Source organism: Actinomadura sp. 3N407 (genome assembly GCF_052245875.1).
Lineage (GTDB): Bacteria > Actinomycetota > Actinomycetes > Streptosporangiales > Streptosporangiaceae > Spirillospora.
On record NZ_JBQQBP010000007.1, the window covers coordinates 284337 to 396154 of the forward strand.

Annotated in this window: 104 protein-coding genes, 2 pseudogenes and 3 riboswitches (2 of these 109 cut by a window edge); of the genes and pseudogenes, 58 read left to right on the plus strand and 48 right to left on the minus strand. The window is 74.5% G+C overall.

Annotation, left to right across the window (positions count from 1 at the left end; genetic code table 11):
• Together ACTWPP_RS20075 and ACTWPP_RS20080 are read left to right on the plus strand one after the other, a co-directional pair.
• A protein-coding gene (locus ACTWPP_RS20075) for a polysaccharide pyruvyl transferase family protein (protein ID WP_443105822.1) crosses the window boundary here: on the plus strand, window positions 1-473 show its 3' portion. Its footprint begins 445 nt before the window's first position; 473 of the gene's 918 nt are visible here — the last part of the coding sequence; its start codon lies off the left edge, out of view; it ends in the stop codon at window positions 471-473.
• 55 nt (window positions 474-528) lie between these two features.
• Window positions 529-930 carry a DUF2267 domain-containing protein gene (locus ACTWPP_RS20080; RefSeq protein ID WP_443105823.1) on the plus strand — a complete coding sequence of 134 codons (402 nt, stop codon included), beginning with the start codon at window positions 529-531 and terminating at the stop codon, window positions 928-930.
• A 110-nt stretch (window positions 931-1040) separates the two neighbouring features.
• On the opposite strand, the gene ACTWPP_RS20085 is transcribed toward ACTWPP_RS20080, so the two are convergent.
• Genes ACTWPP_RS20085 through ACTWPP_RS20130 form a run of 10 tightly spaced genes read right to left on the minus strand, consistent with a single transcriptional unit; the run spans window position 1041 to window position 12002 of the window.
• Window positions 1041-1997, minus strand: coding sequence for an NAD-dependent epimerase/dehydratase family protein (locus tag ACTWPP_RS20085; RefSeq protein WP_443105984.1), 957 nt, complete (start codon window positions 1995-1997; stop codon window positions 1041-1043).
• Window positions 1998-2008: 11 nt separating this feature from the next.
• The gene (locus ACTWPP_RS20090) at window positions 2009-2959 is read right to left on the minus strand and encodes a glycosyltransferase family 9 protein (RefSeq protein ID WP_443105824.1); all 951 of its coding nucleotides are present in this window, start codon (window positions 2957-2959) and stop codon (window positions 2009-2011) included.
• Window positions 2950-3627 carry an SDR family oxidoreductase gene (locus tag ACTWPP_RS20095; protein ID WP_443105825.1) on the minus strand — a complete coding sequence of 226 codons (678 nt, stop codon included), beginning with the start codon at window positions 3625-3627 and terminating at the stop codon, window positions 2950-2952. The genes ACTWPP_RS20090 and ACTWPP_RS20095 overlap by 10 nt, the downstream gene beginning before the upstream one ends.
• Window positions 3624-5021: a PfkB family carbohydrate kinase gene (locus ACTWPP_RS20100; protein ID WP_443105826.1), complete on the minus strand. Its 1398-nt coding sequence runs from the start codon at window positions 5019-5021 to the stop codon at window positions 3624-3626. Before ACTWPP_RS20100 ends, ACTWPP_RS20095 begins: the two co-directional genes overlap by 4 nt.
• Window positions 5018-5620: a D-sedoheptulose-7-phosphate isomerase gene (locus ACTWPP_RS20105; RefSeq protein ID WP_443105827.1), complete on the minus strand. Its 603-nt coding sequence runs from the start codon at window positions 5618-5620 to the stop codon at window positions 5018-5020. Before ACTWPP_RS20105 ends, ACTWPP_RS20100 begins: the two co-directional genes overlap by 4 nt.
• Window positions 5617-6843: a glycosyltransferase gene (locus tag ACTWPP_RS20110; protein ID WP_443105828.1), complete on the minus strand. Its 1227-nt coding sequence runs from the start codon at window positions 6841-6843 to the stop codon at window positions 5617-5619. Before ACTWPP_RS20110 ends, ACTWPP_RS20105 begins: the two co-directional genes overlap by 4 nt.
• A complete protein-coding gene (locus ACTWPP_RS20115; protein WP_443105829.1) occupies window positions 6840-7835 on the minus strand; it encodes a glycosyltransferase family 4 protein in 996 nt (331 codons plus the stop codon). Before ACTWPP_RS20115 ends, ACTWPP_RS20110 begins: the two co-directional genes overlap by 4 nt.
• On the minus strand, window positions 7832-8842 hold the full coding sequence (locus ACTWPP_RS20120; RefSeq protein WP_443105830.1) for a glycosyltransferase family 9 protein: 1011 nt from the start codon (window positions 8840-8842) through the stop codon (window positions 7832-7834). Before ACTWPP_RS20120 ends, ACTWPP_RS20115 begins: the two co-directional genes overlap by 4 nt.
• Window positions 8839-10365 carry an HAD-IIIA family hydrolase gene (locus ACTWPP_RS20125; protein WP_443105831.1) on the minus strand — a complete coding sequence of 509 codons (1527 nt, stop codon included), beginning with the start codon at window positions 10363-10365 and terminating at the stop codon, window positions 8839-8841. Before ACTWPP_RS20125 ends, ACTWPP_RS20120 begins: the two co-directional genes overlap by 4 nt.
• Window positions 10362-12002, minus strand: coding sequence for a carbamoyltransferase family protein (locus ACTWPP_RS20130; protein ID WP_443105832.1), 1641 nt, complete (start codon window positions 12000-12002; stop codon window positions 10362-10364). The genes ACTWPP_RS20125 and ACTWPP_RS20130 overlap by 4 nt, the downstream gene beginning before the upstream one ends.
• Window positions 12003-12226: 224 nt before the next feature.
• Here ACTWPP_RS20130 and ACTWPP_RS20135 point away from each other — a divergent pair, with 224 nt between their 5' ends.
• The 3 genes and pseudogenes from ACTWPP_RS20135 to ACTWPP_RS20145 all read left to right on the plus strand — a co-directional run.
• A complete protein-coding gene (locus tag ACTWPP_RS20135) occupies window positions 12227-13114 on the plus strand; it encodes a glycosyltransferase family 2 protein (protein ID WP_443105833.1) in 888 nt (295 codons plus the stop codon).
• A gap of 12 nt (window positions 13115-13126) precedes the next feature.
• On the plus strand, window positions 13127-13954 hold the full coding sequence (locus ACTWPP_RS20140; protein ID WP_443105834.1) for a glycosyltransferase family 2 protein: 828 nt from the start codon (window positions 13127-13129) through the stop codon (window positions 13952-13954).
• Between the two features lie 66 nt (window positions 13955-14020).
• A pseudogene (locus ACTWPP_RS20145) lies at window positions 14021-14359 on the plus strand (flavodoxin family protein); the annotation flags it as partial.
• A gap of 154 nt (window positions 14360-14513) precedes the next feature.
• On the opposite strand, the gene ACTWPP_RS20150 reads toward ACTWPP_RS20145, so the two are convergent.
• From ACTWPP_RS20150 to mgrA, 3 genes are read right to left on the minus strand one after another with little or no spacing between them, the layout of a single operon-like run.
• Window positions 14514-14882 (minus strand): DUF6343 family protein, encoded by a 369-nt coding sequence (locus tag ACTWPP_RS20150; RefSeq protein ID WP_443105835.1) that lies wholly within the window; start codon window positions 14880-14882, stop codon window positions 14514-14516.
• Between the two features lie 3 nt (window positions 14883-14885).
• On the minus strand, window positions 14886-15338 hold the full coding sequence (locus tag ACTWPP_RS20155) for a YbhB/YbcL family Raf kinase inhibitor-like protein (protein WP_443105836.1): 453 nt from the start codon (window positions 15336-15338) through the stop codon (window positions 14886-14888).
• Between the two features lie 47 nt (window positions 15339-15385).
• Window positions 15386-16411, minus strand: coding sequence for an L-glyceraldehyde 3-phosphate reductase (mgrA, locus tag ACTWPP_RS20160; protein ID WP_443105837.1), 1026 nt, complete (start codon window positions 16409-16411; stop codon window positions 15386-15388).
• A 100-nt stretch (window positions 16412-16511) separates the two neighbouring features.
• Here mgrA and ACTWPP_RS20165 point away from each other — a divergent pair, with 100 nt between their 5' ends.
• Complete coding sequence (locus ACTWPP_RS20165; protein WP_443105838.1) at window positions 16512-19832, plus strand: HEAT repeat domain-containing protein; 3321 nt, start codon at window positions 16512-16514, stop codon at window positions 19830-19832.
• Between the two features lie 157 nt (window positions 19833-19989).
• Here the strand turns inward: ACTWPP_RS20165 and ACTWPP_RS20170 are convergent, their stop codons facing one another.
• Together ACTWPP_RS20170 and ACTWPP_RS20175 are read right to left on the minus strand one after the other, a co-directional pair.
• Window positions 19990-21567 carry an AMP-binding protein gene (locus tag ACTWPP_RS20170; protein WP_443105839.1) on the minus strand — a complete coding sequence of 526 codons (1578 nt, stop codon included), beginning with the start codon at window positions 21565-21567 and terminating at the stop codon, window positions 19990-19992.
• Between the two features lie 55 nt (window positions 21568-21622).
• The gene (locus ACTWPP_RS20175; protein WP_443105840.1) at window positions 21623-22447 is read right to left on the minus strand and encodes an NmrA family NAD(P)-binding protein; all 825 of its coding nucleotides are present in this window, start codon (window positions 22445-22447) and stop codon (window positions 21623-21625) included.
• 150 nt (window positions 22448-22597) lie between these two features.
• Between ACTWPP_RS20175 and paaZ the strand changes: the two genes are divergently transcribed.
• Window positions 22598-24655 (plus strand): phenylacetic acid degradation bifunctional protein PaaZ, encoded by a 2058-nt coding sequence (gene paaZ, locus ACTWPP_RS20180; protein WP_443105841.1) that lies wholly within the window; start codon window positions 22598-22600, stop codon window positions 24653-24655.
• Between the two features lie 74 nt (window positions 24656-24729).
• Entirely contained in the window at window positions 24730-25707 is a 978-nt protein-coding gene (locus ACTWPP_RS20185) for an ornithine cyclodeaminase family protein (protein ID WP_443105842.1), read from the plus strand.
• A gap of 21 nt (window positions 25708-25728) precedes the next feature.
• On the opposite strand, the gene ACTWPP_RS20190 is transcribed toward ACTWPP_RS20185, so the two are convergent.
• Complete coding sequence (locus ACTWPP_RS20190) at window positions 25729-27108, minus strand: NADP-dependent succinic semialdehyde dehydrogenase (protein ID WP_443105843.1); 1380 nt, start codon at window positions 27106-27108, stop codon at window positions 25729-25731.
• A gap of 88 nt (window positions 27109-27196) precedes the next feature.
• A complete protein-coding gene (locus ACTWPP_RS20195; protein WP_443105844.1) occupies window positions 27197-28234 on the minus strand; it encodes a lactonase family protein in 1038 nt (345 codons plus the stop codon).
• A gap of 202 nt (window positions 28235-28436) precedes the next feature.
• Between ACTWPP_RS20195 and ACTWPP_RS20200 the strand changes: the two genes are divergently transcribed.
• Window positions 28437-29714 (plus strand): MFS transporter, encoded by a 1278-nt coding sequence (locus ACTWPP_RS20200; RefSeq protein ID WP_443105845.1) that lies wholly within the window; start codon window positions 28437-28439, stop codon window positions 29712-29714.
• Between the two features lie 6 nt (window positions 29715-29720).
• Here ACTWPP_RS20200 and ACTWPP_RS20205 read toward each other — a convergent pair whose 3' ends face one another.
• On the minus strand, window positions 29721-30524 hold the full coding sequence (locus tag ACTWPP_RS20205; RefSeq protein ID WP_443105846.1) for an acyl-CoA thioesterase: 804 nt from the start codon (window positions 30522-30524) through the stop codon (window positions 29721-29723).
• A 232-nt stretch (window positions 30525-30756) separates the two neighbouring features.
• Here ACTWPP_RS20205 and pgi point away from each other — a divergent pair, with 232 nt between their 5' ends.
• Window positions 30757-32406, plus strand: coding sequence for a glucose-6-phosphate isomerase (gene pgi / locus ACTWPP_RS20210; RefSeq protein ID WP_443105847.1), 1650 nt, complete (start codon window positions 30757-30759; stop codon window positions 32404-32406).
• 67 nt (window positions 32407-32473) lie between these two features.
• Here pgi and ACTWPP_RS20215 read toward each other — a convergent pair whose 3' ends face one another.
• The 6 genes from ACTWPP_RS20215 to ACTWPP_RS20240 all read right to left on the minus strand — a co-directional run bounded on the left by ACTWPP_RS20215 (window position 32474) and on the right by ACTWPP_RS20240 (window position 36674).
• On the minus strand, window positions 32474-32731 hold the full coding sequence (locus ACTWPP_RS20215; protein ID WP_443105848.1) for an EF-hand domain-containing protein: 258 nt from the start codon (window positions 32729-32731) through the stop codon (window positions 32474-32476).
• 92 nt (window positions 32732-32823) lie between these two features.
• Window positions 32824-33561: a sugar isomerase domain-containing protein gene (locus tag ACTWPP_RS20220; protein ID WP_443105849.1), complete on the minus strand. Its 738-nt coding sequence runs from the start codon at window positions 33559-33561 to the stop codon at window positions 32824-32826.
• Complete coding sequence (locus tag ACTWPP_RS20225; RefSeq protein WP_443105850.1) at window positions 33554-34036, minus strand: PTS sugar transporter subunit IIA; 483 nt, start codon at window positions 34034-34036, stop codon at window positions 33554-33556. Before ACTWPP_RS20225 ends, ACTWPP_RS20220 begins: the two co-directional genes overlap by 8 nt.
• On the minus strand, window positions 34033-34335 hold the full coding sequence (locus ACTWPP_RS20230; RefSeq protein ID WP_443105851.1) for a PTS sugar transporter subunit IIB: 303 nt from the start codon (window positions 34333-34335) through the stop codon (window positions 34033-34035). The genes ACTWPP_RS20225 and ACTWPP_RS20230 overlap by 4 nt, the downstream gene beginning before the upstream one ends.
• A 60-nt stretch (window positions 34336-34395) precedes the next feature.
• A complete protein-coding gene (locus ACTWPP_RS20235; RefSeq protein ID WP_443105852.1) occupies window positions 34396-35832 on the minus strand; it encodes a PTS ascorbate transporter subunit IIC in 1437 nt (478 codons plus the stop codon).
• A gap of 101 nt (window positions 35833-35933) precedes the next feature.
• A complete protein-coding gene (locus ACTWPP_RS20240) occupies window positions 35934-36674 on the minus strand; it encodes a GntR family transcriptional regulator (RefSeq protein ID WP_443105853.1) in 741 nt (246 codons plus the stop codon).
• 131 nt (window positions 36675-36805) lie between these two features.
• On the opposite strand from ACTWPP_RS20240, the gene ACTWPP_RS20245 reads away from it, so the two are divergent.
• The gene (locus ACTWPP_RS20245) at window positions 36806-38179 is read left to right on the plus strand and encodes a hypothetical protein (protein WP_443105854.1); all 1374 of its coding nucleotides are present in this window, start codon (window positions 36806-36808) and stop codon (window positions 38177-38179) included.
• A 67-nt stretch (window positions 38180-38246) separates the two neighbouring features.
• Window positions 38247-39368, plus strand: coding sequence for a carbohydrate kinase family protein (locus ACTWPP_RS20250; RefSeq protein ID WP_443105855.1), 1122 nt, complete (start codon window positions 38247-38249; stop codon window positions 39366-39368).
• Window positions 39369-39370: 2 nt separating this feature from the next.
• Here the strand turns inward: ACTWPP_RS20250 and ACTWPP_RS20255 are convergent, their stop codons facing one another.
• Window positions 39371-40327: a cupin domain-containing protein gene (locus ACTWPP_RS20255; protein WP_443105856.1), complete on the minus strand. Its 957-nt coding sequence runs from the start codon at window positions 40325-40327 to the stop codon at window positions 39371-39373.
• Window positions 40328-40408: 81 nt separating this feature from the next.
• Between ACTWPP_RS20255 and ACTWPP_RS20260 the strand changes: the two genes are divergently transcribed.
• Window positions 40409-41257: an NAD(P)H-binding protein gene (locus ACTWPP_RS20260; protein WP_443105857.1), complete on the plus strand. Its 849-nt coding sequence runs from the start codon at window positions 40409-40411 to the stop codon at window positions 41255-41257.
• A gap of 30 nt (window positions 41258-41287) precedes the next feature.
• A complete protein-coding gene (locus ACTWPP_RS20265) occupies window positions 41288-41791 on the plus strand; it encodes an anthrone oxygenase family protein (RefSeq protein ID WP_443105858.1) in 504 nt (167 codons plus the stop codon).
• 59 nt (window positions 41792-41850) lie between these two features.
• Here ACTWPP_RS20265 and ACTWPP_RS20270 read toward each other — a convergent pair whose 3' ends face one another.
• Window positions 41851-43281 (minus strand): alpha/beta hydrolase family protein, encoded by a 1431-nt coding sequence (locus tag ACTWPP_RS20270; RefSeq protein WP_443105859.1) that lies wholly within the window; start codon window positions 43279-43281, stop codon window positions 41851-41853.
• A gap of 79 nt (window positions 43282-43360) precedes the next feature.
• On the opposite strand from ACTWPP_RS20270, the gene ACTWPP_RS20275 reads away from it, so the two are divergent.
• From ACTWPP_RS20275 to ACTWPP_RS20285, 3 genes are read left to right on the plus strand one after another with little or no spacing between them, the layout of a single operon-like run.
• Entirely contained in the window at window positions 43361-43936 is a 576-nt protein-coding gene (locus ACTWPP_RS20275; protein WP_443105860.1) for a helix-turn-helix domain-containing protein, read from the plus strand.
• A gap of 46 nt (window positions 43937-43982) precedes the next feature.
• Window positions 43983-44819, plus strand: coding sequence for a metallophosphoesterase family protein (locus tag ACTWPP_RS20280; RefSeq protein WP_443105861.1), 837 nt, complete (start codon window positions 43983-43985; stop codon window positions 44817-44819).
• Window positions 44816-45460, plus strand: a complete 645-nt coding sequence (locus ACTWPP_RS20285) for a 4'-phosphopantetheinyl transferase family protein (RefSeq protein ID WP_443105862.1) — start codon at window positions 44816-44818, stop codon at window positions 45458-45460. The genes ACTWPP_RS20280 and ACTWPP_RS20285 overlap by 4 nt, the downstream gene beginning before the upstream one ends.
• Here ACTWPP_RS20285 and ACTWPP_RS20290 read toward each other — a convergent pair.
• Together ACTWPP_RS20290 and thiC are read right to left on the minus strand one after the other, a co-directional pair.
• Window positions 45457-46041 carry a TetR/AcrR family transcriptional regulator gene (locus ACTWPP_RS20290; protein WP_443105863.1) on the minus strand — a complete coding sequence of 195 codons (585 nt, stop codon included), beginning with the start codon at window positions 46039-46041 and terminating at the stop codon, window positions 45457-45459. The genes ACTWPP_RS20285 and ACTWPP_RS20290 overlap by 4 nt on opposite strands.
• 194 nt (window positions 46042-46235) lie before the next feature.
• Window positions 46236-47957, minus strand: a complete 1722-nt coding sequence (gene thiC, locus ACTWPP_RS20295) for a phosphomethylpyrimidine synthase ThiC (protein ID WP_443105864.1) — start codon at window positions 47955-47957, stop codon at window positions 46236-46238.
• Window positions 47953-48066, minus strand: a riboswitch (TPP riboswitch). Its footprint overlaps the gene before it by 5 nt.
• 80 nt (window positions 48067-48146) lie before the next feature.
• On the opposite strand from thiC, the gene tsaA reads away from it, so the two are divergent.
• Window positions 48147-48560, plus strand: coding sequence for a tRNA (N6-threonylcarbamoyladenosine(37)-N6)-methyltransferase TrmO (gene tsaA / locus ACTWPP_RS20300; protein ID WP_443105865.1), 414 nt, complete (start codon window positions 48147-48149; stop codon window positions 48558-48560).
• A 25-nt stretch (window positions 48561-48585) separates the two neighbouring features.
• Here tsaA and ACTWPP_RS20305 read toward each other — a convergent pair whose 3' ends face one another.
• A complete protein-coding gene (locus tag ACTWPP_RS20305; RefSeq protein WP_443105866.1) occupies window positions 48586-49653 on the minus strand; it encodes a hypothetical protein in 1068 nt (355 codons plus the stop codon).
• A 146-nt stretch (window positions 49654-49799) separates the two neighbouring features.
• Between ACTWPP_RS20305 and ACTWPP_RS20310 the strand changes: the two genes are divergently transcribed.
• From ACTWPP_RS20310 to ACTWPP_RS20320, 3 genes are all read left to right on the plus strand, one after another.
• Window positions 49800-50978, plus strand: a complete 1179-nt coding sequence (locus ACTWPP_RS20310) for a sensor histidine kinase (protein WP_443105867.1) — start codon at window positions 49800-49802, stop codon at window positions 50976-50978.
• Window positions 50979-51113: 135 nt separating this feature from the next.
• Window positions 51114-51803 (plus strand): CDP-alcohol phosphatidyltransferase family protein, encoded by a 690-nt coding sequence (locus tag ACTWPP_RS20315; RefSeq protein ID WP_443105868.1) that lies wholly within the window; start codon window positions 51114-51116, stop codon window positions 51801-51803.
• Window positions 51800-54298 carry a sugar phosphate nucleotidyltransferase gene (locus ACTWPP_RS20320; protein WP_443105869.1) on the plus strand — a complete coding sequence of 833 codons (2499 nt, stop codon included), beginning with the start codon at window positions 51800-51802 and terminating at the stop codon, window positions 54296-54298. The genes ACTWPP_RS20315 and ACTWPP_RS20320 overlap by 4 nt, the downstream gene beginning before the upstream one ends.
• A 12-nt stretch (window positions 54299-54310) precedes the next feature.
• Here the strand turns inward: ACTWPP_RS20320 and ACTWPP_RS20325 are convergent, their stop codons facing one another.
• Window positions 54311-55663, minus strand: coding sequence for an aminotransferase-like domain-containing protein (locus ACTWPP_RS20325; protein WP_443105870.1), 1353 nt, complete (start codon window positions 55661-55663; stop codon window positions 54311-54313).
• Between the two features lie 95 nt (window positions 55664-55758).
• On the opposite strand from ACTWPP_RS20325, the gene ACTWPP_RS20330 reads away from it, so the two are divergent.
• The 9 genes from ACTWPP_RS20330 (at window position 55759) to ACTWPP_RS20370 (ending at window position 62421) form a co-directional block, all read left to right on the plus strand.
• On the plus strand, window positions 55759-56397 hold the full coding sequence (locus tag ACTWPP_RS20330) for a LysE family translocator (protein WP_443105871.1): 639 nt from the start codon (window positions 55759-55761) through the stop codon (window positions 56395-56397).
• 56 nt (window positions 56398-56453) lie between these two features.
• Complete coding sequence (locus ACTWPP_RS20335; protein ID WP_443105872.1) at window positions 56454-57146, plus strand: response regulator transcription factor; 693 nt, start codon at window positions 56454-56456, stop codon at window positions 57144-57146.
• Between the two features lie 37 nt (window positions 57147-57183).
• A complete protein-coding gene (locus ACTWPP_RS20340; RefSeq protein ID WP_443105873.1) occupies window positions 57184-58089 on the plus strand; it encodes a DUF881 domain-containing protein in 906 nt (301 codons plus the stop codon).
• A 64-nt stretch (window positions 58090-58153) separates the two neighbouring features.
• Entirely contained in the window at window positions 58154-58486 is a 333-nt protein-coding gene (locus tag ACTWPP_RS20345; protein ID WP_443105874.1) for a small basic family protein, read from the plus strand.
• Entirely contained in the window at window positions 58483-59238 is a 756-nt protein-coding gene (locus ACTWPP_RS20350) for a DUF881 domain-containing protein (RefSeq protein WP_443105875.1), read from the plus strand. The genes ACTWPP_RS20345 and ACTWPP_RS20350 overlap by 4 nt, the downstream gene beginning before the upstream one ends.
• A 312-nt stretch (window positions 59239-59550) precedes the next feature.
• A complete protein-coding gene (locus ACTWPP_RS20355; RefSeq protein WP_443105876.1) occupies window positions 59551-60087 on the plus strand; it encodes an FHA domain-containing protein in 537 nt (178 codons plus the stop codon).
• Between the two features lie 43 nt (window positions 60088-60130).
• Window positions 60131-60862, plus strand: coding sequence for a transcriptional regulator FtsR (gene ftsR / locus ACTWPP_RS20360; protein WP_443105877.1), 732 nt, complete (start codon window positions 60131-60133; stop codon window positions 60860-60862).
• Between the two features lie 142 nt (window positions 60863-61004).
• Complete coding sequence (locus ACTWPP_RS20365; RefSeq protein ID WP_067468341.1) at window positions 61005-61475, plus strand: bifunctional nuclease family protein; 471 nt, start codon at window positions 61005-61007, stop codon at window positions 61473-61475.
• 340 nt (window positions 61476-61815) lie between these two features.
• Window positions 61816-62421: a MerR family transcriptional regulator gene (locus ACTWPP_RS20370; RefSeq protein WP_443105878.1), complete on the plus strand. Its 606-nt coding sequence runs from the start codon at window positions 61816-61818 to the stop codon at window positions 62419-62421.
• A gap of 3 nt (window positions 62422-62424) precedes the next feature.
• Here the strand turns inward: ACTWPP_RS20370 and ACTWPP_RS20375 are convergent, their stop codons facing one another.
• Window positions 62425-64920, minus strand: a complete 2496-nt coding sequence (locus tag ACTWPP_RS20375; RefSeq protein ID WP_443105879.1) for a lysylphosphatidylglycerol synthase transmembrane domain-containing protein — start codon at window positions 64918-64920, stop codon at window positions 62425-62427.
• Between the two features lie 269 nt (window positions 64921-65189).
• Window positions 65190-65284: riboswitch (glycine riboswitch) on the plus strand.
• Window positions 65285-65396: riboswitch (glycine riboswitch) on the plus strand.
• A gap of 58 nt (window positions 65397-65454) precedes the next feature.
• Between ACTWPP_RS20375 and gcvP the strand changes: the two genes are divergently transcribed.
• Window positions 65455-68331, plus strand: coding sequence for an aminomethyl-transferring glycine dehydrogenase (gene gcvP, locus ACTWPP_RS20380; protein WP_443105880.1), 2877 nt, complete (start codon window positions 65455-65457; stop codon window positions 68329-68331).
• A gap of 225 nt (window positions 68332-68556) precedes the next feature.
• Window positions 68557-69687, plus strand: a complete 1131-nt coding sequence (locus tag ACTWPP_RS20385) for a tetratricopeptide repeat protein (RefSeq protein ID WP_443105881.1) — start codon at window positions 68557-68559, stop codon at window positions 69685-69687.
• Between the two features lie 5 nt (window positions 69688-69692).
• Here the strand turns inward: ACTWPP_RS20385 and ACTWPP_RS20390 are convergent, their stop codons facing one another.
• Complete coding sequence (locus ACTWPP_RS20390; RefSeq protein ID WP_443105882.1) at window positions 69693-70118, minus strand: PPOX class F420-dependent oxidoreductase; 426 nt, start codon at window positions 70116-70118, stop codon at window positions 69693-69695.
• Window positions 70119-70169: 51 nt separating this feature from the next.
• On the opposite strand from ACTWPP_RS20390, the gene ACTWPP_RS20395 reads away from it, so the two are divergent.
• Entirely contained in the window at window positions 70170-70790 is a 621-nt protein-coding gene (locus ACTWPP_RS20395) for an alpha/beta hydrolase family protein (RefSeq protein ID WP_443105883.1), read from the plus strand.
• A 103-nt stretch (window positions 70791-70893) separates the two neighbouring features.
• Here ACTWPP_RS20395 and ACTWPP_RS20400 read toward each other — a convergent pair whose 3' ends face one another.
• Window positions 70894-71097: a DUF5999 family protein gene (locus ACTWPP_RS20400; RefSeq protein WP_443105884.1), complete on the minus strand. Its 204-nt coding sequence runs from the start codon at window positions 71095-71097 to the stop codon at window positions 70894-70896.
• Between the two features lie 278 nt (window positions 71098-71375).
• Between ACTWPP_RS20400 and ACTWPP_RS20405 the strand changes: the two genes are divergently transcribed.
• From ACTWPP_RS20405 to ACTWPP_RS20415, 3 genes and pseudogenes are all read left to right on the plus strand, one after another.
• Window positions 71376-72104 (plus strand): (Fe-S)-binding protein, encoded by a 729-nt coding sequence (locus tag ACTWPP_RS20405; protein ID WP_443105885.1) that lies wholly within the window; start codon window positions 71376-71378, stop codon window positions 72102-72104.
• Between the two features lie 188 nt (window positions 72105-72292).
• Window positions 72293-72986 (plus strand): annotated as a pseudogene (locus ACTWPP_RS20410) (4Fe-4S dicluster domain-containing protein); the annotation flags it as partial.
• Window positions 72987-73008: 22 nt separating this feature from the next.
• Window positions 73009-73668 carry a LutC/YkgG family protein gene (locus tag ACTWPP_RS20415; protein ID WP_443105886.1) on the plus strand — a complete coding sequence of 220 codons (660 nt, stop codon included), beginning with the start codon at window positions 73009-73011 and terminating at the stop codon, window positions 73666-73668.
• 15 nt (window positions 73669-73683) lie between these two features.
• Here ACTWPP_RS20415 and ACTWPP_RS20420 read toward each other — a convergent pair whose 3' ends face one another.
• Entirely contained in the window at window positions 73684-74256 is a 573-nt protein-coding gene (locus ACTWPP_RS20420; RefSeq protein WP_443105887.1) for a TetR/AcrR family transcriptional regulator, read from the minus strand.
• A gap of 114 nt (window positions 74257-74370) precedes the next feature.
• Between ACTWPP_RS20420 and ACTWPP_RS20425 the strand changes: the two genes are divergently transcribed.
• From ACTWPP_RS20425 to ACTWPP_RS20440, 4 genes are all read left to right on the plus strand, one after another.
• A complete protein-coding gene (locus ACTWPP_RS20425) occupies window positions 74371-74787 on the plus strand; it encodes a plectin (protein WP_443105888.1) in 417 nt (138 codons plus the stop codon).
• 182 nt (window positions 74788-74969) lie between these two features.
• Window positions 74970-75635, plus strand: a complete 666-nt coding sequence (locus ACTWPP_RS20430) for a maleylpyruvate isomerase N-terminal domain-containing protein (protein WP_443105889.1) — start codon at window positions 74970-74972, stop codon at window positions 75633-75635.
• Window positions 75636-75772: 137 nt separating this feature from the next.
• On the plus strand, window positions 75773-77161 hold the full coding sequence (locus tag ACTWPP_RS20435) for an MFS transporter (protein WP_443105890.1): 1389 nt from the start codon (window positions 75773-75775) through the stop codon (window positions 77159-77161).
• Between the two features lie 118 nt (window positions 77162-77279).
• Window positions 77280-77528 carry a hypothetical protein gene (locus ACTWPP_RS20440; RefSeq protein ID WP_443105891.1) on the plus strand — a complete coding sequence of 83 codons (249 nt, stop codon included), beginning with the start codon at window positions 77280-77282 and terminating at the stop codon, window positions 77526-77528.
• A gap of 43 nt (window positions 77529-77571) precedes the next feature.
• Here the strand turns inward: ACTWPP_RS20440 and ACTWPP_RS20445 are convergent, their stop codons facing one another.
• Window positions 77572-78078 (minus strand): NUDIX domain-containing protein, encoded by a 507-nt coding sequence (locus ACTWPP_RS20445; protein WP_443105892.1) that lies wholly within the window; start codon window positions 78076-78078, stop codon window positions 77572-77574.
• A 300-nt stretch (window positions 78079-78378) separates the two neighbouring features.
• On the opposite strand from ACTWPP_RS20445, the gene ACTWPP_RS20450 reads away from it, so the two are divergent.
• The 4 genes from ACTWPP_RS20450 to ACTWPP_RS20465 all read left to right on the plus strand — a co-directional run bounded on the left by ACTWPP_RS20450 (window position 78379) and on the right by ACTWPP_RS20465 (window position 82980).
• A complete protein-coding gene (locus ACTWPP_RS20450) occupies window positions 78379-80490 on the plus strand; it encodes a molybdopterin oxidoreductase family protein (RefSeq protein ID WP_443105893.1) in 2112 nt (703 codons plus the stop codon).
• Between the two features lie 142 nt (window positions 80491-80632).
• Window positions 80633-81040, plus strand: coding sequence for a nitrite reductase small subunit NirD (gene nirD / locus ACTWPP_RS20455; protein WP_443105894.1), 408 nt, complete (start codon window positions 80633-80635; stop codon window positions 81038-81040).
• The gene (locus tag ACTWPP_RS20460) at window positions 81024-82241 is read left to right on the plus strand and encodes a uroporphyrinogen-III synthase (RefSeq protein WP_443105895.1); all 1218 of its coding nucleotides are present in this window, start codon (window positions 81024-81026) and stop codon (window positions 82239-82241) included. Before nirD ends, ACTWPP_RS20460 begins: the two co-directional genes overlap by 17 nt.
• Window positions 82234-82980 (plus strand): sirohydrochlorin chelatase, encoded by a 747-nt coding sequence (locus tag ACTWPP_RS20465; RefSeq protein WP_443105896.1) that lies wholly within the window; start codon window positions 82234-82236, stop codon window positions 82978-82980. The genes ACTWPP_RS20460 and ACTWPP_RS20465 overlap by 8 nt, the downstream gene beginning before the upstream one ends.
• Here ACTWPP_RS20465 and ACTWPP_RS20470 read toward each other — a convergent pair.
• On the minus strand, window positions 82932-83450 hold the full coding sequence (locus ACTWPP_RS20470) for a MarR family winged helix-turn-helix transcriptional regulator (RefSeq protein ID WP_443105897.1): 519 nt from the start codon (window positions 83448-83450) through the stop codon (window positions 82932-82934). The genes ACTWPP_RS20465 and ACTWPP_RS20470 overlap by 49 nt on opposite strands.
• A gap of 116 nt (window positions 83451-83566) precedes the next feature.
• Here ACTWPP_RS20470 and ACTWPP_RS20475 point away from each other — a divergent pair, with 116 nt between their 5' ends.
• Both ACTWPP_RS20475 and ACTWPP_RS20480 read left to right on the plus strand, forming a co-directional pair.
• Complete coding sequence (locus ACTWPP_RS20475; RefSeq protein ID WP_443105898.1) at window positions 83567-84550, plus strand: ATP-binding cassette domain-containing protein; 984 nt, start codon at window positions 83567-83569, stop codon at window positions 84548-84550.
• Between the two features lie 2 nt (window positions 84551-84552).
• Complete coding sequence (locus ACTWPP_RS20480) at window positions 84553-85440, plus strand: ABC transporter permease (protein WP_443105899.1); 888 nt, start codon at window positions 84553-84555, stop codon at window positions 85438-85440.
• Between the two features lie 50 nt (window positions 85441-85490).
• Here the strand turns inward: ACTWPP_RS20480 and ACTWPP_RS20485 are convergent, their stop codons facing one another.
• Entirely contained in the window at window positions 85491-86807 is a 1317-nt protein-coding gene (locus tag ACTWPP_RS20485) for a sigma-70 family RNA polymerase sigma factor (protein ID WP_443105900.1), read from the minus strand.
• 260 nt (window positions 86808-87067) lie between these two features.
• The gene (locus ACTWPP_RS20490) at window positions 87068-88237 is read right to left on the minus strand and encodes an AMP-binding protein (protein ID WP_443105901.1); all 1170 of its coding nucleotides are present in this window, start codon (window positions 88235-88237) and stop codon (window positions 87068-87070) included.
• Between the two features lie 111 nt (window positions 88238-88348).
• Here ACTWPP_RS20490 and ACTWPP_RS20495 point away from each other — a divergent pair, with 111 nt between their 5' ends.
• From ACTWPP_RS20495 to menD, 3 genes are all read left to right on the plus strand, one after another.
• Window positions 88349-89248, plus strand: a complete 900-nt coding sequence (locus ACTWPP_RS20495; RefSeq protein WP_443105902.1) for a 1,4-dihydroxy-2-naphthoyl-CoA synthase — start codon at window positions 88349-88351, stop codon at window positions 89246-89248.
• Between the two features lie 65 nt (window positions 89249-89313).
• Entirely contained in the window at window positions 89314-90264 is a 951-nt protein-coding gene (locus tag ACTWPP_RS20500) for an o-succinylbenzoate synthase (RefSeq protein ID WP_443105903.1), read from the plus strand.
• Window positions 90261-91928 carry a 2-succinyl-5-enolpyruvyl-6-hydroxy-3-cyclohexene-1-carboxylic-acid synthase gene (menD, locus tag ACTWPP_RS20505; protein ID WP_443105904.1) on the plus strand — a complete coding sequence of 556 codons (1668 nt, stop codon included), beginning with the start codon at window positions 90261-90263 and terminating at the stop codon, window positions 91926-91928. Before ACTWPP_RS20500 ends, menD begins: the two co-directional genes overlap by 4 nt.
• A gap of 153 nt (window positions 91929-92081) precedes the next feature.
• Here the strand turns inward: menD and ACTWPP_RS20510 are convergent, their stop codons facing one another.
• Window positions 92082-92900 carry a tyrosine-protein phosphatase gene (locus ACTWPP_RS20510; protein ID WP_443105905.1) on the minus strand — a complete coding sequence of 273 codons (819 nt, stop codon included), beginning with the start codon at window positions 92898-92900 and terminating at the stop codon, window positions 92082-92084.
• Window positions 92901-93168: 268 nt separating this feature from the next.
• Here ACTWPP_RS20510 and ACTWPP_RS20515 point away from each other — a divergent pair, with 268 nt between their 5' ends.
• Together ACTWPP_RS20515 and ACTWPP_RS20520 are read left to right on the plus strand one after the other, a co-directional pair.
• Complete coding sequence (locus ACTWPP_RS20515; protein ID WP_443105906.1) at window positions 93169-94209, plus strand: fatty acid desaturase family protein; 1041 nt, start codon at window positions 93169-93171, stop codon at window positions 94207-94209.
• Window positions 94210-94228: 19 nt separating this feature from the next.
• The gene (locus tag ACTWPP_RS20520; protein WP_443105907.1) at window positions 94229-95050 is read left to right on the plus strand and encodes an Fpg/Nei family DNA glycosylase; all 822 of its coding nucleotides are present in this window, start codon (window positions 94229-94231) and stop codon (window positions 95048-95050) included.
• 26 nt (window positions 95051-95076) lie between these two features.
• Here ACTWPP_RS20520 and ACTWPP_RS20525 read toward each other — a convergent pair whose 3' ends face one another.
• From ACTWPP_RS20525 to ACTWPP_RS20545, 5 genes are all read right to left on the minus strand, one after another.
• Entirely contained in the window at window positions 95077-96324 is a 1248-nt protein-coding gene (locus tag ACTWPP_RS20525) for a cation:proton antiporter (protein ID WP_443105908.1), read from the minus strand.
• Between the two features lie 7 nt (window positions 96325-96331).
• Entirely contained in the window at window positions 96332-96814 is a 483-nt protein-coding gene (locus ACTWPP_RS20530; protein ID WP_443105909.1) for a cation:proton antiporter regulatory subunit, read from the minus strand.
• A 105-nt stretch (window positions 96815-96919) separates the two neighbouring features.
• Window positions 96920-98155, minus strand: coding sequence for an isochorismate synthase (locus ACTWPP_RS20535; RefSeq protein WP_443105910.1), 1236 nt, complete (start codon window positions 98153-98155; stop codon window positions 96920-96922).
• 190 nt (window positions 98156-98345) lie between these two features.
• Complete coding sequence (locus ACTWPP_RS20540; RefSeq protein ID WP_443105911.1) at window positions 98346-98936, minus strand: biotin transporter BioY; 591 nt, start codon at window positions 98934-98936, stop codon at window positions 98346-98348.
• Window positions 98937-99081: 145 nt separating this feature from the next.
• Entirely contained in the window at window positions 99082-99771 is a 690-nt protein-coding gene (locus tag ACTWPP_RS20545; protein WP_443105912.1) for a spermidine synthase, read from the minus strand.
• Between the two features lie 93 nt (window positions 99772-99864).
• On the opposite strand from ACTWPP_RS20545, the gene ACTWPP_RS20550 reads away from it, so the two are divergent.
• From ACTWPP_RS20550 to ACTWPP_RS20560, 3 genes are all read left to right on the plus strand, one after another.
• Window positions 99865-100665, plus strand: coding sequence for an SDR family NAD(P)-dependent oxidoreductase (locus ACTWPP_RS20550; protein ID WP_443105913.1), 801 nt, complete (start codon window positions 99865-99867; stop codon window positions 100663-100665).
• 53 nt (window positions 100666-100718) lie between these two features.
• Window positions 100719-101270, plus strand: a complete 552-nt coding sequence (locus ACTWPP_RS20555) for a GNAT family N-acetyltransferase (RefSeq protein WP_443105914.1) — start codon at window positions 100719-100721, stop codon at window positions 101268-101270.
• A 70-nt stretch (window positions 101271-101340) separates the two neighbouring features.
• Complete coding sequence (locus ACTWPP_RS20560; RefSeq protein WP_443105915.1) at window positions 101341-102306, plus strand: S1C family serine protease; 966 nt, start codon at window positions 101341-101343, stop codon at window positions 102304-102306.
• A gap of 33 nt (window positions 102307-102339) precedes the next feature.
• Here ACTWPP_RS20560 and ACTWPP_RS20565 read toward each other — a convergent pair whose 3' ends face one another.
• The gene (locus tag ACTWPP_RS20565) at window positions 102340-103311 is read right to left on the minus strand and encodes a GlxA family transcriptional regulator (RefSeq protein WP_443105916.1); all 972 of its coding nucleotides are present in this window, start codon (window positions 103309-103311) and stop codon (window positions 102340-102342) included.
• A 106-nt stretch (window positions 103312-103417) separates the two neighbouring features.
• Here ACTWPP_RS20565 and ACTWPP_RS20570 point away from each other — a divergent pair, with 106 nt between their 5' ends.
• Window positions 103418-104239 (plus strand): NAD(P)H-dependent oxidoreductase, encoded by an 822-nt coding sequence (locus ACTWPP_RS20570; RefSeq protein ID WP_443105917.1) that lies wholly within the window; start codon window positions 103418-103420, stop codon window positions 104237-104239.
• Window positions 104240-104341: 102 nt separating this feature from the next.
• Here the strand turns inward: ACTWPP_RS20570 and ACTWPP_RS20575 are convergent, their stop codons facing one another.
• Window positions 104342-105367, minus strand: a complete 1026-nt coding sequence (locus ACTWPP_RS20575) for an Rv2578c family radical SAM protein (RefSeq protein WP_443105918.1) — start codon at window positions 105365-105367, stop codon at window positions 104342-104344.
• A 163-nt stretch (window positions 105368-105530) separates the two neighbouring features.
• Between ACTWPP_RS20575 and ACTWPP_RS20580 the strand changes: the two genes are divergently transcribed.
• The 3 genes from ACTWPP_RS20580 to ACTWPP_RS20590 all read left to right on the plus strand — a co-directional run bounded on the left by ACTWPP_RS20580 (window position 105531) and on the right by ACTWPP_RS20590 (window position 108660).
• On the plus strand, window positions 105531-107135 hold the full coding sequence (locus ACTWPP_RS20580) for a glycoside hydrolase family 10 protein (RefSeq protein WP_443105919.1): 1605 nt from the start codon (window positions 105531-105533) through the stop codon (window positions 107133-107135).
• 53 nt (window positions 107136-107188) lie between these two features.
• On the plus strand, window positions 107189-107386 hold the full coding sequence (locus tag ACTWPP_RS20585) for a DUF3040 domain-containing protein (protein ID WP_443105920.1): 198 nt from the start codon (window positions 107189-107191) through the stop codon (window positions 107384-107386).
• Window positions 107387-108159: 773 nt separating this feature from the next.
• Entirely contained in the window at window positions 108160-108660 is a 501-nt protein-coding gene (locus ACTWPP_RS20590; protein ID WP_443105921.1) for an ATP-binding protein, read from the plus strand.
• 15 nt (window positions 108661-108675) lie between these two features.
• Here ACTWPP_RS20590 and ACTWPP_RS20595 read toward each other — a convergent pair whose 3' ends face one another.
• Window positions 108676-109791 carry a helix-turn-helix transcriptional regulator gene (locus tag ACTWPP_RS20595; protein WP_443105922.1) on the minus strand — a complete coding sequence of 372 codons (1116 nt, stop codon included), beginning with the start codon at window positions 109789-109791 and terminating at the stop codon, window positions 108676-108678.
• Between the two features lie 173 nt (window positions 109792-109964).
• Window positions 109965-111818 carry the 3' portion of a hypothetical protein gene (locus ACTWPP_RS20600; RefSeq protein ID WP_443105923.1) on the minus strand. Its footprint extends 1056 nt past the window's final position, so the window shows 1854 of its 2910 coding nt (coding positions 1057-2910); its start codon lies off the right edge, out of view — the gene reads right to left on this strand; it ends in the stop codon at window positions 109965-109967.

Sequence of the window (111818 nt, forward strand, 5' to 3'; positions counted from 1 at the left end):
GGCGGCGGCACGACCGGATCGAGCGGGAGCTGACGGAGTGGCTCGGCGCCCGCGAGTGCGCCCGGCTGCCCCTCGACACGCGGCTCGATCCGCGCGACTGGCGCCTCTTCACGACGGCGGCGGAGCTGGAGTCGGCACTGCGCAGGCTCGACGTGGTCGTCACGACGCGGCTGCACGGCCTCGTCCTGGCGCTGAAGAACGGGGTTCCCGCGCTGGCCGTGGACCCGGTGGGCGGCGGCGCGAAGGTGACCGCGCAGGCACGGGCGTGGTCGTGGCCGGCCGTCGTCACCGTCCCGGAGCGCGGAGGGCCGGAGCGGGGGGAGACGGAGCGGGAGGGGCCGCTGCTGGACCCGCGGGAACTGGACCGGTGGTGGGAGTGGTGCCTGTCGCCCGAGGGGGCCGGGCGCGCCCCCGCCCTGCCGCCCGACGGATCCATGATCGGTGAGCTGATGGACGTGCTCGGCGCACGTTAAGGACCGTCCATAACGGGCAGTTTCTGCATTTCAGACATAGGAAGGAGCGTCCGTCATGCGGCACGAGGAATTCATCGGACAGGTCCAGGCCCGTGCACGGCTCTCCGGCCACGGTGAGGCGGAGCGGGCGACCCGCGCCGTCCTGGAGACGCTCGGCGAACGGATCCCGGAGGGGCTCGCCGACAACCTCGCGGCGCAGCTGCCGCACGAGATCGGCGAGCATCTGCGCCGGACGGAGGTCTACGGCGGCGCGGGCACCGGCGAGCGGTTCGACAGGCACGACTTCATCGAGCGGGTCGCCGCCAGATCCGGCGCCGACGAGCCCCGGTCCGCGTACCTGGCGCGGGTCGTGCTGGAGGTGACCGACGAGGCCACCCAGGGCGCGATCGCGCAGAAGGTGCGCCACAGCCTCCCCGCCGACCTCAGGGACCTGGTGGCGGCCGGCCACAACGACTGAACGGCGCCCGTCCCCGGGCGTGCGGGCAGGGCCCTGGGACGGGAACGACCGCGATGAGGCGGCCTCATCGCGGCCGTCCGGCTGCGGGCGTCCGCCCAGGCCGGGCCCGGTCAGGCGGGGCGGGCGACCAGGAGTTCCCGGGCGAACCACTCGATCGTGCTGCGCAGGCCGTCCTCGACGGAGACCCGGGGACGCCAGCCGAGCACCTCCTCGGCCAGCGCGGTGTCGGGCCGCCGGACGTGCGGGTCGTCCACCGGGCGGTCGACGAAGCGGACCCGGGACGGGGAGCCGGTCAGGCCGATGATCAGTTCCGCGAGCTCGGCCATGGAGACCTCGTACGGGCTGCCGATGTTGACCGGGCCCGGATGGTCGGACAGGGCGAGGGCGATGACGCCCCGGACGGTGTCGTCCACGTGGCAGATCGAGCGGGTCTGGGTGCCGTCCCCGGTCACCGTGAGGTCCTCGCCGGTCAGCGCCTGCCGCAGGAACGTCGGGATGGCCCGGCCGTCGTCGGGGCGCATCCGCGGCCCGTAGGTGTTGAAGATCCGCACGATCGCGGTGCCGAGGCCGCGGGAGTGCCGGAACGCCGACGTCAGCGCCTCGCCGAACCGCTTGGCCTCGTCGTAGACGCTGCGCGGCCCGACCGGGTTCACGTTGCCCCAGTACGACTCGGGCTGCGGATGCACCAGCGGGTCCCCGTACACCTCGGACGTGGAGGCGAGCACGAAGCGGGCGTCCTTGGCCTCGGCGAGTTCGAGGGCGTTGCGGGTGCCCTGGCTGCCGACCTCCAGGGTCTGGATCGGCAGCCGCAGGTAGTCGGCCGGGGACGCCGCCGAGGCCAGGTGGAAGACGTAGCCGACCTCGCCGGGGACGCTGACCGGCTCGGTGAGGTCGCGTCTCAGGAACCGGAAGTCGCGCCGTCCGGTCAGGTGCGCGATGTTGCGGGACGTGCCGGTCAGCAGGTTGTCCAGGCACACCACCGAGATCCCCTGGGCCAGCAGCGCCTCGCACAGGTGCGAGCCGAGGAATCCGGATCCTCCGGTGACGACGGCGCGTGGATGTCTCATCATGTCCCCCTTCAGCGGTTGCGGGTGAGCGCCCGGCCGGCGGCTTCGACCGCCTGGCCGGCGGAGATCTCGAGCAGGCCCGGATGCGGCTCGCGGCCGTGCGGGTCGCCCCGCCGTCCGGCCCACAGGACCAGGTGCTCGGCGCGGTCGGGCGGCCCCCACCGGTCGGGCGGCGTCGGGCCGAACAGCAGCACCGACGGGGTCCGGAACGCGGTCGCGAGGTGCGCGACGCCGGTGTCGCCGCACACCACCAGCCGGGCGCCCGCGATGAGCGCGGCCAGTTCCGGGAGGCGGGTGCGGCCCGACAGGTCGGCCCGCCCGTCCAGCCCGGCGAGTTCCACCACGCGGCGCGCGATCGCCGTCTCCGCGGGGCCGCCGGTGACGACGACGCGTTCGCCGCCGTCCCGCAGCGCCGCCGCGACGGCCGCGAACCGGTCGGCGGGCCAGCGGCGCGCCGGGAACGCCGCGCCCGGATGGACGACGACGGCGCCCGGCGCGGGCGACGGGAGCGCGGGCGCGGGCAGGTCCAGGTCGGCGGGGTCGGCGTCGAACCCGTACGCCGACACGAGCCGGCACCAGCGCGCCACCTCGTGCTCGCCCGGATCCCAGCCGGGCCCGCCGGCGTGGCCCGCTCCGGCGCAGGCGAACGCCAGCAGCCGGCCGGGCCGCAGCGCCGTGAGGAGCCGGTGGCTCCGCGGGCCGCGGCCGTGCAGGTTGACGGCCACGTCCACCGGACCGGCGGCCGGCAGCGGCTCCAGGCCCTCCGCGGGAAGGACGTCGTCGACCGCGCCGGTGGCGCGGGCGAGGAAGCCGAGCCCCGCCGGGACGGCGAGCGTGATCCGGGCGCCGGGCATCCCGCGCCGCACCGCCCGCAGCGCCGGGACGCCGGTCAGCAGGTCCCCGAGGCCGAGGGCGCGCAGCACCAGGACCCGGCCGTCCGCCGCCGGCGCGGTCACGGCCACGACGGTTCCCGCGAGGGGCAGACGACCAGTTCCCGCACCTCGCACCCGGCGGGCTGGGACAGCGCGAACGCGACGGCCGCCGCCACGTTCTCGGGCCGGTTCAGCTTGGCGTCCGGGCCCGGCCTGTACCGCTCGGCGCGGTCGTCGAAGAACGCGGTGTCCATGCCGCCGGGCACGACCATGGTGACGCCGACCCGCCCGGCCATCTCGGCGGCGAGGGCCCGGGTGAACCCGACGACGCCGAACTTGGACGCGCAGTACGCGGTGGCGTCGCTCATGGCCCGGAACCCCAGCGTGGACGCGACGGTCACGATGCGTCCGGCCGGCTCGTTCTCCAGGTAGGGGAGCGCGGCGCGGACGACGGCGGCGGTGCCCAGCAGGTTCACCTGGACGACCCGCTCCCAGTCCTCGGCGGGCACGTCGCACAGCGTCCCGCAGGCGTCGATGCCGGCGGCGGTGACGACGGCGTTCAGGCCCCCGGCGGCGCGGGCCAGGCCGTGCACGGCGCGTTCGGCGCACCTGCGGTCGGCCAGGTCGGCCTGCATGTGCTCGAAGTCGTCCTTCGGCGGATGCCGGTCGAGGACGAGGGGGCGCCCCCCGTCGTCGGCGACCTTCCGCGCGACGGCCGCGCCGAGTCCCGAGGCGCCGCCGGTGATGAGGACGTTCATGACGCGGTTCCCTTCGTGGTCGACAGCAGGCGCGTGGTCGAGCGCCCCTCCAGCAGGGGCAGCAGGACCACCTCGCCGTTGTGGGCCCGGACCGTCTCGGCCTCGGGCAGCGTGGTCCCGGCGTAGTCGGCGCCCTTCACCCAGACGTCCGGGCGGAGCCGTTCCAGCAGCGGGGCCGGGGTGTCGTCGTCGAACACCACCGCGGCGTCGACGTCGCTGAGCGCCTCCAGCACCCGGACGCGGTCGGCGGCGGGCGTGACGGGGCGCGTCGGCCCCTTGCGGCGCCGCACGGAGGCGTCGGAGTTGACGCAGACGATCAGGCAGTCGCCGAGCCGCCGCGCCTGCTGGAGCATGCTGACGTGGCCCGCGTGGAGCAGGTCGAAGCAGCCGCCGGTCGCCACGACCGTCCCGCCCGCCCGCCGCGTCCGCTCGACGACGTCCCAGGCGTCCTCGCCGCGCTCGGGGACGAGCCGTGCCGTGCCGGTCTCGGCGAGCTGCGCCGCGAGGGCCGCGGCGGCGCCGGCGCGGACGAACTCCGACGCGTGGTGGACGCCCTCGGTGACGGCGTCGGTGAGCGTCCCGCCGTCGGCGAGCACGCCCGCGGCGCCGGCGGCGAAGCTGTCGCCCGCGCCGCACGAGTCGCCCCGGGCGGGCCGCGCGGGCGCCAGGAACGGCGCCTCCGACCCGTCGCAGAGCAGCGCCCCCTCCGCGCCGAGGGTGACCGCGACGCCCTCGATGCCCCAGGCGCGGCCGAGGTGCCGGCCGCACCGTCCGGCGGCCGACAGCCCGGACCCGCTGATGTCGGCGCCGTCGGCGGCGGCGAGCCGGGCGGCCTCCCGCGCGTTCGGGGTGAGGAGCCGGACGCCGGGGACGGGCGGCTCGCCGCGCGGATGCGGGTCCCACACGACGGGGACGCTCGCGGGCAGTTCGCCGAGCAGGGACCGGACGGCGCGGTGCCGGGTGACGCCGCGGCCGTAGTCGGCGACCAGCACGGTGCCCGCCCCGGAGATCGCGTCGGCGACGCGCGGGCCGACGGGCCCGTCGAGGGCCTGCCCCTCCCCGGCGTCGAGCCGCGCCACCGACTGTCCCCCGGACCGGATGCGCAGCTTGCACGGGGTGCCGCCGTGCAGGTGGAACGCGGCGACCTCCACGTGCTTCTCCAGCATCGCGCGCAGCCGCCGGCCGGGTTCGTCGTCGGCGAGCGCGGTGACCAGCACCGCCTCGCGCCCGGCGGCGGCCGCCAGCAGCGCCGCCAGGCCCGCACCGCCGGGCCGGGGCCGCTCCTCGGCCTGCTCGACGACGGGCACGGGCGCGTCCGGGCAGAGCCGGCTGCTGGTGCCGACGATGTCGATGTCGAGCAGGACGTCGCCGACGACCACGAGCGGGGCGGTCATGGTCTCACCCCCAGAACATCATCGATCACCCCGCACAGCAGGTGGATCGCGGCGAGGTGGATCTCCTGGACGGTCGAGGTGGCGGCGGCCTCGACGGTGATCGCGTCGTCGCACGCCTCGGCGAGGTCGTTCGGACCCGGCCCGGTGATCGCCCACGCGGTGATGCCGAGATGCCGGGCCCGGTGCGCCGCCGCGACCACGTTGGGGCTGCGGCCGCTGGTCGACAGGCACACCAGCACGTCGCCGGGCCGGCCGTGCGCCTGCACCTGCCGCGCGAACATGTTGACCGGCCCGTAGTCGTTGCCGATCGCGGTCACCGACGAGGTGTCGGCGTGCAGCGGGATCGCCGACAGCGGCCGGCGCTCGTCCTCGAACCGGCCGACGAGCTCGGCGGTCAGGTGCTGCGCCTCGGCGGCGCTGCCCCCGTTGCCGCACGCCAGCAGCCGCCCGCCGCCGCGGAGCACGCCGGCCAGGCGGTGGCCCCACGCCCCGATCGTGGGGACGTGCTCGCGGAACCGCAGCGCGGCCTGGGCGAGCGCCTCCAGCCGCCGGTCCTGTGCCGTCGCGGTCCTGGTCTGGGAGGGGGTGCCGGTCGTCATGCCGCCACCCCGCTCAGGGCGGCCGCGTGCTGGTAGACGCCGGCGGTGTCGGCGGCGACGCGGGCCCACGAGTAGCGCTCGCGCGCCCGGTCGCTCGCCGCGAACCCCATCGCGGCCCGCTTCGCCGGATCGTCCAGCAGCGCACGGACCGCCGCGGCGGCGGCGTCCGGGTCGCGCGGCCGGACGAGCGTTCCGGTGACGCCGTCCACGACCGTGTCGAGGTGCCCGCCGACGGCGCTCGCCACCACGGGCACGCCGCACGCCATCGCCTCGAGCGGCACCATGCCGAACGGCTCGTACCAGGGCAGGGTGAGCACGAGGCTCGCCGAACGCAGCAGCGGCGGCACCTCGTCGCGGCCGAGCCGGCCGAGGAACTCGACGCGGCCGGCGACGCCCGCGTCCCGCGCCGCCCTCCGCAGCCTGCGCACCTCGGCGTCGCCGTCGAGGTCGCCGCGCGGCGGCCCGCCGGCGATGGCCAGTTCGGCGCCGGGCAGGCGCGCGAGCGCCCTGATGGCGGTGTCGACGCCCTTGCGTTCGACGAGCCGCGACAGGACCACGAGCCGGTGCCGCCCGGCGGCCGGGTCGCCGCCGGGGGCGAACAGGCGCAGGTCGACCCCGCACGGCACGACCCGGACGCGGTCGCGCGGGACGCCCATCGCGGTCAGCTCCGCGGTCTCGTCGGAACAGGTGGCGATCACGGTGTCGGCGGCGCGCCCGATCGCGCGTTCCAGCCGCACCCGGGAGGCCGGGCTGGTGTCCTTGTCGCCCTGGTGGCGGCGCTTGACGGTGCCGAGCGCGTGGTAGGTCTGCACGACGGGCACGTGCCGCGCCCCGGGCGGCTGCGCGGCCTGGATCGCCGCGAGGCCGCTCATCCAGAAGTGGGCGTGCGCGACGTCGGGCGGATCGGCGGCCCAGCGTTGTTCGAGGTAGCGCCCGAAGTCGTGCATCCAGGGCAGGAGGTCGTCCTTGGCGATCCGCTCGGGCGGGCCCGCCGGGACGTGCTCGACGGCCACGCCGGGCGCCAACCGCACCCGGCCCGGCAGGGCTGGCGCGTCGCGCCGCGTGTAGACGGTGACGTAGTGCCCCTGCCTGCCGAGTTCGGCGGCCAGTTCCGCGACGAACACGTTCTGCCCGCCGCCGTCCGCCCCGCCCAGCCCCTTCTCCGCGGGGCCGCACCTGGCGGCCAGGGGGCTGGCGTGCTCGGAGATCATGGCTATCTTCATCGCGTTACCTCCTGGAGAGTTCGCCGCCAGTCGCGCAGGAACCGCGGCAGGCCGTAGCGTTCGACGGCGTAGGCCCGCGCCTCCTTGCCCATCTGGCGGGCACGCGGCGGGTCCGCGGCCAGGGTCCGCGCGGCGCCGGCCAGCGTGGCCACGCGCGTGGACAGCACCCCGGCCTCCGGCGGCACCGCCTCGACCGCCTCGGTGGTGGCGAGCGCCACCACCGGCAGGCCGAGCATCATGGCCTCGATCAGCGCGAGGCCCAGCGAGGTCCACCGGTAGGGGTGGACGTAGACGCGTCGGCGGGCGAGTTCCCCGTGCATCCTCGCCTGCGGCAGGTCCTCGAAGGTCCAGAGGGATTCGGGGGCGATGCCGAGCCGGCCGGGGACGCCGGTGACGTTCATGCCGAACAGGTCGAGGGGGACGGCCGCCGCCAGTTCGGGGAGCAGGTCGGTGCCGGCGACGCGCCCGCGGCGCAGCGGGTCGTTGATGACCACGCCGGCGCGCGGCATGTCGGCGGCGTAGCGGTAGCCGGGGTCGACGACGCCGTGCTCGATGACCGTGGCGGGGGCGCGGCCGCAGTTCCAGAACAGCCGGTTGAAGTGGGTGACGTGCACGACCGGGATGTCGGAGCGGTCGTGCAGGAAGTGGCGGCTGTCGGGGACGACCTCCTCGGGGAGGCCGATGTCGGACGGTGTCCGGCGGGGCGTGTCGTGCTCGACGTAGACGGCGGGGACGTCGCGTCCGGGGCGGCGCCCGAGCCATTCCTCGGCCAGCCGCAGCTCGTGGGGGCGCTGCAGGACGACGACGTCCACGTCCTCGTGGCGCAGCCGCTCCGGCGGGACCTCGATCGCGCGGCCGGGCCAGTGGAACGTGTCGGGCCGTCCCTTCCCGTCCGGTCCCCGGTCAGGGGTGACCGGAACGAGCGTGGTCTGCGGCCCGTGGACGAACGACGTCGCCCACGATCCGTGCACGTGCCACATCAGGACTCTCACCGGGCGGGCACCTCCTCCTCCGACCTGACGATCTCCACGGCCGCGGCGACCTCGTCGGCGCTGACGGACGACAGGCAGGGGTGCCCGTCGACCGGGCATTCGCGGGCGCGGGTGTCCTTGCACGGCGCCCGCTGGTCGCCCAGCAGCGCCATCGGGACGCCGAACGGCGCCCACCGTGCCGCCGGCACGGTGGGTGCGAACAGCGACACGACCGGTGTGCCGACGGCCGCCGCCAGGTGCGCGGGGCCCGTGTTGCCGGCGACGACGGCGCATGCCCCTTCCAGCACGGACGCCAGTTCCGGCAGCGTCGTCCGGCCGCCGAGGTCGAGGCCGTCCTCCCCGGCGACGGACGCGGTGAGCTCCTTCTCGTCCCCGTGCCCGGTGACGACGACGCGGTGGCCCGCGGCGTCCAGCAGCCGGACGGCCTCGGCGCAGCGCTCCGGCGGCCAGGCGCGCGCCGGCACGGACGTCCCGGGATGCACCACGACGTATCCGGGGCCGCCGGTGAGGTGGTCGGTGGCGGGGAGCGGCCCGCGGACCCGCAGCCGGGTGTCGGCCGGGGACGGGAATCCCGCGTCCTCCGCGAGCGCGAGCATCCGCAGCGGCTCGGGCACGTCCTCGCCGGGCCGGTGCCGCAGGTCGAGCAGCGAACCGGGGTAGTCCTCGCTGATGCCGCCGATCCAGGGCGTCCCGGCGAGGCGCAGCAGCAGCGCGAGCGGCAGCGGCGACTGGTGGAACGACGTGAGGATCAGGGCCCGGTCGAACCCCCGGAGCCCGCGTGTGAGCGCGTCGATCTCGGACGGCTCGACGGGCACGTGGTCCGGGTCGATCCAGGGGGCGCGCCATTCGATGACGCGGTCGACGCCGGGCAGCAGGTCGGCGGCGGCGCGCCCGCGCGGGCCGCACAGCAGCACGACCTCGTCGGCGTGCTCGGCGACGGCCCGCACGGCGGGCCCGGCGAGCAGCACGTCGCCGATGTTGTCCTGGCGGGAGACGAGGACCCTCATCGGCGCCGCCTTCCGCCGAGGACCAGATCGACGGCCGCCCGCAGCGTGGGCGCGGTCTCCGCGGCCCGCGTGATCTCGGCCGCCCGGGTGCGCCCGGTCGGGACGAGGATGCCGCGCGCGCCGGCCGCCGCGGCGGCCTCGACGTCGCCGCCGACGTCGCCGATGACGGCGCAGTCGGACGGCAGCGCCCCGAGCCGCCGCGCGGCGCGCTCGATCATTCCGGGACGCGGTTTGCGGCACTCGCAGCCGTCGCCGCCGTCGTGCGGGCAGAACTCCCACACGTCGACGCGCCCGAGGAGCTCCTCGACGCGCGCGTTGACGCGCCGCACGTCGCCGGCGGTGATGTGACCCTTCGCCACGCCCGACTGGTTGGACACGACCCCGATCCGGACGCCGTGCCGCCGCAGCCGGTCCAGGGCGCGCCGCGCCCCCGGCATCGGCCGCACCCGCGCCGGGTTCCCGTTGTAGGGGACGTCGCGGATGAGGGTGTCGTCGCGGTCGAAAAGCACGACCCAGGGGCCGCCCCACGGCCGCGCGCCCCGGTGGGCGGCCAGTCCCCGCAGCCGGTGCCATACCGCCGCGGGCGGGATGACGGCGCTGGTGACCACCATCTTCGTGACCTCGCCCGGCGCCGGTGGCCCCGGACGGATCCGCTCGTAGGCGAACCGGGCGGTCAGCGCGCCCCACACGCCTCCGGCGACCAGGGCGGTGGCCGCGCAACGCCGGCCGTGGAGCGCCGCGGGCAGGACCGCCGCCAGAAGGCCGGCCGCGGTGGTGAGCACATGGCGGCGGAGGAGGCCGCGGGCCTCGCCGGCACGGGTCCGCCACGAGCCGCCGTGCACCCGCCACATGAGGACGTCGTCGGCGTTGCCCGCCTGCGCCCGCACCGAAGCCCAGAAGCCGGCCGGGCGGACGGGGTGCGTCAGCCGCCGCTCGCCGAGGACCAGGCCGTGCCCGGCGTCCATGGCGCGCAGCGCCAGGTCGGCGTCCTCCCGGTAGGCGCGGCGGAACCGTTCGTCGAAGCCGCCGAGCTCGGCGAGGACGCCGCGGCGGTAGGCCATGTCGGCGGTGATCCAGTCGGCGTCGGCGAGCGCCGCCGTGTTGCGCTCCCAGTCCGTCGGGCGCCGGTCGCCCGGCAGCGGGACCGTGACCCGGCCCTGGGAGCCGCCGACCTCGGGCGGCAGCTCCGCGAGGTCGGCGGCCAGCCCGGCGGCCCATCCGTGCCCGGGCACGACGTCGTCGTCCAGGAAGGCGACCCATTCGGTCGTGGCGGCGCGCCAGCCCGCGTTCCGGGCGGCGGCGGGGCCGCGGCCCCCGGAGCGGATCACCCTGATCTCCGGTCCGGGGGACTGCGGCGCGCCCGACGGCAGGGGGAGCGGCGCGCCCGGCGCGGGACGGTCGTCCACGACGATGATCTCGTGCGGTGCGCGTCCGTTCCCGCCGCCCAGGCCCGCGAGCAGCGCGTCCAGGGTGACGCGCAGGCTCTCCCGGCCGATCGTCGGGATGACGACGGTGTGGCTCATCGGGCGTGCACCTCCCGGCGGCGGACCACGTACGGGCCGATGGCCAGCAGGTCCACCGGGGCGGACCCGAAGCACTCCAGCGCGTCGCGCGGGTCGTCGACCATGGGACGGCCGGCGGTGTTCAGGCTGGTGTTGATCACGACGGGCAGGCCGGTCCGGCGGCGGAACTCCTCCAGGAGGCGGGCCACGAGCGGCTCGTCCCCGGCGGCGACCGTCTGGATCCGGGCGGTGCCGTCCACGTGGACGACCGCGGGGATCCGCTCCCGCCAGCCGGGGCGCACCCGGTGGACGAACAGCATGTACGGGCTCGGCAGCGGCCCGTCGAAGATCTCCGGCGCGTGGTCGAGCGCGACCATCGGCGCGATCGGGCGGAACTGCTCGCGGCCCTTGACGTCGTTGAGCCGCTCCACATTGCCCTCATGACCCGGATGGGCGAGCAGGGAGCGGTGCCCGAGCGCGCGCGGGCCGAACTCGGAGCGGCCCTGGAACCACGCCACGATCTCGTTGCGGGCGAGGGCGTCGGCCACCGTGGCGGCCAGGTCGTCCGGCCGCTCGTACGGGATCTTGGCGACGTCGAGACGTTCGGCGATCTCCCGGTCGTCCCACCGCCTGCCGAGGTCCGCGCCCGGCATGGCCGTCAGCGGCTCGCCGCCGGCCTGCGCCAGGTGCAGCGCGGCGCCGAGCGCCGTCCCGGCGTCGCCCGCGGCGGGCTGGACCCAGATGTCGCCGTACGGCCCGGCCTCGGCGAGCCGGGAGTTCGCGACGCAGTTGAGGGCGACGCCGCCGGCGAGCATCAAACGCCGGGAGCCGGTGCGGCCGTGCAGCCAGGCCGCCAGATCCAGCAGCACCTCCTCAAGCCGGGCCTGGACGCTCGCGGCGAGGTCGGCGTGGTCGCGTGTCCACTCGCCGCCGGGCTTGCGGGCCTTGGCCAGCGCACCCCAGTCGACGCCCGCGACGGCGAAGCCGCCGTCCCCGGTGGCGTGGACGTGCTCGCGCAGTTCGTCCAGGAAGCGCGGCTCGCCGTAGGACGCCAGCGCCATGACCTTGTACTCGTCGCTGGAGCGCAGGAAGCCGAGGTGCTCGGTGAGGTCCTCGTACATGAGCCCGAGCGAGTGCGGGAGGCGCTGGGCGTGCAGCGGGGTCAGGACGCCGCCCTCGTACGTCCCGGCCAGGTGCGAGTGCGACTCGCCGCGGCCGTCCAGGACCAGGACGTCGCCGTCGCCGGGTCCGGGCGCGGCGAGCGCGGCGGACGCGGCGTGCGCCACATGGTGCGGGACGTACCGGACGATCCCGGGATCGAGGCCCGGGAGCGCGGTCGACAGGAAGTTCGGGGCGCGCCGCGCGTACAGCGTGCGCAGCCGCTCCCACTGGGCGTCGTGCCCGTCGAGGCCCGGCTCGACGAGGCCGGGATCGTAGGAGTAGGCGACGGCGTCGAGGTCGCCGGGTTCGAGCCCGGCCTCCTCAAGGCACCACCGGGCCGCCTTCTCGGGCATTTCCCAGCCGGAGAAGGGCACCGGCCGCTTGCCGTGCTTGCGGCGGCTGAAGCGTTCCTCTTCCGCCGCGGCGACGATGGTGCCGTCCGACACCAGCGCGGCGGCCGGGTCATGAAAGATCGCATTGATTCCGAGCACGCGCATGTAAAAGCCCCGTTTCGGCGCAGCGTTCGGTGGTGTGCCGATGACGTCGTCGTAGCCATCGGCGCTTGGCGTTCTCGCCGGGAGCAAATCCCCTATAGGTGATTCGACATTGCCGATAACAGTGGCTCTAAACGCCGAAGTCGGAAAAGTCGCTGGTCGTCGAAGTGCCAGATAGATCACATGGCGTGCACATAGAGGCGAAGACTGTGGGTACTGGCGGTTTCATGCGCTACACCGTTGTCGTCATCACCAAAGACCGGCGGCACTCGCTGCTCGCGACACTCGCGCGCCTGCGTGATATCACCGATCGGCCCCCGGTCATCGTGGTGGACAACGCCTCACGTGACGGCACCGCCGACGCCGTCGCGGGACAATTCCCGGAATTCGAGCTGATCCGTTCCCCGCGCAACCTCGGCGCCGTGGCCCGCAACGTCGCGGCCGACCACGTCCGCACCCCGTACATCGCGTTCTGCGACGACGACACCTGGTGGGAACCGGACGCGCCGTCCCGCGCCGCCGGCCTGCTCGACGCCCACCCGCGGCTCGCGGTCGTCACCGGGCGGATCCTGGTGGAGCCCGGCGGCCGGGAGGACCCGATCGTGCCCGAGCTGCGGCATTCACCCGTGCCCGGTCCGCCGTGGCTGCCGGGCCCCGCGCTCGGATCGTTCCTGGCCGGGGCGTCCATGGTCAGGACGGACGCGTTCCGCGAGGCCGGCGGGTTCTCCCCGCGGCTGTGGCTGGGCGGCGAGGAGGAACTGCTCGGCGCCGACCTGATGGCGCTCGGCTGGCAGCTGTGCTTCGCCGACGACGTCGTCGTGCACCACGAACCGTCCCGGCTGCGCGAGCCGCACCTGCGGCGCCGCCACGGCATCCGCAACACGCTGTGGTTCACCTGGCTGCGCCGCCCGCTGCCCGCCGCCGTGCGGCGCACGGCCGGGCTGCTGCGCACGCTGCCGCGCGACCGCGTCACGGCGGGCGCGCTCGCCGAGGCCGCCGCCGGGCTGGCCTGGGTGGCCCGCGAACGCCGGACGCTGCCACCGGACGTCGAGGAGCGGCTCCGGCGCCTGGAGACGTCCCAGCGGGAGTCCACCGCCCGCCGATACGTGAGCTAGGGAGAGCGGCCGATGCCCGATGTGACCATTCTCGTCGCGACCCGCGACCGCGCCCCGGAGCTGCGCCGCAGCCTCGCGCGCCACGACGCCCCGGTGATCGTGGCCGACAACGCCTCCGCCGACGCCACCGCGGCCGTCGCCGAGGCCGCCGGCGCCACGGTGCTGCGGCTCCCGCGCAACCTGGGCGCCGCCGCCCGCACCGTCGCGGCCGAGCACGCCTCGACCCGCTACGTCGCGTTCGCCGACGACGACTCGTGGTGGGCGCCGGGCGCGCTGGACCGCGCCGTGGAGATCCTCGACGCGCACCCGCGGACGGCGCTGCTCGCCGCCCGCGTGCTCATCGGCGAGGAGGAGCGGCTGGAGCCGGTGTCCGGGCAGATGGCCCGCTCACCTCTCGGCCGGCCGGACGGGCTGCCCGGACCGGCCGTCCTGGGCTTCCTCGCCTGCTCCGTGATCGTGCGGCGTGAGGCGTTCCTCGGCGTGGGCGGCTTCTCCGACGTCCTGCACTTCGGCGGGGAGGAGGAGCTGCTGGCCCTCGACCTGGCCGCCGCCGGGTGGGGGCTGGCGTACGTGCCCGAACTCACCGTCCACCACCACCCGTCCAAGGCGGGTCGCGATCCCGCCGCGCGCCGGCGCCGCGAGGTGCGCAACCGGCTGCTGACCGCGTGGCTGCGCCGCCCGCTCCCGGCGGTCGCCCGCGCCGCCGCGTCCGCGCTGGGCAGCCGCGACGGCCGGGCGGGCCTCGCGGACGCGGCCCGCGCCCTGCCGGCGCTCGCCCGCGCCCGCCGCCCCGTCCCGCCAGCCGTGGAGGCCGCCCGCGCCCGGCTGGCCCGCTACTGAACGTTTCGGCGGCCGGCGCGGGTAGATCCGCGTTGACCGCTCGGCCGACACGCGAGGGAAGCGCCGATGCGCGCCGTAGTGATCAACCGCACGCTGAAGCGCTCGCCGGAGACCTCCAACACCGAGGCGCTCGCGGCGGTGGTGGAGGAGGCCCTGCGCGCCAGGGACGTCAAGGTGGAGAGCATCCGGGCGGTGGACCTCGACATCCCGCCGGGCGTGGCGACCGACCTCGGCCCCGGCGACCCGTGGCCCGGCGTCCACCGGACGCTGCTGGAGTCGGAGATCCTGATCATCGCGTCGCCGACGTGGGCGGGCCAGCCCTCCTCGATCGCCCAGCGGGTCATCGAGCGGTTGGACGCGATGCTGTCCGAGACCGACGACGCCGGGCGGCCGGTCGCCTTCAACCGCGTCGCCGGGGTGATCGTCACCGGCAACGAGGACGGCGCCCACCACGTGATCAACAATCTCAGCGGCGCCCCTGGTGGCCGCCGCCACGGCGCTGGCCGAGCACCCGATCCCCGCGCCGCCCTCCCGACCCGGACCGGGCCGCCGGCGGAGGTCACGTCCGGGTGCGCCGGGCGATCACGACCAGGTCGATCGCGGCGACGACGGCGACGGCCGCGCACACGCCCGCCGCGGCCCAGGCGCCGTCACCCCCGTCGCCCTGCGCGCTCACGGCGAACACGACCGCGGCCGCCGCCGTCGCGACCAGTGCGACCCCGGACAGGATCGCCCGCAGCCGCAGCGGGCTGCGGGCGGTCAGCGGCTCGGCGCCGCGCGGCTGCTGATGCGGGTAGGGCCCTCGTGAGCCGGGGCCGCGCCACGCGGGATCCTCCCACTCGGACTCGTAGGGGCCGGGATAGTCGCCGCCGGCACGGTCGCGGCCGGGATGGTCGCGGCCGGGGTCGTTCTGGTCGGGAGCGCCCACGGGTCACCTCACGAACGTCCCGACGAGCGTGCCGGACGCCACGATCTTCTCCTGGACGGCGACGCGCAGGTCCTCGGCCGTGAACCCGGGACGGAGCCCGGACGGATCCGACAGCCCGTAGAGCCGGAAGAAGTACCGGTGCGGGTCGTCGCCCGCCGGGGGCTTCGGCCCGCCGTACCCGTCCGCGCCGAAGTCGTTGCGCCCGACGACCGCCCCGGTCGGCTGCTCACCGGCGTCCAGCCCCGTCGTCACGGGGTCGATGCCGGCGAGCAGCCAGTGCGCGAACGTGCCGGTCGGCGCGTCCGGGTCCTCGCAGGCCAGCGCGAGCTCCACCACCTCCTCGGGGGCCTGCGACCACTCCAGCGGGGGCGAGACGTCCCCGCTGTCGTGCGAGTACTCCGACGGCATGAGCGTGTGATCGTTGAACGCGGCGCTGCGCAGCATCATCTCTTCCATGTGCTGCTCGTGCCCCGTCCCGCCAGGTCAATGCACACGCACGGCGGTCAGCCCGCGCTGGAGGCCGCCCAGATGTTGATCCCCGCCTCGACGGCGTCCCGGTCGATCGCGGCGAGCTCGGCCGCGGTGAGGTCCAGCCGGTCCAGGGCCGCGAGGTTCTCCTCCAGCTGCGCGACGCTGCTCGCGCCGATCAGCGCGGAGGTGACCCGGCCGTCCCGCAGCGACCAGGCGAGGGCGAGCTGCGCGAGCGACTGCCCGCGCCCCTCGGCGATCTCGTTCAGCGTCCGGACGTGCCGCAGGTTCTCCTCGGTGAGCAGGCTCGTCGAGAACGACGTGCCCTTGCTGGCCCGCGACCCTTCGGGGACGCCGCCGAGGTACTTGTCGGTCAGCATCCCCTGCGCCAACGGCGAGAACGCGATGCAGCCCACCCCCTCCCGGCCGAGCGTGTCGAGGAGCCCGCCCTCGATCCAGCGGTTGAGCATCGAGTAGGACGGCTGGTGGATCAGCAGCGGCGTCCCCATCTCCCGCAGGATCGCCGCCGCCTCCGCGGTGCGCTCGGGGGAGTAGGACGAGATCCCCGCGTACAGGGCCTTCCCGGACCGGACGGCGCGGTCCAGCGCGCCCATCGTCTCCTCCAGCGGCGTCTCCGGGTCGAAACGGTGGCTGTAGAAGATGTCGACGTAGTCCAGCCCCATCCGGCTCAGCGACTGGTCGAGGCTGGCGAGCAGGTACTTGCGCGACCCCCACTCACCGTACGGGCCCGGCCACATGTCGTAACCGGCCTTCGTGGAGATGATCATCTCGTCCCGGTACGGACGGAGGTCCTCCCGCATGATCCGGCCGAAGTTGACCTCCGCGGAGCCGTAGGGCGGCCCGTAGTTGTTCGCCAGGTCGAAATGCGTGACGCCGAGGTCGAACGCGCGGCGCAGGATGGCCCGCTGCACGTCCAGGGGGCGGTCGTCGCCGAAGTTGTGCCACAGGCCCAGCGAGATCGCCGGGAGCCGCAGCCCGCTGCGCCCGCACCGCCGGTAGGGGATCCGCTCGTATCGATCGCTGTCCGCCGCATATGTCATGGTCACGAGTATTCCAGTGCCGCCCCGCTTGCCCGACGCGGCGGTGATCCGCCATCATCGACACCATGATCTTCAGGAAGGGCGGTCTCCGCCCGGGCCGTTGAGCCCCACCGAGCCGGTCCTGGAACCGGCCCTCGAATCCCTGCCGTACCCGCGGCGCATGCGGGAACTGGCCCTGCGCGCCCGCGACCTCGCAGGCACCGACGAACTCCGCGACCTCCTCGCCGGCCTGTCCGCACGCGGACGGTACGAGCGCCGCATCGCCCTGCACATGGCCATGGCGGCCCGCGACCTCCCGCACATCGAGCGGGCGCTCGCCGGACCCGACATGGGCCTGCGGCGCGCCGCGCTCCGCGCCGTCCGGACCCTTCCCGTCTCCGACGACGCCGCGGCGGCCGTCCTGGACGACGCGCCCGCCGATCTGCGCCGCGCGTTCTACCGGATGCTCCGCCACGCCCGCCGCACCGCCCTCGCCGACCGGCTCCTCCCCGGCGTGCGGGCCCGCTGGGGGGACCGGGAGGCCGCCGCGCTGCTGCCCGCCTGCTCGGGCGGCACCGTCACGCGGCTCCTCCCGGACCTGGCGCACGGCGTCACCGCCTGGCGTGCCCTGGCCGGACGCCACCCCGGCCCGTTCCTCGCCCACGCCCATGAGCACGTGTCCGAATGGGCGTGGTGGCGGCACTGCAAGGCCGGGCTCCCGGCCCTGGCGCGGCGGGACCCGGCGGGCCTGCTGGGGCTGCTGGAACGGGATGCGCTCCGCAGATCCGCCGCCTACCTCCCGGGCAAGCTCGCTCCGGCGCTGTTCAGGGTGGACGCGGTCCGTGCCGCGAGGGTCGCGAGGCGGATGGGGCGCCGGAGGGGCCGCATGCCGTGGTCGTACTTCGGATACCTGAGCGGCCTCCCGGCGCGGGACCTTCGCGAGTTCCTGCCGGACGACCCGTACTGGCTGCGGGAGGTCCTCGTCCACGTCCCGCCGGGCCGCCGCGGGGAGGTCTTCGACCTCGCGCGGGAACGGGACGGGCAGCCGCCCGCGGGGATGCGGAACTTCCCGCTGCTCGGTCTCCTGCCGCCCGACCGGGCGGCGGCCGAGGCCCGGCGGATGCTGGAGTGGCACGGCTCGGTGTGGCATTCCGCGCGGTCCCGGCTGGACGACCCGGAGATCCCGCTGAAGTTGACGGCTCACCTGCCCTACGGGGAGGCGTCCGGGCCCGTCCGGGCGGCGGCGTTCGGCGGCGACCCGCGGCGGCGGGGACTCGCCCGCACGCTGCTCGTCGAGCTCACCGCCCGCACCGGGGACTCCGCGCTCCTGCTGAGCCTGGTCGCCGAGCTCGCGGACCGCACGCGGAACGAGCAGGACCCGCTCAGGGGGACGTTCATCGCCGCCCTGGCGTCCGTGCCGATCCGCCTGCTGGACGACTCGTTCGCCCCGCCCTTCGCCGCCATCGCCGAGCCGGCCGTGACGGCGCGCGACTCCTCCCCGGCCACCCGCCGGAGGCTGCGCGATCTGGCGGACCTGATGCTCGGCGCGGCCGGCCCGCCGCACGCGGCGCCGCCCGCCCTCACCGGCTGGGCGCTCGGCGTCTACGCCGCGCTCGTGGCGAGGCACGGGCCGGAGGCGCTCGACGGCCACCGGCTCGACCGGGTGCTGCCGCACGGCGGGGAACGCCGCCTCCTGGACGTCCTGCGCCCGCACCTGCGCGACCACGAGACCGTCATCGCCCTGGCCCGTTCCCTCGGGCGGAGGGCGTTCGGGCAGGCGGACCTCCAGGACGACCTGCGCGCGGCGATCCTGGACGCGCCCGAGCCCCTCGCCCGCGAGGCGGCGGCGCTGTGGCTCGCCGACCCCGCGCGGCGTGCGGGGCGCGCCGTGGAACTGCTCGCCGCCGACGCCTCCGCGATCGTCCTGCCCGAGGTGTGGCGCGTCGTCGCCGGCCGCCGCACCGACCTCCTCCCGCCCGTTCTGGACGGCGGCCGGGAGGGCCGGTTCGAGGCCGCGGAATGGGTTCCGGAGGTCCGGCCGCAGGATCCGGGCCGCTGGACGCCGCCCCAGGCCGAGCGCGTGCGGGCGGTGCTGGCCGCGGCCGTCCGGGACGGGCGGAGACCGGCGGACGCCAGGATCACCGCCGTCGCCGGCCTCGGCCTGCTCCCGGGCGGGCTCGGGGATCTCGTGCCCTGGGCGGAGCGGGAGGACGAGATCGTCCTCGCCGAGGCGGCGCTGGAGGCGATGGCGGCCACCGACCGTCCGGCCGAAGCTCTCGCGATGCTCCTCCTCCACGCGCGGGGCCCGAGATCGGCGGTGGCGGTCGCGGCCGTGGGACGGTGCAGCGCGTCGGTGCCGCCGTCCCGGCTCGGGCCCGTCCTGGAGGAGGCGCTGTCCGGCCCGGACGGGAAGGTGACCGCCCGCAAGCAGGCCGCCCGGCTGCTCGAACGGCTGCGGCTCCCGGACGCGGTGGACGTGCTGCTCCGCGCCTGGAACGACCCCGGCCTGCACCGGGACGTCCGGGTCGCCGTCGCGGCGGCCCTGCGCCGCGTCCCCGAGGATCACCGCGCGATCGCCGCGCTCGGCGACGCCGCGGGCCCGTACGCGTCGGAGCTGATGCTGCGCACGCTCTTCCAGGCGAAGCCCTCGGAGTACGCGCCCGCGCACCGCCCCGCCTACGCCGCGCTCGTCCGCCGGCTCGTCTCCGCCGCGGACGGACCGGGCGTCCGGTTCCGGGCGTCCAAGGCGTTCGGCGCGTGGGCGCCCTGGTACGAGGAAGGGTTCGGAGCCGTCCTCGCCGCCGTCGCCGATCCCCGCGACCCCGCCGGGGACGACGAACTCCAGGTTCTGCACGCCCTCGTCAGGACGGGGTCGGTGGGGGAGGAGGCGCTCGACGTGCTCTCCGCCCTGGTCGGCGCCGACCTCGACGACCGGGCGCGGGCGCGGGCCACGGCCATCGCGCAGACGGTCGGCGGCCTGCCCTCCGGCCACCCCAACGCGTCGCTGGCCCGCCGCGCGATCCGGATTCTCGCCGGTCATCCGCTCTACGCCGCCCAGGCGGCGGACGTCGCGCTCAGCTCCGCGCACCTCACCGAGGACGGCGTCACCGCCGAGCGGGTGGCGGGCGAGCTGGCCGCCCTGGCGGACCTGCTGCGCGGCCGCCCCGCCCTGACCGCCGCCCTGTGCGACAGACGGCTGTTCCACGCGGTCGGCGGCCACGGCGTCCGCCGGGAGGGCGGGCCCGCGCGGCTGCTGCCCGCCGCGCGGCTGCTCGCCGGCCGGGGTGACGTCGCGTCGCACCTTCTGGCCGCCGCGCTGGTCCGGCAGATGGGTCCGGTCGCCGGGTGGCCCGGCGACTGGCGCGACCTCCTCGGCGAGCTGCGCCGGTCCGAGCACGTGGAGGTCCGCCAGAACGCCTGGGACGTCAGGCCCTGGCCCTGACCAGCTCAGCGGGCCGAGCGGAGCTCGTCGTTTGTCCGGCGGAGCGCGGTGTACTGCACCGCCGCGAAACCCGCGACGACGATCGCCTGGAGCTCATCGGGATTCCCCTCTCAACGTCGATGACCGCGACGCTCCGGACCGGTCGTCGTGCGGGCGGTTACCTCGGAGGTAGGCGGGCGGCGTCCGCGAGGGCGTGCTTGAGGACCTTGCCGGCCGGGTTGCGGGGGAGCGCGTCCAGGAAGATCACCTCGCGGGGCACCTTGTGCCGGGCGAGGTTCGCGGCGACGTGGCCCTTGACGTCGTCCTCGGTGAGGCCGGCGGCGACCACGTAGGCGCGCAGCCGGTGCCCGAACTCCTCGTCCGGGACGCCGGCGACGGCGGCCTCCGCGATGCCGGGATGGGCGGCGAGGAGGTCCTCGACCTCGCCGGGGTGGACGTTCTCGCCGCCGGACACGATCATGTCGTCGGCGCGGCCGTCGACGTGCAGCCGGCCGTCGCCGTCCAGGTGGCCGAGGTCGCCGACCGCCATCAGGCCGCCGACCTCGTCCTTGCCGCCCCCGCCGGTGTAGCCGCCGAACCGGGCCGGGGTGTCGACGAAGATCCGCCCGGTCGTGCCCGGCGGCACGGGCCGGTCGTCGGCGCCGAGGATCGCGACGGTGGTGCCGGCGGGCGGGCGGCCGACGCAGCCGGGCGCGGCGGCCAGGTCGTCCGGGGTGGCGATCGTGATGCAGGAGGCCTCGGTCGAGCCGTAGAAGTTGTAGAGGGACGGCCCGAACGCCGCCAGCGCGCGGCCTCCGAGCCCGGCGTCCAGCCGCGCCCCGCCCGTCATGACCACCTTGAGGCGGGACAGGTCGCGCGTCTCCACGCCGGGGACGGCGAGGATGCGGCTGAGCATCACCGGGACGGCGATGAGCGAGGTGCAGCGATGCGTCTCCAGATCGTCGAGGACCCGCTCCGCGTCGAAGCGGCGGCGCAGGACGAGCGTCGTCCCGAGCCCCAGCGCGAGGACGGCGGAGGTGAGGCCGAGGCCGTGGAACAGCGGCGGGCCGACGAACATGGCCTCCCCGCCGCGCAACGGCACCTTCGACAGGATCCCGCCGGGCAGCGCCATCGACCGGGACTGCGACCGCGGCGCGCCCTTCGGCCTCCCGGACGTGCCGCTGGTGAGGATCACCATCGAGCCGTGCCGGGACGGGGCGGGCGGCGGCGTGCCGTCCGCGCCGCCGATGAGGTCGTCCACGTCGGACTCGGTGAAGCGGGGCGGGTCGAGGCCGTCCGCGACGGCGGCGAACTCCTCGTCGTGCACCAGGACGGTGACGCCCTCGCGTTCCACGGCGTCGCGGAGCTGGGGCGCGGCGAAGTCGGTGTTGAGGAACAGGACGGACGCGCCCGTCTTGGCCGCCCCCGACATCGCCTCCAGCAGGCCGCGGTGGTTGCGGCACAGGATTCCCACGGTGTCGCCGACGCCGATGCCGCGTGCCAGCAGGGCGTTGGCGAGGGCGTTGCAGCGCCGGTCCAGCTCGCCGAACGTGAGGGTTCCGCGTTCGTCGACGAGGCCGGTGTGGTCGGGGAACCGGTGCGCGGGCAGTGCCGTCGCCGCGCCGAGCGGCCCGTAGCCCCGCAGGGCCCGCGCCGTGGCGGCGAGGGCCCTCGGGGGCATCGGGCCGATCATCCCGGCGCGGACGGCGGCCCGCAGCCCGTTGAGCTCGGCGGAGATCCGGTTGCGCGTGACCATGTCCGGCAGGGTATTCATCCGGGGAACAAATCCACAAGATCTGTCTCTCTGCCCCTCAGGGCCGGAACGCGTCCGCGTTCTCCTCGGCCCACTGCGAGAACGGCCGCGCGGGGCGTCCGGTGACCTCCTCCACGACGCGGGAGACGGTGCGGCCCTCGACCGGGGTGTTGCCGAGCGCGTCGAGCAGGAACCCGATGAGGTCGTCCGTCATGCCCTCGCCGCGCCACTTGGCGCGGGCCTCGTCCTCGGACAGCTCGGCGAACCGGATCTCCCGGCCGGTCGCCGCCGCGAGCATGTCCACCTTCTCCGCGGTGGTGATCGCCTCCGGGCCGGTGATGACCAGAGTCCGCCCGGCGTGGCCGCCGCGGATCAGCACGGCCGCCGCGACCGCGCCGATGTCGGCCTCGTGGACGAGGCTGCTCCGGCGCCCGCCGAACGGCTCGCGGACCACGCCCTCGGCCCGGACGGACGCGGCCCACCATTGCAGGGTGTTGGACATGAACTCGACCGGGTTGAGGAACGTCCACTCCAGGTCGCTGCCGGCCAGTGCCCGCTCCAGGCCGCCCTCCGCGCGGCCGCCGAGGAGCGTGACGCGCCGGACGCCGCTCTTGACCGCCAGGTCGACGATCTGGGGGCCGGTCTCCACCGGGGCGTAGCCGTCGCCGGCGAAGTTGATCAGGTGCACGGCGGTGACGCCGTCGAACGCGGAAACGAGGCCGCCCGGATCGGCCAGATCACCCTGGACGATCTCGACGCCCTCGGGTAGGCCGGCCTTGGCCGGGTCGCGGGTGAGCGCCCGGACGGACTCGCCCGCCCGCAGCAGCTCGGCGACGATGTGGCGGCCGACGGTTCCGGTGGCGCCGGTCACGAGGATGGTCATGTGCGGCTCCCTTGTAGAACGGAACGTTTGATTCCACTATAGCAGAACGGAACGCTTCATTCCAATACGAGTACACAAACGGCCCGGGTCCCGGCTGTCACGTCTGCGAGGCGTGAACCGGGCTCGCGGGTGGCAGGAAGACTCAGAGATATGGACGAGGAGGTCCAAGTGATCGTGCTGCGCAGTTATGTGTCGGGTTCATGGCGTGCTCCGGAGGACGAGGGGGCGCCGCTGCGCGACGCCGTCACGGGGGAGGAGGTCGCCCGCATCTCCTCGGCGGGGATCGACATGGGCGCCGCCCTACGGTACGGGCGGACGGCCGGCGGCCCGGTGCTGAGGGAGCTGACGTTCCACCAGCGCGCGGCCCTGCTGAAGGCGCTGGCCTCCCACCTGCGGGAGCATCGCGAGGAGCTGTACGCGCTGTCGGCGCGCACCGGCGCGACGCTGGGCGATTCGAAGTTCGACATCGACGGCGGCATCGGAGTCCTGTTCGGCTATGCGAGCAAGGGCAAGCGCGAACTGCCGAACGACACGGTGCTGATCGAAGGGGACGTCGAGCCGCTCGGGAAGGGCGGGACGTTCGTCGGGCAGCACCTGTGCACCCCGTCGCACGGCGTCGCGGTGCAGATCAACGCGTTCAACTTCCCGGTGTGGGGACCGCTGGAGAAGCTCGCGCCCGCGTTCCTCGCCGGGGTGCCGAGCCTGATCAAGCCCGCGAGCCAGACCGCCTACCTGACGGCCCGGCTCGTCGAGCTGATCGTCGAGTCCGGGATCCTGCCGGAGGGCACCGTGCAGATGGTCTGCGGAAGCCCCGGCGACCTGCTCGACCACCTCACCGAGCAGGACATCGTCGGGTTCACCGGATCGGCGTCCACGGCCCGGCTGCTGCGCACCCACCCCGCGATCGTGGGGAACGCGGTGCGGTTCAACGCCGAGGCCGACTCGCTGAACTGCTCGATCCTCGGGCCGGACGCCGGCCCCGGGACGCCGGAGTTCGACCTGTACGTCAAGCAGCTCGTCACGGAGATGACCGTCAAGGCGGGACAGAAGTGCACCGCGATCCGCCGCGCGCTGGTCCCCTCCGCGCTCATCGGCGACGTCGCCGAGGCCGTCCGCGACCGGCTGTCGGGGGTCACGGTCGGGAACCCGTCCGACCCGGACGTGCGGATGGGCGCGCTGGCCGGGCTCGACCAGCGCGAGGAGGTGCGGCGCTCGCTGAAGGCCCTGTTGGACGCCGGACGCGTCGTCTTCGGCGACCCCGAACGCGTGGACGTGCGCGGCGCCGACGCCGAGCGCGGCGCGTTCATGTCGCCGATCCTGCTGCGCGCCGACGACGCCGCCCGCGCCGAACCGCACGAGGTGGAGGCGTTCGGCCCGGTCAGCACGCTGCTGCCCTACGACGGCGCCGGCCGGGCGGTCGAGCTGGCGGTGCGCGGCCGCGGCAGCCTCGCCGGGTCGATCGTCACCGGCGACGCCGATTTCGCCCGGGACGTCGTGCTCGGCACCGCGCCCTGGCACGGGCGGCTGCTGGTGCTGAACTCCGAGGACGCCAAGGAGTCGACCGGGCACGGCTCGCCGCTGCCCGCGCTCGTCCACGGCGGCCCCGGACGCGCCGGCGGCGGAGAGGAGATGGGCGGGATCCGCGGGGTCGTGCACCACATGCGGCGCACCGCCGTCCAGGCCGGGCCCGCGATGCTCACCTCGATCACCGGGCGGTGGGTCCCCGGCACCGACCGGACCGTCACCGACGAGCACCCGTTCCGCAAGCACCTGGAGGACCTGCGCGCCGGCGACACCGCCGTCGGCGGCCCCCGCGTCGTCACCCTCGCCGACGTGGAGCACTTCGCGGAGTTCACCGGCGACACCTTCTACGCCCACATGGACGAGGAGGCCGCGACGGCCAACCCGTTCTTCGGCGGCAGGGTCGCGCACGGCTACCTCGTCGTGTCGTTCGCGGCGGGTCTTTTCGTCGACCCCGCCCCCGGGCCCGTCCTGGCGAACTACGGGCTGGAGAACCTGCGGTTCCTCGCCCCGGTCAAGCCCGGCGACGAGCTGACCGTCACGCTCACCGCCAAGCAGATCTCGCCGCGTGAGGGCGCCGGCTACGGCGAGGTCCGCTGGGACACCGACGTCACCAACCAGGAAGGGGCCTCGGTCGCCAGGTACGACGTGCTCACGCTGGTGGCGAAGAGGCCCAAACAGGACTGACGCCGGAGCACTCGATACGAACCGTTTGCCCTTTCCTCCTCGACAGGGCCGGAAGGGGTCGCGAGGATCTCCCCATGGCCGATGTCCTGCTGCTGTCCGCCGCCGACGTGCGCGCGGTGTTCGACCTTCGGGCGGCGATCGCCTCCCAGCGCGCCGCGTTCGGGGCGCTCGGCCGCAAGGAGGCGCGGCTCGCCCCGAGGGTGCTGCTGGACGGCCCCGGCGGCGATGTCGCGTTCTGCTACGTCTCCCGCCTGCCCGGAACCGGCGCCGTCTCCAAGTTCGGGAGCGTCAACCCCGGGAACGCGGCGCGCGGCCTGCCGACGGTGGCGGCGCTCGTGACCGTGCAGGACCCGGTGGACGGGCGGCCCATCGCGATCATCGAGGGCGATGCCGTGACGACGCTGCGCACGTCGGCGGCGAGCGCGGTGGCGGCCGACCATCTCGCGGTGCCGGACGCCTCCCGGCTGGCCGTGATCGGCTGCGGCGTCCAGGGCCGCGCGCACGTCCGGGCGATGGCGGAGGTCCGCCCCATCGGCCGGGTGACGCTGGCCTGCCGCAACCCGGAGTCGTGCGGTGTCGCCGCCGAACTCGCGGCCGAGCTGGACCTGCCGGTCGGGACGGCGGCCTCCGCGCGCGAGGCCGTCGAGGACGCGCAGATCGTCGTCACCGCCACGACCAGCCGGGAACCGGTCGTCCTCGGCGCGTGGCTCCGGCCCGGCTGCACGGTCCTGAGCGTCGGCTCCTTCGCCCCGGACCGGGCGGAGGTGGACGACGCCGTCATCACCGGCGCGGCCGCCGTCGTGGTGGACCACGTGCCGACAGCGCTGGAGCACGCGGGCCCCGTGGTGGCCGCCGTCCGGGCGGGGCACCTCAGCCCGGAGCAGGTGCGTCCCCTCGGCCCCGTCGTCGCGGGCCTCGCCGCCGGGCGGGAGTCCGGCGGCGACGTCGTCTTCTACAACAGCGTCGGCGTGGGAGTGCAGGACACCGCCGCGGCCTCCGTCATCGTCGAGCGGGCCCGCGAAACCGGCGTCGGCCGCGTCGTCGAGCTCTGACCGCCGAACCGGCCGGCCGGATCAGCCGACCCAGACCGTCTTGGCGTTGCAGAACGCGTGCATGCCCTCCTCCGACAGCTCGCGCCCGTAGCCGGAGCGTTTCGTGCCGCCGAACGGCAGCTCGGGGTAGGACGTCGTCTTCCCGTTGACGAAGACCTGCCCGGCGTCCAGCTCGCGGACGAACCGCTCCCGCTCGGCGTCGTCGCGCGTCCAGGCGTTCGAGCCGAGCCCGAAGCCCGTCGCGTTCGCGACCTCGACCGCCTCCGACACCCCGCGGACCCGGAACAGCGAGGCGACCGGCCCGAAGACCTCCTCGTGGTACATGCGCATCCCGGGCGTCACACCGGAGATCACGGTCGGCGGGTAGTAGAAGCCGGGCCCCTCCGGCCGCTCCCCGCCGCACAGCACCGTCGCGCCCTTGGCGACCGCGTCGGCCACCAGCTCCTCGACGCCGGTGCGTCCCTCCTCGCTGACGAGGGGACCGACGTCGGTGGAGTCGTCCATCGGGTCGCCGACCTTCTGCGCGCGCATGTTGTCGACGAACAGCCGCTCGAACTCGTCGGCGCAGCCGGTGTCGACGATGAAGCGCTTGGCCGAGATGCAGCTCTGCCCGTTGTTGAGGCACCGGGACTCCGCCGCCGTCCGCGCCGCGGCCTCCAGGTCGGCGGACGGCATCACCACGAACGGGTCGCTGCCGCCGAGTTCCAGGACGGTCGGCTTCACCTCGTCACCGGCGATCGAGGCGACGGAGCGCCCGGCCGGTTCGCTGCCGGTGAGCGTCGCGGCCTTCACCCGCGGGTCGCGCAGCACCCGCTCCACCTTGGACGACCCGATGAGCAGCGTCTGGAACGCGCCCTCCGGGAACCCGGCGCGGCGGAACAGGTCCTCCAGGAACAGGGCCGTCTGCGGGACGTTCGAGGAGTGCTTCAGCAGCCCCACGTTGCCCGCCATCAGGCCGGGCGCCGCGAACCTGATCACCTGCCAGAGCGGGAAGTTCCACGGCATGACCGCCAGCACCGGCCCGAGCGGCTGGTAGCGCACGTAGGCGTCCTGCGCCCCCACGTCCCCGGCGTCGGCGGGACGGCGGTCGGCGAGGAACTCCTCCGCGTGGTCGGCGTAGAACCGGCACGCCTTCGCGCACTTCTGCGCCTCCGCCCCGGCGGCCTTCAGCGTCTTGCCCATCTCCGTCGTCAGCATCGCGGCGATCCCGCCGGCCTCCCGGTCGAGGATGCCGGCCGCCGCGCGCATCCACTCCGCTCGCCGGGCGACGCTCGTCGTCCGGTACGAGGCGAACGTCTCCGCCGCCCGCGCGATGCGCCGGTCGACCTCCTCGTCGGCCAGCGCGTCGAAGGTCTTCTCGACCTCTCCCGTCGCGGGATTGGTCGTGGCGATCGTCGTCATGGCGAGATGCTCCCCGGTGCGTGTCCGATGTTCGGGTGTCCGCTGTTCACCCGGGGAGGTGCCCGTGGGGCCCTGCGGGAAACGCCCGTCAGGCGGGGATCACGCACACCGGTGACGGCACGCGCAGCGGTGTTCCCGCCGGCACCGGGACGCCGTCCGCGCCGATCCGGAACGTCGCGATCGTGTCGCTGCGCTCGTTGGCCACGTGCATCCACTCGCCGTCCACGTGCAGGTCACGGGGCCAGTTCCCGCCGGAGGGGACGTCGGCGACCGGCTCGAGCGCCGCGCCGCCGTCCAGCACCCGGTGGGCCGTCACCACGTCCGCGCCGCGCGTGGAGGTGTAGACGTACCGGCCGCCGGCGCCGAGCCTGATCGCCGCGCACTGGGCCGGGCCGCCCGCCGGGTCCGCCGTCGCGGGAGACTCCGCCACGACCTCCAGGCCGGCGTAGCCGCCCAGCGGCCGCAGGACGAGCACGGTCGCGGCCAGCTCGGTCACCACGTGCACGTGACCGCCCGGGTGGACGATCAGGTGCCGCGGCCCGGACCCGGCCGGGAGGGGCGTCTCCCCGGCGAGCCGCAGCGCACCGCGGTCGATACGGAACGAGCGGATGAGGTCGGCCCCCAGGTCGGCCGTCAGGATGGTCCCGTCCGGGGCGTGGGCGCTCGCGTGGGCGTGCGGCCCGTCCTGGCGGCCGGCCCTCGGCCCCCTCCCGTGCCCCGCGGCCACGTCCGGGTCTCCGGCGAAGGCGCCGTCCGGGGCCAGCGGGACGGCCCTGACCGTCCCGGACCCGTAGTCGGCGACGACGAGGTGCCCGCCGCCGGGCGTCACGGACAGGTGGCACGGCAGCACCCCCGCCGCGCGCCTTCCGATCTCCCGCAGCCGCCCGCCGGTCACCTCGTAGGCGAGGACGGCGCCCTCGTCCTCCTCCCGCACCGCGTAGAGGGCGCGCGCGCCGGGGTGCACGGCCAGATAGGACGGGGACACGGCCTCGGCCGCGAGCCGCGGCGCCTCCAGGGCGCCGTCGGCGCGCCGCAGCATCCGGTACACGCCCGCGCCGCCGCCGGCCCGGCCGGTGTAGGTGCCCACCCAGAACGCCTGCTCGCCCACCCGGACTCCCGTCCCCATGCGAAGAGTGCCTCGCCCGCCCGGAGCGGGCGGTCCGAAGGCGAGCTTAGGCCCGCCCGCGCAAGGGGATCCGCCGCCCCGCAGGTCGTCCCGCTTTGTGCAGGTCAAACGTGATATGTCTCATACCTCCCGCTGGTTTGGAACGCACCAAGGGCACCTGGCGTTTAATCCGCTTTGACGTGACCTTGAGAGGGAGAAGACCTTGGCGTTCCCGGTGATGCTGCGCTCGCTGCGCCATCACAACTACCGCCTGTGGGCCACCGCGGACTTCGTCTCGATCACGGGGACGTGGATGCAGGTCCTTGCGCTGAACTGGCTCATCCTGTCCATCACCGGCTCGGCGACGAGCGTCGGGCTCGGCCTGGTGCTGCAGGCCCTGCCGACCATGCTGATCGGGCCGTGGGGCGGTGTGATCGCCGACCGGCTGCCCGCCCGGTACGTCGTGGCGGCGGGCCAGGCCGCGCAGGCGCTGCTGTCGGCGCTGCTCGCCCTCATCGCGGCGGGAGACCCGTCGACCATCGGGCGGCTGTACGTGATCTCGCTGGTCTCGGGCGTCGTCACGGCCCTGACGTCGCCCGCCCTCGGCCGGTTCGGCGCCGAGGTCGTCGGGCCGGAGGACCTGTCCAACGGGCTGGCGCTCGGCTCGCTGCTCAGCTCCGGGGGCCGCATCCTCGGGATGAGCCTCGCCGGAGTCGTGATCCCCCTGGCCGGCGTGCCCGGCGCGTTCGTGACGAACTCCGTGAGCTTCCTGGGCGTCCTCGTCGCGATCGCGATGATGCGCGGGAACGAGTTCCACAGGCTTCCGCCGTCCAAGCCGGGGGAACGCGGGATCGTGGCCGGCTTCCGGTACGTGCTCGGCTCGCCCCGGCTCCTGATCATGTTCGGACTCGCGTTCATGCTCGGCAGCCTCGGCCGCAACTACCAGGTCACCATGGCGGCGATGAGCCAGGGCCCCCTGGACGCCGGCGCCGCGGGCTACGGAGCGCTGTCGGTGGCGTTCGCCGTCGGGACCGTCCTCGGCGGCGTCTTCGCGGCGTCCCGCGCCCGCCTCCCGCTCCGGCTGCTGCTGATCACCGCGGCGCTCTGCGCGACCGGGCAGATGATCAGCGGCGCCGCGCCGAACCTGGTGCTGTTCGGCGCCGCGATGCTGCCGATCGCCGCCTGCGCCGTCGTCCTCGACACCACCGTGAGCACCCGGGCGCAGCTGGACAGCCCCGGCCATCTGCGCGGCCGCGTCATCTCCGCGCAGGGCATGGTGGGCGCCGCGTCCGGCGCGTTCGGCGGCCCCGCGCTGGGCGCGATGTGCGACACGCTGGGGCCCCGCGCGGCGCTGATGCTCGCCGGAGCCGTCTGCCTCACCGCCGCCGTCGCCGCCACGTACGGGCTGGCCCGGGTCCGCAGGGCGCGCGCCGCCGCGACGGTCCCGCCCCCGGTCACCGCCCCGCGGCCCGTCCCGGCCCTGGCCGCCGCCGACGCATGAGCGCGGTCAGGACGCGGGACGCAGCAGCGCCTCCTGCGCGACCGAGACCAGCAGCGTCCCGTCCGCCGCGTGGAGCGTGCCGCGCGCGAGGCCGCGGGCACCGTGGTTCGTCACCGGGTCCACCGAGTAGAGCAGCCACTGGTCGACGCGCGGCGGCCGGTGGAACCACATCGCGTGGTCCAGCGTGACCGCCGTGGCCAGCCGCTTCGGCGAGCCGGGCGCGCGGGCGCTGCTGACCACCCCCATGTCCGACAGGTAGGCGGCCAGGCACGCGTGCAGCGCGGGATCGTCGCCGACCGGCGCGGACGCCCGGATCCAGAACGGGTGCGCGATCGGCCACTCGCCCTTGCCGGGCGGGTTCACCACGCGGATGTCGAACCCCACGGGGTGCCGGAAGAACGACGGGAGCGCGAGTCCCTGCAGCCCGTCGGGTCCCGGAGTGCCGGACGGCGGGGCGGCCTGCCAGTCGAACCCGTCCTCGGGGTCGTGGAACGAGGCGATCAGCTCCAGAATCGGCTTGCCGCCCTGGCTGGCGGTGACGTGCCGGGTGGAGAACGACCGCCCGTCCCGGGTGCGGGACACGTCGAAGTTCAGCGGCTCGTCCGGTGTCCCCGGGCGGATGAAGTAGGCGTGCAGCGAGTGCGGCGGGCGCCCGCCGGCCGTCAGGCACGCGGCGCGCAGGCTCTGCCCGGCGACCTGCCCGCCGAACAGCCGCGGCCGCCCCACCGACGGGGAGGTGGCGAGGAAGGAGTCCTCGCCGAGCGGCGTCAGGTCGAACATCCGCGTGAGTTCCAAGGGGGCCTCGCTCATCCGGGAACCTCGCTCATCCGGGAACCTCCTGCACCTGGCGCCGTGGCCGTGACCCTACCGGCGGGCGCGTTTCCCGGTGGCGGGCGGCCCCGCGCCCCGGACGGGCGGTCCGGCCGCGCGGCCGGGGAGAGCCTGATACGGTCACGCGCGGTCGACCTATGATCGCCGGTGGGACGGCGCGGCGCCCGGGGGACATCGGTGCCCGCCCTCCCGCGAGGAGATGAGAGAGGCAATGGCTGATATCACCGAGTCGCCCGAGTGGTCCGCGCTGGCCGGGCATCAGGCGGAGATCGCCGGGCGGCATCTGCGCGAGCTCTTCGCGGACGATCCGGGGCGCGTCGACCGCATGACCGTCACCGCGGGGGATCTCCGCCTGGACTATTCCAAGCACCGCGTCACCGGCGAGACGATGCGGCTGCTGGCGGCGCTCGCCGAGCGGGCCGGGCTGCGGGGCCGCATCGAGGCGATGTTCACCGGGGAGCGCATCAACGTCAGCGAGGACCGCGCCGTCCTGCACACCGCGCTGCGGCTCCCGCCCGGCGAGGCCCTGACCGTGGACGGGCAGGACGTCGCCGGCGACGTCCACGCCGTACTGGACAAGATGGCCGACTTCGCCGGGCGCGTCCGCGCGGGGGAGTGGACGGGCTTCACCGGCAAGCGCATCACGACCGTCGTCAACATCGGCATCGGCGGCTCCGACCTCGGCCCCGCCATGGCCTACGAGGCCCTCCGCGACTACGCCGACGCCGGCGTCTCCTGCCGGTTCGTGTCGAACATCGACCCGGCCGACATCGTCGGGAAGCTCGCCGGCCTCGACCCCGAGCGGACGCTGTTCGTCATCAGCTCCAAGACGTTCGGGACGCTGGAGACCCTCACCAACGCCAAGGTCGCGCGGCAGTGGCTCACCGAGCGGCTCGGCGACGACAAGGCCGTCTCGCGGCACTTCGTCGCGGTGTCGACCAACGCCGGGCGCGTCGCCGAGTTCGGCATCGACACCGCGAACATGTTCGGGTTCTGGGACTGGGTCGGCGGCCGCTACTCCCTCGACGGCGCCATCGGCCTCTCCCTGATGATCGCGATCGGCGGCGAGGCGTTCCGCGAGATGCTCGCCGGGTTCCGGGAGATCGACGAGCATTTCCGCGCCGCGCCGTTCGAGGCGAACATGCCCGTCGTGATGGGGCTGCTCGGCGTCTGGTACACCGACTTCTTCGGCGCGCAGACGCGGGCGGTCCTGCCCTACAGCCAGCGGCTGTCGCGCTTCCCCGCCTACCTCCAGCAGCTCACGATGGAGTCCAACGGCAAGTCGGTGCGGGCCGACGGCGCGCCCGTCGTCGCGCAGACCGGCGCGATCTTCTGGGGGGAGCCCGGGACGAACGGCCAGCACGCCTTCTACCAGCTCCTGCACCAGGGCACCCGGCTCGTCCCGGCCGACTTCATCGGCTTCGCCGAGCCGTTCGAGGACCCGGTGGGGGAGGGAACGGCGGCGGGCATGCACGACCTGCTGACCGCGAACCTGTTCGCGCAGACCTCGGCGCTCGCGTTCGGCAAGACCGCCGAGGAGATCGCCGCCGAGGGGACGCCCGCCGCGATCGTCCCGCACAAGGTCATGCCGGGCAACCGCCCGACCAGCACGATCCTCGTGCCGAAGCTGACGCCGAAGACGCTCGGCTCGCTGGTCGCGCTCTACGAGCACATCGTGTTCGTGGAGGGGACGATCTGGGGCATCGACTCCTTCGACCAGTGGGGCGTCGAACTCGGCAAGGTCATGGCCATGGACCTCGCGCCCGCGCTCACCTCCGACCGGCCGCCCGCGGAGGCGCCCGACGCGTCCACCGCCGCGCTCGTCCGCAGGTACCGCGAACTGCGCGGCCGCAGGGTCTGATCCCGGCCTCCGCACACGGAACGGGCCCGCCGGCGCGGTGCCGGCGGGCCCGTCGTTCCCGCCGTCGTCAGGCGCGCGTACCGGGCAGCGGGCCCCCGGCCCAGCCCTGGGACTCCAGGATCGCGCGGTACTCCCCGTAGGAGATGAACCCGTCGAGGTTGCTGTCGGCCCTCTCGAACCTGTCCTGCGTCTCGGCGCGCGTCCAGGACAGGCCGAGCTCCTCCAGGACGAGCGTGAACTCCATCAGGTCGAGCTTGTCGTCGCCGCCGAGGTCCGCGCGCCTGAACACGGCAAGAAGGTCGTCTCCGGCCGGTCTCGTCGTCATCTCGCTCCTCGCTCCGGTCCGATGTGGCCCGCATCATTTCATAGGGGGCAAGCCGGTCCATATGAGAAACGCCGCAGGAAGAGGCCCGGTTCCTACTCGCCCGTGAGCTCGGGGACGCGGTGCCGGTAGCGCTCCAGCAGCGCGACGTTCACCTCGTCGCCGCCGGGGACGTTCGCGCTCGTCCAGCGGGGCGGGTCCACCCCGCGCGCCGCCGCGAGGTCGTCGAGCGCGGCCAGCACCCGCGACCACGCGTACGCGGCGAGGATCGTGGAGACCGCCGCCGTGCGCGGCTCCTCCGCCGGATGCAGCGCGTCGCCGGGCGGGACGCGGGTGTCCAGCACGATCGCGGCGTGGTCGGCCAGCGTCGTGGCGGCCCGCGCCGCGGCGCCCTCCGACGCCCGCGCCGATGTCACCGCGACGACCGGCACGCCGCGCGCCGCGCACTCCTCGGCGACCTCGACCGGGTACGGGTTGCGGCCGCTGGTGGAGAACACCACCGCCACGTCCGGCGGGGCGGGTGCGGCCCGGGCGACCACGTCGCGCCCCACCCCGCCCCGCCGCTCGACGCGGGTGCTGCGCACGGCGTCGTCGAGCGGGAACACGCCCGGGTCCCAGATCGGGCGGACCGCGGCGAGGCCCCCGGCCCGGTAGAACGTCTCGCACACCATCGCCAGGGAATGCCCCGCCCCGGCGACGTGCACGATCCCATCGGCCTCGATCGAATCCAGCAGCAAGGCGGCGGTGGCGCCGATCGATTCGCCGGAGGCGTCGTCGAGGTCGTCCAGTAGTGTCCGCACCCGGTCGGGGAACTGCCGGGCGGCGTCAGGCATCGGGCAGGGCCTCCTTCAGGACGCGGGCCAGGCCGTCCTCTCCGGACGCGGCGCGGAGCCGGTCGGCCAGGCCGCCGGACAGCGCGCGTGCCAGACCGGACAGCGTGCCGACGTGCGCGTCGGGGTCGGGTGTGCAGAACGCGAGGAGCAGGTCCACCGGATCATTATCCGGGTGGCCGAACCCGACGGGCGCGGCCAGCCGGGTCACGCCGACGCCGACGGCCAGCCCGCCGTCCTCCGGGCGGGCGTGGACGAGCGCCAGCCCCTTCGTCAGCACGATGTAGGGGCCGTTCTCCTCGACCACCCGGACGCACGCGTCGGGGTAGCCCTCTCCGGCGGCGCCGGCGTCGACCAGCGCGGAGGCCGCCGCGCGGACGGCCTCCCGCCAGTCGCCGGCCGGCGCCGCGTCGGTCGCCGTCACCACGTGCGGTCGCCGGGACGTCCGGGGGCCGGCCCCCTCGGAACGCGAGGTCACGAGAGCCAGCCCTGCTCGGTCAGGCGCTCCCTCAGCTGGGATTCCAGGCCCTCCTTGTCCATGAAGTCGCTGACGGTGATCACGACGGGTGCGAGGTCGGCGATCTCGCTGGTGTGCATGCCCTGGCCGATCACCACGTCGGGCGACATCCCGCGCGCGGAGGACACGTCGGTGTTCTCCACCCGGGCCTCCACGCCGAGCGAGCGCAGCGCGTCCTCGGCGGTCATCTTGAGCATCAGGCTGGTGCCCATGCCGACGCCGCAGACCGCGAGGATCTCCAGTTGCCGGTCCAGTGCCATCTCGGTCCTTCTCTCTTGTCGCCCTTGGTCGCCCTTGTCGCCGCGGTCGGGCGATCGCGGTCAGGCCTTCGCGGGGGCCTTGCCGCCCTCCTCGGGCGCCGCGTCCCCGCCGTCCTCCCGGCGCTTGTCGGCGCGGCCGAGGAGCAGCAGCGTCACGACGGTGGCGGCGATCGCGACGGCGGGCACGAGCCAGATCGACCTGTCGCCGATGACCGGGTCGGCCGCCTCCAGCAGCCAGGCGATCGCGTACCAGTCGGGGTCGGCGAGGGTGGCCAGCTCGGGGGCGGTCTTCTCGTACAGGCCCCAGGTGACGGCCTGACCGACCGCGAGGATCAGGCCGGTGATCACGCCGCCGAGGGCGGCGCCGCGCCAGCCCGACACCACGTTGCCGAACAGCCCGGCCGCGCCGCCGACGAAGAACAGCATGATCATGGGCGGGGCGAGGGTGAACCAGCCCGCGCCTGCGAACACGCCGAGGCAGACCAGGAACACCGCGGTGGAGGCCACGAACCCGACCATGACGGCGGTCGGCGCGACGGGGAAGACGGTCGGCGCGTCCAGCGCCGGGCGGGTTCCGGGGATGACCCGGTCGCTGAACCCCTTGAACGCGGGGACGATCTCGGCGAGGAACATCCGCACCCCGAACAGCAGGATCGCGATGCCTCCCGCGAACCGGAGGGCGACCAGCAGCGCCCACACCCACGGGGACAGCTTGGCGTCCATCTCCGCCGCGGCCTCGCTCACCACGCCGCCGTCGGCGAACGCGACCGCCACCAGCATGATCACGCTGATGATCAGCGCGGTGCTGACGTTGACGTCCTTGAAGAACGACAGCTGCCGCGGCAGCTTCAGCTTCTCGGTGTCGTACTTCTCACGGCTGCCCAGCGGGCGGGCGGCGTAGCCGGTGATCAGGCAGGCGAGCGAGCTGGTGTGCGCGTACCCGAACCGGTCGTCCGGCACGACGCGGCGCATCAGCGGCCGCATCCACAGCGGCTGGAGCGTCCAGTACGCGGCGACGAACCCGGCCCCGCACAGCACCAGCGTGAGCTGGTCGGCGCCCGGCGCGATCGTCACCAGCGACGCGACCGTCACCGTGCTGATCCAGAACATCAGGTGCCCGGTGAGGTACAGGTACCTGGCCGCCGGGAACAGCCGCACGACCAGCACGTGGACGAGGAACGCCACCGTGATGACCAGCGCGATCGTCCCGCCCTGGTCGGTGAGGAAGTCGGCGAGGGTGTTGTCGGCCTTCGGCGGCGTGGTCCCCATCGCGCTGGCGAGGACGGTCTGGAAGCTGGTCAGCCCGCCGGTGAACACCTCCACGCCGATGAACAGGATGACCACGCCGATCGTGGCGCGCAGCGCGCCGGCGAAGACGTCCTCGAACCGCTTGCGCTGCAGGATCAGCCCGATGAGGGTGATGAGCCCGATGAGGATGGGCACCTGGCCGAACACGTTGTCGGCCAGGAAGGTGAGGATGTCCTTGATGACGTCCATGGTGAAGTCGCCTCACTTCTCCGGGGGGTGGGTCGTGCGCTGTCGCCCCCGTCAGCGCGAACGGACGGTCGTGCTCCCCGGGCGGCGCGCCCGGGGGCGGGTCAGTGGGTCGGTGGTCGCAGGTCGAGCTCCAGGCGGTACCGGTCGCCGCGGTAGACCGACCTGACGTATTCCAGGGGCCGTCCGTCCTCGTCTCTGGTGATCCGCTCGAACAGGAACGCCGGCGTGTGCACCGGCACGTCCAGTTCGGCCGCCTCCTCGGCGGTGGTGACGGTCGGCTCGATCGTCTCGGTGCCCGAGGCGATCACGATGCCGTTGCCTCTCAGCAGGTCGTAGAACGACCGCCCCTCCAGGTCGTGCCGCCGCAGGCCGGGCATCAGCGACCGCGGCAGGTAGAGGGTCTCGATGGCCATGGTGGTCCCGTCGGCGAGCCGGAGCCGCCGAATGGTAAATACCTCTTCTGCGGGTGACAGGGCCAGCCGCCTGCCGATCCGCGCCCCCGCGGTCTCGGTGCGGAACGACAGGACCCGGCCCCCCGGCTTCATCCCGCGCCTGATCATGTCCTCGGTGAACGAGCTCATGGTCAGCGAGACGGCGATCCGGGGTTCGGCCACGTAGGTGCCGCTCCCGTGCCGCCGGTCCAGCAGGCCCTCGGCGACGAGACCGTCGATGGCCTGGCGCAGCGTCGGCCGGGAGACGCCGAGTTCGTCGGCCAGCCGGCGCTCGGACGGCAGGGCGTCCCCGACGTCCAGCTCGTCCAGCATCGCCAGCAGCTCGCGGCGGACCGCCTGCCGTTTCGTGTGCCCGGATCTGGCCTCACCGCCGGATGGCACGCTGCTCACCTCCTTTGATGCTGTTCCTGTCGCAGCACACGGTATGTCCCATTGTGGCGACTGGTCAATACCACTTTGGCGATGTTTGCCGTGGCCGCGGGCGCGGCGGCGGCCTAGTGTCACCGGCGATCGTCCTGACCATGCCGAGGCCGCGCCGGACGCGCGGCGAGAAAGGCTGCGACATGCGCAACTCCGTACGCGGCGCCGTGGCGCTGACGCTCCCGCTGATCCTGCCGGCGGCCCTGTGCGCGGGCCCGGCCCACGCGGGCGCGGGCCCGCCCGGCGCCCGTGAGGGATGGCGGCTGGTCGCCGCCGAGCCGTTCAACCGCCACCTGGACGACGCCAAAGTGCCCTGGAAGCGGGACAGCGACGGCCCATCGAGCCCCTACGACGTCGACATGTACGACAACGACGGCGCCTACTTCGACACCGTGGGCGGCCCGGCGTTCCGCGAGCGGCTCGCCGAGATGAAGACCTACCGCAAGTCGTTCAGTTTCGGTAAGCGCGGCTGGCTCACCGCGGAACTGGCCGCCCGCGACGCCGACGGGGACGGCAGGCCCGACCAGCCGCCGACGCTCACGTCCGGCAAGGGCGTCGCGCACCTGAACGAGCCCGTCCACCAGGCGGGCGTCGTCATCCGCTCCACCCGCGACCTGCCCGCCGAGTACCGGGTCGAGATGACGTTGCGCGGCCTGGAGTTCGGCGGGCAGCGCGACGGGTCGTGGGACTACCCGGACGGCCGGATCAACGGCTACTCGCCGGAGGGCTGCAAGACCAACTTCCCGTGGGCGTCCGGCGGGGACTTCACCAGGCCGGAGTGCGAATGGGCGAACGTCCGCACCGACTCCAACGGCTTCTACTACATGTCGATCATGGACTACCGGCGGGTCGCGCCGCACAACAACATCTTCATCCACGCCCACCGCAAGGTCGCGATGGACGGCTACAACCGCTACAAGTACACCGGCTCCGGCCTGCTGTACTGCAACCCCGCCACCGGGGAGTACGAGCCCTACTCCGCCGGGACGGGCAACGGCGTCAACGCGCTCTTCATGACCGACGACCGCAGGTACGCGACCATGCCGGGCACCGAGTACCTGATGGAGAGCGAGTGCGGGTTCAAGAAGGGCGGCGCGATCGTCTCGGCCGTCGACATGAAGCCCGGGCTGCTACCGGACGAGCCCTACACGTTCGCGATCGAGCGGCGCGACGGCGCCTACACGATGGAGATGTCCGGCGTCTTCGCGCACGTGGGCCAGGCGACCTTCCGCTACACCCGCGCCTTCGTCCAGGACGGGGAGCCCATCTGGCACTACAACCAGCGGCCGGACGAGTACGACGGCCGGTTCAACGCCGACTGGACCTGGGAGGGACCGGGCGGCACGCTCACCGACCGCGACACCTGGCCCGCCGGATCCGCCTACCCGGACCGGTTCATGGTCGGTGACCCGCACATGAATTTCTACGAGGGGAATGCCCAGGTCGACGACATCCGGCTGTACGTTCCGAGGTAAGCGTCGATGTCGGTGGCGGGGGCTAGGGTCCGCAGGACGTGCCCAAAGCCTCGCACTGGGGGGCCTCGTGACTCAGCAGACCGCGCCGGGCCGGCCGCCCGAGCCGTCCCTCGCCGACCCCTGCGCGGAGCGGGAGCCGGCGGGGGACCGGCTGCGCGGCGGTGAGGGTCCGGCGCCGGCGCTGGACGTGTTCCTGTCCGGCCGGGTCTTCATGGACATGATCTTCACCGGGCTGCCGGGGCTGCCGCCGCCGGGCACCGAGATCGTCACCGACGGGCTCGGCTCGGCGCCCGGCGGCGCCGCCAACATCGCCGTCGCGATGAGCCGGCTCGGCCTGCGGGTCGGGCTGGCGGCGCCGTTCGGCGACGACATGTTCGGCGCCTACCTGTGGCGGACCCTCGCCGAGCAGGAGGGCGTCGACCTCGGGCTGTCCCGGCGGGTGCGCGGCTGGTCCACGCCGGTGACGGTGTCCATGGCCTACGACTCCGACCGCAGCATGGTGACCTACGCGCGTCCCGTGCCGGCCGCGGTGGACGACCTGGCGGGCGCGCCGCCGTCCGCGCGGGCGTGCTTCGTCGACGTCGACCGGCCGGTGCCGCCGTGGGCCGCGGCGATGCGCGAGCGCGGCGCGCTGGTGTTCGGCGACCTCGGCTGGGACCAGACCGGCGCCTGGCCGGCCGAGGTCCTCGACCGGCTCCGGCACGTGGACGTGTTCCTGCCGAACGCCGCCGAGGCGATGGCCTACACGCGCACGAGCACCCCGCGGGAGGCCGCGGAGGCGCTGTCGGGGCGCGGCGTGCCGGTGGTCGTGGTCAAGTGCGGCGGGGACGGCGCCATCGCGATCGACTCGGCGGCGGGCGAGCGGGCCGAGATCAGCGCGCTGCCGGTCGAGGCGCTCGACCCGACCGGCGCGGGCGACGTGTTCGCCGCCGGGTTCGTGTTCGCCACCCTCGCCGGCCTTTCCCTGGTCGAGCGGCTCCGGTTCGCCAACCTGTGCGCCGGGCTGTCGGTGCGGCACCGCAGCGGCTCGCTCGGCTCGCCCTGCTGGGGCGAGATCGCCGCCTTCGGCGAGTCGGGGGAGCTCCCCGAGTCGGTCCTGGCGGAGTACGCGTTCGTGATCCCGTTCATCCCGGACGCGGCGGACGACTCGGTCGTCCGCGCCGAACCCACCCTGCGCAAGGAGCGCTAGCGTCAGCCGCCGGCGGCGGGGCCGGTGCCCGGGCCGGCGCGGTACTCCTGCGGGCTGACGCCGTGCTCGCGCTTGAAGGCCGTGCTGAGCGCGAACGCGTTGCCGTAGCCGACCCGGCGCGCCACCGCCTCCAGCGTCGCGTCGCTCTCCCGCAGCAGGTCGGCGGCCTGGGCGAGGCGGATCCCCGTCAGGTACGACATGGGCGGTTCGCCGATCAGCTTCGCGAACCGCTGCGCGAGCGCCGCACGGGACACGCCGACCTCGGCGGCGAGGTCGGCGACGGTCCACGGGTGCGACAGGTCGTCGTGCAGCAGCCGCAGCGCCGGGCCCACGATCGCGTCGCCGTGGGCGCGGTACCAGCCGGGGGCCTCGGCGTCCGGCCGGGAGAACCAGGCGCGGAGCGTCCCGATGAGCAGCAGGTCGAGCAGCCGGTCGAGGACGATCTCCTGGCCGGGCTCGTCCTTGCCGATCTCCTCGCCGAGCACGTCGACCAGCGGCGACTTCCAGGTGTCGCCGCGGACGACCGCGATCGGGGGCAGGGCGGCCAGCAGCCGCCGCGTGATGGCGCCGCGCATCTGGTAGGTGCCGACCAGCATGACCGCCGACCCGTCGGGGTCGTTGCCCCAGGCGCGGACGCCGAGGTCCATCGCCTCCGCCAGGCTCGTCCCGTCCGGGGTGGTGCAGTGCTGCCCCGGGTGGACGACGATCTGCGGCTCGGTCGCCGGGTCGTCGCCGACCGTGTACGGGTCGGGGCCCCGGAAGATCACCATGTCGCCGGGGGAGACGCGCCGCGGCTCGCCGCCGTCCGGGGTCAGCCACGCGTCGTCGCTGACCATCGAGAGCAGCGTCAGGGGCGCCTCGTCCTGGATCCGCATCGACCAGGGCGGGGTGAGCGACGCGCGCAGCAGGAACGCCCCCCGTGCCCGAGGCCCGTCGAGGAGGTCGGTGAGGGCGTCCATGGGGCAAGGGTAGACGCTCGCGAATGCGGGCGAGCTTCTCAACGATGGTGGCCGGGAGCGTCCGACGGTTGACTCGAAGGCATGACGAACACGGCACGGACCATCATCGAGAACGGCCTCACCCTCGTGCTCGGCGGGACCGGCAAGACCGGCCGCCGCGTCGTCGAGCGGCTGGAGGCCCTGGACGTCCCGGTCCGGATGGGGTCGCGGTCGGCGTCGCCGGCCTTCGACTGGGAGGACGGGACGACCTGGGAGCCCGTCCTGCACGGCGTCGAGAAGGTCTATCTGTCGTACTATCCGGACCTGGCGGTCCCCGGCGCGGCCGAGGTCATCCGCGCCTTCACGGCCAAGGCGGCCGACGCCGGCGTGCGGCACGCGGTGCTGCTCTCCGGGCGCGGCGAGGACGAGGCGCGGGAGTGCGAGCGGATCGTCCAGGACTCGGGCATGGCGTGGACGGTCGTGCGGTCGAGCTGGTTCGCGCAGAACTTCAGCGAGGACTACCTCCTCGACCCCGTCCGGGCGGGCGAGGTCGCCCTGCCGGCCGGGGATGTGCCCGAGCCGTTCGTGGACGCCGACGACATCGCGGACGTGGCGGTCGCGGCGCTCACCCGCGACGGGCACGCCGGCGAGGTCTACGAGGTGACCGGGCCCCGCGCCCTCACCTTCGCCGAGGCCGTCGCCGAGATCGGCCGCGCGGCCGGACGCGACGTCGCCTTCGTCCCGGTCGCGACGGAGGACTACGCGGCCGTCCTCAAGGAGCACGGCCTCCCCGACGAGCTGATCGACTTCCTGACGTACCTGTTCGACACCGTCCTGGACGGCCGCAACACCGCGACCGCCGACGGCGTGCGGCGTGCGCTCGGCCGTGAGCCGGTGGACTTCGCCGGGTACGCGCGGCGGACCGCGGCCAGCGGCATCTGGAACACCTGACGCGACCACCCTTGGAAGATGGGAATTTCGATGAGAACCATGTTCGCGGGCGCTTCGGTGACCCTTTCGATCATCATGGCGGCCGGCATGGCCGGGGCGTTCTTCGCCTTCTCGACCGGCGTGATGCCGGGCCTGAACGCGGCGAGGCCGGCGTCGGCGATCGACGCCATGCAGGGCATCAACCAGAAGATCCAGAACCCGGTCTTCATCGCGGCCTTCCTGCTGGTGCCGGTAATGGCGATCGCGGCGGGGGTGCTGCTGCTGACCCTGGACGAGAAGTCCGCGGCCGTGCTGTTCTTCGTCGCGGCCGGCGTGTACTTCGCGGGCGCGCTCGTTCCGAGCTTCGCGGTGAACATCCCGATGAACAACGCCCTCGACCGTGCGGCGATCCCCGCGGACGCGTCGGAGGCGGCGAAGGTCTGGTCGGACTACTCCGGCCGCTGGACGGCCTGGAACACCGCGCGGGCCCTGTTCGGCTGGGCGAGCCTCCTCGCGATGAGCCTCGGCGTCTACCTCTGGGGCAAGAGCGACTGACGCGGCACCGGGACGGCGCGGCCCGCGCTCCATCTGGAGACGGGCCGCGCCGTTCGCCGTCAGGGGAGGAGCAGGCCCCAGTAGAAGGCCCAGGGGACGAAGACGGCGCCCGCGGTGAGCAGCAGCCCGAGCCTGACGTGCTCGCCCACCGGGACGGTGCCGGCGGCCCGCCGCCACGCCACCGCGGTCGCGACTCCGGCGGCGACGGCGGCCACGGCGAGCCCCTGCAGCGCGAGCCACGGCAGCGGCCTTCCCGCCAGGATGGGACCCGGGTCCGGATACCTCCCGGCGGCCATCAGGTAGAAGATGAAGAAGAGCAGGCCGACGGCGGCGGCGAGTCCCGCCCCGGCGAGCAGGCGGGCCCACCGGCTCACCGGGCGCACCGTCCGGCCGCGCAGCCGCCGCACCAGGGCGGCGAGGGGGTAGCCGGTGAACGCGACGACGAACAGCGCGAACGCCCCGACCTGCATCCAGGCGGACGCCCACCATGGCGACGGCGAGATCGCGACGCTCGGGTGGTCCTGCTTCGGCAGCGGCGCGGTGTCGGCCTCGGGCAGGCGCCCGCTCGTCACGTCGTGGACCCACGAGCCGACCAGGTCGGCGTACCCGGGCGCCAGCGCGTCGCCGCGGGTGAGGCCGCCGTCGGGGGTCACGTGCGCGCCGTGGTCGGCCTCGGGGAAGAAGCGGAACGTGTAGTGGGTGTTGCCGCCCCGCCGGAGGGCCTGCGCGAACAGCGGCGGATTGTCCTCGGGCGGGGTCTGCAGGTCGCGTCCGCCCCAGATGCCGAGGAGCGGCTGCCGGACGCGTTCCAGGACGCCCTGGGCGTCGAAGAACGCCTCGGCGAACAGGCCCGCGTCCGCTCCCATCCGGGCGAAGTTGCGCTTGCCGCGGTCGATCAGCGAGCCGGAGACACCCGCCCGGCGCAGCCCGGAACTCTCGTTCCAGACCTGCTGCCGGATCGGGGTCATGGCGTTGCCGCCGACCACGATCACGAACGCGACGTCCGCCGACCGGGACGCGGCCAGCGGCACCACCCAGCCGCCCTCGCTGAGCCCCCACAGTCCCACCTTCGCCGGATCGACGCCGGGCCGGGAGCGCAGCGCCCGGACGGCCCCCAGCGCGTCGTCCGCGAGTTCGGAGTAGGAGCGGCGGAAGTTCGTGTAGCCGGCCGACCGCTTGTCGTAGATCAGGACGGCCAGGCCCCGCCGCGCGAACTCCGTGGCCTCGGTGAGCTTGGCCTCGCGCGGCACGCCGGAGCCCGATCCCGTCACGAGCACGACGCCCGGCAGGGGGCCGCGGGCCTTCTCCGGCACCAGGACCGTGCCGTGCAGGGTGAGCCCGCCGAATCCCTTGAAGCTCACGTCGGTGGCGGTCAGGTCGGCGGGCGCCGGGATCGAGGGGGACGCGGAGGCACTCGCGGGCGGGAGGCACAGGACGCTCAGCAGTACGCCGGCGAGGAGCGCCAGCGCGACGGTCATCGATGTCTTCATGCGAGGGACCGTAGACTGCAGACAAAGCTCTGCAAAGAGTTCTCTGCAAATATACGTCTGTAGTACTAGACTGCTCACCATGAAGGACGATGCCGAGCCCGCCGAGCCCGTCATCCTGGACGACCCGGGGAGGATCAAGGCGCTGAGCCACCCGCTGCGCCGCCGGATCCTGCACCGGCTGCGCGCGCACGGCCCCGCGACGTCCACGACGATCGGCGAGGTCCTCGGCGCCAACACCGGGACGACCAGCTACCACCTGCGCCAGCTGGAGAAGTACGGGTTCATCGAGGAGATCCCCGAGCGGTCCGCCGGCCGGGAGCGCTGGTGGCGCCCCGCCGACACCCCGCGCGACATGCGGCTGCCCCACCCCGAGACCGTCGCCCCCGAGGACCGGGCCGTCCTCGACGAGCTGATACGGGTCGGGCACGCCGAGGACATGGAACTGTTCCGCAGGCTCCCCGAGGAGTACCGGCGCGAGCGGGCCCGGGCGCTGCTCTCGCGGGGCTTCGCCCACATGACCGACGAGGGACTGGCCGAGTTCTTCGAGGCCTACATCCGCCTCCTCAACGAGCACTCCCACCGCCGCGACGACGCGCCCCCCGGCGCGCGTCCGGTCCACATCCGGCTCTTCACGCTCCCCGCCGACGGCGACTGAGCCCCCTTCGAGGGGCTCACGATCGGGCGGGGCCTACGATCACCGGATGAGCGGTGTTCACGCGATCAGCGACCTGCACGTCGGGTTCCCCGAGAACCGCGCGTTCGTCGAGGGGCTGACGCCCGCGTCGGAAGGCGACTGGCTCATCGTCGCGGGCGACGTCGCCGAACGCCTCGCCGACGTCGAATGGACCCTCCGCACGCTGCGCGAACGCTTCGCCGCCGTGATCTGGACGCCCGGCAACCACGAGCTGTGGACGATCAAGGACGACCCGGTGCGGCTGCGCGGAGAGGCCCGCTACCGCAGGCTCGTCGACATGTGCCGGGGCCTGGACGTGCTCACCCCCGAGGACCCGTACCCCGTGTGGGAAGGCGACGGCGGCCCCGTGACGATCGCGCCGCTGTTCATCCTGTACGACTACACGTTCCGGCCGGAAGGGACGTCCACCAAGGAGGAGGCCCTCCGGGTCGCGCACGAGGCGGGCGTCGTGTGCACCGACGAGGTGTACCTCCACCCGGACCCGCACCCCACCCGGGACGCCTGGTGCGACGCCCGGATCTCCTACACCGAGGAACGCCTCGCCGCCCTCGGGCCCGGGACGCGGACCGTCCTCGTCAACCACTGGCCGCTCGTCCGCGAACCCACCCGCGTCCTGTGGTACCCGGAGTTCGCCCAGTGGTGCGGCACCGAGCGCACCGCCGACTGGCACAGCCGGTTCGGCGCGGTGTCCGTCGTGTACGGGCACCTCCACATCCCCCGGACGATCTGGACCGGCGCCGTCCCGCACATCGAGGTGTCGGTCGGCTACCCCCGCGAATGGCGCACGCGGGGCGGGACGCCGCGCGGTCCCCGCCGGATCCTCCCCGTGCCGGAGACGGAATGATCGAGCGCATCCTGCCGCCCGGCGTCGCCACCGCCGCCGCCTACGACGACCCGCCCGAGGCCGTCCTGCTGCCCGAGGAGGAGGCCGCGGTGGCGCGGGCCGTCGAGAAGCGGCGGCTCGAGTTCACGACCGTCCGCTGGTGCGCCCGCCGAGCGCTGGCGGAACTGGGCGTCCCGCACGCCCCGATCACGCGCGGCGAGCGGGGCGCGCCGCGCTGGCCGGACGGCGTCGTCGGCAGCATGACGCACTGCGACGGCTACCGGGCGGCCGCCGTCGCGAGGGCCGGTGAGATGTGGGCTCTCGGCATCGACGCCGAGCCCCACGCGCCACTGCCCGGCGGCGTCCTGCGCACGATCGCCCGGGAGGAGGAGCTGCCGCTCCTGGACGGGCTGCGCCGCACGTCCCCGGACGTCCACTGGGACCGCCTGCTGTTCTGCGCCAAGGAGGCCGTCTACAAGGCGTGGTTCCCGGTCACGGGCCGGTGGCTCGGCTTCGAGGACGCCGCCCTCATCCTCGACCCCGGCGGGACGTTCACGGCCCGGCTGCTCGTCCGGGACTCCCCGTTCGCCGGGTTCAAGGGCCGCTGGACGGCGGGAGACGGCCTGATCACCACCGCGATCGCCGTGCCGCCCCGGGCCTAGCCCCGCCGGCCCGCCTTGCCCGGGATCACCCCGGTGGCGGCGAGCGACAGCAGCCGGCCGGTCGCGTCCGGGTCGTGCTCGGCGACCGTCGCGATCGCGCCCGCGAGCCTCAGCGCGTCGGTGAACACGGTGTCCGGGGGCACGTCCCCGGCCTCCTGGGCGCGGGCGAAGAGCGCCTCGCCGGCCTCGCGCATCGCCCGGGACGCCGGCCCCTCGTCCCGCAGCGACGTCACGGCCGCGGCCGCCATCCCGCGGAACGTCGTCACCTGCGTGACGAACGCGTGCAGCCAGTCCGCCAGGGCGTCCCCGGGCGCGGGGGAGACCATGAGCTCGCGCGCGTGCACGGCCAGCCGGTCGTAGGCGTCGGCGAGCAGTGCCTCCAGGAGGTCCTGCCTCGTCGGGAAGTGGCGGTAGAGCGTCCCGATGCCGACGCCCGCCAGCCGGGCGACGCCCTCCAGGGACGCGCCGGCACCGTCGCGCTGGAACATCTCCCTGGCCGCGGCGAGCAGCCGCGCGCGGTTGCGGCGCACGTCGGCGCGCACCGCCCGGGCGGGGGCCTTCGGCGTGTCGTCGCTGGTCACCTCGGTCGTGGGTCCTTCCCGGCGGGTCAACGGGCCTGCGGCGATTCGGGGGGATCCGCGGCTTTGGAACGGTCCCTTGATAGTAACCGCGGTGAACCGATGACCCTCCCCGGGGAGGCGGGGCCCGCCGCGGACGGTCCGCGGCGGGCCCCGATCCGCACCGGGCCCGCGCCCGCCGGTCAGGTGCCGTCCGGTCAGGTGCCGCCGGGGGAGAGCGGCAGGTAGACGCGCCCGCCGCCGGCCTGGAACTCCTCGGCCTTCTCCCGCATCCCGGCGGTGAGGGCCTCGTCCTCGCCGAGGCCCCGCTCGGCGGCGTACCGCCGGACATCCCGGGTGATCTTCATCGAGCAGAAGTGCGGCCCGCACATCGAGCAGAAGTGCGCGGTCTTCGCCGGGGCGGCCGGGAGCGTCGCGTCATGGAACGCGCGGGCGGTGTCCGGGTCGAGGGACAGGTTGAACTGGTCCTCCCACCGGAAGTCGAACCGCGCGTCCGACAGCGCGTCGTCCCACGCCTGCGCGCCCGGATGGCCCTTCGCCAGGTCCGCGGCGTGCGCCGCGATCTTGTAGGCGATCACGCCGGCCTTGACGTCGTCGCGGTCCGGCAGCCCGAGATGCTCCTTCGGCGTGACGTAGCAGAGCATCGCGGTGCCGTGCCAGCCGATCATCGCGGCGCCGATCGCCGAGGTGATGTGGTCGTAGCCGGGCGCGATGTCGGTGGTCAGCGGCCCGAGCGTGTAGAACGGCGCGCCGTCGCACCACTCCTGCTGCAGGTCGACGTTCTCCTTGATCTTGTGCATCGGGACGTGCCCGGGACCCTCGTTCATCACCTGGTTCCCGTACTCCGCCGCGATCCTCGTCAGCTCCCCCTGCGTGCGCAGCTCGGCGAACTGCGCCTCGTCGTTGGCGTCGGCGATCGAGCCGGGACGCAGCCCGTCCCCCATCGACCAGGTGACGTCGTAGGCCGCGAAGATCTCGCACAGCTCCCGGAACCGCGTGTAGAGGAAGTTCTCCTCGTGATGCGCCAGGCACCACGCCGCCATGATCGACCCGCCGCGGGACACGATGCCGGTCTTGCGGCGCGCCGTCAGCGGCACGTACCGCAGCAGCACCCCCGCGTGGACGGTCATGTAGTCCACGCCCTGCTCGGCCTGCTCGATCACCGTGTCGCGGAAGATCTCGTAGGTCAGCTCGGCCGGGTCGCCGCCCACCTTCTCCACGGCCTGGTACAGCGGGACGGTCCCGACCGGCACCGGCGAGTTGCGCAGGATCCACTCGCGCGTGGTGTGGATGTCCCGGCCCGTCGACAGGTCCATGATCGTGTCGGCGCCCCAGCGGGTCGCCCACGTCATCTTCTCGACCTCGTCGTCGATCGACGACGCCACCGCCGAGTTGCCGATGTTCGCGTTCACCTTGACGAGGAAGTTCCGCCCGATGATCATCGGCTCGATCTCGGGATGGTTGACGTTGGCGGGCAGCACGGCGCGGCCGGCCGCCAGCTCGTCCCGGACGAACTCCGGCGGCACGCCCTCGCGCAGCGCCGCGAACTCCATCTCCGGCGTGATCTCCCCGCGCCGCGCGTAGGCCCGCTGGGTCACCGCGCCGCCGGTCGCGCGGCGCGGCGGGCGCGGCGGGGAACCGTCCCGGACGGGCGCCCCGCGCCCGTCGTCGCCGGGGCGCACCGCCCGCCCCTCGTACGGGGCGGTGTCGCCGCGCTCGGCGATCCACGGTTCCCGCAGCGGCGGCAGGCCCCTGCGGACGTCGGTCTCGTGCCCGGGATCGGTGTACGGCCCGGACGTGTCGTACAGGACGACGGCGTCGCCGTTGGTGAGCGGCACCTCCCGCATCGGTACGCGGATCTCCGGGCGCGAGCCCTGGAGGTAGGTCTTGCGGGCAGCTGGAACCACAGGTTCGGTCATGACGACTCGATCTCTCCCTACGCCGGCATTACCCGGTCAGGTTCATGCGGTCAGCGGCCGTCCCAGCCGCTATCTCAGCCCGGTTCGCCGGGCCCCCGCGATCTGTCGCCTCCGACGCTAACCCGCCGTCCCCCGGTTGCCGCAACCGGCGTTCATGGGATAGAGGGGCGGGCTGACAGAATCGGACGCATGCCAGACGACTTCACCGTGACGGCGGTCGGCCGCGTCGAGTCCACGCTGACCGACCGCGCCGCCGCGCCCAAGCAGGGGCCGGAGGGCTCGCCCGAGGCGTGGCTGGTCTTCGAGCCGTCCGTCCTCGACGCGCTCGACGGCCTGCGGCCGGGCGACCGGGTCTTCGTGCTGACCTGGCTGCACCTGTCGCCGCGCGACGTCCTGCGCGTCCACCCGCGCGACGACCTCGCCGCCCCGATGCGCGGCGTCTTCGCGACCCGCTCACCGGACCGCCCGAACCCGATCGGGCTGCACCCGGTCGAGATACTGGAGATCGCCGGGAACCGCCTGCGCGTCCGGGACCTGGAGGCCCTGGACGGCACCCCGATCCTGGACGTGAAACCCGTCCTCACCTGCTCACCGGACACCTGACCCGTCGCGTCGAGGGCCGCCGCGTTCAGATCCGGCGGGTGATGCGGACCACCATGGGGAGGGCCAGGGTGAGGGTGCGCAGGGTGCCGGGGGCGGACGGCGAACGCTCCAGGCACATGCCGTCGTCGCCGGCGCCGCTCCCGGTCCGCAGCGAGGCGGACTCCCGGCCGTCCACGCCGGTGACGACGTAGCGGTCGCCGGTCCGCCGGGTGACGCCGAGGAGCATCCCGTCGGCGGTGTGGAAGGACGGCTCGTGCCCGCCCCTGATCTCCCCGGCGAGGCGGCCGTCCGCGCCGAACACGCGCATCCGGCCGCGGCCGGACATCGTGGACGCCCTCCTGAACACCAGCAGCGTGCGGGCGTGGGGATCGCGCAGCACGATCGCCCGGCGGCCGCCGCCGCGGGCGAGGACGCCGGACCTGTCCGCCGGGCGCTCGGCCAGCCGCCCGCAGGCCACGGCGAGCAGGGCACCGCCGCGTTCGCCGCGGTAACGGCCCCTGCCGTCGACGGCGACGCGGTCGGCGCGGGGCAGCCCGCCCCCTGGAGGCCGCCCCACCTCATCGCCCTCGTCGTCGAGGACGCGCCAGGCGGCGCCGAGGGTGCCCGTCGTCGCGGCGTGCACGGCCTCGATCCACCCCGGCGGGAGCGACCGGTCGCGGAACAGGGTGGCCGCACGGCCTTCGACCTTCGTGACGGCGTCGACGCCCGGTGCGGCCCCGGGATCGAACCAGACCGTCCAGGCGGGATCGGCGACCGGCCAGACGAGCCCGACGGCGTCCACGGCGTCCGCCGGGATGGTCGCCTCGTTGCCGCGACGGCGGAGGACGAGGCCCTGTTCGCCGATCGTCACGACGAGGCGGGTCCGGTAGATGATGAAGGCCCAGAGGGCGGCGGCCGACGCGGCGAGCACGCCGCCGCCGCCATAGAGGGCGATGGTCCGCCGGGCCTCCTCGGGTTCCCAGGCCTCGGGGCCGGAGAGCGTGGACAACGAGACGGCCAGGCCGGCCGTCAGCGCGGTCAGGCAGAACCGGAGCGGCCACCGGTAGGCCCTCCGGGCCAGGGTGATCTTGAGTCCGGGCGGGGAGACGGACACTGTCGGCCCTTCGTGACGGGGATCGCAGAACTATAGGCCGGGTGCGGCCCCCCGCGGCGCGGACCCGCCGCACTTGCGGCGGCGGTCCCCGCCCGTTGAGGACGGGGCGGTGTGCGGTGATCGCGGGCGTCGGGGAAGATGGGCGGGTGGTGACGGTGCCCCGGATCGGTGCGACGGCGAGAGACGCTCTGCTCGCGACGCTGCTGGCGGTCACGGCGGCCGCGGTGGCGGTCATGTGGCCCGGCGTGCGGGCGCTGGACGTGCCCGGCGCGCTGCTGCTGCTGGCCGCGCACGCCCCCCTCGCGGTGATCAGGCGATGGCCCGCCGCGGGGCTGGCAGCCCTGGTGATCCTGGTGCTGCCGTATCACCTGGCGCAGTACCAGCACCACGCGCTGGTGCCCGCCGAGGTGATCGCCCTGTTCGCGTACGCGGTGCTCGGGCGCCGGGTGCGGGCCGTCATCACCGTCGTGGCGTTCCTGCTGGCCGTGTGCGTGTTCGGGATGGCGATGCGGGCCGGCGGCGGCTCCCTGCGGGAGCAGATCGCGGTCATCGAGGCCGTCGTGTCCGTCGTGATCGCCGTCCAGGTGTGGCGGGTGCACCGGGCCCGGCTGGCGACGATCACCGAGCGGGCCGAACGGGCGGAGCGGACGCGGGAGGAGGAGGCCCGGCGCCGCGTCGCCGAGGAGCGGCTGCGGATCGCCCGGGACCTGCACGACCTCCTCGCCCACAGCATCACGGTCATCGGCGTCCAGGCCGGGGCCGCGTCCCACCTGCTGCGCGCGGACCGGCCGCTCGACCGGGCGGAGCTGGCCGACGCGTTCGGGTCGATCGCGCAGACGTGCCGCGACGCCCGGACGGAACTGCGCGGCACTCTGCAGGTCCTGCGCGGCACCGACGTCGAGACCTCCGGGACGCTGCCCGGTGCGGACGGGATCGCGGACCTGGTGCGGGCCGCGCGCGGCACCGGGATCGAGATCGACTTCGACGCCGCGGGGCTCGGCGGCGGCACCGGTGCCGGGCCGCTGCCGCCGGAGATCGGCGTCGCGGCGTACCGGATCGTCCAGGAGGCCCTGACCAACGTCGTCAAGCACGCGGGGGCGCGGCACGCGACGGTGCGCCTGACGCGCGACGCCGGGGGCCTCGTCGTGCGGGTCGCCGACGACGGGACGGGACCGTCCGGCGGGACGCCCGAGGGGTTCGGGATCCTCGGGATGATCGAGCGGGCGCGCAGCGCCGGCGGGACGCTCGACGCGGGCCCGGGCGACGGCGGCGGGTTCGTCGTCACGGCCGTCTTCCCGCCCGCGGCCGTCGTCAGCCCGCGATGACCCCCGGCCGCGGCCGGGCCTTCCTCCCACGCCGGCCGTGTGCCCGGGCGACCGCCGCGGGCGACGTCATCGGGGGCTTTCAAAAGTCTTACCGGTAGGGTCAGGATCAAGGGACCAGGGGAGGCGAACACGTCGGTGAGCACACAGCAGGAAGCCCCGCAGGACCGGATCTTCACGGTGCCGAACAGCCTGAGCCTGGCCCGGCTGGTGGGCGTCCCGCTGTTCCTGTGGCTCGTGCTCATCGAGGCGGACTGGTGGGCGCTCGGCGTGCTCGTGTTCGCCGGACTGTCCGACTGGCTGGACGGCAAGCTGGCGCGCGCGCTGAACCAGATGAGCAAGCTCGGGACCGTCCTCGACCCGGCCGCCGACCGCCTCTACATCCTGGCGACGCTCATCGGGCTGACGATCCGCGACATCATCCCGCTGTGGCTGGTGGTGGCGCTGGTCGCCCGCGAGTTCGCCATCCTGCCGATCGCGCCGATCGTCCGGCGGCTCGGGTACAGCGGGACGCTTCCGGTGCATTTCATCGGCAAGGCGGGGACGATGTGCCTGCTGTACGCGTTCCCGCTGCTGCTGCTGGGCGACCACGACGGCGGGGCGGCGACCGCGGCGAAGGTCACCGGATGGTCGTTCGCGATCTGGGGGACGGGCCTGTACTGGTGGGCGGCCGTCCTCTACTGGGCCCAGACGCGGCAACTGGTGCTGGCCGGCCGCGCCTCGTCCCCGGCCTCCGGGCCGGACCCCGCGCCCGGACGGGGAGGGCCGGGCGACCCGGGCGCGGATCCGCCGGCCGGCGATCAGAAGGGAGCTGAGACCCCCCGATGAAGGCCGTCGTGATGGCGGGAGGCGAGGGGACGCGGCTGCGTCCCATGACCGCCAACCAGCCCAAGCCGCTGCTTCCGCTGGTCAACCGGCCGATCATGGAGCATGTGCTGCGGCTGCTGAAGAAGCACGGGTTCAGCGAGACCGTCGTCACCGTCCAGTTCCTGGCCGCGCTGATCCGCAACTACTTCGGTGACGGCGAGGAGCTCGGCATGTCGCTGAGCTACGCGACGGAGGAGATCCCGCTCGGCACCGCCGGCAGCGTCAAGAACGCCGAGGAGGCGCTGCGCGACGACCGGTTCCTGGTGATCTCCGGGGACGCGCTCACCGACATCGACCTGACCGACATGGTGCGGTTCCACGAGGAGAACGGCGCCCTCGTCACGATCGGTCTCAAGCGCGTCCCGAACCCGCTGGAGTTCGGCATCATCATCGTGGACGACGAGGGCCGCGTGCAGCGGTTCCTGGAGAAGCCCACGTGGGGGCAGGTGTTCTCCGACACCGTCAACACCGGGATCTACGTGATGGAGCCGGAGGTCCTCGAACACGTCGCGCCGGGGGAGCCGGTCGACTGGTCCGGGGACGTGTTCCCCAAGCTGCTGGCCGAGGGCGCACCGCTGTTCGGGTACATCGCCGACTGCTACTGGGAGGACGTCGGCACCCACGAGAGCTACCTCAAGGCGCAGGCCGACATGCTGTCCGGGGAGGTCGGCATCGACCTGGACGGGTTCGAGATGTCACCCGGCGTCTGGGTGGCCGAGGGCGCCGAGGTGGACGCCGAGGCCGTCCTGAAGGGCCCGCTCTACATCGGCGACTACGCCAAGGTCGAGGCGGGCGTCGAACTGCGGGAGTACACCGTCCTCGGCAGCAACGTGGTGGTGAAGGAGGGCGCGTTCCTGCACCGCGCCATCGTCCACGACAACGTGTTCGTCGCGCCGTCGACGAACCTGCGCGGCTGCGTGGTCGGCAAGAACACCGACATCATGGCCGGCGCCCGCGTCGAGGAGGGCGCGGTCATCGGGGACGAGTGCGTGATCGAGGCGGAGGCGTACGTCTCCAGCGGCGTGAAGGTCTACCCGTTCAAGACGATCGAGGCCGGCGCCGTCGTCAACACCAGCGTGATCTGGGAGTCGCGCGGGCAGCGCAACCTGTTCGGGCCGCGGGGCGTGTCCGGCCTGGTCAACGTGGAGATCACGCCGGAGCTGGCGGTGCGGCTGGCCAGCGCGTACGCGACGACGCTGAAGAAGGGCACCACGGTCGTCACCGGGCGGGACGTCTCCCGCGCCGCCCGCACGCTGAAACGCGCGGTGAACAGCGCCCTGACCGCCAGCGCGATCAACGTCCACGACCTGGAGGCGACGCCGCTGACCGTCGCGCGGTTCGAGACCGGGCGCGAGGACAGCGTGGGCGGCATCTACATCCGGACCACCCTCGGCGACCCGCAGGGCGTCGACATCATCTTCCTCGACCCGGACGGCGCCGACCTGTCGCAGGCCGCGCAGCGCAAGCTGGAGCGGGTGTTCGGCCGGCAGGAGTACCGCCGCGCGTTCCCGGGCGAGATCGCCGAGCTGGCCTACCCGCCGCGCGTCGTGGAGACCTACACCCGCGACCTGCTGCGGCGCGTCGACATCCGCGGGGTCCGCGAGGCCGGGCTGAAGATCGTCCTGGACTGCGCGGGCGGCGTCGCCTCCCTCGTCCTGCCCAACCTGCTCGGCAAGGTCGGGGTGGAGGTCCTCACCCGCAACGCCGGCCTGGACGAGGCCAACCCGACCGAGACGCTCGCCGAGCGGATGCGGGACCTGGAGCGGCTCGGGGAGCTGGTGTCGTCGTCGCGGGCCGCGTTCGGCGTCCGGTTCGACCCGGTGGGGGAGCGGATCTCGCTCGTGGACGAGAACGGCGAGCTGGTCGGCGACGACCGGGCCCTGCTGGTGATGCTGGACCTGGTCGCGGCGGAGCGGCGCGGCGGCAAGGTCGCGCTGCCGGTGACGACGACGCGGGTCGCCGAGCAGGTGTGCCGGTTCCACGGCGTCCAGGTCGAGTGGACGTCCACGTCCCAGGACGTGCTCACCAAGGCCGCCGCGCAGCCCAGCGTGGTCTTCGCGGGGGACGGGCGGGGCGGGTTCCTGATGCCGGAGTTCAGCGGCACGGTCGACGGGATCGCGGCGTTCGTCCGCCTCGTCGGGCTGGTCGCCCGGACGCGGCTGACGCTGTCGCAGATCGACCGCCGCATCCCGGACGCGCACCTGCTGCGCCGCTCCGTCCCGACGCCGTGGGCGGCCAAGGGCAGCGTCATGCGGCATGTGGTGGAGGCCGCCGGCGACCGCACGATCGACACCACCGACGGTGTCCGCGTGGTCGAGGACGACGGCCGCTGGGTCCTCGTCCTACCCGACCCGGCCGAGCCGGTCACCCACCTCTGGGCCGAGGGGCCGGACGCCGACGCGGCGCAGGCGCTCCTGGAGGAGTGGGCCGTCGTCGTCGAACGCGCGGGCTCCTGACGTGACGGTCCGTCAATCGACGAGCGTGTCCTCGGGGGCCCCGGCGGCGATCTCGGCGAGGACGCCGAGGGCGGCGGCGAGGGCCCGCGGGGGCGGGGAGGCGAGCCCGACGCGGACGGCGCGGGGAGCGGAGCCGGTCCCGGCGGCGAAGGCGGCGGCGGGCGTGACGGCGATCCCGTGCCGCGCCGCCGCGGCCACGAAGGTCTCCGCGCGCCACCGGGGCGGCAGGTCCCACCAGCAGAAGTAGGACGGGCCGGCCGGTGCGGCGGCGCCCGGGAGGCGCTCGGCGGCGAGCCGCAGGCGGGACGCGGCGTCGGCGCGCTTGGCGCGGGTCACCGACTCGACCGTGCCGTCGGCGATCCAGCCGGACGCCGCCTCCAGCGCGAACCCCGCCGGCGCCCACGCACCGGAGCGCAGGGCCGCGGCGATACGTCCGGCCAGCGCGGCGGGGGGGACGGCGAACCCGATGCTCAGGCCCGGGGCGAGACGCTTCGACAGGCTGTCGACGAGCACGGTGCGGTCCGGCGCCAGCGCCGCCAGCGGAGCGGGACCGTCCTCCCGGAGGAACGCCCAGATGCGGTCCTCGATGGCGTAGAGGCCGAGCCGTTCCAGGACGGCGGCCAGTTCGGCGCGGCGTTCCCGCGGCATCGTCGTCCCGCACGGATTGTGCAGCGTCGGCTGGACGTACACGGCGCCGAGCGGGGCGCCGCGGTGGGCGCGGGCCAGGGCGTCCGGGCACAGGCCGTGCTCGTCGACCTCGACCGGGACGAGCGTGACGCCGAGCCGCGCCGCGATGCCCTTGATCACCGGATAGGTGACCGCCTCGACCGCGAGCCTCCCGCCGGGCGGCACGAGGGCGGCCACGGCGCCCGCGATCGCCTGCCGCCCGTTCCCGGCGAACAGGACGCCGGACGGTGCGGGCCGCCAGCCCGGCGCGGCCAGCAGCGCGGCCGCCGCCTCCCGGGCGGCGGGCGTCCCCGCGACGCCGGCGGGCCCGAGCGCCGCGCCGAGGACGTCGGGCCGCAGCAGCCGCTCCATCCCGGCGGCCATCAGCTCGCTCTGCCCCGGCACCTCGGGGTAGCTGAGCTCCAGGTCGACGCGCGCGTCCGCCGGCTCGGACAGCGCCGGCTCGGACGGCGCCGTGCCGGACGGGCGCCGCGCCGCGCGGACGAACGTGCCCCGCCCGACCTCGCCCACCACGAGTCCGCGCCCGGCCAGTTCCCGGTAGACGCGGCCCGCCGTCGAGTTCGCGATGCCGCGCTCCCGTGCGAACGCGCGCTGCGGGGGCAGCCGGTCGCCGGGCCGCAGCCGTCCCGCCGCGATCTCGGCGGCCACCGCGTCCGCGACCCTCCGGTAGTCGTCCACAGGCGCCTCCTCGATTGCACTGAGAGCAATCTGATTATTGCACTGAGAAAGCTCGGCCATCTAGTATCGGAGCACTCGGAGACATCAGGAGCGCAATGATCTCGTCCAGCGCCGTGGCGGCCATCGCCCTCATCGCCCTCGGCCTCGTCCTCACCCCCGGCCCCAACATGATCTATCTGGTGTCCCGGTCGGTGGCGCAGGGCCGCCGCGCCGGGCTGATCTCGCTCGCCGGCGTCGCCGCCGGGTTCCTGGTCTACGTCGTCGCCGCCACAGCCGGGATCACCACCGTCTTCACGCTCGTCCCGACGCTCTACACGGTCGTCAAGGTCGCCGGCGCGCTCTACCTGCTGTGGCTGGCGTGGCAGACGGTCCGGCCGGGCGGGACGACGGCGTTCGCCACCGCGGACCTGCCCGCCGACCGGCCGCGCCGGCTGTTCACGATGGGGCTGGTCACCAACCTGCTCAACCCCAAGATCGCGGTCCTGTACGTGTCGCTGCTGCCGCAGTTCGCCGACCCCGACCGCGGCAACGTCGCCGTCCAGAGCATGCTGCTCGGCCTCACCCAGATCACCGTCGCCGTCACCGTCAACGCCCTCATCGTGCTCGGCGCGGGCGGCTTCGCCGCCTTCCTGGCCAGGCGGCCCGGCTGGCGGCGAGCCCAGCGGTACCTGATGGGATCGGTGCTCGCCGGCTTCGCCGTCCAGATGGGCCTCGGCCGCCCCGCCAGCGCCTGACCCGCCGCCGAAGGCCCGGAGTGCGCACGCGACGGTCAGCGGAGAGACTGGGCACCGTGACCCCCACCAAGATCCTCGTCGTGGACGGCGACGCCCGCCTGGCGGACCTCGTCGCGACCGCGCTGCGCTACGAGGGCTTCGAGACGGCCGTGGCCGGATCCGGCGCCGAGGCGCTGGCGAGCGTCCCGCGCTTCGGCCCCGACCTCATCGTCCTGGACGCGCTGCTGCCGGACGGGCCCGCCATCGACGCCCGCGCCCGGCTGCGGCGGGCCGGCTGCGATGCCCCGGTCGTCTTCCTCGCCGCCCGCGACGCCGCCGAGGAGGAGATCAAGGGTCACACCGCCGGCGCGGACGACTGCATGACCAAGCCGTTCAGCCTGGCGGAGCTGACGGCGCGCATCCGCGCCGTGCTGCGCCGCACCCGGCCCTCCGCGCGGGCACGGGCCCGGCTGACGATCGCCGACCTGGAACTCGACGAGGACACCTACGAGGTTCGGCGCGGCGGCGTGCCGATCGGCCTGACCCCCACCGAGTTCACCCTGCTGCGCTACCTGCTCCTCAACTCCGGCCGGGTGCTGACGAAACGGCAGATCCTCGACCACGTCTGGCAGTACGACTTCGGCGGCGGCGACGCCGTCGTCCAGACCTACATCAGCTACCTGCGCCGCAAGGTGGACGACCGCGGCCCCCGCCTCATCCACACGGTGCCGCGTGTCGGGTACATCCTGCGCATGCCGCGGGACGGCTGATGCCGCACCGGCCGCCGTCCCTTGCCATGATGGGGCGGTGATCGCACGACAGGACGACGACGCCCCCGGATGGCGGCGGCCCGACGCGTCCATGTCGCTGCTCGCCGACCTGTTCGCCGGCGAGCTCCTCGACCCCGGGTACGCGGAGGCCGCGGCGCGGCGGGCGCGCCGCGCGGACCGGGCGGGCGGCCCGGGTCCCCGGCGGGGGCGGCTGCGGGGCGGCGGCGTCCTGCTCGTCCTCGTCCTCACCGGGACGCTGATCGCCGTCGCCGGGGCGCAGGTGCGCCGCAGCGAGCCCGTCGCCGCCGAGCAGCGCTCCCGGCTCGTCGGCGAGATCGGCGCCCGCACCGCCGAGACCGACGGCCTGCAGCGCCGGCTCGACCGGCTCCGCGCCGAGACCGAGCGGCAGCGCGCCGCGGCGCTGGCCCGCAGCGACGACGGCCGCCGCGCCCGGGCCCGGCTCGCCCGCGCGGCCGCCGCTGCGGCCGCCGCGCCCGTCACCGGCGAGGGACTGGTGGTCACACTGGACGACGCGCCGCGCGGCGACCCGGACGCGCCCGCCGCGCGGGACCACGCCGCCGCCGGCGGCCGGGTCTATGATCAGGATCTCCAGGTCCTGGTGAACGGGCTCTGGGCGGCGGGCGCCGCGGCGATCGCCGTCAACGGCCAGCGGCTCACGGCGACGACCGCGATCCGCACCGCCGGTGAGGCGATCATGGTCGACTACCGGCCGCTCGCCCGGCCCTACGAGGTGACGGCGCTGGGCGACACCGGCGGCCTGCGGGACGCCTTCGCGGACTCGGCCGCCGACCGGCGGCTGCGGACGCTGAAGGAGCGCTTCGGGATCGGGTACCGCACGCGCCGCGCGCCGGACGTGCGCCTGCCCGCCGCGGGTCCGGTCCGGCTGCGGTACGCCGTCCCCCGCGAGGAGGACGGCCCGTGAGTGGACGGCCCGTGAGAGGACGGCACGGGGAACGGCCCGTGAGCGGGGGAGGGGTGACCCGGGAGTGATCGCGCTCATCGGGCTGGTGATCGGCGTGACGCTGGGCCTGGTGTTCCAGCCGGACGTGCCGCTCTGGCTGCAGCCGTACCTGCCGATCGCGATCGTCGCGGCGCTCGACGCCATGTTCGGCGGCGTCCGTGCCCGCCTGGAGGGCATCTTCGACGAGAAGGTGTTCGTGGTCTCCTTCGTCAGCAACACCGTCATCGCCGCGCTCATCGTCTTCCTCGGCGACAAGCTCGGCGTCGGCTCCCAGCTGTCCACCGGTGTCGTGGTCGTCCTCGGCATCCGGATCTTCTCCAACGTGGCCGGGATCCGGCGGAGGCTGTTCGGCGCATGACCGGAAACGAGAACGAGCGCGAAGACGGCCCCGCGAACGGGCGCCCTGACGCGGACGGGCGTCCGGCGGAGCCCCCCGGCCTGCGCGGGCTCGCCGGGCTGTTGAGGCCGCGAGTCAGCCGGGGCCAGCTCGCCGGCGGGCTGCTGAGCCTCCTGCTGGGCTTCGCCGTCGTCGTCCAGGTCGAGTCCACCGAGCGGGACACCACGTTCGCCACCGCGCGGCAGGACGAACTCGTCGGAATCCTGTCCGATCTGGGCCAGCGGTCCGAGCGGCTGCGAGGCGACGTGCGCGAGCTGGAGCGGACGAAGGCCGAGCTGGAACGGGACGCCGAAGGCGAGACCGCGCTGGAGGAGGCCCGCGAGCGCGCCGCCACCTACGGCCTGCTGGCGGGGACGCTCCCCGCCGAGGGGCCCGGCATCGAGATGGTGATCAGCGACCCCGGAGGCGGCGTCAAGGCGATCAACCTGCTGGACGCCCTGGAGGAACTCCGCGACGCGGGCGCCGAGGTCATCCAGGTCGACGACGTGCGCGCCGGCGTCGACACCCACTTCCTGGACGGTCCCCGCGGCATCCGGGCCGACGGGGAACTCCTCACCGCCCCGTACCGGTTCCTGGCCATCGGCGACCCCCACACGATGACGACCGCGCTGAACATCCCCGGCGGCCTGGTGAAGACCCTCCAGGGAACGGGGGCGGCCGTCCTGATCAACCCGCGCGCGAAAGTCACCGTCGGCGCGATACGGTCTCCGTAGAGGGGAACGGGGGGAGCGGTGAACCGGGCGCCCGGCACGGGCGTCGCGATCGGGGCCGTCCGCGCGGCGCCGTAGACCTGCGATCATTGACGAATGTAGTTTGGTCCAGTCGGCTCACCGTTCCAGTTGACCCCTCGGGTAATACCCGCGTAAGTTGCGGCGACCGTCGTGTGAGCGGCCGGTGAGTTGGACCGTGGTCGGGGGCGGGTCCCCGGCGTGGGTTGGTTTGATGGATGCGCGTGGCGCAGGCGGCTCCCGCTGCGGCGGGACGGCCGCGGGCGGTACGCCGATGGTAGGAGGCCGAGCCGATCGATGCCGAGCGTCTACTGCACGCAGTGCGGTCACGCCAACCCGGACGATGCCCGCTTCTGCTCGAACTGCGGCACTCCGCTGACGCGGAGTTCGCCGTCGCCGCCGCCTCCCCGCGAATCCCCCGGTGAGTCCACGTCCACGATCTCCATCGGCGGGTTCGAGGCTCTGGACACCGACGCGGGCGCCGAGGAGCCGGTCGGCCCCGACCAGATGGCCATGGAGGCGCTCCCCCCGGGGACGGCGCTGCTCGTGGTCAAGCGGGGCCCCAACGCCGGCAGCCGCTTCCTCCTCGACAAGGACCGCACGTCCGCGGGCCGGCACCCCGAGAGCGACATCTTCCTGGACGACGTCACCGTCTCCCGCAGGCACGCCGAGTTCTCCCGACAGGGCGGCGCGTTCTCCGTCCGCGACGTGGGCAGCCTCAACGGCCTCTACGTCAACCGGCAGCGGATCGACCAGGCCGCGCTGTCGGGCGGCGACGAGGTGCAGATCGGCAAGTTCCGGCTGGTGTTCCTGACCAACCCGGCGCACGGCTGACCGGCGAGCACGATACGAGGTCGCGGCGACGATGGGAGGGGCCTTGAACGCGCAGCCAGCCCGGTCCCTGATGACGATCGGGGACGTCCTCGGGCTGCTCAGGCCCGAGTTCCCCGACATCACCATCTCCAAGATCCGGTTTCTGGAGGCCGAGGGCCTGGTCGAGCCGCAGCGCAGCCCGTCCGGGTACCGCAAGTTCGGCGACGCCGACGTGGAGCGGCTCCGGTTCGTCCTCACCGCGCAGCGCGACCACTACCTTCCGCTGCGCGTCATCCGGCAGCATCTGGAGGCGTGCGACCGCGGCGAGAGCGTCCCGCCGCTCGGCTCCCCCAAGCCCGGTGACCCCGGCACCCCGCAGCGCCGTCCCCGCACGCTCGTCGCCGCCGACACCACCGCCGAGGACCCCGCCGTCCGGCTGACGCGCCGCCAGCTCCTGGACGGCGCCGGCATCGACGAGGCCCTCCTCGCCAGGCTGGAGGAGTACGGCCTCGTCCGCAGGGCCGGCGCGCACTACGAGGGCGACGCGCTCAGCATCGCGCGGGCCGCCGCGGCGCTCGGCGAGTTCGGCTTCGAGGTGCGGCACCTGCGCGCGGTCAAGGCCGCCGCCGACCGGCAGGCCGGCCTCATCGAGCAGATGGTCGCGCCGCAGCTGCGCCGCCGCAGCCGCGGCGCCCACGAGCAGGCCGCCGAGACCGCGCGGGAGATCGCGGCCCTGTCGGTCAGGCTCCACGCCGCCCTGGTATCGGCCGGTCTCCGCGAAAGCCTCGACCGCTGATCATGGGTGCCGCGGAGGATTTTGCCGGACCCGCGGCATCACGAGCTGTCCGGGCCTGGGTGTACGTTGGCTACAGGGTTCGGTCACGAATCGATCCGCTGCACGTGGTGATCCAGACAGCGAGAACCAGCAGGGAGCCGCAGTGAAGCAGATGGAGGTCGTCGGCGTCCGGGTCGAGATGCCCTCCAATCAGCCGATCGTCCTGTTGAAGGAGACGGAGGGCGATCGCTACCTGCCCATCTGGATCGGGGCGGTCGAAGCGACCGCGATCGCCTTCGCCCAGCAGGGCGTGCTGCCCGCCCGCCCCCTCACCCACGACCTGTTCCGCGACGTGCTCGACGCCCTCAGCGTCCAGCTGCGCACCGTCAACATCACCGCGCTGCGCGAAGGCATCTTCTTCGCCGACCTCATCTTCTCCAACGGCGTCGAGGTGAGCGCCCGCCCCTCCGACTCCATCGCCCTGGCCCTGCGCACCGGCGCCACGATCTTCGCCAGCGAGGACGTCCTCGAAGAGGCCGGCGTGGCCATCCCGGACGAGCAGGAGGACGAGGTCGAGAAGTTCCGCGAGTTCCTCGACACCATCTCCCCGGAGGACTTCGGCCGCGCCGGCTGACGAACCCGGAGGTCCGGCCCGCATGATCCGGGCTCCACGGGGCATGCGAAGAACGTGGTGAATGTCACTCTCGGGTGTATGTTCATGCCCTGCCGCGATTGGATGTGCATCGCCCCGGACCTGGCGGTTTTTGCCGGGCGGGCATCGGGGTAGGAGTGGTTTGGCGGTGAAGGTGCGCAGTTTGCCCACGTGAAGCCGGTTCATCCGGGCATGCGACGCGCCGACGGTGAACGTTGACCACACCCTGACCGGCACCTACCGTGCTGGTGGAACACCCGTGGTGTAATTCGTCGAACCCCCTTGACGAAGCGGCACGGGCTGATAGAAGCCGGAGGTCCGCGTGGCGGTGAGCAGCGGCGAGGGCAAGGCGACCCCCGACAGGCACATGGCGTCCCGGCGTGCCGGAGAGCAGGGCCTGCTCTTCGACACCCAGGTCTCGGCGCCGCCGGAGGATGTCGGTTACCGCGGCCCCACCGCGTGCGCGGCGGCGGGGATCACCTACCGGCAGCTCGACTACTGGGCGCGCACCAAGCTGGTGGAGCCGAGCGTACGGCCGGCGCACGGGTCGGGCAGCCAGCGGCTCTACAGCTTCCGCGACATCCTCGTCCTGAAGGTCGTGAAGCGGCTCCTGGACACCGGCGTGTCGCTGCAGCAGATACGCACGGCCGTCACCCACCTGCGGGACCGCGGCGTCAGGGACCTGGCGCAGATCACGCTGATGAGCGACGGCGTCAGCGTGTACGAGTGCACCTCGCCCGACGAGGTCGTCGACCTGCTCCAGGGCGGGCAGGGCGTGTTCGGCATCGCGCTCGGCCGGGTGTGGCAGGAGGTGGAGGGCAGCCTCGCGGAACTACCCGGTGAGCGCGCCGCCGTCGATGACGACGACCCGTCCGACCACCCCCACGACGAGCTGGCCGGCCGGCGGCGCGCCCGCCGCACCGGCTGACGGTCAGAGCGCCTCCCGCCGCTGCAGGTAGGTGAACGCGCCCCATCCCGGCAGGACCGGCAGCCACAGCGTGAGAAGCCGGTAGAGCAGCACCGCCGACGTCGCCGTCTCCGCGGTGAGCCCCGAGATCGTCAGCGCGAGGGTCAGGGCGCCCTCGACGGCGCCGAGACCACCGGGCGTCGGCGCCGCCGACCCGACCGCGTTGGCGGTGAGGAAGACCACCACGACGGTCGTCAGCGGCAGCGACCCGCCGAACGCGCGGATCGACGCGTCCAGGCAGAGCACGAACGCGACCGTCAGCAGCAGCGTCCCGCCCATCCCCGTGAACAGCTTCCGCGGCGTCTGCAGGACGTCCACCAGCCGGGGCACCACCCCCGAGAACATGCTCCTCAGACGCGACGTGACCTCCCGCCGGACCCGCGGGACGGTCAGCGCCAGCCCCGCGAGCAGCCCCAGCGACAGCACCACGATGACGATCGTGCGGGACGGCGCGAGATCCTGCGTCGCCTTCGTCGTCGAGCCGGTGAGGAACCCGAACAGGATCAGCAGCAGGATGTGCGTGACCAGCCCCACCAGCTGCGACGCGCCGACGCTCGCCACCGCCGGGCCGGGCCGCACCCCCGAGCGCTGCAGGTAGCGGGTGTTGACGGCGACGCCGCCCACGGCCGCCGGCGCCACCAGCTTCACGAACGACGCGGCGACCTGGACCAGCACCGTCCGCCCCAGCGGCAGCCTCTCCGGCACGAACCCCATCAGCATGAGCGCCGCGGCGACGTAGGTGAGGGCCGCGGCGCCCAGCGCGGCCAGCGCCCAGTGCCAGCTCGCCGCGGACGCCATGGTCGCCACGTCCAGGCTCGCCACCTGCGGGATGACGATGTAGGCCGCGATCGACAGCGCCACGATGCTGAAGATCGTCCGGGGCCGGAACCGTTCCAGCCTGGCCGGCGAGACCTCCGTCTCCGGCTTCAGCCGGATGATCTGCTCGCGGATGCGGGTCAGCACCTCCCGGTCGTGCCGCAGCGCCGTCCGGGTCGTGCGTGACAGCGCCACCCGCTGCAGCAGCGGCACCGCGGCGGCCAGGGACTCCTCGCCCAGCACCCGCGCGGCGGTGCGGACCGCCCGCTCCGGTCCCGCCCGCAGCGCGAGCGTCGTCAGCAGCTGCGCCAGGTCGAGCCGCAGCGCCAGGTCGCCCGCCGCGGTCTCCCCGGCCCGCAGGTCGGTGATGTAGGCGCGGCCGTCGTCGCCGACCACGATCGCCTCGTCCTGCAGCCGCCGGTGCGCCAGCCGGCCCGCCTGCAGCGAACGGAACTGCCGCCACACGTCCGTCAGCAGGCCGTCGGTGATCTGCTCGTCGGGGACGTCCGCGAGCCGCCGGCCCGGCACGTGCTCGAACGCCAGCAGCGCCGCCTCCGTGCCGACCTCCGACGTGCCGATAAGGCGGGGGGTCCGGGCGCCCGCGGCGTCCACCGCGTACGCCATCAGCGACTCCTGCTCCAGGGACCTGCGCAGGGAGCGCAGCGCCCGCCCGGTCGTCGTGGAGCGCAGCCGCAGCAGCCTCCAGACTCGGTACAGCAGCCCCGCCGTCTGCTGGTCGCGGTCCAGGACGCGGAGTTCGAGGTCCCATTCGCCGTGGCCGCCGGGGCGCGCCGGGAGCCGCGTGCCGTGCCCGTCGCCCCCCCCGTCCCCGTTCCCGGGACGGGGGGCCAGGGCGACGCCGTACCTGCGGGTCTCCTCGGCGCCCTCGGCGGGGTCGTCCAGGCGCGCCGCCCGCTTCGGGCGCAGCCCGAGCCGTTCGAGCGCGGCGACGACCGTCATGCCCGTGGGACGCGGGTTGGGGGTGCCGACCGCGTACAGGGTGCCGTGGCCGATGGCGCGCCCGAGGAAGTAGGTGGCGGCGAGCGCGGAGACCGAGGCGTAGCCCGCGGTGAGCCCGGTGAGCGCCGCGAGCCCGATCATCGTCCAGGTCGCGGCCTGCCACCGGGTGCGCCCGGCCATCCCCACCGCGCTGACGAACGCGATGACGGGGGCGATGTCGGTGTGCACCGGGGCCGTCTCGGTGCCGCCCCAGATCAGCGAGTCCAGGACGCCGCCGGGCGCCGCCCGCACCACCAGGTCGTCCAGCCCGATCGTGATGCCGAACGCGATCACGGCGGCCAGCAGCGCGATCGCGACGCGCGTCCCGTCCTTGTGGAACAGCCGCTCGATGCCGAACGCGATCGGCGCGGCCAGCACCCCGAAGCTGGAGATCAGCGTGGCCAGCGACAGCAGCGGCCGGGGCGCGTGCGCGGTGCCCTCGGCGATGTCGGTCTGCAGGCCGTGCGTCGTCTGCTGCGCGAACGACACCAGCAGCATCACCGCCACCAGGCCGGTCACCGACGCCGCGAACCTGAACGCGTCCGACGGGCGGCGGATCCGGTCCGGCTGGGCGGGCTCGTCGACGGGCACACCGGCGGCCGCGCCCTGCCTCGGGCGCACCGTGCCGTCGTGGGTCTGCGTCACGCCGTACCGCCGCCCTGACCATCCGTCATCGTGATCAGCGTCCCAGAACCGGCGGCGCGCCGTCGAGCGGCCGGCGGGCCGTCCGGCCGTCGCGTGTGCACCCGAAGCCCCATCTCCCGTCGTGAGGCCCCGAGGCCCGTGACCTCCCAGGTCAGACCTCCATATCGTACTCATTGGCAGAGCGGCGTGCCCGCCGGGGCGCCGGCGCCGGAAGGGGCGGGCCCGTCCCGGGGCCCGGCTTTGGGTAGGGTTTGTCGAGGACATGCCGTCGACCCTGGGCGGGAGAGACCCCACGCCGCCAGCGTGGGGCGCCGAAGGGGCAACCTCCCCGGAACCTCTCAGGCAAAAGGACCGCTCGGGCGAGGCACCTCTGGAAAGCAGGCGTCGATCCCCGCACGCGGGGAAGGGCGGCTCACCGAAGGGGAAATCCCGCCGCGCGGGCGAAGCTCTCAGGTGCCGATGACAGAGGGGGAGACCGGCCGCCGGCCCGCGCCGGCGGCGGACCTGAGCATCGCAGCCGCCAGGAGGCTCTCCATGACCGCCCAGTTCTTCGCCCCCGTGGCCTCGCCGCAGCATCCCCGTTCCACGTTCGCCGACCGGCACATCGGCCCCTCCCCGGACGACCAGGCCCGGATGCTCGCCGTCATCGGCTACTCCGGCGTCGAGGCGCTCATCGACGACGCGGTGCCCGCCGCCATCCGCACGTCCCGCCCGCTGGACCTGCCGCCCGCGCTGAGCGAGCCCGCCGCGCTGGACCGGCTCCGGGAACTCGCCGCCCGCAACACCGTCCTGACGTCCATGATCGGCCTCGGCTACCACGGGACGATCACCCCGGCCGTCGTCCTGCGCAACGTCATGGAGAACCCCGGCTGGTACACCGCCTACACCCCGTACCAGCCGGAGATCTCCCAGGGGCGCCTCGAGGCCCTGCTGAACTTCCAGACGGTGGTCGCCGACCTGACGGGGCTGCCGGTCGCGAACGCGTCCATGCTGGACGAGGGCACCGCCGCCGCCGAGGCCATGGCCCTCGCCCACCGCGTCTCCAGGCGCAAGGAGCCGGGCGCGTTCCTGGTCGACGCCGACGCCCTCCCGCAGACGATCGAGGTCGTGCGGACGCGGGCGGTCCCGCTCGGCATCGAGGTGGTCACCGCCGACCTGTCCGGCGGGCTGCCCGAGGGCGACTTCTTCGGGGTGCTGCTGCAGTACCCGGGCGCGTCCGGCGCCGTCCGCGACCTGGAGCCGGTCATCGGGCAGGCCCACGACCGCGGCGCCAAGGTGGTCGTCGCGGCCGACCTGCTCGCGCTGACGCTGCTGCGCCCGCCGGGGGAGTCCGGCGCCGACATCGCCGTGGGCTCGTCGCAGCGGTTCGGCGTCCCGTACGGGTTCGGCGGCCCGCACGCCGGCTACATGGCGGTCGGCGAGGGCATCCGGCGGCAGCTCCCCGGACGGCTCGTCGGCGTGTCCGTCGACGCCGACGGCGCCCCCGCGCACCGGCTGGCGCTGCAGACCCGCGAGCAGCACATCCGGCGCGAGAAGGCCACCAGCAACATCTGCACCGCGCAGGTCCTCCTCGCCGTCATGGCGAGCATGTACGCCGTCTACCACGGGCCGGAGGGGCTCGCGGCGATCGCCCAGCGGACGCACCGCCGGGCCGCCGAGATCGCCGCGGGGCTGCGCGCCGGCGGCGTGGAGATCGTCCACGACGCGTTCTTCGACACCGTCCTCGCCCGCGTCCCCGGCCGCGCCGCGGAGGTCGTCGCCGCGGCCCGCGAGCGCGGGATCAACCTGCGCCCCGCGGACGCCGGCCACGTGGGGATCGCCTGCGACGAGACGACGCTGCCCGAGCACGTCACCGCCGTCCTGGAGGCGTTCGGCGTCCCGGCCGCCGGCGCCGGCGGGGCGGCCGAGGCGCTCCCGGGCGCGCTGCGCCGCGAGAGCCCCTACCTGACCCACCCGGTCTTCCGCGCGCACCGCTCCGAGACCGCGATGCTGCGCTACCTGCGCAGGCTCCAGGACAAGGACATCGCGCTCGACCGCTCCATGATCCCGCTCGGCTCCTGCACGATGAAGCTGAACGCCACCGCCGAGATGGAGCCGGTCACCTGGCCTGAGTTCGCGAACATCCACCCGTTCGCGCCCGTCGACCAGGCCGCCGGATACGTCGAGCTGATCGGCGAACTGGAGCACGCGCTCGCCGAGATCACCGGGTACGCCGAGGTGTCGGTCCAGCCGAACGCCGGCTCGCAGGGCGAGCTGGCCGGCCTGCTCGCCATCCGCGGGTACCACGCGTCCCGCGGCGAGCAGCACCGGGACGTGTGCCTGATCCCGTCGTCCGCGCACGGCACCAACGCCGCCAGCGCCGTCATGGCCGGGATGCGCGTCGTCGTCGTGAAGTGCGACGAGGGCGGCAACGTCGCCCTCGACGACCTGCACGCCAAGATCGGCGAGCATGGCGGCCGGCTCGCCGCGATCATGGTGACGTATCCGTCCACGCACGGCGTCTTCGAGGAGTCGATCACCGACGTGTGCGCGGCCGTGCACGAGGCGGGCGGCCAGGTCTACGTGGACGGCGCCAACCTCAACGCGCTCGTCGGCCTGGCCCGTCCCGGCGAGTTCGGCTCCGACGTCTCGCACCTCAACCTGCACAAGACGTTCTGCATCCCGCACGGCGGCGGCGGCCCCGGCGTCGGCCCGATCGGCGTCCGCGAGCACCTGGCCCCCTTCCTGCCGAACCACCCGCTCCGCGCGGAGGCCGGCCCGCAGACGGGCGTGGGCCCGATCTCCGCGGCGCCGTGGGGCTCGGCGGGCATCCTGCCGATCTCCTGGGCGTACATCGCGATGATGGGCCCGGACGGACTGCGCGCCGCCACCGAGAGCGCGATCGTCGGCGCCAACTACCTCGCCGCCCGCCTCGCGCCGCACTACCCGATCCTGTACACCGGCCGCAACGGCCTCGTCGCCCACGAGTGCATCGCCGACCTCCGCAAGATCACGAAGGAGACCGGGATCACCGCCGAGGACGTCGCCAAGCGGCTCATCGACTACGGCTTCCACGCCCCGACCCTGTCGTTCCCCGTCGCCGGCACCCTGATGATCGAGCCGACCGAGTCCGAGGACCTCGCCGAGCTCGACCGGTTCTGCGACGCCATGATCGAGATCCGCCGGGAGATCCGGCGCGTCGCCGACGGCGGCTACGACCGCGAGGACAACCCGCTCAGGAACGCCCCGCACACCGCCGCCTGCCTGATCTCCGACGACTGGAAGCACGCCTACACCCGCCAGGAGGCCGCCTACCCCGTCCCCGCCCTCCGCGACGACAAGTACTGGCCGCCCGTCCGCCGCATCGACCAGGCCTACGGCGACCGCAACCTCATCTGCTCCTGCCCGCCCCCGGACGCCTTCGAGGATTGAGCCGGCCCGGGCGCGACCACATGAGGACGCAAGGGACCCGGTTGCACCGGCCACCGGCGACCCCGGGCGTTGCCGATCGGGTGCGAAGCCGCGTTCGAGCCTGCGAGAACCCGAGCGCGCAGCGAGCCGCCGGGCGAGTCGGAGCGATGCGGCGATCGCCGCGGTGCCCGCCGAAGGAGGGCGCTCCGGCACCCGGGGCCGAGGACACTGCAATAAGCTCGCCGGATGAGCGAGTCAGCGGAGCGTGTGTCCGACGACCCGGCGCAGTTGTGCGAGCAAGCGCGGAACCTCGCCGAGAACGGCGAGGCGGAGCGGGCGGCGCTGCTGTTCGAGAAGGTGCTCGCGCTCGGCGAGACGCCCTGCCGGGCTCAGGCCGCGCTGGGCCTGGCCGTCGTCCTCGACGACTCCGGTGACGTCGAGAGGGCGCGGGAGGCGGACCGGGCCGCGATCGCCACCGGGGACCCCGAGTACGGGCCGCGCGCCGCCTACCATCTCGCCCTCACGCACGAGCGGGCCGGTGAGCACGGCCAGGCGGCGCCCGCCTGGCGGGTGGTGGTCGACTTCGGCAACGCCGCCTACCTTCCGCCCGCCCACCTGGCGCTCGCCAGGATCGCCGACGATGCCGGCGAGTTCGACGCGGCGCGCGAGCACTGGGAGGCGGTGATCGGGACCGGTGACGCCGAGTACGGGCCGCCCGCCGCGCACGACCTGGCGGAGCGGCTGCTGGAACGCGGCGATCCCGCGCGGGCGCAGCGGATCCTCGCCGCCGGGCTCAGGCTGATCGACCGGGGCACCGCCCCGTACGCCTACGCGCGGCTCGCCGTCGCGCTCGGCATCTCCTACCTCGATCAGGCGATCGGCGCGTTCGGCGCGGCGCTGGGGGAGGAGCCGCCCGACCCGGAGGTGGGGCCGCTGGCCACCGAGCTGCTGGCGCGGACGCTGCCGCTGCGGGGCCGCGCGGCCGAGGCGGGCGAGGTGTGGCGGCGGGGGCTGGCCGACCCGGGCACCGCGGGGCAGGTGCGGGCGCGGCTGCGCCGCGACTTCGGCGAGGGCGAGGAGGACGGCGACCCCGCCGACCTGTGGTGGGAGCCGGTCGTCGAGCAGGCCGTGTCGGACGGGACGCTCCCCGCGCTCACCGGTGAGGCGTTCGGCGCCCTCGACCACATGTACGCGCTCCTCGCCGTCCGGTACGCCGACGCCCCGGCCGAACGGCGGCCGGGCGAGACGCACGACGTGCTCGGCAGGGCGGTGCGGGTCCCGAGCGGCTACGCGTGGGGCCCGCTGCTGCACGAGAGCTTCGCCGAGCGGCTCCGCCTCGCCACGGGCACGCCCGTCCCCGGCTGGCCCGACGACTGAACCCGTCAGTGCGCGATGGCGCGCTCGGCGACCACCTTGGTGATGCGGGCGCGGACGAGGTACTCGGTGGGGACGGCGTTGCGGGCCCCGAACTCCTCGGCGCGTTCCGCGCCCATGTAGCGGCGGCCGATGACGGTGGCCCAGCGGCGCATCTCGTCGGGGTCCTCGATGAGGGACGCCTCGGCCTGGATCAGCACGTAGGAGAACGGCGGCGTCTGGTCGTCCACGCAGATGGAGACGCGCGGGTCGCGGGCCAGGGTACGGCCCTTGACGGTGTCGCGGCCGGTGTTGAACAGCACTTCGTCGCCGTCGAGGACGAACCAGATCGGCGTGACGTGCGGCGCCCCGTCCTTGCGGGTGACGCCCGCCTTGCCGGTGCGGGTGCCCTCGGACACGAAGGCGCGCCATTCGCTGTCGGTCATCTTCTCCATGGGGACAGTCTGCCGCAGTGATCGCTCGGGAGGGCGGCTACGGTGAACGGCATGGAGATCCTGACCGCGCACGGGCCGGCGGAGGTGACGCTGGACGAGGTGGCCGGACCGGCGTTCCTGCTGGTGCTGACGCACGGGTCGAACGGGGGAGTGGGCGCGCCCGACCTGCTCGCCGTGCGGGAGACCGCGCTCGGTCTCGGCGGCGCCGTCGCGCGGGTGACGCAGCCGTTCCGGCTCGCCGGGCGCCGCGCGCCGGGCCCCGCCGCGAAGCAGGACGAGGCGTGGCTGGAGATCGTCGGCGCGGTGCGGGACGGTTTCGGGGACGTCCCGCTGATCCAGGGCGGGCGGAGCAACGGTGCCCGGGTGGCGTGCCGGACGGCGGCGGCCGCCGGCGCGGCGGGCGTCCTGGCGCTGGCGTTCCCGCTTCACCCGCCGCGCGACCCGGAGAAGACCCGGGTGGGGGAGCTGCGTTCGGCGGGGGTGGAGGTCCTCGTCGTCAACGGTGACCGTGACCCGTTCGGGATGCCGGACGCGGCGGACGCGGCGCATGTCGCGGTGCTGGCGGGGGAGCGGCACGATCTCAACCGGGACCCCGCCGCGGCCGGGAGGGCGGCGGAGCCGTGGTTGCGGAGATGGGCGGCCCGTCCGGTGCGGACGGGCGGCCGGGAGTAGCGGATCTGCTCCGGGCCCCGTGCGGGGCCCAGAGACTGCGGGCAGGTGGCCGTGCCCCCGAGGATGATCATCCGTTCGAACTAGTCCCCCGTGGAGACCCCGTTCAAGCGGCGGACGGAGCCTGAAGGTCCGTCGGCCGGTGCGGTGCGATGACTCCCCCGTCGGGCAGCAGCTCACCGGTGTCCTCGAAGAGCACGACGCCGTTGCACAGCAGGCTCCACCCCTGCTCGGGGTGTGAGGCCAGCGTCCGGGCGGCGTCGCGGTCGGGTGCAGTGTGCGAGGGACAGGGCGGCTGGTGCGGGCACATCGTGGTGCCTCCGGTCTCAACTACTTGGTCGGTTGTGGTGCTTTCCCTAATTGACGCACCCCAGTGTGGAACGGTTCGCCATCACCGGCTATAGCCCGTTGGGAGGGTTGTCCGTTGGTACCGGGGTACCGGAGTGTTGTGACCCGTCTCACCCCGAGGTGCCAGGCATAGCGTCCCTCCCGCACGTAACGGCCGAAGAACGACACGCCGTCGGGGCGTGAAACCCCTACGATGTTCGGCGGGAACGGCCTTTGCGAGGCGTGGGGGGAGTGAGGCCGGTGCGGGTCTCCCTTTCCGTCGCCTGCTTCGACGACGCGCTGTTCCCCGATACCGGGAAGGCCGTGACCGCCCTGCTGGAGCGGCTGGGGCACGAGGTCGTCTACCCGCCGGGGCAGACGTGCTGCGGCCAGATCCACTGGACGACCGGCTACCACCGCGAGGCCGCCGGCCTCGCCCGCGCGTACACGGCCGCGTTCGAGGGCACCGAGGTCGTGGTCGCCGCGTCGGCGTCCTGCGCGGCCGCCGTCCGCGACGCCTATCCCCGGATCGCGCGGGCGGCCCGTGACCCGGGCCTGGCCCGCGCCGCCGAGGCCCTCACCGTCTGCGAGCTGACGGAGTTCCTCGTCGACGTCCTCGGCGTCACCGACGTCGGCGCCTACTTCCCGCACCGGGTCACCTACCATCCGTCCTGCCAGTCCGCCCGCACGCTCGGCGTGGGAGACCGGCCGCTGCGGCTGCTGCGCGCGGTCAAGGGCCTCGACCTGGTGGAGCTGCCCGCGGCCGGGGAGTGCTGCGGGTTCGGCGGCGCCTTCGCGATGAAGAACGCGGACGTGTCGGTCGCGATGGTCGCCGACAAGGTCAGGCACATCCGCGACACGGGCGCCGACGTGGTGTGCGCGGTCGACAACTCCTGCCTCGCCCACATCGGCGGCGCGCTGTCCCGGCTGCGCGGCGGCGTCCGCACCATGCACCTGGCCGAGATCCTCGCCGAGACGGGGCCGGCGTGACCGGCTCCTCCCCGCGGACGACCCCGCCCTCCGCCGGGACGAGCGGGCCGGTGCCGCTGCCGACGCCGAAGTTCGCCGCCGCGGCGCGGTCCGCGCTGGCCGACACGCGGCTGCGCCGCAACCTGCGCGGCGCGACCGCGGCGATCAGGGAGCGGGAGGCCGCCGCGGCCGCGGAGCCCGCCGACTGGGAGGTCGTCCCGACCTGGGCGGACATGGAGGTGTTCCTCCAGCTGCTGCCGCGGTCGTCGTCGGGAGACCGGATGACCCCGTACGTCTCGACGTGGACGGGGGTGTCGCCGGGCGACGGGCCGCGCGAGTTCCACCTCGTCCTGCTCGACAACGGCCGCACCAGGGCCCCTCGCCGACGAGGTCGGACGCGCTGCGCTGCGCTGTATCGGCTGCTCGGCCTGCATGAACGTCTGTCCCGTCTACGAACGGACGGGCGGGCAGGCCTACGGGCCGGTCCATCCCGGGCCGATCGGCGCGATCCTCACCCCGCAGATGCGCGGCGTGGAGAGCGCCGCCGACGCGTCGCTGCCGTACGCGTCCACGCTGTGCGGAGCCTGCGCCGACGTGTGCCCGGTGAAGATCGACATCCCGGACGTGCTGGTCCATCTGCGCGGGAAGGTGGTCGAGTCGCGCCGCAGGCGTCCGGTCCCGACGCCGGAGCTGGTGCTGATGCGCGGCCTCGCCTGGACGATGGGCGACCCGCGCCGCCACGAGACGGCGCTGCGGCGCGGCACCCGGTGGGCGCGGCTGCTGTCGCGCGGCGGCCGGATCCGCCGGCTGCCCGGCCTGCTCGGCAAGTGGACGGAGGCCCGCGACCTGCCCGCGCCGCCGGCCGAGAGCTTCCGCGCCTGGTGGACGCAGAGGCGGCCGTGACGGCGGGGACGCGGAGGCGGCCGTGACCGCCGGCGGCGGCGCCGGGTCGCGGGGGGAGGTGCTGCGGCGGGTGCGGGAGGCGCTCGGCGGGGCCCGCGGCGCGCGTCCGCCGGTGCCGCGCGGCTACGCGCGACGGCTGCCCGAGCAGGAGGCGGCGACCAGGGCGGACGTCATCGCTCTGTTCACCGAGCGGGTCGCCGGGAACCGGGCGGCGGTGCGGCATGTGAGCGCGGACGAGCTGGGCACCGCGGTGGCCGCCGCGCTGTGGGGGCGGGAGGTCAAGCAGATCGTCGTCCCGGCGGACCTGCCGTTCGGGTGGCTCGCGGAGCTGGACGGGGTCCGGGCGCTGGCCGACACCCCGGCGGTCGACCTCGGCGCCCTCGCCGCCGTGGACGGCGTGGTCACCGGCTGCGCGGTGGCCGTGGCGCAGACCGGCACGGTGATCCTGGACGGGGGCCGCGCGCAGGGGCGGCGGGCGCTGTCCCTCGTCCCCGGCTACCACCTGTGCGTGGTGCACGCCGACCAGATCGCGGGGACGGTGCCGGAGGCGGTCGGTCGGCTCGACCCGGCCCGCCCGCTGACGTGGATCAGCGGCCCGTCCGCGACCGACGGCATCGAGATGGTCCGGGTGGAGGGCGTCCACGGCCCCTGCCACCTGGAGGTCCTCGTCGTAGAGGACTGAACGGGCGGCCGGGGCTCAGCCGGCGCCGCCGATGATGAGGTCGAGGCCGGCGGTGAAGCGGGCGTCCCAGTCGACCGCGCGGTCCGCGCCGTCCTCGCCGGTGTCGCGCACCTCCAGCGCGGCGTGGCCGATCACGTAGCCGAGCAGGGTGTGCGCGGCGGCCGCCGCCGTGTCCTCCGCGACACCGCCGCGGCGGAGGACCTCGCGCAGCGACGCGACCGTGGTGGTGAGCGCGGCGGGGTTGCGGCGGGTGACGACGAGGGGCAGCACGCCGGCGTGCGCGAGCAGCCGGCCCCGGTAGTCGGCGGCCCACGCGCGCAGGGCGTCCCGCCACGCCCCGGACGCCGCCCCGTCGGCCTGCGCGGGGGCGGACGCGACGTGCGCGACGAGCCCGTCGAGGAGCTGCTCCTTGCCGCGGGGGAGGTGGTGGTAGATCGCCATCGCCTCGACCTCCAGCGCGTCGCCGAGCCGGCGCATGGTGAGCCGGCTGAGGCCTTGGCCGTCGACGATCCGCAGGGCCGCCTCGATGATCCGTTCGGTGGACAGCGGCGTCCGGTGCTGGGCGTTGATGCTGGGCTGCCTGACCATGAGCACCGACCTTACTGTGTAAAGGGCCGAAGCCGGGTGTCCGTCGCCCCGACACGCCGCGAGCCCGCGTACGCTGACCTCGACCGGATTCGAGACCGTTGAGGGAGTACCACCATGCCGCTGGGCCGCCGGGTGAGCAAGGACGTCGCGGAACTGTACGAGGCCGACCAGCGGCTGGCCGGCGAGTACGAGGCGCGGCTGGCGGCGGCCGGCGAGGCGGAGCGGGCGCTGCGGGACGCGCAGGGCGCGGACGTGCCCCAGCCGCGGCTGCGGGAGCTGACGGTCGCGTTCGACAAGGCGATGACGTCCGTGCTCGCCGCCGCCGAGGCGTCCGAGCGCGCCGCGATGGGCCCGAAGGTGTACACGGCCGATTCGCAGAACGCCGGGACGCGCCGCGCCGCGGAGATCGCCTACCGCAAGGCCAAGGCGCGCCCGGCGGTGCGCCCGTGGACCGACGAGGTCGACCGGCTGCGCACCGCCCGCGAGGCGCACCGGCTCAGCTTCCGGACGCAGCCCACGGTGATCGTCTGAGCCGTCCCCGACGTGTGGCGACACAGCGTCACCGGGTGGCACCGGCCACCGAACTTTGAGAGTCTGCCCTCTCGGGGGAACGCCGGGGGAGGCCCGCGCCGCATGTCGCCGGCCGCGACGGGCGCGTGGCCGCGCCGCGGCGGAGAGGGCACACGGTGCTCTGGACGCGGGGGGAAAGTCACGTGGAGCGCACGCCGCCGGACCGGTACCGCGTACTCGAGTCCTACCAGGAGGGGGTGCGGGCGATCCGGGCGCTGGCGGACAAGGCCGTCGACTGGGACGTCCCGACGCCCTGCGCCGACTGGCGGCTGATCGACCTGGCCGGGCATCTGCGGTGCGTCGCGGAGAACTTCCTGGAGTATCTCCAGGACGCGCCCGACAGCCGGCTGGCCACGCTGTTCGCGCGGGACGCGGCGGCGGCGGTGCTGATCAGGCAGCAGGCCCGGCAGAACGCGGCCGAGCTCGCGGTGCTGCCGCCCGAGCCGGGACCCGACCGGATCATGGCGTTCGGGGTGTCGGCCGGGGCGTACGCCGACCTGATGCCGGACATGTGGGACCGGACGCATCTCATCTACCGGGGCACCAAGTACACCGTCGGCGACCACGCGGGCGCGGCCTGCGTGGAATGGCATCTGCACGCGTGGGACATGGCGCGCGCCCTGGGGGAGCGGTACCAGCCGCGCGACCCGGATCTGCTGGTGTCGGCGTGGCACTGGGGCGTCCCGCACCTGCCGCTGGCGTCGGGGGACGCGTGGGAGTCGGTGCTGCGCTCGTCCGGCCGCTCGCCGGACGGCCCGGTCCGCCGCGACCGGGCACCGGGCCGCGGGGGTGTTCACATCCGGCTGTGACCGGATGTGCGCTCGATGTAGCACGGCGGGTACAGGATCCGACCGGGCGTGTAACCCGGCGTCCCTAACTTCTCCGAGTGTTCGCGACGTCCCGGTTTCCGTGACCGGGGCCTTTACGACACCTGGAGGAGACGGCCATGACGCTGCTCACCGACGAGACCTCCCGGCGGGCCGCCGCCGGGAGGGGTGGCCGGTGGATCGACCACTGGGAGCCCGACGACGATGCGTTCTGGGCGGAGACCGGCCGGAAGGTGGCGGCGCGCAACCTGGTGTTCTCGATCTTCACCGAGCATCTGGGCTTCTGCGTGTGGCTGCTGTGGAGCATCGCCGTGCTGTACCTGGCCGACAACGGCACGGCTCTGTCGGTGGGGCAGGTGCTGTGGCTGACCACGCTGCCGAACCTGACGGGGGCGGCGCTCCGCATCCCCTACACCTTCGCCCCGGCGCGGTTCGGGGGGCGCAACTGGACGCTCGCCAGCGCGCTGCTGCTCCTCGTCCCGTGCGGGCTGTTCGTCTACGCGATCGAGAATCCCGGGCTGCCGTACTGGGCGCTGCTGCTGATCGCCGCCGCGACGGGGCTCGGCGGGGGCAACTTCGCCTCCTCGATGTCGAACATCACGCACTTCTACCCGACCGACAGGCAGGGCCTGCCGCTCGGCCTGAACGCGGCCGGCGGGAACGTGGGAGTCAGCGTGACCCAGCTGACCATGCCGCCGCTGATCGCGGCCTTCGGACTGGTCGCGCTCGGCTGGGTGTGGATGCCGCTGGTGCTGGCCGCGGCGGCCGGGGCGTACCTGTTCATGAACAACCTGTCCGGGGCGGCCCAGGCGTACACGCTGCGGGAGATGGGGCGGATCTCGATGCGCCCGCACACGATCGTGATGTCGGTGCTGTACATCGGGACGTTCGGCTCGTTCATCGGCTACTCCTTCTCGTTCGGCGTGCTGATCAAGGCGCAGTTCTCCGGCGTCCAGGCGTCGGACTACATCTGGCTCGGCGCCCTGATCGGGTCGGCCGCGCGGCCGCTCGGGGGCTGGCTGGCCGACAGGTTCGGCGGCACCGCGGTGACCTTCTGGAACTTCCTGGGCATGGGGTTCGGCGTCGTGGCCGTCTGGGCCGCGGTGGCCGCCGGGTCCTGGCCGCTGTTCCTCGGAGCGTTCCTGTGGGTGTTCGCCGCCACCGGTGTGGGGAACGGCTCGACGTTCAAGATGATCCCGGCGATCTTCAAGACGCACACGCTGGCGGGGCTGGAGCCCGGCGACGAGCCGGCGCTGCGCCGGGCGCTGCGGACCGCCCGGCGGGACGCCTCCGCGGCGATCGGCCTCATCTCCGCCGTCGGGGCGTTCGGCGGGGTGCTCATCCAGCAGACGTTCCGCGTCTCGCTGGAGCGGACGGGCGGGATCGGCCCGGCGCTGATCGTCTTGGCCGTCTTCTACGGCGTGTGCGTCGCGCTCACCTGGGCCGCCTACATGCGGAAGGCGGGCGCCGGCCCGGCGCGGGCGAGCCTCGCCGACGCCGGCGTCTGACCCGGCCCGGCCGCCGTTCGTTCCGGCGGCCGGGCCGGGTGAGAGGGTAGCCCGTCCCGGCCTGGGTAGAGCAGCCTGGACGGAAACGCGAGGCGGCGGGGGAACGGAGACAGGACCGATGGCGACCTGTGAGGTCTGCGGCAACGACTACGAGATGGCGTTCGAGGTTCACGCGCAGGGCGCGGTGCACACGTTCGACTCGTTCGAGTGCGCGATCAACCGGATGGCGCCGGTGTGCGAGAACTGCCAGTGCCGAATCATGGGGCACGGCATTGACGTGGACGGCCACTTCTACTGCTGCGCGCACTGCGCCCGCGCCGCCGATCCGGAACGCGGACGGCAGGCCAAGGACGCCGTGCCCGCCTAGGCGCGGCCCGGCGGGCGGGGAGACCCGGACTGCGCGGGGCGGCTCAGCCGGGCGGCCCGGCCGGGCGGGCGCCGAACGGCTGCTCGCGGCCGTCCTCGAGGTAGACGGCGCGGCCGTCGGCCATGGCCCGCAGGCTGGGGTCCATCCGGCGTGCCACGTGCGGCGGCGCCAGTTCGGGGATCTTCTCCGGCGCCACGAGGATGTGGTCGGACAGTTCCTCGGGCGGCAGCCGGATCGCGGCGATCTCCGCACCGGTGATGGTGCCGCCGAAGACGAACACGTTGACGGAGTCGACGCCGTCGTCGCGCGGCGAACCCCAGTCGACGCAGGCCAGGCCGTTCAGGCGGGGGACGAGGCCGAGTTCCTCCTCGCATTCGCGCACGCAGGCCGACAGGGGGGACTCGTCGGTCTCGATGACCCCGCCGGGCAGGTACCAGCCCTCGCTGTAGGTGGGCTTGACCAGCAGGACCCGCCCGAGGTCGTCCAGGAGGAGCGCCGCCGCGGCGCCGCGGGAGCGCGGCAGTGAGGCGTAGTAAGCAAGGTCGGGCATGTACCGAGGTTAGGTGTGATCATCGTACGGTGGTCCGGGCCGGGCGGTGGCGGGGCCGCATCCGTCCGCGCGACCGCCGCGCCGCCACGAATCCGTTCGATAACCGGTTGAATGGCGACGAAAGGGCCATGACCGGGATCAACAACGCTTGACCCGCGATCGTCAAGGCCACCGGCCCGGGCCGCGCCGCGGGGCGGCGCGGGCCGTCCGGCCTGGGCGAACGCGCGGCGTGAACGGCATTTAACGCTGGAGTCACATCGGGGACTCGCCGCCGAAACGGCGCCCGCCGAGGCTCGGTGCATGATCGGGACTCCTGCGCACTGTCCGTACTGCGCCCTGCAATGCGGCATGACCCTCGGCCGGGACGGCACGGGAACCAGCGGGGACACGGTGCGGGTGACGCCGCGCGACGACGTGCCCGCCAACCGCGGCGGGCTGTGCCAGAAGGGCTGGACGGCCGCGGAGCTGCTCACCGTCCCGGACCGGCTGACCACGCCGATGATGCGCCGCGTCCGGGACGCGCCGCTGGAGCCCTGCACGTGGGACGAGGCGCTCGGCCGCGTCGCCGCGGAGGCGGGGCGGCTCCGGGACCTGCACGGGCCGGACGCCGTCGCGGTGTTCGGCGGCGGCGGGCTGACGAACGAGAAGGCCTACCAGCTCGGCAAGTTCGCCCGGGTGGCGCTCGGCACGTCGCAGATCGACTACAACGGCCGGTTCTGCATGTCGTCGGCCGCGGCGGCGTCCGGCCGGGCGTTCGGGATGGACCGCGGGCTGCCCGGCCCCGTCACGGACCTGGCGGCGTCCGGCGCCGTGCTGATCGCCGGCGGGAACCCGGCCGAGACGATGCCGCCGTTCATGCGGCACCTGACCGAGATGCGCGACGGCGGCGGCGCCCTCATCGTCGTGGACCCGCGCCGCACCGCCACGGCCCGCCAGGCCGACCTGCACCTGCAGCCCACGCCCGGCACCGACATCGCCCTCGCCAACGGGCTGCTGCACCTGCTGATCTCCGAGGGACTGGCCGACGAGGACTACATCGCCGCCCGGACCACCGGGTTCGGCGCCGTCCGGACGGTCGTGAACGCGTACTGGCCGGACCGGGTGGAGCGGATCACCGGTGTGCCCGTCCCGCGGATGCGGGAGGCCGTCCGGCTGCTCGCCCGGGCCGGCCGCGCCCACGTCCTCACCGCGCGGGGCGCCGAGCAGCACGCCCGCGGCACCGACATGGTGAGCGCGTTCATCAACCTGGCGCTCGCGCTCGGGCTGCCGGGCCGCGCGGGCTCGGGCTACGGGTGCCTGACCGGGCAGGGCAACGGGCAGGGCGGACGCGAGCACGGGCAGAAGGCCGACCAGCTCCCCGGCTACCGGAGGATCGACGACCCGGCGGCCCGCGCGCACGTCGCGGGGGTGTGGGGCGTGGACCCGGACACCCTGCCGGGCCCCGGGCGTTCGGCGTACGAGCTGCTGTCGGCGCTCGGCACCGGCGGCGGTCCGAAGGCGCTGCTGGTGTTCGGGTCGAACCCGGTGGTGTCGGCGCCCCGCGCCGCGGCCGTGGAGGACCGGCTCGCCGCCCTCGACCTGCTGGTGGTGGCCGACTTCGTGCCCTCGGAGACCGCGCGGCGCGCCGACGTGCTGCTGCCCGCCGCGCAGTGGGCGGAGGAGTCCGGGACGATGACGAACCTGGAGGGCCGGGTGCTGCGCCGGCGCCGGGCCGTCGCGCCGCCGGACGGCGTCCGCACCGACCTGGAGATCATCGGCGCGCTCGCCGAACGGCTCAAGGCGCCGGGGGAGTGGAGCGCCGACCCGGCGGCGGTGTTCGGCGAGCTGCGCCGCGCCAGCGCGGGCGGGATCGCCGACTACTCCGGCATCACCTACGAGCGGATCGAGGCGGAGGGCGGGGTGTTCTGGCCCTGCCCGTCGGAGGACCATCCCGGGACCCCGAGGCCCTGCCTCGACCGCTTCCCCACACCGGACGGGCGGGCGCGGTTCGTCCCGGCCGAGCATCACGGCCCCGACGAGGACGTGGACGAGGACCACCCCGTCTACCTGACCACCGGGCGCGTCCTCGCGCAGTACCAGTCCGGCGCGCAGACCCGGCGCGTCGCGTCGCTGGCCGAGGCCGCGCCGGGGCCGTTCGTCGAGCTGCATCCCGACCTCGCGGAACGGCTCGGCATCGAGGACGGCGCCGAGGTGCGGGTGGAGAGCCGCCGCGGGGCGGCGACCGTCCGGGCGCGGCTCACCGACGCCATCCGCCCCGACACCGTCTTCATCCCGTTTCACTGGGCGGGGGAGGGCCGCGCGAACCTGCTCACCAACCCGGCCCTCGACCCGGTTTCGCGGATGCCGGAGTTCAAGGTCTGCGCCGTCCGCCTCGAACCGGCGGTCCCGCCCGGAGACGTGAGCGCCTTTTAACACGCCGGTGACAAAGGGGACCCAACCGCGAAACGGCCCCTGCCGAGGATCGGTGCATGAACGTCGGGGCCGCGCGCACGCGGAGTCACGCGCGGACGGCAGCGGTCCCGGCGACACGTTCCCGCCAGGAGGTTGCCGCGCGATGACCACGACACCCGAAGCGACGATCACCAGAGGCACGGCGGCACGGCCCGCTGCCCGGCCCGGCGCGGCCCGGTGGTTCGACATCTGCTCCTACGCCGACCTGACTCCCGAGCGCGGCGCCTGCGCGATGGTCGAGGGGACGCAGGTGGCGATCTTCCGGGTCTTCGACGGCGCCCTGTACGCGCTGTCGAACCTCGACCCGTTCAGCGGCGCCTACGTGCTGTCGCGGGGGATCCTCGGCACCCGGGACGGCACGCCGACCGTCGCGTCCCCCATGTACAAGCAGGTGTTCGACCTGCGGACCGGGGCGTGCCTGGACGATCCCCGGGTTGCGCTGCCGGCCTTCCCGGTCCGCCGCGCCGGCGACCGGGTGGAGGTGGCCCTCCCCGATGAGCACCGGCAGTGAGCCGCTGGCCGGGTTCGCCGTCGCCGTGACCGCGGCCCGCCGCCACGAGGAGCTCGCGACGCTCCTTGAGCGGCACGGGGCCCGGGTCGTGCTCGCCCCGGCCATCCGCCTGGTCCCGCTCGCCGACGACGCCGAGCTGCTGGAGGCCACCCGGGCGTGCGCCGGCGGCCGCCTCGACCACGTCGTCGTCACCACCGGGATCGGGTTCCGGGCCTGGCTGGAGGCGGCCGACGGGTGGGGGATGCGGGACGCTCTCGTCGCCCGGCTGGCCGCCAGCGGCATCGTGGCGCGCGGCCCGAAGGCGCGCGGCGCGATCCGGTCGGCGGGCCTGCGGGAACGCTGGTCGCCGGAGTCGGAGGAGTGCGCCGAGGTGATCCGGCGCCTGCTGCAGGAGGACCTCGCCGGTGCGCGGGTGGCGGTCCAGCTGTACGGGGAGCGGCAGCCGGAGCTGACCGGGGCGCTGCGCGCCGCGGGCGCCGAGGTGATCGAGATCCCGGTGTACCGGTGGTCGCGGACCGAGGACTCCACGCCGCTGCGCCGGCTCGTCGGCCAGGCCGTCGCCGGCACGGTCGACGCGATCACGTTCACCAGCGCGCCGGCGGTGGCCGCGACGCTGGCCGTCGCCGCCGAGGACGGGCTGGAGGAGGCGCTGCTGGAGGCCATGCGCGGCCAGGTGGTGGCGGGATGCGTGGGGCCCGTCACCGCGCGGGCGCTCACCGGCCGCGGCGTCCCGACCGTCCAGCCGGAACGGGCCAGGCTCGGCGCGCTGGTGCGGGCCCTGGTGTCGGACCTGCCGAGGCGCCGGTCGCGGCGGCTGTCGGTGCACGGGTTCTCGCTGGAGCTGCGCGGGCACGCCGTCGTCCTGGACGGTCAGCTGCGGCCGATCGCGCCCGCGCCGATGGCGATCCTGCGGGCGCTCGCGCGGCGCCCCGGGCATGTGGTGTCGCGGGCGGAGCTGTGCGGCGTCCTGCCGAGCCGGCTGGTCGCGGGCGGCACCGGGCCCAGGGACGGATGGGCGCGGGAGGTCCGGCCGCGGGAGGCGCGGCCGCAGGCCGACGAGCACGCGGTGGAGATGGCCGTGGCGCGGCTGCGGCGCGGTCTCGGCCGCCCCGGCATCGTGGAGACCGTCGTCAAGCGCGGCTACCGGCTGGCGTGCGACCCGCGGCCCGCCGACCGGCTCCGGGCGGGCGCCGGTGGCTGACACCGCCGCCCGGCCGCGGGCCGCGGGGGCGCCGGTTCCCGCGCTGCTGGCCGTCGCGCACGGCACCCGGGACCCGGCCGGGCCCGCCGTCACCCGGGACCTGCTGGCCCGGGTGCGGGCCCTGCGGCCGGGCCTGCGGGTCGCCGAGGCGTACGGGGAGCTGTCCGCGCCGTCGCTGGAGGACGCCGCGGCCGGGCTGGGCGGCGGCCCCGTGGTGGTCGTCCCGCTGCTGCTGGCGCGCGGCTACCACGCGCTGATCGACATCCCGGACCGGGCGGCCCGGCTGCCGCGGGCGGCGGTGACGGCCCGGCCGCTCGGCCCGGACGCCCTGCTGGCCGGCGCGCTGGCCGACCGGCTGAACACCGTTCTCCCGCCGCGCCGGACGGACACCGTGGTCCTCGGCGCGGCGGGGTCCGCCGACCCGGCGGGCGCCGCCGACGTGCGGGCGGCGGCGCGGCTGCTGGCGCGGCGGCTGCGCCGGCCCGTCCCGTACGGGTTCGTCGCCGCGGGCGGGCCGGCGCTGGACGCGGTCGTGGCGGGCCTGCGGCGCGGCGGCGCGGGCCGCGTGGCGGTGGCGTCCTACCTGCTGGCCCCCGGCCGTTTCCACGACCGGATGAGCGCGTGCGGCGCCGACGCGGTCGCCCCGCCGATCGGCGCGCACGACGCCGCCGCCCGGCTGGTGCTGCGCCGCTACGACGAGGCCCGCCTGCGGCCGGGGATCCCGGCGCCGGTGTCCTGACAGGGCGGTGCGGGCGCGGGGCAGTGCCCGGCGAAGCGCTCGTCGTGGTGGGCGAGGATCCGCAGGATCATCTCCTTGAACAGCCGCCGCTCGTCCGGTGACAGGGGCTCGAACAGCATCTCGTTGAGGCGCATGCGGGCGTCGAGGCTCTCGCCGAGGGACGTCCGGCCGTCCTCGGTGATCTCCAGCGCGTACCGGCGCCGGTCCCCGGGGTCGCGGCGCCGCTCGACGTGGCCGGCCTCCTCCAGCGCGTCCACGATGCCGACCAGGTCGCCGGCGTCCATGCTGAGGCGCTCGGCGACCTCCCGCTGCGACAGCGGCCCGAACCGGCCGACGCACCACAGGACGAGCAGCCGCGGCCACCGCGGCTGGCCGGGGAACTTCCGCGCCGCGGTGCGGCGGACGAGCCGCACCATCTCGAACATCAGGTAGCCGGGCGAGTCGTACAGCGGGTCGGGCCGATCCTCCACGTCCCACTCCTCGGGGCTGCTAGGCGGTGTCAATCTCTCTTGACGTGAGAGATAGGGTACTCCTACCGTTGGATGGCCCAAAATATGGGTCTGTTCCCGATGCGGAGGGAGGCCCGATGCCGGAGGGGGACCCGGCCGTCGAGGTCGACGGCCTGACCAGACGGTTCGGCGACGTGGAGGCGGTGCGGGGGATCGAGTTCACCGTGCGGCCGGGGGAGATCTTCGGGTTCCTCGGCCCGAACGGCGCGGGCAAGTCCACCACGATCAACATGCTCTGCACGCTCCTGAAGCCCACCGGCGGCCGCGCCCTGGTGGCCGGGCACGACGTGGTGCGCGAGCGCGACAGCGTGCGCCGCAACATCGGGCTGGTGTTCCAGGACCCGACGCTCGACGGCTACCTGTCGGGGGAGCAGAACCTGCGCTTCCACGCCGAGCTGTACGGGGTGCCGCGGGCGGTCATGGGCGAGCGCATGCGGCAGGTGCTGGAGATGGTCGGGCTGTGGGACCGGCGCGGTGACCTGGTGCAGAACTACTCCGGCGGCATGAAACGCCGCCTGGAGATCGCCCGGGGGCTGCTGCACTCGCCGCGGGTGCTGTTCCTGGACGAGCCGACCGTCGGCCTCGACCCGCAGACCCGGTCGTCGATCTGGGACTACATCGGGCAGCTCAAGGAGGCCGAAGAGATCACGATCTTCATGACGACGCACTACATGGACGAGGCGGAGTTCTGCGACCGCATCGCGATCATGGACTCGGGGACGATCGTCGCGCTGGACACCCCCGAGGCGCTCAAGGCCGGCGTCGGCAAGGACCGGGTGCGCATCCAGACCGCCGACGACGAGGCCGCGATCGCCGCGATCACAGAGCGGTTCGATCTGGAGGCGGTCATGTCCGAGGGCGCCGTCGCGTTCTCGGTGGCCTCCGGCGAGGCGTTCGTGCCGAGGCTGTTCGCCGGGCTGGGCGTCCCGATCCGGTCGGTGAACGTGTCCCGGCCGTCGCTGGACGATGTGTTCATGTCCTTCACCGGCTCGACGATCCGTGACGCCGAGGCCGGGTCGAGCGACCGCATGCGCATGACGATGCGCGCGATGAGGAGATGACGATGGCGGGTTCCACCAGGGCGGCCGGCCCGGTCGCCGACGTCGTCCGCGTCCGGGTGCCCGAGCCGGGCCTGCGGCAGGACGTGCGCGCCGTGAAGATCGTCCTGCACCGGGAGCTGCTGCGGTTCTGGCGCGACAAGCTGCGGATGGTCTCCGGCCTCGTCCAGCCGGTGCTGTGGCTTCTGGTCATGGGCACCGGCCTGTCCAACCTGATGGCCACCGGGGGAGCCGGAAGCGACATCGACCTGAAGACGTTCCTCTTCCCGGGCGTGTGCGCGATGTCGGTGATGTTCACCGCGATGTTCTCCGCGGGGTCGATCGTGTGGGACCGCGAGTTCGGGTTCCTGCGCGAGATGCTCGTCGCCCCCGTCAGCCGCAGCGCCATCGTGATCGGCAAGTGCATCGGCGGGGCGCTCGTGGCGACCCTGCAGGGCGCGGTGATCGTGGCGCTCGCGGGCCTGGCCGGCGTCCCCTACGACCCGCTGCTGCTGGCCGAGCTGATGGGCCTGATGTTCCTCGGGGCGTTCGCGCTGACCGGCTTCGGCGTGATGATGGCCGCCCGGATCAAGCAGATGCAGTCGTTCTTCGCCCTCATGCAGATGGCGATGATGCCGATGATGTTCCTGTCGGGCGCGCTGTACCCGCTGAACGGGCTGCCCACGTGGCTGAGCGTCCTCACCCGGCTGAACCCGCTCACCTACGCCGTCGACCCGATGCGCCAGGCGGTCTTCGCCCGCCTGGACCTGTCGCCCGCGCTCCAGCGGACGTTCAACCCGGGCGTCACCTGGAACGGCTGGGTCGTCCCGGTCTGGCTGGAGCTCGTCATCGTCGTGGGCATGGGCGTGGGCCTGATGGGCGTGGCGATCCTGGAGTTCCGCCACTCCGACTGAACATCGAAGGGCCCGCCGGACCGCGGGCCCTCCAGTGCGTTCTGCGCGGGTCAGACGGCGTAGTCCAGCAGCGGGCGGGCGTTGCTGGGGTGCCGCAGCTTCGACAGCGACTCCTTCTCCAGCTGGCGGATCCGCTCGCGGGTCAGCCCGAGGGCCCTGCCGATCTCGTCGAGGGTGCGGGGCGTCCCGTCGTACAGCCCGAACCGCATCGCCATGATCTTGGCTTCGCGGGGGGACAGGATGTCGAGGGTGCGGCGCAGCTGGTCGGCCATCAGCTGCCGGTCGACCAGCTCGGACGCCTCGGGGCTGTCGGTGTCCTCGATGAGGTCGCCGATGCGGGTCTCGCCGTCCTCGCCGATCGTGGAGTCCAGGCTGATCGGCTGGCGGCTGGTGCGCAGCAGCTCGCGGATCTGCTCGGGGCTCTTGTCCAGCTCGGTGGCCAGCTCCTCCGGGGTGGGCTCGCGGCCCAGCCGCTGGTGCATGTCGCGTTCGACGCGGCTGAGCTTGCTCAGCATCTCCAGGACGTGCACGGGCAGACGGATCGTGCGGGCCGAGTCGGCGAAGCCGCGCTGTATGGCCTGCCGGATCCACCACATCGCGTACGTGGAGAACTTGTAGCCCTTGGAGTAGTCGAACTTCTCGACCGCGCGGATCAGGCCGAGGTTGCCCTCCTGGACGACGTCCAGCAGCGACAGGCCCCGGTCGGAGTACTTCTTGGCGACCGACACCACGAGCCGGAGGTTGGCCTCCAGCATGTGGGCCTTGGCGCGGCGGCCGTCGGCGGCGACCCATTCCAGGTCGGCGCGCCGCCGGGGCGCGAGGTCCTCGGTCTCCAGCTTGTGCTCGGCGTACAGACCGGCCTCGATGCGCTTGGCGAGGTCGACCTCCTGCTCGGCGGTGAGCAGCTGGCGGCGGCCGATGGCCTTGAGGTAGGTGTGGACCGAGTCGCCCATGGTGGTCGACTGGTCGTCGAGGTCGGCGGGCTCGTCGGCCTCGATGTCGGTGACCTCGAAACCCTCGTCCGGGGCGTCCCCGGCGGCGGCGCCCTTCCCGGCGGTCCCGGCGGCCTTCTTGCGGGGGGTGCGCTTGGCGGGGCCCGGCGCCGCGTGGGCGGTGTCCCCTCCGTTGTGGTCGGCGGCCGCGGCCATCTTGCGGACGGTGTCGGACTCGCCGGCCAGGCTGATCCCGGCCTCGGACAGCTCGCGCAGGATGGAACGGCCCTGGGCCGGGCTGATGCCGGCCGTTTCGAAGGCCCCCCTCACCTCGTCGAGTGAGAGGCGCCCTTGGGCGCGGCCACGCTTGAGGAGGTCGTCGAGCGCGGGGCCCGCCGACTCCGTGAGCGGGGTCTCGACGGCGCTTCGCGGCATGGGGACACCCCTCTCCCTTCGGTGTGTGGGTGCGGCGCGGATTGTTGTTCGCTGGTGGCGCACGCACTTAACGGAACGTCGCACGACCGGGCGATTGTTCCCGGAGCCCGGTGTCCGGCGGTCCGCAGGGGAGCGTGAGGGAGCGATGCAGAAGGCCGTGGTGCCCGGGAAGGGCCATCTCACACGGGTAAACGTAGCCTAGATCTACCTTACTGCGTAAAGGGCGAAAGTCGCGACGACGTGACGAAAACCACCGGGCATCAGGAAGCAGCCGAGCGCAGGCGGGCACGGTCGGGCTTCCCGGACGCCAGCAGCGGGATGGCCTCCACCAGCTCCAGTTCGCGCGGCGCGGCGTGGCCGGGCATCGTCTCGCGGACGAAGGCGCGCAGTTCCGTCAGCTCCGGTGCGCCCCCCGGGCCGGGGGCGGGGACGACCACGGCGGTGACCCGCTCGCCCCACTCGGGGTCGGGGCGCCCGACCACGACGACGTCGCGGACCTTCGGGTGGCGGGACAGGGCGGCGGCGACCTCGCCGGCGACGACCTTCTCCCCGCCGGTGTTGATCACGTCGTCGAGCCGGCCGCGGACGCGGAGCCGGCCGTCCTCCAGGACGCCGAGATCCTGGGTGACGAACCATTCGCCGTCCCTGGCCTCGGCGGTGTCCCGCGGCCGCAGCCGGTAGCCGGTGAACAGGGACGGGCCCGCGAGCCGGATCCGGCCGTCGTCCCCGACCGCGACGCGCATGCCGGGCAGGGGCGTCCCGTTGTAGACGCAGCCGCCGCAGGTCTCGCTCATCCCGTAGGTGGCGAAGACGCGGGCGCCGCGGCCGCGGGCCTCCGCGAGCAGGCCGGGCGCGGCGGCGGCGCCGCCGAGGACGATCGCGCCGAGCCGCGACAGGTCGGTCCCGGCGTCCAGCAGGCGGCGCAGCTGGGTCGGCACGAGCGAGACGTGCGCGCCGTCCGCCGCGGCCACGGCGGCGGGGTCGAACCGGGGCGTGATGATCGGGTCGGTTCCGGCGACGAGGGAACGGACGAGGACCTGGACGCCGGAGATGTGGCTGGTGGGCACGCAGCACAGCCACCGGTCGCCCGGCGCGGCCCCGATGCGGTCCAGGGTGCCGGCGGCGGAGTGGCGCAGCGCGGCGGCGCCCAGCTCGACGAACTTGGGGGCGCCGGTGGAGCCGGACGTGGCGATCAGCACGGCGGTGCCGGCGGCGACGGGGGTGCGGCCGGTGCCGGGGGAGTGCGCGACGGGCCCGTCCGGCGTCTCGATCGCGTCGGGGGCCAGGGCGTCCAGGAGGCCGCGCAGCGCGGCCGCGGGCAGGCCGGGGGAGAGGGGGCAGATCGCCGGGCCGCCGTCGAGGGCGCCGGCCAGGGCCCGGAACAGGCGGGGTCCCGGCGGAAGAACGGCGGCGTGCAGCGGGCGATCCATGATCTCATCAGGGTAGACGACCCCGCTGAACGTGTTCGAATCCAAGGCGGGTTGAATGGGGACGACCGCCGCGACCCCGGCCGGCGCGGTCGCCCTAGCGGAGAGGAAGACATGGTCTCGGAGCTGTTTAACGCGGACGCCTGGAAAGAGGTCGAGGGATTCGGCTTCACCGACATCACCTACCACCGTGCCCTCGGCCACGGCACGGTCCGGGTGGCGTTCAACCGGCCCGAGGTGCGCAACGCGTTCCGTCCCCACACGGTGGACGAGCTGTACCGGGCGCTGGACCACGCGCGGATGTCGAGCGACATCGGATGCGTGCTGCTGACGGGGAACGGGCCGTCGCCGAAGGACGGCGGGTGGTCGTTCTGCTCCGGCGGCGACCAGCGCATCCGGGGCAGGGACGGCTACCGGTACGCCGAGGGGGAGACGTCGGAGACGATCGACCCGGCGCGCGCCGGGCGGCTGCACATCCTGGAGGTGCAGCGGCTGATCCGGTTCATGGGCAAGGTCGTCATCTGCGTGGTGCCCGGCTGGGCGGCGGGCGGCGGGCACAGCCTGCACGTCGTGTGCGACCTCACGATCGCGAGCCGCGAGCACGCCAGGTTCAAGCAGACCGACGCGGACGTGGCGAGCTTCGACGGCGGTTTCGGGTCGGCGTACCTGGCACGGCAGGTGGGGCAGAAGTTCGCCCGTGAGATCTTCTTCCTCGGCGACACCTACGACGCGGAGGCGGCGCACCGGATGGGCATGGTCAACGCGGTCGTCCCGCACGCGGAGCTGGAGGCGACGGCGCTGGAGTGGGGGCGGAAGGTCAACGGGAAGAGCCCGACGGCGCAGCGGATGCTGAAGTACGCGTTCAACCTGGTCGACGACGGTCTGGTCGGGCAGCAGGTGTTCGCCGGGGAGGCGACGCGGCTGGCCTACGGCACCGACGAGGCCGCCGAGGGGCGCGACTCGTTCCTGGAGAAGCGGGATCCCGACTGGTCCCGCTACCCGTGGTACTACTAAATGTCCGAACGCACGGTGTGATCCGGAATACCGTGATTCGGCGTGCAGGTCTGGGGGTCTGGCGGGTGCGGGTCTACTCCATCCCGATGCGGACGCGGTTCCGCGGTGTCACGCGGCGGGAGGGCGTCCTGATCGAGGGCCCCGCCGGATGGGCGGAGTTCTCGCCGTTCCCCGAGTACGGCCCGGCCGAGTGCGCCCGGTGGCTCGCCGCCGCCCGCGAGGCGGCCCGGGAGGGCTGGCCGGCGCCCGTCCGCGACCGGATCCCGGTGAACGTGACGATCCCGGCGGTCGGTCCGGAGCGCGCTTTCGAGATGACCAAGGCGTCCGGGTGCCGCACCGCGAAGGTCAAGGTCGCCGAGCGCGGCCAGTCCGACGCCGACGACCTGGCGCGGGTGGAGGCCGTCCGCGACGCGATCGGCCCGGACGGCCGGGTGCGGGTGGACGTCAACGGCGGCTGGGACGTCGATCACGCGGCGCGGATGATCCGGTCGCTGGACCGGTGGGAGCTGGAGTACGTCGAGCAGCCCTGCGCGACCCTGGAGGAGCTGGCGCGGGTGCGGCTGCGGGTGGACGTGCCGGTCGCGGCGGACGAGTCGATCCGCCGCGCCGAGGACCCGATGAAGGTGCGGGCCGCGGGCGCCGCCGACGTGGCGGTGCTGAAGGTGCAGCCGCTCGGCGGGGTCGCCGCGGCGCTGCGGGTCGCGGAGGCGTGCGGGCTGCCGGTGGTGGTGTCGAGCGCGGTGGAGACGTCGGTGGGGCTGGCGGCGGGGGTGGCGCTGGCCGCCGCGCTGCCGGAGCTGCCGTACGCGTGCGGGCTGGGGACGCTGTCGCTGCTGGAGGGCGACGTCGTCGGTGATCCGCTGTGGCCGGTGGCGGGGGAGATCGGAGTGCGGCGGCCCGTGGTGGACGAGGCGGCGCTGCGCCGCTGGGAGGTGCCCGGTCCGCAGTGGCGGGACCGGGCCGCCGAGGCGCAGGCGCGGCTGGGCGGGCCCGCGGTGATCGAGGCGGCGCGGTGAACCCGGCGACGGCGCTGGCGACCGTCCTGGTCGACGAACTGCTGCGCTGCGGGATGACCGACGCGGTCCTCGCGCCGGGGTCGCGTTCGGCGCCGCTGGCGCTGGCGCTGCACGCCGCGGCGGAGGCGGACCGGGTCCGGCTGCATGTGCGGATCGACGAGCGGTCGGCGTCGTTCCTCGGCCTCGGCATGGCGAAGCGGTCGGGGCGGCCGGTGGCGCTGGTGTGCACGTCGGGGACGGCGGCGGCGAACTTCCATCCGGCGGTGATCGAGGCGCACGAGTCGGGTGTGCCGCTGATCGTGATCACCGCGGACCGTCCGCCGGAGCTGCGCGACACCGGCGCGAACCAGACGATCGACCAGGTGAAGCTGTACGGGACGGCGGTGCGGTGGTGCACCGAGATCGGCGTCCCGGAGAACCGTCCGGGCATGGTGGCGTACTGGCGGTCGCTGGTGAGCCGCGCGTGGGGGCTGACGCGGGCGCCGGTGCCGGGCCCGGTGCATCTGAACGCGGCGTTCCGGGAGCCGCTGATCCCCGACGGTGACGAGTCGTGGTGCGAGCCCCTCGACGGTGACGCGACGGGCGCGTGGACGAAGGTGCGTCCGGCGACGCCCGGGTCGGTGCTGCACGTCCCGCCGACGCGCCGCGGCGTGCTCGTGGTCGGGGACGGCGCGTCCAACGTCAAGCGTTACGTGGCGGCGGCGTCGATGGCCGGCTGGCCCGTGCTGGCCGAGCCGCAGGGCAACGCCCGCTACGGCGACCACGCGCTGTCGTCGCATCATTTCCTGCTGGGGGTCCCGGAGTTCGTGGAGCGGCACCGCCCGGAGGTGGTGGTGACGCTGGGCAAGCCGGGGCTGTCGCGTCCGCTGCTGTCGCTGCTGCGCCGCGCCGAGGAGCACATCGTCCTGGCGCCGGATCTGGCGCACTGGCCCGACCCGGTCCGGTCGGCGACGCAGGTGGCGCCGGAGGTGGAGATCCCGGTGGTGTCGGGCGACGACGCGTGGCTGAAGTCGTGGCGTACCGCGGACCTGGCCGCCGCCGCGGCGGTGGACGGGGTGCTGGACTCGGTGCCGGAGGTGAGCGAGCCGCGGCTGGCGCGCGACCTGGTCGCCGCGCTGCCGGGCGGGTCGCTGCTGCTCGCGGCGGCGAGCATGCCGATCCGCGACCTGGACCAGGTGATGCGGCCGCGGCGCGGCATCCGGATCCTGGCCAACCGGGGCGCCAGCGGCATCGACGGGCTGGTGTCGACGGCGATCGGCGCGGCGCTGGCCCACAGCGGCCGCTCGTTCGCGCTGCTCGGCGACCTGGCGTTCCTGCACGACCAGAACGGGCTGATCCTCGGCCCGCGGGACCGGCGTCCCGATCTGACGATCGTGGTGGTGAACAACCAGGGCGGCGGGATCTTCTCGCTGCTGCCGCAGGCGGCGCTGGCCGACCCGTTCGAGCGGGTCTTCGGCACCCCCCACCAGGTGGACCTGGAGGCGGTCGCCGCCGCGCACGGCGTCCCGTACCGGCGCCTGGACGCCGCGGCGGAGGTGCCGGCCGCGCTGGCGGGGGAGGGGCTGCGGATCGTGGAGGCCCGGACGGACCGGAACGCGAACGCCGCGCTGCACGCCGAGATGCGCAAGGCCGCCCACGCCGCCGTCCGCGAAGTCCTCGCCTGACCGGCGGCCCGAAACCCGCCTACCGCCGGCCCCCCGTTCGCTTCACCTTTCAATTTACAACGTAAAGGCGCCGAGCTTGAGATTATCTCCCAAACTCCAAAACCAAACAGACCACAGCAAGGGAACCATCAATCGTGTGGTGGGACCAGGGGGTCAGCCGAGGAGGCGGGTGCGGAGAGCGTCGGTGTCGTCGGCGGTCCAGCCGTGGCCGGACAGCCAGCCGGTCGTCCCGCCGAACTGCTCGTCGACCCGGGCGAGGAGCTTCTCCATGATCGCCGCGTGGGGGCGGTGGGAGTCGGCGGGGCGCGAGTCGAGGTCGGCGGCATAGGTGTCGCTGGCGCGCAGGCGGCGCAGGATCGCCTCCAGCCGTTCGCCGGTCAGGGCGTAGTCGGAGACGATCGCTTCGCGGGTGACCCCGGCGACGTCCAGGGCGACGGCGCACACCACGCCCGTGCGGTCCTTGCCGGCGGCGCAGTGCACCAGGGACGCCCCGTCGGTGCGCGTCATGACGCGGAGGGCGGTGACGATGGAGTCGCCGCGGTCGTTGAGGTAGCCGAGGTAGTGGCCGACCGGGCGGTCCGTCTCGGGGCCGCCCGCGGGTCGTTCCTGCCAGGGCAGCACCCGGTCCACGTCCACGGCGCCGGCATCGGCGGTGTCGGTGTCGGCGGCGACGTCGGTGTGGCGTCCCCCCTCGGGGAACAGGGACAGCTGGTGGACGGTGACGGACGCCACCCGTGACAGCGGCCCGGTGCCTTCGAGGTGCACCTCGGCGTCGCTGCGCAGGTCGATGACGTTCTTGAGGCCGTAGTCGTCGAGGAGGAGCCGCACGTCGGCGACCGAGAGGTCCTGGAGGTTGTCCGAGCGCAGCACCCGTGCCCGCCGTGTCGTCCGCCCGTCGGCGGTGGGCAGTCCGCCCAGGTCACGGGCGTTGACCGCACCGTCCAATTCGATCCACCGCGTACCGTCGTCCATGGATTGTGAGCCTATATGGCTGCCGTGTCCCGTCTTCTGCCCAGGGGCCCGTTCTGTTTGAGGGCGTGATGTGGAGGTAGCAGTACCGGGACAGGGAGCCGGCACTCCTGTGACTGGCAGGCCCGGCTTGGCGGGCCGGGATGCGTCCGGGGACGTACCCGGGACCTGGGAGCCAGTCCGCGGATGGCTCCGTAGCGGGGTGACCGACCGGTGTCACACTCCGTAGCTTTGAAATCAGTCGTCCCCCCGTTCAGCGAATGGAGGCTTCATGCCCTCAACCCTGCACGCCCCGCCCGTTCCGCCCGCTCCGCCGGGCCGGTCGGCCGGCAGCGACTTCGCGCCGCTGGCGCGGCGCGTCCGCGAGAGCGGGCTGCTGGACCGCCGTCCCGGCTACTACGTGCGGGCGATCGGGCTGAACCTGGCCGCCACGGCCGCGGTCTGGGGCGCGGTGGCCTGGGCGGGGGACGGGTGGTGGACGGTCCTGCTCGGTGTTCCGCTGGCCGTCCTGGCTGCCCGGACGGGGTTCCTCGGCCATGACGCCGGGCACCGGCAGATCGCCCGCAGCGCCAGGGGGAACCGGTGGCTGGGGCTGCTGCTGGGGAACTTGCTGCTCGGGATGGGGCACGGCTGGTGGAGCGACAAGCACAACCGGCATCACGCCAACCCCAATCATGTCGGGAAGGACCCCGATGTGGGGGAGGGGATCCTGGCGTGGACGGGTGAGCAGGCCGGGCGGCAGCGCGGTGTGCTGCGGTGGGTGGCGCGGCATCAGGCGGTGCTGTTCTTCCCGCTGCTGACGCTGGAGGGTGTGAACCTGAAGGTCGGCAGCCTGCTGTTCCTGCGGGGCCGGCGGCGGCGTGATCAGCTGGTCGAGGGTGGGCTGCTGGTCGCTCATACCGTGGGGTATCTGGCGTTGGCGTTCACGCTGCTGCCTCCGGCGCAGGCGCTGGTGCTGGTCGCGTTGCAGCACGCGTTGTTCGGCGTGCATCTGGGGGCGGTGTTCGCGCCGAACCACAAGGGCATGGCGATGCCCGAGCCGGGGGAGCGGTGGGATCATCTGCGTCGGCAGGTCCTCACGTCGCGGAATGTGCGCGGCGGGTTGTTCACCGACTGGTTCATGGGCGGGTTGAACTACCAGATCGAGCATCATCTGTTCCCGAGCATGCCGCGGTGCAGTCTGCGGCGTGTGCGGCCGCTGGTGCGCGAGCATTGCGCGGCGGTCGGTGTTCCTTACGTGGAGACGGGTCTGGTGGCGTCGTACCGGCAGGCTCTGGGTCACATGCGTGAGGTGGGGGAGCCGCTGCGGTAGGGCGGGTTATGCTCCGGCCATGCCGGAGGGACATACCGTTCATCGTCTGGCCGTCGAGCATCAGCGGATGTTCGGCGGCCGTCGTGTTGCCGCGTCCAGTCCGCAGGGCCGTTTCGCCGATGGGGCGGCGTGGCTGGACGGGCGTGTTCTGGTGGTGGCGGACGCGCACGGTAAGCATTTGCTGCTGGGGTTCGATGATGAGCGGACGTTGCATGTTCATCTCGGCATTTATGGGCGGTTCGTGTTCGGTGCGGTGCCGGCGCCGGTGCCGGTGGGGGCGGTGCGGCTGCGGCTGGTGGGTGGGGGCGGGTACGCGGATCTGCGTGGGCCGAGTACGTGTGAGTTGCTGGATCCGGGTGATGTGAAGCTGTTGCGTGACCGGCTGGGGCCTGATCCGTTGCGGGGGGACGCCGATCCGGGGGTGGCGTGGCGGCGTGTGAGTCGTGCGCGGACGCCGATCGCGGTGCTGTTGATGGATCAGTCGGTGGTGGCGGGGCCGGGGAACATCTACCGGGCGGAGGTGCTGTTCCGGCAGGGGATCGATCCGCGGTTGCCGGGGCGTCGGCTGGCGTCGGAGCAGTGGGCGGCGATCTGGGCGGATCTGGTGGTGTTGATGGCCGATGGTGTGCGGGACGGGCGGATCGACACGGTGCGTCCGGAGCATATGCCGGAGGCGATGGGGCGGCCGCCGCGGGTGGACGGTCATGGCGGTGAGGTGTACGTGTATCGGCGGGCGGGGCTGCCGTGTCTGGTGTGCGGGGCGCGGGTGCGGACGGTGGAGCTGGCGGCTCGGAATCTGTTCTGGTGTCCGGGTTGCCAGCCGCCCGTGTCCGGTGGGTGAGGGCGGCGGGGTCGGCGGGGTGTGGTTCAGATGGCGTCGGCGGTGTGGGTTTCTTCGTCGCTGAGGCGGGTGTCGGGGAGCGGTACGTCGTCGTCGGTCTGGGGGGCGCGGCGTTTGGTGCGGCGGGCGCGGAGGCGGCCGGCGAGGGGTTCGGTGCCGCGGGCGAGGACGGGTCCGGCGACGGCGAGGATGAGGACGTAGGCGGCGGCGAGGGGGCCGAGGTTGGCGCTGACGCCGGCGCTGACGGCCAGGCCTGCGATGACGATGTTGAATTCGCCGCGGGGGACGAGGGCGGCGCCGGCGCGCAGGCGTCCGGTGACGGCGACGCGGGCGTGGCGTGCGGCGATCCAGCCGCTGCCCATTTTGGTGAGGACGCCGATGAGGGCGAGGGCGGCGGCGATGCCGAGGACGGGTGGCAGGTCGCCGGGGTCGGTGTGGAGGCCGAAGAAGACGAAGAACACGGCTGCGAAGAGGTCGCGTAGCGGTGTGAGGAGTTTCTGGGCGGTGTGGGCGAGGCTGCCGGACAGGGCGATGCCGACGAGGAAGGCTCCGACGGCGGCCGAGACCTGGAGTTGTTGTGCGACGCCGGCGACGAGGAGTGTCAGGCCGAGGACTTTGAGGAGGAGGACTTCTTCGCTGGGGGAGGCGACGAAGCGTTCGACGAGGGATCCGTGGCGGAGTGCGATGTAGAGGATCGCGGTGATGGTGGCGGCGGCGATGCCGAGTGCGGCGGCGCCGCCGAGGAGTCCGGCGCCGGCGAGGAGTGCGGTGAGGATGGGCAGGTAGGCGGCCATGGCGAGGTCTTCGAAGACCAGGATGGACAGGACGGCGGGTGTTTCCTTGTTGCCGAGCCAGCCGAGGTCGCCGATGACTTTGGCGGTGATGCCGGAGGAGGTGACGTAGGTGATGCCGCCCATGGCGACGGCGGCGACGGGGCCCCAGCCGAGGAGGAGGGCGGCGGCGACGCCGGGGGCGGCGTTGAGGGCGAGGTCGGCGAGGCCGACGGGTGCGGAGGTGCGCAGGGTGCCGACGAGTTCGTCGGCGGTGTATTCGAGGCCGAGGGTGAACAGCAGGAGGATGACGCCGACTTCGGCGCCGATGGCGACGAAGTTCTCGCTGGTGGTGAGGGGGAGGATGCCGCCGGAGCCGAAGGCGAGGCCGGCGATGAGGTAGAGGGGGATGGGGGAGATGGAGAAGCGGACGGATACCGCGCCGAGGAGGCCGAGGGCCAGGATGATCGCGCCGAGTTCGATGAGCTGAACGGCAGAGGTCATGCGCGGGTCAGCCGTTGGCGAGGATCTGGGCGACGGCGGCGGTTCCTTCGGCGGTTCCTACGGCGACGACGATGTCCGCGGCGGTGAAGGTGAAGTCGGGGCGGGGGCTGGCGATGACCTGGCCTTCGCGGACGACTGCGACGATGGAGGCGCCGGTGCGGGTGCGGGAGCGGGTGTCGCCGAGGGGGCGTCCGTCGTAGGGGGATCCGGCGGCGATGGGGATCTGTTCGGTGACGAGGCCTTCGACTTGGCGGTGGAGTTCGGCGAGGTGTTCGATGATGCGGCCGGTGCCGAGGAGTTCGGCGATGGCGGTGGCTTCGTCGGCGGACAGCGCGACGGTGGCGATGCAGCTGTCGGGGTCTTCTTTGTCGTAGATGACCAGGTCGCGGCGGCCGGTGCGGTGGGAGATGACGCCGATCTGGCGGCCGCGTGCGGTGGTCATGACGTGCTGCAGGCCGATGCCGGGCAAAGCGGTCCGTTCGACGTCCACGGTGCTTCGTCCTCCGTCTGTGTGTTGCGTGGTCGTCCATGACCGTACATGGAGTGCGCCGGGATTGTGACGGTGGGTGCGGTGTGATCGTCGCTGTTGGGGGGGTCAGCCGTGGAGGGCGTATTGCATGGCGTGGAATTTGGTGCGGGCTTCGGCGAGTTCGGCGTCGGGGTCGGAGTCGGCGACGATGCCGCAGCCGGCGAACAGGCGTGCGCGGGTGCCGTCGATTTCGGCGCAGCGCAGGGCGATGCCCCATTCGCCGTCGCCGCGGGCGTCGACCCAGCCGACGGGGCCGGCGTAGCGGCCGCGGTCCATGCCTTCGAGTTCGCGGATGAGGTCCATGGCGATGTCGGTGGGGGTGCCGCAGACGGCGGGGGTGGGGTGGAGGGCGGCGACGACGTCGAGGACGGAGTGGTCGGCGGTGAGGTGTCCGCGGACGGGTGAGGCGAGGTGGGTGAGGTTGGGGAGGGTGAGCAGTTCCGGTTCGGCGGGGACGGTGAGGTGTGCGCAGAGGGGGGTGAGTGCGTTGCGGACCATGTCGGCGGCGTAGCGGTGTTCTTCGCGGTCTTTGGCGGAGGTGAACAGGTGCTGGGCGCGGGCGTGGTCGTCGGCGGGGCCGGTGCCGCGGGCGGTGGTGCCGGCCAGGACGAGGGATTCGATGTGGTCGCCGGTGCGGCGGATGAGGAGTTCGGGGGTGGCGCCGACGAGGCCGGCGCAGGAGAAGGTGTAGCAGCCGGGGAACCGGCCGGCGAGGCGGCGCAGCAGGACGCGGGCGTCGATGGGGGTGTCGGCGCGGACGTTGAGGTCGCGGGCGAGGACGACTTTGCCGAGGCGGCCTTGCCTGATGCGGTGGACGGCGGCGGCGACGGTGTCCTTCCAGGCGTGTTCGGGGAGTGCGCCGTCGCTCCATTGGAGGTGGGCGGGGGTGTGCGGGGGGGTGGTGAGGGTGTGGGGGTCGGTGTCGCCGCCGATGGTGGTGAGCCATGCGGTGCCGTCGCGGCGGCCGAGGACGCGGCGGGGGATGATGAGGGTGGAGTCGGGGGATTTGGGGTCGAAGCCGAAGGAGCCGAAGGCGACGGGGCCGGTGCCGGGGAGGGCGATGGGGTCGTCGACGGCGGCGGTGTCGAAGAGTTCGCGGAGGAGGTGTTCGGCGGCGGCGAAGCGGTCGGTGCCGCCGGGGAGGGTGAGGCGGGCGGCTTCGCCCCAGCCGACGATTCCTTCGCCGTGGCGGATCCAGGCCAGTGCGGCGGGGTGCGGAAGCCGCGCGATGAGGTCGCCCGGGTCGGGGACCGGGACGGTGCGGACGGACAGGCGGTCCGGTGCTGTCACGGCGAGCTTCACGCATGCCACTGTACGACAGATTTGAACCTGTTCAAACGGGCGGGGCGGGGTGTGCCGTGAGGTGTGCGCCACATGGGCCGTGTCCTGCGGGGCCTGGCCGGGCGGGGGTGTGTGCCCGGTGTGGACATGCCCGCCCGTCCCGGGGGCATGCGCGGGGCGCGGGTCCGGGTCGGGCGGGCATGGTCGGGGGTCAGCGGCCGCGGGCGGCTCCGGTGAGCTTCCACGCCGCGGGCAGCAGGCCCGCCGCGAGGAGGACCTTCAGCGCGTCGCCGGCCAGGAAGGGGGTGACGCCGAGGTCGAGGGCGCGGCTGAGGTCGACGTGCAGGGAGGCCATGAGGTACGGGACGCCGGCCGCGTACATGATGGCGGTTCCGGTGAGCATCGTGGCGATGGTGCGCAGGGGGGTGCGGTCGCCGCCGCGCTGTGCGAGGGCGCCGACGGCGGCCGCGGCGGCGACGAATCCGATGACGTACCCGAGGGTCGGGGCGCCGGTTCCGGATCCGGCGTCGGTGAACCAGGGCACGCCCGCCATCCCGGCCAGCAGGTACACGATCATGCCGAGGCCGGCGCGGCCGAAGCCGAGCGCGGCGCCGGTCAGCAGCACCGCGAAGGTCTGCCCGGTGACCGGGACCGGTGTGCCGGGCAGCGGCACCGCGAGCTGCGCGGCGGCGCCGACGAACGCGGCGGCGCCGGCGACGAGGGCGGCGTCGCGGGCCAGGGAACCGGGCAGCAGGTCGCCCAGGACGGCGGGGCGCCGCTGGGCTGCGTGGGCAGTAGCCACAGATCCTCCCAAATAGGTGTTGTGAGCCCGAAACCTAGCGAATGGGGTTTACGGGTAGGTTCACGCGGGTCACCGGAACGTGCGGGGACGGTGCGGGGACGGTGCGGAACGCCCGGAGGCGCGGTTTCGCGGTGGCGGGGTGGGGTCAGGGTGCGGCGGGGCGGGGCCCGGACGCCAGGTACACGACGTCGGGTTCGCCGCGCGGGACCGGCACCGGCCGGGCCCGGACCCGGGTGAACCGGGTGCGCAGCAGCGTCTCGAACGCCGGTGCCGCGTTCGCGCTCCACACCGCGAGCGTGCCGCGCGGGGTGAGCCGCCCGGCGAGCAGGTCCAGGCCTCCGGCGGCGTACAGGCGGGCGTTGCCGGGGGTGACCGTCCAGTCGGGGCCGTTGTCGATGTCCAGGCACAGCGCGTCGAACCGGCCGCCGTGCGGGCCGGCGAGGTAGTCGAGCAGGTCGGCGCGTTCGACGGTGACGCGGGGGTCGTCGAGGGCGCCGCGTGACCAGGGCCGCAGCTCGGCCGCGTGCCAGCCGATCACCTCGGGTTCGCGTTCGACGACGGTGACGTGCGCGACCTGCGGGAGAGTGAGGGCCTCGGCGAGGGAGAACCCGACGCCGAGGCCGCCGATCAGCAGCCGCGCCGGGCCGTCGAGGCCGTCGGCCGCGGCGCGGACCAGGAGCCGTTCGGACGTGCCGCCGCGGGTGTCCATCAGGAACACGCCGTTGCTGATGATCTCGTAGTGGGCGCCCGCGCGGCGCAGGACCAGTTCGCCGCCGGCGCCGTCGGCGCGTTCGACCACCACCGGTTCACCGGACGTCCCCGTGACGCTGCCCATGCCCCGCACCCTAGCCGCCGCGGCGGGGCGGCGGGCCGCGGCGGCGATCCTGGGTCTGGGCGGGTGGGGGCGGTGTCGGCTACGGTGCCGGTCATGCCCGATTCCCCCTCCTGCGGTGGTCTGCTGCCGGGGCGCCGCATCCTGGTCGTCGGCGCGGGGACGCGTCCCAGCGACGATCCGGCGGCGCCGGTCGGCAACGGCCGCGCCATCGCGATCACGGCCGCGCGGGAGGGCGCCCGGGTCGCGTGCGCCGACGTCGACGAGGCCGCCGCCGGGCGGACCGCCGCGATGATCGCCGCCGAGGGCGGGGAGGCGTGCGTCGCCGTCGCCGACGTCGCCGATCCGGTGTCGTGCGACCGGGTCGTCGCGCGGGCCGCCGAGCGGCTCGGCGGGCTGGACGGGGTGGTGTTCAACGCCGGGATCGGCGCCGGGTACGGGCTGGCGGGCACGGCCCTGGCCGACTGGGACCATGTCCTGCACGTCAATCTGCGCGCCCCGTTCCTGGTCGGCAAGGCCGCGATGCCGGCGCTGGAGGCGGGTGCGGCGCTGGTGTTCATCGGGTCGCTGGCGGGGACCAAGCCGGGGTCGCGGTCGCCGTCCTATGACGCCTCCAAGGCGGGCCTGGCGGGGCTGGTGCGTCACATCGCCGCCGAGGGCGCGCCGCGCGGCGTCCGCGCCAACGTCGTGGCGCCCGGCCTCATCGACACCGTGATGGGGCGGGACGCGTCGTCGGGGAACGAGGGCCGCGACCGTGTCGCGGGGCTGGTCCCGATGCGGCGGCAGGGGACGGCGTGGGAGGTCGCCGACGTGGTGGTGTTCCTGATGTCGGACCGCGCGTCCTATGTCACGGGGCAGGTCGTCCACGTCGACGGCGGCCTGTCGACCCTGCGCTGAGCCGCCCGGGGTCCGGTGGCGGGCGGGGCGCGGCGGGCCTACCGTGAAGCATCGTGGACGATCATGTGCGGCTGCGGCCGATCGCTGAGGACGACCTGGGGTTCTTCGAGCGCCTGCGCACCGATCCGGATCTGTGCGGCCCGTTCCTGTGGGAGGGGTGGCGCGACCCGCGGCGGTTCCGGCGGCGCTGGGAGCAGGACGGCTGGCTGGGTGAGGACACCGGCAGTCTCCTGGTCGTCCGCGGCGGCGACCGGCTCGGCATGGTGTCCCACCGGCGGGTTCCCATCGCCGGTGCGGTGTGGTGCTGGAGCATCGGGATCTCGCTGATGCCCGAGGCGCGCGGGCGGGGCGCCGGCACCCGCGCGCAGCGGCTCCTGGCCGGGTACCTGTTCGCGCACAGCCCCGTCCACCGGATCCAGGCCGAGACCGACGTGGACAACGTCGCCGAGCAGCGCGCCCTGGAGAAGGCCGGGTTCACCCGCGAGGGCGTCATGCGCGGCTACAGCTTCCTGGGCGGCCGGTACCGCGACGAGGTGCTGTACAGCGTCCTGCGCGGCGAGCTCGACGCCGACGCCGACGCCGACGCCGACGCCGGCGGCGGCTAGCGGGCCGGCCGGGAACACCTCTTCCCCTCCCGCGGTTACCGTGTAACGATGTAATCATCCGGGAGGTGCGATGATCCCCGATCCCCAGGACGGCGGCCCGCCGCTGGACGCCTACTCCCGTGTCGTGTCCGCCGTCGCCCGCGAGCTGACCCCGCGCGTCGCCGCGCTGCGCGTGCGGCACCGCCGCGGCGAGGGCACCGGGTCGGCGGTCGCGTTCACCGGCGACGGGTTCCTGCTCACCAACGCCCACGTCGTCGGCGCCGCGTCCGGCGGGCAGGCCGCGTTCTCCGGCGGCGCCGCCGGCGCGTTCACCGTGGTCGGCACCGACCCCCTGTCGGACCTGGCCGTCGTCCGCGCCGACGGCCCCGTCCCCGAACCGGTCACCCTCGGCGACAGCGACGCCCTGGTCGTCGGGCAGCTCGTCGTCGCCGTCGGCAACCCCCTCGGCCTCACCGGATCGGTCACCGCCGGGGTGGTGTCGGCCCTCGGCCGGTCGCTGCCCGCCTCGCAGCCCACCCGCAACGGCACCGCCGTCCGCGTCATCGAGGACGTCATCCAGACCGACGCCGCCCTCAACCCCGGCAACTCCGGCGGCGCGCTCGCCGACGCCCACGGCCGCGTCGTCGGCGTCAGCACCGCCGTCGCCGGGATCGGCCTGGGGCTGGCCGTCCCCATCAACGCCACCACCCGCCGCATCATCGGCGCGCTCATCCGCGACGGCCGTGTCCGCCGCGCGTTCCTCGGGCTGGCCGCCGCGCCCGTCCCCGTCCCCTCGCCGCTGCGCGCCCGCACCGGGCAGGAGGAGGCGCTGCGCGTCGCCGAGGTCGTGCCCGCCAGCCCCGCCGACCGGGCCGGGCTGCGCCGCGGGGACCTGGTCCTGACCGCCGGCGGGAAACCGGTCTCGCACGCCCAGTCCCTGCAGAAGCTCATGTTCGCCGAGGCGATCGGGCGGCCCCTGCCCATCACCGTGCTGCGCAACGGCGCCATGGTCGACGTCATCGCCGAACCCGTCGAGCTCGACGCCGAACACGCCTGACCCCGCGCGGGCGGCCGGGGCCGGGGGAGGGGGTCAGGGGCCGCGGAACGTGGCGCGGTAGGCCGTCGGGGACACCCCCACCGCCGCCTGCAGGTGCGACCGCAGCGACGCCGCCGTCCCGAACCCCGCGCGCGCCGCGACCGCGTCGACGGGCAGGCCGGTCTCCTCCAGCAGCCGCCGCGCCCGCTCCACCCGCTGCGCGGTCAGCCACACCTGCGGCGACACCCCCGTCTCCTGCCGGAACCGGCGCGTGAACGTCCGCACGCTCATCGACTCCCGCGCCGCCAGCCCCGCCAGCGTCACCGGCCGGTCCAGATGCTCCAGCGCCCACGCCCGCGCCGCCGCCGTGGAGGAGTCGCGGGGCTCGGGCACCGGCCGCGCGATGAACTGCGCCTGCCCGCCCTCGCGGTGCGGCGGCACCACCGTGCGGCGCGCCACGTCCCCCGCGACCGCCGCGCCGTGGTCACGGCGGATCATGTGCAGGCACAGGTCGATGCCGGCCGCCTCCCCGGCCGAGGTCAGCACGTCCCCCTCGTCGGCGTACAGGACCGCCGCGTCCACCCGCACCCCCGGGAACCGGGCGGCGAACCGGTCGCACGACAGCCAGTGCGTCGTCGCCCGGCGCCCCTGCAGCAGGCCCGCCGCCGCCAGCACGAACGCGCCCGTGCAGATCGACGCGATCCGCGCGCCCCGCGCCCGCGCCGCCACCAGCGCCGCCGGGACCGGCCCGCCGCCCGGGCACGTCTCGTCCAGCCCGTGCGAAGCCGGCACGATCACCGTGTCCGCGGCGGCGACCGCCGACAGCCCGTGCGGCACCGCCACCGCGAAGTCGGCGTCGGTGGGCACCGCCCCCGGCTCCACCGCGCACGACGCCACCTCGTAGAGCGGCGCGCCGCCCGCCCCACGCGCGTTCCCGAACAGCTGGTGGACGATCCCCAGCTCCATCGGCAGCACACCCTCGCGCACCAGGACCGCCACCCGCTGCCTGCCGCCCGCGACCATCATGGCCCGATCCTTGCACATCATGGCCGACCGGCCACTCGCGGCGGACCGGGGCGCCCCGGCAGCATCGGAGAGCACCCGAACACGACACCGAAAGGGGAGACCGGCGATGAACGTCCTGTGGGTCTTCGCGCACCCCGAGCGGCGCTCGCTCAACGGCGCCCTCCGCGACCACGGCGCCGCCACCCTGCGGCGCCTGGGCCACCGCGTCCGCCACTCCGACCTGTACGCGATGGGCTGGAACCCGCTCGTCGGGCCCGCCGACTTCGGCCACGACCCCCGCCGCCGCCTCATCGTCGGCGCCGCGTCCGAACGCGCCCACGCCGCCGGCGGCCTGGCCCCCGACATCCGCGAAGAACAGGACAAGATCACCTGGGCGGACGCCGTCGTCGTGCAGTTCCCGCTGTGGTGGTTCGGGATGCCCGCCATCCTCAAGGGCTGGTTCGACCGCGTCTTCGTCCAGGGGTTCGCGTTCGGCGTCACCGACGGCGACGGCCGCACCCTGCGCTACGGCGACGGCGGCCTGGCCGGCCGCCGCGCCCTGGTCGTCACCACCGCCGGCGCCCGCCCCACCGGGCTGGGCCCCCGCGGCGTCCACGGCCACGCCGACGACGTCCTGTTCCCCCTCCTGCACGGCACGCTCCACTACACCGGCATGGACGTCCTGCCGCCCCTGGTCGTCACCGGCGCCGACCGCGCCGGCCCCGCCGACCGCGCCGCCGCCGAGGCCGCCCTCGACGAGCGGCTGCGCGGCCTGCCCACCGCCGCGCCCCTGCCCTACCGCGCCGAACTCGGCGGCGACTACGACGCCGACCTCGTCCTGCGCCCCCACCTGGCCCCCGGCCGCACCGGCCTCACCGTCCACCGCACCGACACCCCCGGCGGCACCGAAACGGTCACCGGACCCGCCGCCCGGCCCGGTGCCGCCTGACCGCGCGCCTCACCCCGGCGGCACGGACCCGGCCAGGCGCACAGACCCGAGCGGGCCGCACAGACCCGAGCGGGCCGCACAACCGGGGCGGGGGCCCGGAGGTCACAGGAGCGACATCTGCTGCGGCGCGGCGGGCGGCGGGGGAGCCGCGGCTTCGCGGCGCGCGGCGCGGCCGCCGATCCCGTACCGGGCCGCCAGGTCCGCGACCCGCCGGGAGACGCGGTCCTGGTAGGCCTTGGGCGCGTAGGCGCCGCCGCGGTACAGCCGCGCGTAGGGGACGACCAGGTCCGGGTGGTGCGCGCGCAGCCACGCCAGGAACCACTCGCGGGCGCCCGGGCGCAGATGCAGCGTGATCGCCGACACCGACGTGGCGCCCGCGTCGGCGATCTCCCGGACCGCCGCCTCCAGCTGGGCGGGGGAGTCCGACAGGTAGGGGAGGACGGGGCCCATCAGGACGCCGCAGCCGATGCCCGCCTCGTTCAGCTCCGCGCACACCTCCAGGCGCCTGCGCGGCGGCGGGGCGCCCGGCTCCACGAGCCGCGCCAGGTCCCGGTCCACCGACCCGACCGACACCGCCGCGCTCACCCGCGTGCGCTCGGCGGCCTCCCGCAGGAGCGGCAGGTCCCGCAGGATCAGCGACCCCTTGGTCAGGACGGAGAACGGGTTGGCGGCGTCCCGCAGGGCCGCCAGGATCCCCGGCATCAGCCGGTAGCGGCCCTCGGCACGCTGGTAGCAGTCGACGTTGGCGCCCAGGGCGATGTGCTCGCCCCGCCACCGCGGCGCCGCGAGCTCCGCCCGGACCCGCTCGGCCGCGTTCACCTTCACCACGATCCGCGAGTCGAAGTCCGCCCCCGAGTCCAGATCCAGATATTCGTGAGTCTTCCGGGCGAAGCAGTACGAGCATGCGTGGGAGCAGCCCCGGTAGGGGTTGACCGTCCAGCGGAACGGGACGCGGGAGGCCTCCGGGACCTTGTTGACGACCGTCTTCGCGTGGACCTCGTAGAAGGTCATGCCGCGGAACTCCGGCGTGTCGATCGTGCGCGCGACCGCCCGCCGCTCGATCAGCGGCACGTCCGGCGCGGGGTCCGGCCGGTCGTCGCCGTCCAGCCGCAGATGGTCCCAGCGCACACCCGCCCCCTTCGAACACCTGAACGACAACACTCCGGTCCAGTATGGAACGCGTGTTCGAAGATCGCAACGCCGTGGCAGGTCAAAAGGGACGGTCGGGCATCACACGGGCATCGTCGTTTCGTACGCAGCATCCCGCCGCGTGGGTAACAATGGGCGCGCTATGTGGCGATCCAAGATCAGAATGGCGGCGGCGGCACTCACGGCGGCGATGTCGGCGGGCGCGCTGGCCGGCTGCGGCATCCCCGCCCTCGGCGGCACCGACGAACGCGGCGCCGCCGCCCGCGCGCCCGTCCCCGCCGGCGCGGACGCCGAATGCGCCGGCGTGCCCGCACCGGACGGCACCCGGGCGCGGCAGCTGCGCGCCATGTGGATCGCCACCGTCGGCGGCATCGACTGGCCCGAGGACACCGGCGACTCCGCCGCCGAGCAGAAAAAGCAGTTCACCCGCCTGCTGGACACCGCCCGGCAGATGAACATGAACGCGGTGTTCGTGCAGATCCGCCCCAACTCCGACGCGTTCTACGACTCGCCCCTCGAACCGTGGTCGCAGTGGATCACCGGGACCCAGGGCAAGGACCCCGGCTACGACGTGCTGGCGTTCATGCTCAAGGAGGCCCACGCCCGCAACCTGGAATTCCACGCCTGGTTCAACCCCTACCGCGTCTCCCGCGACGACGACCTGAAGAAGCTGTCGCGGAAGAGCCCCGCCCGGCAGCACCCCGACTGGGTCCGCGAGTACGGCGACGGCCTGTGGTACGACCCGGGCATCCCGCAGGTCCGGGAACTGGCCACCAAGGCCGTCATGGACGTCGTCGGCAAGTACGACATCGACGCCGTGCACTTCGACGACTACTTCTACCCCTACCCCGAGGACGGCGAGTTCCCCGACCAGGCCACCTACAAGGCCCACGGCGGCGGCATGGACAAGGACGACTGGCGGCGCCGCAACGTCGACCTCCTCGTCGAGGACCTGTCCCGCCGCATCCACGAGGCCAAGCCGTGGGTGCAGTTCGGCATCAGCCCGTTCGGGGTGTGGCGCAACAAGTCCAGCGACCCCGCGGGCTCCGACACCCGCGCCCTGCAGAGCTACGACGACATCTACGCCGACACCCGCAAATGGATCAAGAAGGGGTGGCTCGACTACGTCACCCCCCAGCTGTACTGGCCCATCGGCGACGCCCGCGCCGACTACGCCGAGCTCGTCGCCTGGTGGGCCGAGCAGGTCAAGGGCACCGGCGTGCAACTGACCATCGGGCAGGGCGCCTACCGCGTCGGCGCGGACTCCGCCTGGAAGGACCCCGCCGAACTGTCGCGCCACCTCACCCTCAACGCCAAGTACCCGCAGGTGAACGGCGACGTGTTCTTCAGCGCCTCCGACATCGCCGAGAACCGCCGCGGATTCGCCGAACGGCTCCGCGACGACCACTACGGCCGCCCCGCCCTGCGGCCCGCCGGCGGCGGCGGCAAGGCGCCACCGCCCGTCCAGGACACCACCGCCCGCCCGCACGGCGACGACGACGTCAAGGTCACCTGGCGGCCGTCCGAGGGCGCCGCCGCCTACGCCGTCTACCGGGTGGACGGCGAACGCGCCGCCTGCGCCCCCGTCGACCCCGCGCACCTCATCGCCGACGTCCGCGGCGGCGGCATCATCGACCCGTCCGCCGAACCCGGCCGCACCTACACCTACTACGTCACCGCCCTGGACCGCCTCCACCACCAGAGCGCCCCCGCCCGCGGCGTGACGGTCACCGCACCGAAGGGATAATGATCATGCTCCGTGGGGAAGAACCAGACACCTGACCCCCCGGAGGTATGAGCATGGCGCTGTCGATGGAGGAGCAGCGGATCCTCACGCAGATCGAGGTCCGCCTGAGCGAGGACGACCCGCGGCTGGCCCATCGCCTCGCACGGCTCGGCGGCCCCCGCCGCCGCGCCCGCACCGCCGCACTCACCGCGGCCGCCGTCATCATCGTCCTCGCCGCGATCGGCGCCGCGATCGCGGCGGCGGCACTATGACACCCCACCGGGACACCGTCCCGGACCCCCCGCCCTAGACACCACCCCGCGAACCCCGGCGGCGGCCCCGCCGCGGCCGGACGACCCCGCCCCGCCCCGGAGACGACACCCCGCGGACACGCGAACGCCGAGACCCCGGCGAGATCAAGCTCGCCGGGGCCTCGGCGTTCAAGCCGGTGTGGTGGTCGCCTCACGGCGAAAGGCACAACGAAGCTCCAGCCCGGACCGCATGGGACCGGCGGTATTCCCCGAAGGCGTCAGGTAGAGCCCGGGGGACACATGCCACACCGACCCACCCACTGTAACGGCTCCCCGCCAGTGCCTCCTCCACCGCACCCCCCTGTCCCGATCACCTCACCCGCGGGTGAGGGTTCCCTGAACCCGTGCACCACCCCCGCGGGCGACGCGTCCCTGAATATGAGCGAACGCGGGAAATGCCCGGGGGACCGCGGCCGCGCCGGCACGGGGAAGGCCGGCCCGGCCACACCGGCACCGCCCCCGGACGCGGCCGCACCCGGGGAGAACCGCCCCGGGGGCACAGACCGCCGGCCCGCGCGACCCGGCACAGGTGAGGAGACGGGGCAGTGACCACCACGGGGACCACCACCACAGAGGCGACGACCACGGGACCGCCGGCACCGAACACGGAAACGGAGGCGGCGGGGACGGCGGGAACGGAGGCGGAGACGGAGGCCGCCCCGGCGGGGAACGCGGGGACGGCGGCGGCAGCGGGGAGCAGGGGGACGGCGACAGGAGCGCACACGGCAGCGAGCATGGCAGCGAGCATGGCGGCCGCGATCGCACGGCCCGGCGGCGCCGGCGCGGACGCCGGCGCGGAACCGGACGCGGGCGGAGGCGCCGCGGCGGCGTCCTGGGATCTGGCCGCCGAGCCGCGCGCCGCGTCCCGTGCCCGCACCCTCACCGCGCGCACGCTGCGCGAATGGCGCGTCACCGACCCCGGCGACATCGGCGACGTCGTCCTCATGGTCGACGAGCTGGTCACCAACGCCGTCGTGCACGGCGCCGGGCCCGTCCGGCTCGCCCTGCGCCTGGACGGCCGCCGCCTGCTCGCCGAGGTCGGCGACGCCGACCCCGCCGTGCCCGCCGCGCCCGCCGAGCCGCACGTCCTGGACTGGTCCGAGGCAGGCCGCGGGCTGCTCCTGGTCGCCGCGCTGGCCGCCGAACACGGCACCCGCCCGGAGGCGGGCGGCAAGACCGTCTGGTTCACCCGCCCGCTGAACCCGCCCGGCGGCCACCCGCCCGCCGCGCCCTGACCGGGCGCCGCCCGGTCACGCCTGCAGCGGGCAGCGGTCGACGATCCACACCTCCTCGTCGTCCCCCGACGGCGCCGGCGGCGGCTCATCGGTCAGGCGGTCCAGATGCCACTCGATATGGGCGAGCGGCCCCCGCCACCCCGCCAGCAGGTCCGCCAGCGGACGCGGCGGACCCGGCGGGCCGTAGGGGCGCGGGTCGGGCAGCTCGGCCTCCCACAGCGCGTCGTCGCAGCCCGCCGCCCAGTGCCCCACCGCCTCCAGCACCTCCTGCAGATCGCGGGCCAGGTCGCCCAGGGACCGCAGCGCCATCGCGTCCTGGATCATCCGCTCCCGCGCGTCGAAGGGCATCTCCCGGCCGAAACCCTCCGGGAAACGCGGCGGGCGCCCCTCAAGGACCGGCTCCTCGCCCGTCGCCGCCGCCCGGATCGCCGCCGCCTGCCACCGCGTCCACTCCGCCAGATGACCCAGCACGCCCCGCAGCGCGGCGCCGCCCGTCCCGCCGCGGACCTCCGCCGCCGCGTCCCGCAGCCGGGACCGCACGAACTCCAGCCGGTCCAGCGTCCACGCCCGCGCCCGGGCCGCGCCCGCCGGGCCGCGCGGCCCCGGCTCGGCCGGGGGACGCGGCATCGGCACCCGCAGCGCCGCCAGCAGCGCGTCCAGGTCACGGACCTCCGCGCCCCGCCCCGACAGGAACGCCGCGCCGATCCGGTCCAGCCGGAACATCCGCGGCCCGTCCCGCATCCGGCACCACCCCACCAGGTACTCCCCGTAGGGGGCCACGACCAGGCCGTGCGCCTCCACGTCGCGGAAGCTGCGCGACCCCGCCTGATCGGTGTAGGAGAGCCGGACGACGCGGCGGGTCCGGACGGCCTCGGCCAGCGTGTCGTGCACCGGGCCCGTCAGCGAGTCCGCCTCGCTCAGCGGGGCCGGCTCCGGCTCGTCCGGCAGCACGTACCCGCGGCCCTTCACCGGCCGCACCGGCAGACCGCCGTGCGTCAGCAGCTCCAGGTCGCGGCGGACGGTCCGCTCGCTGACCCGCAGCCGCTCCGCCAGCGCGGCGTGGTCCAGCGGCTCGGGGGAGGCCGCCCGCAGCTCGGCGACGAGCGCCAGCAGCCGGTCAACGCGATCCACACCCCCATCGTGACCCCGCACACCGACAATCCGCCGCCGCGCGGGGGCCCAGATCGCCTGCGGGCAAGGGGAATCGCGCCCCCGGGCAGGCCGCGGGGCCGTCCCCGGCGCGCAACCGGGACCGGCCGGGACGGGACCGGCCGGGAAGGGGGTGCAGCTCGGAGGGCGTGCGGTCAGCGGCCCGACAGCTCCGCGGCCAGTCCCTCGAAATCGGCCGCCGTCAGCGACAGCGCGCTCCCGATCGCCTGCGTCGCCTCCGCACTGCCCAGGTGCCGCGTCGCGGCCCGGTCCAGGTAGGCCTCCACCAGACGCGCGCCGGTCAGCCGCCCCCGCGCGCGCAGGGACCCCACGTCGCGGTGCACCACCGTCCAGGCGTCCGAGCCCAGCCGCAGGCGGCGCTCCTCGGCCAGCAGCCCCACCAGCGCCGCACGCGCCTCCGGGGCGTCCACGTCCGGCAGCCGCACGGCCCGCAGATCGGTCACCAGCTCCGGCGACGCCGCCGACAGCTCCCCGACCCGGTCCGGCTCGCACGTCGCCAGCAGCGCGGTGTCGTTGACGCCCTCCAGCCGCGCCCGGTACAGCACCGACGCGTACGCCGGGCCCTGCGCCTCGTCCAGGATCAGGCCGTCCAGGCCGTCCAGCAGCAGGACGTGGCCCGAGTGCTCGTCCAGCACCGCGCGCAGCCCGTCGGGGCCGTGCTCGCGCAGGTCCTCGGCGTGCGCGCTGTGGACCTCGCCGCTGGAGGCCTCCACCTCCGCCAGCGCCGCCGCGACCATCCGCGCCAGCCGCCGCTGCCCGCTGGACGGCGTCCCGATCAGCAGCAGCGCCGGCGCCGACGCGCTGGACACCTCCTGCCCGCGCAGCCGCCGCGCCCACTTGCCGCGCCGCCGCACCTCCGTCACCACGCGCTCGATGTCGTCGGCGCCGCACAGGAACCGGATCCCGTACGCCTCGGCGATCTGCGGGCCGTGCTCGGGGACGGGCGCCGCCGGCATCGGCGGCGGCGCCTCCGCCACCGGCGCCGGCGGGGGCGGCAGATCCGCCTGCGGAGCGGGACCGGGCGGCGGCGCGGCGGGCGGCGCCGCGGGGGCGTCCGCGCCCGGCCACGCCGGGCCCGGGTCGAGCTGGGTCCGGAACGCGTCGGTGTCGAGCTGCGTGTGCTGCGGTTCCGGCGGCCACGCCGGCTCCGCCGGTGCGGGAGACTCCGCCGGCGCGGGCGGCGGCGGAGGCATGGGCGGCGGGGACGCGGACGCGGCATCGGCGGTCGTCGCGTCCGGCTGCGGCCACGCCGGTGCGGGCGGTTCCTCCGCGGCGGGCGGCTCGGCAGCAGGCGGGGGCGGGGGCGGCTGTGATCCGAACGGTTCCGGCGGAGGCGGGGAGGACGGGGGAGCGGGCGGCGGCGGAGGCGGCGCCTGCTGGTCATGCCGCGCCTGCCGCGGCGCCCCCGGGAAGGCGGGCGGAGAGACCGGCGGCGACGGTGCGGGCACCGGCGGGGCGGGCTCTGCGGGCGCGGGCGGTTCCGGTGCGGCCGGGGGCGGCGCCGGCGCGGCGGGGGGCGGCGCCGGCGCGGCGGGGGGCGGGGCCGGCGCCACCGCGGGCGGCGGGCCCGGCGCGTCCTGCGCCGGCTCGGGCACCGGCGCCACCGGCCGGTCGGCGCGCTCGGCCGCCATGTGGGCGCGGGCGGCCTTGATGATGTCCCACGCCGACAACTCGTCGGTGGACGGCGGGGTGTGCATCGCCGGGGACGTCAGCTCCGCCGCGACCGCCTGCGGCACCGCGAAACCGGTCGCCGGCGGCGGGACCTGCGCCAGCCGGCACCACGTCAGCCCCAGCGTGTAGGTGGTCGACAGCAGCGCGGCCAGCGCGTCGGGGTCGTCGCCGCGCAGCGTGTCCGGCAGCCGCCCGTCGCGCGGCCACAGCGACCGCAGCGGGTTGGCCGGGTCGCCCAGCACCGCCTGCAGGGTGCGGGCGCTGTCGGGGTCCAGCCACGGCTGCAGCGCCGGCAGCGCGCCCGGCGCGGCCTGCAG

Coding starts and splice junctions, on each gene's coding strand:
- ACTWPP_RS20080 (WP_443105823.1), top strand. CDS start 529: ATGCGGCACGAGGAATTCATCGGACAGGTCCAGGCCCGTGCACGGCTC.
- ACTWPP_RS20085 (WP_443105984.1), bottom strand. CDS start 1,997: ATGAGACATCCACGCGCCGTCGTCACCGGAGGATCCGGATTCCTCGGC.
- ACTWPP_RS20095 (WP_443105825.1), bottom strand. CDS start 3,627: ATGAACGTCCTCATCACCGGCGGCGCCTCGGGACTCGGCGCGGCCGTC.
- ACTWPP_RS20100 (WP_443105826.1), bottom strand. CDS start 5,021: ATGACCGCCCCGCTCGTGGTCGTCGGCGACGTCCTGCTCGACATCGAC.
- ACTWPP_RS20105 (WP_443105827.1), bottom strand. CDS start 5,620: ATGACGACCGGCACCCCCTCCCAGACCAGGACCGCGACGGCACAGGAC.
- ACTWPP_RS20110 (WP_443105828.1), bottom strand. CDS start 6,843: ATGAAGATAGCCATGATCTCCGAGCACGCCAGCCCCCTGGCCGCCAGG.
- ACTWPP_RS20120 (WP_443105830.1), bottom strand. CDS start 8,842: ATGAGGGTCCTCGTCTCCCGCCAGGACAACATCGGCGACGTGCTGCTC.
- ACTWPP_RS20125 (WP_443105831.1), bottom strand. CDS start 10,365: ATGAGCCACACCGTCGTCATCCCGACGATCGGCCGGGAGAGCCTGCGC.
- ACTWPP_RS20130 (WP_443105832.1), bottom strand. CDS start 12,002: ATGCGCGTGCTCGGAATCAATGCGATCTTTCATGACCCGGCCGCCGCG.
- ACTWPP_RS20135 (WP_443105833.1), top strand. CDS start 12,227: ATGCGCTACACCGTTGTCGTCATCACCAAAGACCGGCGGCACTCGCTG.
- ACTWPP_RS20140 (WP_443105834.1), top strand. CDS start 13,127: ATGCCCGATGTGACCATTCTCGTCGCGACCCGCGACCGCGCCCCGGAG.
- ACTWPP_RS20155 (WP_443105836.1), bottom strand. CDS start 15,338: ATGGAAGAGATGATGCTGCGCAGCGCCGCGTTCAACGATCACACGCTC.
- mgrA (WP_443105837.1), bottom strand. CDS start 16,411: ATGACATATGCGGCGGACAGCGATCGATACGAGCGGATCCCCTACCGG.
- ACTWPP_RS20170 (WP_443105839.1), bottom strand. CDS start 21,567: ATGGTCACGCGCAACCGGATCTCCGCCGAGCTCAACGGGCTGCGGGCC.
- ACTWPP_RS20175 (WP_443105840.1), bottom strand. CDS start 22,447: ATGACCATCCTCGTGACCGGCGCCACCGGAACCGTCGGCCGCCACATC.
- paaZ (WP_443105841.1), top strand. CDS start 22,598: ATGGACGAGGAGGTCCAAGTGATCGTGCTGCGCAGTTATGTGTCGGGT.
- ACTWPP_RS20185 (WP_443105842.1), top strand. CDS start 24,730: ATGGCCGATGTCCTGCTGCTGTCCGCCGCCGACGTGCGCGCGGTGTTC.
- ACTWPP_RS20190 (WP_443105843.1), bottom strand. CDS start 27,108: ATGACGACGATCGCCACGACCAATCCCGCGACGGGAGAGGTCGAGAAG.
- ACTWPP_RS20195 (WP_443105844.1), bottom strand. CDS start 28,234: ATGGGGACGGGAGTCCGGGTGGGCGAGCAGGCGTTCTGGGTGGGCACC.
- ACTWPP_RS20205 (WP_443105846.1), bottom strand. CDS start 30,524: ATGAGCGAGGCCCCCTTGGAACTCACGCGGATGTTCGACCTGACGCCG.
- pgi (WP_443105847.1), top strand. CDS start 30,757: ATGGCTGATATCACCGAGTCGCCCGAGTGGTCCGCGCTGGCCGGGCAT.
- ACTWPP_RS20215 (WP_443105848.1), bottom strand. CDS start 32,731: ATGACGACGAGACCGGCCGGAGACGACCTTCTTGCCGTGTTCAGGCGC.
- ACTWPP_RS20220 (WP_443105849.1), bottom strand. CDS start 33,561: ATGCCTGACGCCGCCCGGCAGTTCCCCGACCGGGTGCGGACACTACTG.
- ACTWPP_RS20230 (WP_443105851.1), bottom strand. CDS start 34,335: ATGGCACTGGACCGGCAACTGGAGATCCTCGCGGTCTGCGGCGTCGGC.
- ACTWPP_RS20235 (WP_443105852.1), bottom strand. CDS start 35,832: ATGGACGTCATCAAGGACATCCTCACCTTCCTGGCCGACAACGTGTTC.
- ACTWPP_RS20245 (WP_443105854.1), top strand. CDS start 36,806: ATGCCGAGGCCGCGCCGGACGCGCGGCGAGAAAGGCTGCGACATGCGC.
- ACTWPP_RS20255 (WP_443105856.1), bottom strand. CDS start 40,327: ATGGACGCCCTCACCGACCTCCTCGACGGGCCTCGGGCACGGGGGGCG.
- ACTWPP_RS20260 (WP_443105857.1), top strand. CDS start 40,409: ATGACGAACACGGCACGGACCATCATCGAGAACGGCCTCACCCTCGTG.
- ACTWPP_RS20265 (WP_443105858.1), top strand. CDS start 41,288: ATGAGAACCATGTTCGCGGGCGCTTCGGTGACCCTTTCGATCATCATG.
- ACTWPP_RS20270 (WP_443105859.1), bottom strand. CDS start 43,281: ATGAAGACATCGATGACCGTCGCGCTGGCGCTCCTCGCCGGCGTACTG.
- ACTWPP_RS20275 (WP_443105860.1), top strand. CDS start 43,361: ATGAAGGACGATGCCGAGCCCGCCGAGCCCGTCATCCTGGACGACCCG.
- ACTWPP_RS20280 (WP_443105861.1), top strand. CDS start 43,983: ATGAGCGGTGTTCACGCGATCAGCGACCTGCACGTCGGGTTCCCCGAG.
- ACTWPP_RS20285 (WP_443105862.1), top strand. CDS start 44,816: ATGATCGAGCGCATCCTGCCGCCCGGCGTCGCCACCGCCGCCGCCTAC.
- thiC (WP_443105864.1), bottom strand. CDS start 47,957: ATGACCGAACCTGTGGTTCCAGCTGCCCGCAAGACCTACCTCCAGGGC.
- tsaA (WP_443105865.1), top strand. CDS start 48,147: ATGCCAGACGACTTCACCGTGACGGCGGTCGGCCGCGTCGAGTCCACG.
- ACTWPP_RS20320 (WP_443105869.1), top strand. CDS start 51,800: ATGAAGGCCGTCGTGATGGCGGGAGGCGAGGGGACGCGGCTGCGTCCC.
- ACTWPP_RS20330 (WP_443105871.1), top strand. CDS start 55,759: ATGATCTCGTCCAGCGCCGTGGCGGCCATCGCCCTCATCGCCCTCGGC.
- ACTWPP_RS20350 (WP_443105875.1), top strand. CDS start 58,483: ATGACCGGAAACGAGAACGAGCGCGAAGACGGCCCCGCGAACGGGCGC.
- ACTWPP_RS20355 (WP_443105876.1), top strand. CDS start 59,551: ATGCCGAGCGTCTACTGCACGCAGTGCGGTCACGCCAACCCGGACGAT.
- gcvP (WP_443105880.1), top strand. CDS start 65,455: ATGACCGCCCAGTTCTTCGCCCCCGTGGCCTCGCCGCAGCATCCCCGT.
- ACTWPP_RS20385 (WP_443105881.1), top strand. CDS start 68,557: ATGAGCGAGTCAGCGGAGCGTGTGTCCGACGACCCGGCGCAGTTGTGC.
- ACTWPP_RS20390 (WP_443105882.1), bottom strand. CDS start 70,118: ATGGAGAAGATGACCGACAGCGAATGGCGCGCCTTCGTGTCCGAGGGC.
- ACTWPP_RS20395 (WP_443105883.1), top strand. CDS start 70,170: ATGGAGATCCTGACCGCGCACGGGCCGGCGGAGGTGACGCTGGACGAG.
- ACTWPP_RS20400 (WP_443105884.1), bottom strand. CDS start 71,097: ATGTGCCCGCACCAGCCGCCCTGTCCCTCGCACACTGCACCCGACCGC.
- ACTWPP_RS20420 (WP_443105887.1), bottom strand. CDS start 74,256: ATGGTCAGGCAGCCCAGCATCAACGCCCAGCACCGGACGCCGCTGTCC.
- ACTWPP_RS20425 (WP_443105888.1), top strand. CDS start 74,371: ATGCCGCTGGGCCGCCGGGTGAGCAAGGACGTCGCGGAACTGTACGAG.
- ACTWPP_RS20435 (WP_443105890.1), top strand. CDS start 75,773: ATGACGCTGCTCACCGACGAGACCTCCCGGCGGGCCGCCGCCGGGAGG.
- ACTWPP_RS20440 (WP_443105891.1), top strand. CDS start 77,280: ATGGCGACCTGTGAGGTCTGCGGCAACGACTACGAGATGGCGTTCGAG.
- ACTWPP_RS20445 (WP_443105892.1), bottom strand. CDS start 78,078: ATGCCCGACCTTGCTTACTACGCCTCACTGCCGCGCTCCCGCGGCGCC.
- ACTWPP_RS20450 (WP_443105893.1), top strand. CDS start 78,379: ATGATCGGGACTCCTGCGCACTGTCCGTACTGCGCCCTGCAATGCGGC.
- nirD (WP_443105894.1), top strand. CDS start 80,633: ATGACCACGACACCCGAAGCGACGATCACCAGAGGCACGGCGGCACGG.
- ACTWPP_RS20460 (WP_443105895.1), top strand. CDS start 81,024: ATGAGCACCGGCAGTGAGCCGCTGGCCGGGTTCGCCGTCGCCGTGACC.
- ACTWPP_RS20475 (WP_443105898.1), top strand. CDS start 83,567: ATGCCGGAGGGGGACCCGGCCGTCGAGGTCGACGGCCTGACCAGACGG.
- ACTWPP_RS20480 (WP_443105899.1), top strand. CDS start 84,553: ATGGCGGGTTCCACCAGGGCGGCCGGCCCGGTCGCCGACGTCGTCCGC.
- ACTWPP_RS20485 (WP_443105900.1), bottom strand. CDS start 86,807: ATGCCGCGAAGCGCCGTCGAGACCCCGCTCACGGAGTCGGCGGGCCCC.
- ACTWPP_RS20490 (WP_443105901.1), bottom strand. CDS start 88,237: ATGGATCGCCCGCTGCACGCCGCCGTTCTTCCGCCGGGACCCCGCCTG.
- ACTWPP_RS20495 (WP_443105902.1), top strand. CDS start 88,349: ATGGTCTCGGAGCTGTTTAACGCGGACGCCTGGAAAGAGGTCGAGGGA.
- ACTWPP_RS20510 (WP_443105905.1), bottom strand. CDS start 92,900: ATGGACGACGGTACGCGGTGGATCGAATTGGACGGTGCGGTCAACGCC.
- ACTWPP_RS20515 (WP_443105906.1), top strand. CDS start 93,169: ATGCCCTCAACCCTGCACGCCCCGCCCGTTCCGCCCGCTCCGCCGGGC.
- ACTWPP_RS20520 (WP_443105907.1), top strand. CDS start 94,229: ATGCCGGAGGGACATACCGTTCATCGTCTGGCCGTCGAGCATCAGCGG.
- ACTWPP_RS20525 (WP_443105908.1), bottom strand. CDS start 96,324: ATGACCTCTGCCGTTCAGCTCATCGAACTCGGCGCGATCATCCTGGCC.
- ACTWPP_RS20545 (WP_443105912.1), bottom strand. CDS start 99,771: ATGGGCAGCGTCACGGGGACGTCCGGTGAACCGGTGGTGGTCGAACGC.
- ACTWPP_RS20550 (WP_443105913.1), top strand. CDS start 99,865: ATGCCCGATTCCCCCTCCTGCGGTGGTCTGCTGCCGGGGCGCCGCATC.
- ACTWPP_RS20560 (WP_443105915.1), top strand. CDS start 101,341: ATGATCCCCGATCCCCAGGACGGCGGCCCGCCGCTGGACGCCTACTCC.
- ACTWPP_RS20565 (WP_443105916.1), bottom strand. CDS start 103,311: ATGATGGTCGCGGGCGGCAGGCAGCGGGTGGCGGTCCTGGTGCGCGAG.
- ACTWPP_RS20570 (WP_443105917.1), top strand. CDS start 103,418: ATGAACGTCCTGTGGGTCTTCGCGCACCCCGAGCGGCGCTCGCTCAAC.
- ACTWPP_RS20580 (WP_443105919.1), top strand. CDS start 105,531: ATGTGGCGATCCAAGATCAGAATGGCGGCGGCGGCACTCACGGCGGCG.
- ACTWPP_RS20585 (WP_443105920.1), top strand. CDS start 107,189: ATGGCGCTGTCGATGGAGGAGCAGCGGATCCTCACGCAGATCGAGGTC.
- ACTWPP_RS20590 (WP_443105921.1), top strand. CDS start 108,160: ATGGCAGCGAGCATGGCGGCCGCGATCGCACGGCCCGGCGGCGCCGGC.